Origin of the sequence: Streptomyces sp. NPDC046925 (genome assembly GCF_040644915.1) — a bacterium.
Classification (GTDB): Bacteria; Actinomycetota; Actinomycetes; order Streptomycetales; family Streptomycetaceae; genus Streptomyces.
On record NZ_JBEYWZ010000002.1, the window covers coordinates 1,089,327 to 1,191,025 of the forward strand.

Consider the following 101,699-nt stretch of genomic DNA (forward strand, 5'->3'; position numbering starts at 1 on the left):
GACAACGCCGACCAGGGCGTCATCGTCCGGCTCAGCAACAAGCGGGGCGAACCGGGCGGGGGCAAGGGCGGCAAGGGCTGAGCCCCGGGTGAACCCCGGATGAGGCCCGTGCACCGGCTGATGACGGCAGGTCAGCCGCCGGTGCCGGGCTTCGTGCCCCATACGTAGACCCGGTCGCCCTTCTGCAGCAGGGCGTAGAGCCGCTTCGCGTCCGGCACCGTCAGGTTCACACAGCCGCCGGACCCGGAGGAGAAGAGGTCGTGCCGGGTGCCGTGCAGGGCCTGGCCGCCGTTGAAGAACTGGGCGTAGGGCATCGGCACGTCGTAGATCGTCGAGAAGTGGTCCCGGTGCTTCCAGTAGATCCGGTGCCAGCCTCGCCGCGTCTCCAGACCGTCGCGCCCGGTGCGCACCGGCACCGGCGAGAAGACGAGGCGCCGGTTCACCTGGACCCAGAGGATCTGCCGGGTCAGATCCACGCAGACCACTCGGTACGCGCGGGAGGGACAGCTCCGGCGGGCGGCGGGGTCGCGTCGCACCTGGTCGGCGACCATCGTCCGGTACGTCCGCAGCGAGGCGAGCCCGTCGGCGGGGGAGACTCCGAGCCGCCGCTGCAACCGCCGGATCGCCGCGCAGTCCTCCGGCGACTGGACTCCGTCGACCGGTCTGCGCAGCTCCTGCTCCAGCTGGCGTTGGTAGGGGGCCGTGCCGGCGGTGCAGGGCGGCTCGGGGCGGGCGGTCGCCGCGGCTGCCGGGACTGCGGGCAGGGCGAGGAGCAGGAGGGTCGCGGTCAGAGAACCGGCGAGGGTGCGGCTTCGGCTAATCATGTAATCAGATGTGCGCCACTTGCTCGCTTTCTAGGCTGGTCTGTTCAGGTTTCCCTCGCAGTCGTCGGCCTCGTCGGTCTCGTCGGACGCGTCCAGGGCGGCGGGCATGCCGTCCAGGACGGTGAAACTGCGGTCGAGCCGAGTGATGCGCAGCACCCGCCACACGCGCGGACTGCTGCGCACCAGCCGAAGAGGGCGCCGTCTGGCCGCCGCCTGCCCCTTGATGCGCACAAGGAGCCGCAGTCCGCCGGCGTCCAGGAACGTCACCTGCCGCAGGTCCACCACGATGTCCTCGTCCGGCCGGGCCATTAACTCCGCTATGCGCGGCGAGAGTTCCTGGTCCGCCCAAGCGTCGAGTTCGCCCCTGAACGTCAGAATGATCGATCCGTCCACCACACGGTGATGCAGCCCAAAGCCCGGGTCGGGCGTGCCCATGATCCACCCCCTAAGATCTCTGTACCCCGCTTACGAAGAGTTACGACAACGCGAGCGGCGCGGTCCGAAAGCCGGCGCCCGACGCCGCCGGGGTCTGGGGCGGCACCGCGAATGGCACCTACATCTTGCCCGCTCAAGGCCAGTTCATACCTCCGGGGGGCAGCACCGGCCGGTGTGCGGCGCATATTCGCCACTTGTTGGCCATAGTTACTCTCCGTATTTCATACGCTGTATGTGACACCTTCCTGGTGTCGCGTCCGCGGGGCGCGGATGACCGGCCGCACCCGCTGCCACCTGCCGACGGACCCCTTGAACGGGCGGATCGCAGGCACCACGCTGTCTGCCGTACGTTCACACGCGTCACTACCGGCACTCGAGGAGCGGACATGGCGGCAGGGATGAACAGCGGGTCCGAAGGATCGCCCGCGGCGGACAACTGGGGCCGGCGGGGATTCATCGGAGCCGCCACCGCTGCCGCCGCCGTCGTCTGCGCACCGGCACCCGCATCCGCCTCCGCCCTGTCCCCCCGGCCCGCCGGACGGCCGCCGCGCCGGGACCGGCAGCTCTTCCTGGGTACGTACACCTCGCAACCCGGTGGCGGCAACGGTCTCGGCCTGGCGTCATACGACGAGACGACCGGGCGCGTCACCGGCACCGGCACGCTGACCGGCGTACCCGATCCCTCCTACCTCTGCCTCCACCCCTCGGGCAAGACCCTCTACGCCGTCAATGAGCGGGAGCAGGGCGGCGTGACCGCGATCGCGCTCCCGGCCGCGGGCCCCGAGGTCCTCGGCACGCGCGACACCGGCGGCGCCGGGCCCTGCCATCTGTCGGTGCACCCGGGCGGGCGCTGGCTGCTCAGCGCCAACTACGGCTCCGGGAGTGTGGCCGTCCATCCCGTCGAATCCTCGGGCGCGCTGGGCGAGTTGAGCGACCTGGTCACCCACTCCAGCCCGCCTCCGGGTCCCGGACAGGACGGGCCGCACGCCCACCAGATCGTCACCAGCCCGGACGGCGGGCATGTCCTCGCCGTCGACCTGGGCAACGACACCGTCTACAGCTACCGCCTCGACACGAAGAAGGGAAAGCTCAGCCAGGTCTCGTACGCCGCCCTGCGGACGGGCGCGGGGCCGCGCCACCTCACGTTCCACCCTTCCGGCCGCTTCGCCTATCTGGCCAACGAACTCGACAACACGGTGGTCGTCTGCGCGTACGACCCGGCGAGCGGGCGGCTGACTCCCGGTGAGCCGCAGTCCACCGGCACCGGTGAAGGCACCAGCTATCCGGCGCAGTTGCTCGTCACGCACGAGGGCACCTTCGCCTTCCTCGCCAACCGCGGGCACAACAGCCTCACGCGCTACGCCGTCGAGGCTGACGGCGCCCGGCTGCGGCTGCTCGACACGGTCCCCGTCGGCGGGGACTTCCCCCGGCACATCGCCTTCTCGCCGTCCGGGCGGCTGCTGTTCACCGCGAACCAGAAGTCGAATTCGGTCAGCGTCTTCCAGGTGGGAAGCGACGGCGGGCTGAGTCCGGCGAGCGAGCCGTTCACCGCCCCCGTCGCCGTGTGCGCGCTGCCGATCTAGGGCCCGCACGCCCCGACTCCCCCAAGTACCGCATCCGTACGAGGGAAAGGCTGACCCCTTCCATGACGTCATTCGGCCCCGCCCCCGCCTGGCTCTCCGACGCCGTCTTCTACCAGATCTATCCGCAGTCCTTCGCCGACTCCGACGGCGACGGCATCGGCGACTTCAACGGCATCACCGCCCGCCTGGACCACCTGGCCTGGCTGGGCGTCAACACCGTCTGGATCAACCCCTGCTTCGCCTCGCCGTTCCGCGACGCGGGGTATGACGTCACCGACTACCTCTCCGTCGCACCCCGCTACGGCACGAACGACGACCTGGCCGAGCTGGTGGCGCAGGCGCGCCGGCGCGGCATCCGGGTCCTGCTCGACCTGGTGGCCGGGCACACCTCCGACCAGCACCCGTGGTTCACCGCCGCGGCCGACGACCCCGACGACCACCGCTACATCTGGGCACCGCAGGGCTCTCCGGACGGGTTCGTGCGGTCGCCGGGAAGCCGCCCCGGCGCATATCTGCCGAACTTCTTCGACTCCCAGCCCGCCCTGAACTTCGGCTACGCCCGGATGGATCCCGCCGAGCCCTGGCGCCTGCCCGTGGACGCCGAGGGGCCGCGGGCCAACCGTGCCGCGCTGCGCGACGTCATGGACCACTGGCTGAGCCTGGGCCTCGCCGGATTCCGCGTCGACATGGCGCACTCCCTCGTCAAGGACGACCCGGACCGCAGCGCCACCGCCGCGGTCTGGACGGAGCTGCGCGGCTGGCTGGACGCCGCCCACCCGGACGCGGTGCTGCTCTCGGAGTGGGGCGATCCCGCCGTGTCCGTCCCCGCCGGATTCCACGCCGACTTCTTCCTGCAGTTCGGCGGCCCCACCAACGGCGGCCCCCTGCGCTCCCTGTGGAACAACGGCGAGGGCACGGCCGACGAGGGATGGGACCCGCTCGACTGCTTCTTCGACCCGGGCGGCAAGGGCTCGGCCCGTACGTTCGTCGAGGCGTGGCGGGCGGCCCGCGAGGCCGTGGGCGATGCCGGGCACATCTCGCTGCCCACCTCCAACCACGACTTCTCCCGCCTCAACTGCGGCCCGCGCACCGCCGAGCAGCTCCCGGCGGCCTTCGCCTTCCAGCTCACCTGGCCCACGCTCCCGGCCATCTACTACGGCGACGAGATCGGCATGCGGTACATCCCCGGGCTCCCCGACACCGAGGGCAGCGTGCTCGGCCCCCGCTACAACCGGGCGGGCTCGCGGACCCCCATGCAGTGGGACGAGAGCGCCAACGCCGGTTTCTCCACGGCACCGGCCGAGCGTCTCTACCTCCCCGTGGACCCCGACCCGGCGCGGCCCGCCGTGGCCGCCCAGCGGGCCGACGACACCTCCCTGCTGCACCTGGTGCACCGCCTGATCGCCCTGCGCAAGGCCACCCCGGAGCTGGGCCCCGGCGGCTCGGTGGAGGTGCTGCACGACGGCTATCCGTTCGTGTACGTCAGGGGCGGACGCCATCTCGTGGTGATCAATCCCCGCAGTACGCCGGCGGACTTCGCCACCGACGTCGTCGGCGAGGCGGCCCCGCTGCCCCTGGAGGCCGAGGGCGTCGAGGCCGCGAACGGAGTCGTCACCGCGCGGGCATTCGGGTACGGCGTCTTCGATCTGCGGCCCGCTGCGGCCTCCGCCTGAGTCCCGCCCCGTTTGAGTCCCGGTGGGACAGGTGTCCCATTGGGACATGACGGGTGTACAGTCGGAGACATGAATGACCGGAGCGGCGAGGACCGCAGGCAGCGCAAGGCCCGGCAGACCCGGGAAGCGCTCGCCGACGCGGCCATCGACCTGATCCTGGAGCACGGCCTCGCGGCCGTCACCGTGGAGGCCGTCGCCGAGCGCGCCGACGTCACGCGCCGCACCTTCAGCCGCCATTTCGGCAGCAAGGAGGCCGCGGCGCTCGACTTCACCCGCGCCGACGGCGACCGCATCAACGCGGCCCTGCGCGCCCGCCCCGCCGACGAGCCCCCGCTGGCCGCCTATCACGCGGCCGTGCGCGACTGGCTCACCGCCGAGGAGTCCCCGGCCCTGCACCGCCGGGCCCGGCGGCGGGAGCTCCTTGCCCTCGTCGACACGGAGCCCGCCCTGTTCGCCGCGTACGAACGCGTCCGGGTCGACGCCCAGGACGAGTCCGTCCGGATCATCGCCGACCGGCTCGGCACCGACCCCGTCCGGGACCAGCGCCCGGCCGTCGTCGTCGGCGCCGCCGCCGGAGTCCTGACCGCCGCCCTGCGCAGCTGGGCGCGCGGCGGGCACGAGTACGACGCAGACCTCGCCGCACATGTGGAGCAGGCCTACGCCGTCCTGACCGGGGAGGCAGCGCTCGCCGCCCCCCACATCGGATGAGGAAAGTGAAAAGCACCATGAGCACCACCCCCGCCACCAGCGTCCCCGACTACGCCACCGAATTCGCGGGCAAGACCGCCCTGGTCACCGGCGCCGCCTCCGGAATCGGCCTGGCCACCGCCCGCCGTCTGGGCGCGGGCGGCGCGAACGTCGTCATCGCCGACTACAACGCCGAGGGCGCCGAGAAGGCCGCCGCCGAGCTGAAGGCGGAGGGCATCAAGGCCGCCGCGGTCGCCGTGGACGTCACCGAGCCCGCTTCGGTCGAGGCCGCCGTGCGGTTCGCCGTCGACACCTTCGGCGGGCTGCACCTCGCGGTCAACAACGCGGGCATCGGCGGGGAGAGCAAGCCGACCGGCGAGTACGACATCGATGTCTACAACCGCGTCGTGCGCACGAACCTCGACGGCGTCTTCTACTCGATGCGCTATGAGCTCCCGGTCATCGAGGCCGCGGGCGCGGGCGCCATCGTGAACGTCGCCTCGATCCTCGGCTCCGTCGGCTTCGCCGGCTCCCCCGCCTACGTCGCCGCGAAGCACGGCGTCGTCGGCCTGACCAAGACCGCCGCCGCCGAGTACGCGGCGAAGGGCATCCGCGTGAACGCGGTCGGTCCCGGCTTCATCGACACCCCGCTGCTGCAGAAGATGAACAAGGACGACTACGACGCGCTCGTCTCCCTGCACCCGGCGGGCCGCCTCGGCCACTCCGAGGAGGTCGCCGAGCTGATCGTGTTCCTGCTCTCGGAGCGGGCCTCGTTCGTCCACGGCAGCTACCACCTGGTGGACGGCGCGTACACCGCCCGCTGATCCCCGGGCTCCGCCGGGCCTACGGCTTGGTGAAGGCGGTGAACTCGACGGACCGGGCCCTCGCGACGATCTCCACCTCGTCGCCGAGGGCCCATTCGGCGACCCGGGAGACCATCGCCGCCGGGACGGCGTCGCTGATGCCCTCGGCGGCCGGGATGTCGTACGTCGCGTGCGCGTCGTGCGGCAGGACGACACGGAAGTCCAGCTCGAGGGCGGTCCGCGCGGTCGCGAGGACGCACATCTCGGACTGCACCCCGCAGATCGCGATGTCGTGCACGCCCGCGTCGGCGAGCAACCGCGCGAGTTCCGTCTCCTCGAAGCCGTCGTCGACGGTCTTGCGCAGGACCCGCTCGCCCCGGTCGGTGTCCGCGGGGAGGTGTATCCGCCAGCCGGGAGTGCCGGGTTCGTCGACGGATCCCGGCTCGCCGTCGTTCTGGAGCTGGATCACCAGGGCGCCCGCGGCGCGGGCCCGGGTGATCAGGTCGGTCGTCCGGTCGAGGACGCGCGCCGCGTCGGGCACGGCGCCGTCGCCGGTGACGAAGGCGGACTGCATGTCCACGACGATCAGCGCCTGGACGGGCTTCGTGGGTGCGGGCTGCGCAGGAGGTGCCGGTTGCACGGGGTGTGCCGGTTGCGCGGGGTGCGCCGGTTGCTCACTCATGGGCCACCATTGTGCCGTTCGCCATGATCAGCCGTACGTCGCCCAGGGCCTCCACGTCCTTGAGCGGGTCCCCGTGCACCGCGATCAGGTCGGCGCGGTAGCCCGCGGCCAGCTGCCCGACGTGGTCGCCGATGTGCAGGGCGTCCGCGGCCTCACTGGTCGCCATGTCGATGACGCGGTCGGGCGCCACCCCCAAGTGCTGGTAGAAGCCGAGGCTCTGGGCCAGGCCGTCGCAGCCCGCACGCTGGACTCCCGCGTCCGTTCCCGCGATCAGCCGCGCGCCGCGCTCCGCCATCGTGCGGACCTGGTCGAACATCGCCTTGGCCCGTTCGGCGCCGAAGAACATGGGCAGCATCCGCCAGTTCGGGCTCACGGTGGGGCAGATCCGGATGCCCTTGGCGACGATGGCGTCCAGGACGTCCTCGCGCAGGCCGAGGCCCTTGCGGTTCATCCAGGTGCAGTGCTCGATGGTGTCGACGCCCGCCATCACGGCGGCCACGATCCCCTCGGTGCCGTGCGCGTGGGCGGCGACCGGCAGACCGGCCCGGCGTGCCTCGCGCACGACCACGCGGATCTCGGGGGCGCTGAACTGGGCCTGCCAGGTGGCGGGGCCGCCGCGGGTGAGGCCGCCGCCGGTGGCCATGACCTTGATGACGTCCGCGCCCAGCTCGGCGTTGCGCCGCACCAGCGCGCGGATCTCGCTCTCGCCCTCGACCTCACCGCCCAGGAACCAGCAGTGGCCGCCTTTCACCGTCAGCGGGGTGGTGGCGGCGACGATCCGCGGGCCCGGCACCCGGGACGCGGTGATCGCCTCGCGCAGGCGCAGGGTGAGGCGGCCCCGGTCGCCCAGATCGCGCACCGTGGTGACGCCGCTGCGCAGGAACTGCAGCGCGCGCTCCTCCATCGCCGCCATCAGGGTGGTGTCGCTGTGCGCGTCCAGGACCGCGACGGGGTCCTTGCTCGCGTCGAAGACCAGGTGGACGTGGGCGTCGATGAGTCCGGGAAGCACCGTGGCCCCGGGCAGTGCGTACCACTGCGCCACGCCGCGCGCCAGGGGCTCGACCTCGGCCCTCGCGCCCACGGCGACGATGTCCGCGCCCTCCGTGAGGACGGCGCCGTCCACGACGTGCCGGCCACCTGGCCCGGTCAGAACCCGCCCTGCCGTGATCAGCGTCTGGCTCATCTCTGCCTTTCCCGCAAGGAGTTGGAGGAGCTGGCGGTGATGCCGGCCTCCATCATCCGTCGTGGGAGGGCAGAACGTCCGTCATGTGAGGGGAGAATGTCCCTCGTACGAGGGCGTGGCGGGATGTTCGCGCGGCGTCCCGCGGGTACTCATAGCCCGGGCCGTGTGCCCGCTCAGGACGTGGCAGGACGTGGCAGGACGCCGCAGGGCGTCGCAGGACGGAGGTCAGGGTCTGATGAGCACGGAAGTCACGGTCCTCCTTGTGGCCGGCGCGATCCTGGTGGCCGCGACACTCGCGGTCGCGATCGCGCTGCTCGTACGTCTGGTCCGCGCGCGCCGGGATCTGCGCAGAGCGGGGCTGCCGGTCGAGCGCCAGTGGGTGTTCTGGGGTGCGGTCGCCTATCTCGTCCTGCCGGCCGATCTGCTGCCCGATCCGGTGTTCCTCGACGACATCGGGGTGCTCCTGCTCGCGCTGCGGTCCATGAAGCCGGCGGATTCAGGCTTCGGGAGGCGTGGGGCGCAGTAGGGGGCGGCGCAGGTGCCGGGCTTTGGTGAGCAGGATGTGCATGCGTTCGGTGACCTGGGCGACGTCCTCGACGGGCTCGTCGAAGGCGAGGCGTACGTCCGCCTTACTGCGGGCCTTCTCCAGGCGCAGCGTCAGGGCGTAGCGGTCGATGGCGAGCGGGCGTACGCGCACCACGCCGTGCAGGCTGTCCGCGCACACGAGCCGGGTCAGCTGCTCGACGGCGTCCTCGTGCGCTTCGGCGAGATGGGTGAGCAGGCGCGCCTCGGCCTCGGCGAGGGGGTCGGGGGCGGCCAGCGCGAGTTCGTCGAGGTCGATGCCGATGCGGCCGCCCGCGGAGTCGTGCAGCACGGCGCAGGTCGGCGCGAAGATGAATCCCTCCCCGTCGGGTACCAGTGAACCCGAGAGCCACAGGCGGGCCCGGACGCGGTCCCTGACCGGCACGGGGGCGACGTCGGCGAACTCCACCAGGGTGGAGGGTTCGCCGCGCGGCGCGCAGATCATCGCGGTGGCAAGCGCGCTGTCGGGGGGCGGGGTCAGCAGGAGGATGCCCTCCGGCGTGACGCTGTGCGCGCCGACGAGTTCATCCCTGCCGATCTCCGTGGTCACCGCGCAGGACCACGCGGTGGTGAGCAGCGAGCGAGCGCGTGCCGCTGCGGTGGGCACGGACGTGCTGGCGTGACGGACACCCATCCTTGAACCTCCATTAGGTAAGCCTTGCCTAACTTATCGGAGATCGCGGAGCAGGGCCAGTACGGAGAAGGCCCCGCGCGGCGAATCGCGCGGGGCCGGGGAGACCGGTCGGATCTTTCGGACGGCCACCGGACAGGTGCCCGGTCCCGTACGTCAGTTGATGTCCCCCATGTCGGACGGCGGGGTCGGTGCGGTCAGTGACCGCGGGCGATCCACTCCTCCAGGTGCGGGGCCTCCGCGCCCACGGTCGTGCTGTCGCCGTGCCCGGTGCGCACCGACGTCTCGGGCGGCAGCGTCAGGAGCCGGTCCCTGATCGAGTCGACGATCGTCGGGAAGTCGCTGAACGACCGCCCCGTCGCACCGGGACCGCCCGCGAAGAGGGTGTCCCCGGTGAAGACCGTGGACAGCGCGGGAGCGTAGAGGCTCACGGCACCATGGCAGTGTCCCGGGGTGTGCAGGACCTGCAACCGCGTGCCCGCCACCGTCAGTTCCTGCCCGTCGGCCAGCTCGCCGTCGGGGGCGCGGTCGGGGTGGGTCTGCTTCCACAGCTCCGCGTCGGCGGGGTGCAGCAGGATCGGCGCGCCGGTGCGGTCGGCGAGCGCGGGGGCCGCGTCGATGTGGTCGTCGTGGGCGTGCGTGCACACGATCGCGACGACCCGGCGCTCCCCGACGGCGGCCGCGATGGCGTCCGCGTCGTGCGCCGCGTCGATGACGACGACCTCGCTGTCGTCTCCCACGATCCATACGTTGTTGTCGACGTCCCAGGTGCCTCCGTCCAGGGAGAACGTGCCCGAGGTGACCAGGTGATCGATGCGCGCCGCCATCAGAAGACCACCACCGAACGCAGGACATCGCCGTGATGCATCCGCTCGAACGCCTTCTCCACGTCGGCCAGCTCGATGGTCTCTGTGACGAACGCGTCCAGGTCCAGGCGCCCCTGCTGGTAGAGGTCGATGAGCATCGGGAAGTCGCGCGAGGGCAGGCAGTCGCCGTACCAGCTCGACTTGAGCGCGCCGCCGCGTCCGAAGACGTCCAGGAGCGGCAGATCGATGCGCATGTCCGGTGTCGGCACCCCGACCAGGACGACCGTGCCCGCCAGGTCGCGGGCGTAGAAGGCCTGCTCGTACGTCTCGGGGCGGCCGACCGCCTCGATGACGACGTCGGCTCCGTTGCCGTCGGTCAGCTCGCGGACCGCCTCGATCGGGTCCGCCGAACGGGAGTTGACGGTGTGCGTGGCGCCGAGGCTCTTGGCCGTCTCGAGCTTCTTGTCGTCGATGTCGACGGCGATGACCTTCGCGGCTCCGGCGAGCCGCGCGCCCACGACCGCCGCGTTGCCGACACCGCCGCAGCCGATGACGGCGACCGAGTCGCCGCGGCCGACGTTGCCGGTGTTGATGGCGGCGCCGATTCCGGCCATGACCCCGCAGCCGAGGAGACCCGCGGCGGCGGGCGACGCGGCCGGGTCGACCTTGGTGCACTGCCCCGCGGCGACCAGGGTCTTCTCCGCGAAGGCCCCGATGCCGAGCGCGGGCGAGAGCTCGGTGCCGTCCGTGAGAGTCATCTTCTGCTTCGCGTTGTGCGTGTCGAAGCAGTACTGGGGGCGTCCGCGCTTGCACGCGCGGCACTGTCCGCACACCGCACGCCAGTTGAGGATCACGTAGTCGCCGGGCGCGACGTCCGTGACACCCTCACCGACCGACTCGACGACACCCGCCGCCTCGTGACCGAGGAGGAAGGGGAAGTCGTCGTTGATGCCGCCCTCGCGGTAGTGCAGATCGGTATGACAGACCCCGCACGCCTGCACCTGCACCACGGCTTCGCCTGGTCCCGGGTCCGGCACGACGATCGTCTCGATCCGTACCGGCTCGCCCTTCGCGCGCGCGACCACGCCCTGCACCTGCTGCGCCATGAGGTCAGCCCTTCTTTCTTCCGGCGTTAAATGCCCGTCCGGCATCACATGGTTCCTCCCGCATCCTCACAGACCGGGCCCGTCCGCGACGACCCCGGACGCACGAGTTCCGATCATCGGTTCCCGCCGATCCCGATCTGCGGGGCCCTAGGGTGGGCGCGTGCGCGATCTCGCTGCTCAGGCCCTGCTGCCGGTCAACGCGACGCTCGGCGTGGCGCTGCTGGTCCTGCTGCTCGTCGCGGCCACGACGGCCGCCGTGTTCCGCCTCTCCCCCGACGGCTCGTACGGCAGGGCGCGGGAGATGTGCGTGGCCGGGCTGCGGGCCGCCGTGCAGCTGGGTGCCGTGTCCCTGGTGATCGGCTGGGTGATCCACCACATCGCGGCCCTCTTCGCCTTCCTGCTCCTCATGGTCGCCGTCGCCGCGCGCACCGCGGGGCGGCGCATCACCGCCAACGGCAGCTGGTGGTGGGCGGCGGTGCCGATCGCGGGCCCGGTCGTGCCGGTGGTCGCCTGCCTGACCCTGGCCGGGCTGCTCCCGGTGCGCGGCATCGCCATGATTCCGGTGAGCGGCATCCTGATCGGCGGGGCCCTGACGGCGACGGTGCTCGGCGGGCGCCGGGCGCTCGACGAACTCCACTCCCGCAAGGGCGAGTTCGAGGCGGGCCTGGCCCTCGGGCTGCTCGAGAGGGACGCCCGCCTGGAGGTGATCCGCCCCGCCGCGTCGGACGCCCTGCTGCCCGGCCTCGACCAGACCCGCACGGTGGGCCTGGTCACGCTGCCCGGAGCCTTCGTCGGCATGCTCCTGGGCGGGGCCTCTCCGCTGCTCGCGGGCGCGGTGCAGCTGTTCGTCCTGATCGCTCTCATGGCGGTGCAGGCGATCGCGGTGGCCACGACCGTCGAGCTGGTCGCCTGCGGACGCCTGAACCGCACGGGACCAGAGTGAGCGGCGGGGCTGTGTGCGCGTAGGCTCCGAATCATGTCTGTCTACGAGAATGCAGAGATCGGCGCCCTCCAGGGCGGCTCGGCCGACCTGGGCCAGTACCAGGGCAAGGCCGTCCTCATCGTCAATGTCGCCTCCAAGTGCGGCCTCACCCCCCAGTACGCGGGGCTCGAGCGCCTGCACGAGCAGTACGCGGACCGCGGTTTCACCGTCCTCGGCGTGCCCTGCAACCAGTTCATGGGCCAGGAGCCGGGTACGTCGCAGGAGATCGCGGAGTTCTGCTCGGCGACGTACGGCGTGACGTTCCCGATGACCGAGAAGGTCGACGTGAACGGCGACGACCGGCACGCCCTGTACAAGAACCTCGTGGGCACGGCGGACGCCGAGGGCCACACCGGCGACATCCGGTGGAACTTCGAGGAATTCCCGACTTTTTAATGTCATTACCCTGCCGGTCAGCGGCAGTTGGTTCTAGCGTCGCCGCATGGCACCGCGCATTCTGGACAGTTACGCCCGCGAGTCGGCTGCTGGCGACAGACGCAACACCTCGATCCTCGGCCAGCACGAGATCAACGTCAGGCGTATCGGGGAACTGGGCGCCCAGCTGGGCGAACGCCTGGACGACAAGGGCAAGTCCGCCTGGAAGCCGAACGTCGTACGCCACGACTGGGACCGGCTGATCACACGCCTGGAATCCGGCGAGTGCGACGGCGCCGTGATCTTCGACATGGAACGGCTGCTGCGCACCGTCGAAGATGCTTTCCGCATCGTCTCCGCGGTCAAGCAAGTGCGCGAGAACAGCGGCCGGACCGCCCTGATCTACGACAGTGACGGCGAGTTCGACGTCACCACGCCGTCCGGCGAGAAAGCCTTTTACGACGCGGCCGTGGCCGCCCAGTATTACAGCGCCCGGCTCAGCACCCGCGTCCGGCGCGGCAACCGCCAGAAGGCCGCCCGCGGCGAGGGGCGCCGGGGACGCTACCGCCCCAGCGGCTTCGAAGAGGACGGGCGCACGGTGCGCGAGAGCGAGCGTGCGCCGCTGAACAGGGCGCTGGATCTGGCCATGCAGCCCGGCGCGAAGTGGGAAGACGTCTGCGACGACGCCACGCGCCGCGGCTTCTACTCTCCCGCCCAGGACCACACGGCCGAATGCCGGGAGCTGCGCGACGGTCTGGTCGGGGTGAAGTACAAGCAGTACGCGTGCGACTGCCCGCAGCTGCCGTGGTCGCCCGTCTCGCTGCGCTCCGCGCTGCTGGCGCCGCGCATGGCGGGCTACGTGAAGCTGGGGCCGAAGCTGATCCTGGGCAGGATGCCCGGCGAGCCGATCATCGAACCGACCAAGTGGCAGGCGTTCAACGCTCTGGTGCAATCGCGCCGCGGGCGCCCGCCGGCCGATCGCTACCTGTGCACCAAGAAGGATTCTCCGGTGCGCTGCGGTGACTGCGGCGGGCAGTTGACCGGGAACGCGGCCTCACGCGAGGCGACGTACGAGGACGGCACCCTGCGGTACGTCTACAGCTGCTGGAAGACCGACAAGGTCCCCGGCTGCGGCAAGGTGATCGCCGACTGGCGCACGCTGGACGCGACCGTCTCCGCCCTGGTCGTCGACCGGCTGTCCACGCCCCGCCAGCTCGCCCAGATCGAGCGCATCCGCCGGGAGCGCCAGGAGCAGCGGGCGCCGCACGAAACGAAGATTGCCGCCCTGGAAGAGCTTGAGGCGTACTGGGACCAGCGGCTGCACGAAGGCAAGGTCTCTCCCCAGAAGCACGGGGCGATGGTCGACGACCTGCACGCCAAGATCGAGCACGAACAGGCCAAGCTGACCAGGCTCGATCTCGCGCCGGTGCCCCCGGAACTGAAGCAGGAGTCCGTCGACCACATCCGGACCGAGTGGACCACCGCGACAATGCCCGTGAAGCGCGAGCGGCTGCGCCAGGCCTATCAGGGCTTCCAGATTCTCGTGCAGCCCGGCAGCTCCCTGGAGAGGGACATCAGGCACCGGATCTCCGTCAGGCCGATTCTGCAAGGCCGGTGAACTGCTCCGCGTCGTACGTGGATGCCACGTCATCCATGGCTTCCTCCGACATGGGCGGCAGGTCGGCGTTCATCTCATGGGCCCAGGACAGGTAGTCGTCGGCTATCGGCGATGACACAGCATCCCCCCTGAATTGGCCGTAATCGGCACCGACGGCTGTCACTTCTGCTCGGCTGTGCGCCCAAAGCGCCCTGAGCTAAAGGAAGTTAACGAAATAAATACGGGCGGACGGGGTTGGGCAAGCCAATGCACGGCTAGCCTTAAGCCACTAGCCCAAGCTTTACCGTCCGTGATCCGCCATGCTCACACTGTGCGCATGGCCAAGATCGTGCGTTTGATCCGGCAGATGTGCCGGATGGTGGTGCAGTGAAGGAGCTGTGCAGCTATGGTCAACTCCGCAACGCCGCCAGATGTCTGAACCACCACGATGATGATCCTTGACCCTGACCGGGAGGATCGCTTGCCACCTGCACAGCCGCAGCGCCGCAGAGGACGCCCGCACGAAGACCCTTTTCTGTGCAGCGGCCGTGACTCGCCGATACGGTGCGCGGCCTGCAAGGGGCACTTCACCGCAGCAGCCCATCCGCGCGGCAAGACCTACGGGGACGGCAGCGTCCGCCGCCATTACCTTTCGGCCACCTACGGCGGCGGTTGCGGGAAGACGATCGCGGACCAGCGGATTCTGGACAGAGCCATTTCCGCGATGACGCTGAAGAGGCTGACCGATCCGCAGCAGCTCGCCCTTATCCGGAAAATCCAGGCCGACCACCGCGCACTGCGCGAGCCGCACGAAGCGGAGATTTCCCGGCGCGAGGATCTGCGCGCCTACTGGGACAAGCGGCTGGACCGCGGCGTCATCACCATCGCCCAGCATGACGAGGCAGTGCGCGAACTGGACGCGGCGATCGTTTCCGAACGCCGGCGCCTGGCGCAGTTGGACACCATCCCGGTCCCCGATCTCGACGACAAGATCATCGGGCAGATCATCACCGGCTGGGCGTCCGCCTCGCCGATCGAGCGGTACCGCGACCTGCGGCGGGTGTGGCGCGGCTTTCAGATCTTCGTTGCGCCCGGATCGTCCACTGACAGCGAAGAGGAAGTCCGGCGCCGGATCTCCCGGCCTAGGCCGATTCCGTCCAGCGCGTGACCGGGGGCTCTCCCGCGACCAGATCGCGGATGCTCTCCAGATCCTCGATGTCTCCGCAGTCCATCGGCGGCAGGCCGCTGACCATCTCGCTCGCCCATGCCTGATTCTCGTCTTCGGCCCCGGTCCGCACGGCGCTCCCTTCGGCTGCTTCTTCACGGACGACGGGCGGCGGGGTCTGGGCTGCCCTGCGCAGCGGGTGCGCTTCGTGCCCCGGATTCCATCGAAGGACACGGCGGGCCGTCTCCGGGGCGTTTGGCGTACACACGCCACAGACGCAGCTTCCGTGAGGAAACCGGGGTGCCCGTGGCGTGTGTACGTCGCTTTCGCTTGTGCTACCTAGAATTTGATCTCCGGCTGGGGCCTTCCGCCTGATCGCGGCGCCTGCGGGTTCCAGCCGCACACGCAGCTCTCCAGGGCCCGGTCCTAGTGGTACCGGCTGGCCCTCCCGGTGATTTCGTCCGGGTCGTGTATGGCCTGCGACCAGTCCTGGCTTGGCCGGGTCTTAGCCGACCGCCCTTGAACGGATCTTTTGTGACCTCGCCGGCGAGTGAAGCAATTAACTACTGCCGGTGAGGTGGTCCATATTGCTCCGTGTCCTCCAAGTGTCAACAAGTACCGCGATGTCCACTTCATGATTTTCTTCTCCTGCCTTGATGACACCTGCGTCAGCAGTGCCGAAACGAAGGACGGAGCCGCTGGGGAAGCGGCTCCGCGAGGGGGTACCGGACACCGGCCCGGCGCAAGGCCCGGCCTTTGGTGAGGTGCACATATGCCATGCGCACCGGCACAAAGACGAGTCAACTGCGAAGGAGGGGTGACCGAAACGGCCCGTGCGCACAGGACGAGCGCACTCCGTTCACACCCCGTGCGAAGGAAATGGGGGGATGAGAAACCCCTACGGCAGATGACTGCGTCCCCGCTCCCCCGACGGGGGGAACGAGGACACGACGGTCTTCCAACTGACAGACAGCGGCGGGCATCGGGGGTCTCCCGCCGCTGTCCGGTCTAGGGGGCATGCTCCCGCACGTAGCGCACGAAGCCGTGACTGCCCTCGGGATGCTCGGACAGCGGCATGATCCCGAGCAGACGGCGGCACGGCGGGCAGAGGTAGACGACGCGTCCGCCCGCGCTCGCCGCGTGCTCCAGGGCGACGGCGACCGGATCGGCCGTGTCCCGGTCGCACTCGCGGCAGATGGCGGTCATCGCGCGGCCCTGCGGCCGTGAGAGCAGTCGTGGGCGCAGCGGTACACGAAGAGCGGCGGCTCGGCAGGGCGCTTCCCGCTCCGGTACACCGGCACCTCGTTGCCGGGGCACAGCGTGCACTCGCCCAACTGGCACTGAGGAGAGAGGTCTTCGGTCCTGACCCTCGCCTTCGCCGTCTTCATACCGCCCGCACCTGCTCCCGTTCACCGGCCGGGCGGACGCGAGCAGGGTCGGCATCCCACTCGCGTCCGCCGTCCGGGGGCCGCAGCTGGACGTACGGCCCTTCGTGCCCCATCACGCGCCCGGTCCTGTTGCGCTCCGTGTCGACGACCAGTGCGCCGGTCTCCCATTCAGCCGTCATCCCCGCGGCCTCCTTGCCTGATCACATCTGCCAGTCGTATGGCCACATCGGCGCGGACGCTGCCGAGGATCACCAGGCCGTAGTCAGGTGATCCGTGATCGGCCCCCAGCGACGGCAGGACGATGCCCGCATCGCTCAGGGCCGCGCGCAGGGACTCGGTCGCCGTGTATGGACTCACCGGCGGCTCGGGCTTGGGTCGTGTGGCCATGACCAGGACGTTAGGGACAGCCGCAGGGGTCCCGCGACGCGATATGCGCGATTATGCGCGGGAGTTGGCTTGAAATGCAGCAGTATGCGAGCCGGATGCGCGCCACTGTGTACCGCAGGGGCACAGCCCCGGCAAAGCTGGTCGGATCACCGTCCAGCGAAGGGAACGGCCATGAGGCGACTGCGCTTCGACGGCACGGGCAGCGGCGTCAACGGATGCCCCGCCGTCCACACCGACACCGAATCCGGGGAGGTCATCGTTCACGGGCCGCCGCTGACGAACCCGGATGACCTCGCCCAGCTCCGTCATCTCGGGGCCGGCGAGACAGCGATCATCGTTCCGCCTGAGCTTCTGGTGGACTTCGGCCCCAAGGAGGTACAGCGCGTGCCGGACATCATCGATCTCGCCGATTTCGACCGGCTGTTCACGCAGTTCGAGCACACCGCGTGGCGCCTGGAGACGCGGCGCCGCTACGCCAGCGACGAGGCGACGGAGACCTATGCCCAGTTCCTCGCCGGGCATCCCGTCGACTGGACGGGCGTCGATGCCGCCTGGTGCCGGGAGCGCAGCGAGCAGGTCGCGCTGGGCAAGACGTTCAGCCGCGTACGGATCATCGACAGCCCGCCCACGCCCGGCCAGCTCTACTTGCTCGACAACGCGCGGCGGAACTCAGCGGTGGGCGAGTCCATCCGCAATCTGTGGCGGCGCGACGCCGACCACCTGCCCGCAGAGGATTTCTGGATCTTCGATTCCCGGCTGGTCGCCCTGCTCAACTTCGACGATGACGACCAGCTCGTGGATGTCGAGCTGATTACCGAACCGGTGGCAGTGAATCGGTATGCCCAGGTGCGGGACGCGGCGATGCACCATGCCGTCCCCTTCGAGCTGGTCGCGGCACAGGTGGCCGCGGCGGACTGACGGAAGCTGAGACGTGACGGCCGACTACCAGCAGGCACGCGAAGCGCTCGGACTGCGACTGCGGGAACTGCGTATCAACGCCCCTGGTGGTCGGCTCACCGGCCCGCAACTTGCCGCCCGTACCGGATGGGCGCAGTCGAAGATCAGCCGCCTGGAGCGCGGCCAGCAGACCGCCACGGCCGAAGACCTCGAAGCCTTCGCCAAGGGCTGCGGCTCGCCGGAAGCCGCCGGTGAACTCCAGGAGATGCTGCGCGGGGTCGAGTCGCGCGTGCGGCCCTGGCGCCGCCAGCTCGCGGGCGGGCACCGGGCCGTACAGAACGCCCACAACGCGGAGCACGCCGCCGCCTCGCTCTTCCGCGGCTGGGAACCGGCCATGGTCATGGGCATCTTGCAGACCCCGGACTACGCCCGCTCCGTCTTCACCCGCTATGCGGAACTCCAGCGCTCGCCGCAGGACACCGACGCCGCGGTGCGCTCGCGCATGAAGCGGCAGGAAGCCCTCTACGACCCCTCGAAGAGGTTCCACATCATCATGTGGGAGTCGGCCCTCAGGGCCCTGGTCTGCCCGCCCTCGGTACTGCTGTCGCAGATGGACCGGCTGCACGGTGCCATCGGGATGGATACGGTCGAGCTGGGGATCATCCCGCTCGCCGCCTCCCTGAAGATCCCGGCAGCCACCGGCTTCTGGGTCTACGACGACCGCAAGGTGGTGGTGGAGACCTGGCATGCGGAGCTGTGGATCGACGACACCCCGAGCGTGCGCACCTACCTGCGTACCTGGAACGTGCTGCGCGAGTCCGCCGTGTACGGCGCCGACGCCCACAACATCATCAACGCGGCGCGGCGGGCGCTCACCACCCGCTGACATCCCGCGACGGCACCCTTGCGGCCAGCTCGCACAGCAGACGCTGCACCTGCTCGCCCCACTCCCCCTCGCGCGCCTCGGTGTGCGCCAGGACGTCGATGACGTCGTGCGCTTCGTCCAGGGTCAGCAGCGGCAGCCGCGTCTCTTGATCCATGCCGGGCACCGTAGCGCCGGGCGCCGGGGAACTGGTGTGCCTGTGGACAGAGCTACGCCGGGCGGTAGGCGCGCGAGCGCAGCCCCGTGCGGACCACCTCGCCGCGCGCCTCCATCCTGCGCAGCTGGTAGTGCACGGCGCTCTTGCTGGACAGGCCCACCGCCCGGCCGATCTCGGCCAGGGTCGGGGGCTCGCCGTGCGCGGATACCCACTGGCGGATGCACCGGAGGATCTGCTCCTGGCGCTCGGTCTGGTAGTCGACGATGTACATGCAAGCCAGTAGAGCGCGTGTTCGAATTCCGGGGCAAGTCAGAGCCCGTGCCACGGCGGGGCTTGCGCAGTACGCTCCGGCACAACAGCGAGGGGGACGTCATGGTGACATTCGACCCGGACAAGAAGGCGACTAAGCGCACATGGCTGCGCCGGATCTTCGGCCTCAACCCAGCAGCCGATGTGCGCCGCGCCCGGATGGACCACCGGGACGCGGCAGCAAAGATCAACGAGAACAAGGCAAAGATCAAGAAGGCGCGCAGCGACAAGGCGTACATCAAGCAGCTCAAGAAGGACGGCACGCTGAAGTAGCCGGGCACGCAAAGAAGCCCCCTCCACCCGTAAGGGCAGAGGGGGCTTCATGCTGTTCGGAGTTACAGACCCTGCGGGCCCTGCGGCTTGTTGGGCACTGCCCAGGTCAGACCCCAGGCAGCGAGCACGGCGGCCACGGCGGTCAGACCGTCCTGGGTGGACAGGGTGCCGTCGGCCAGTCCGGTGGCCAGTGACGCGGCGCCTGCGGCGATACCGGCGACGATGGCCTTGGCGTACTTCGAGACGTTCATGACTGCCTCACTTCTTGGGGATCTTCAGTTCCTGACCGGGGTAGATCCGGTAAGGCGTCTTGATGTTGTTGGCCTTCGCGATGTCCGGCCAGGGAACGTCGACCAGCGCGCCGATGCTGGACAGCGTCTCGCCGGGGCGCACGGTGTGGACCTTGACGGCGCGCAGGCGGTTGAAGATCCGGCCGCGCATCGAGGCCATGGTGAAGCCCCTCGGATCGACCTTGCCCGGCTGCCATTCCAGGTGCCCGATGACGGAGCGCTCGGACCACTTGTGATGACGGCAGATCGCCGCGGACACCCGCTCGATGGCGTCCAGCTGCACTTCCGGCCAGGGGTCGCGGCCGTCGCCCAGGTTCTCGCACTCGAAGCCGTAGAAGTGCCGGTTGCCGTCGGTGTTCGCCTCGTTGTCGGCAGGCAGCGCCGTCTCTGCGATGACCGCACGCAGGACGTCGTCGTCACCCAGCCCCGCGTGGTTGGCGCGGCCGTAGCCGACGAGGTGGACGCGCCCGTCCTTGGTGATGACGCCATGACAGAGCGGACCCGGAAGACTGGTGTGTCCGTCGCGGCAGATCTGCACCGTACGGGCGCTGCCGGATGTGACGGTGTGGTGGATCATCACACCGTGGACCGGGCCCCATTCGCCCATGTGGTTGCGGTTGTGGTGACGCCAGTCGCCGACCTGCACGACGGTCAGCCCCTCGCCCTTCAGGACATCGAGGAACGTGCTCGCGGACATGGGGGGCGCCATCAGCCACAGTCCAGTGCGGCCCGGACCATGCAGTCCTTGGCTTCGAGCAGCTTGCGCAGACCGGCCGACACCTCCGCACCGCTCAGCCTCCCGGCCAGGTCGTGCGCCAGATCGTGGAAGGGCCGGCTCACAGCTTGAAGATGCGGCGGAAGGTGGGCGTAGTCGAAGTAGCGCAGCAGCGCCACGGTGGCAGGGTGCACGGTCATCCCTTCTCGTTCTTGCTGAATGGCTGCTTCTGCTCCGTGAACTCCGGGCAGCGCAACGCCTGGTAACCGTCCTCGATGACCTTGAAAGCCCGGTCATAGGCCTCGGGGTCCTCTGCCGCCTTCCGGCCTGCATCCGAGCGGGAGCTGAGGAAGATCTCGTACAGCGGACAGAAGGCGCCGCGGCGCGTCTCGGTCTGCGCCACGTCCAGGCGGTGGGTCAGGGCGTTGATGCGGTCGGCGTTCTGGTCCACCTGCGCCAGGCCGAAGCCCATCGCCGCAGTGAGCGCGACGTCCAGGAAGACGGACCCGATCACGATCCAGATCATGCGGCGGTTGGTGCGCGAGCGCTTCGTCAGCGTCACGATCTGCGTACCGCTGTCGGCCGCCAGCTCCTGCACTTCATCGATCAGCTTCTGCGCCAGCTCCGTCAGCCGCGCCAGGCGGTCGTCCGGCGTTTCCTTGTTCATCGTCCCCCGCTTCCGCACGCAGTGACGTCGCCTCGCTCGTGAGACCTTCGGCGAAAGCCATCAGGCGCGCCGCCATGCGCAGCAAGTCCGCGCGCAGTTCTTCCGAATCGGCCAGCAGTCGGTCTGTGCGGCTCTCGCCTGGCATGGGATCAGCTCCGTCGGACTGCGGCCCTGGCGTCCTCGATCGCGCGACCCGCCTCGGCCAGGGCCTGCGCAGCGGTAGTGATGGTGCCGATGTAGTCATTGCGTACCGTCTCGTTCAGCTTGCGCAGCTCCTCTTCGAGCCGGTCGGCGCGCTGCGTCTCCCTGTCCAGTGCGGCGCTCAGGCGCACGTAGAGCACCCGCACCGCGGCGATGGCCAGCAGGGCAACGACGCCGACCGCGCCGTACTGCACCAGGACGCCGGTGGCCGGGTCCGCGGCCTCGGCGGCGATGTCAATCAATGAAATACTCGATGCCGTTGAAGGAGACCCACGGCGGATCATCAACCGTCGGGTTGAAGGTATGCAGGTGCGACTCTGTGCCGGTCGTGCCGCCGGGCTGGCCGGCCGTCGGGCTTCCGTGCTTGTGCGTCGTCGTGTTGATCGAGTGCGAGTGGTTGTTCACCGACGTCGTGCCGCCGGGCTCGCCGTCCGCCGCTGAGCCGTGCTTGTGCGTGGTCGTCGCGATGCTGTGACTGTGCCCCGAGGTCGTGCCCGTCGGCGAGCCGTGGTTGTGATCGTTGTTGGCGATGCCGTGGGTGTGGCTGCCCTCGCTGGAAACGCCCCCACCGTGGTTGTGCTCGTTGTTCTCCATGCCGTGGGAGTGACCCGACTCGGAGGACGTGTTGCCGCCGTTGGGCGAAGCCGTGCCGCCGACCATGACGACCGTGCCGTCCGTCATGAAGTCCAGCTTCACCGCGGGCGCCCCGCCCACCGCGGACCGCGCCACGGTGACGGGCACCAGCGCCTGCGGCCGGTACCCGGTGGCCAGCGGCGTACTCACTGCCACCGTTCCGGACGACCGCCCGGCCACGCCGCGCCACTGCATCTTGGGACTGCCGTGATCCCACACCTTGCGGTAGCGGACGTTCCCGCCGCTGTTGCCGTTGTGCGTCCAGCCCGCCCCGAGCGTGACCGTCGTCCAGGCCGAAGCGGAGAAGGCTGCGGCGATCTGACCGAGCGCAACCAGATCCGTGCCCTGCTTGATGATCAGCGCGGTGTCGCCGACCACCGGCACGTAGCTGTCGATGTAGCGGATGCCATCGATCGTCGTCGTGGTGTCGCCGCTGATCTGTACCGACAGCGTGGGCGGGGTGGCCGTGTCCGCGATCGCAGTGACGGTGCCCTTGCGGATCGTGGCCGGGTCGAAGTCCAGTACCGCCTGCTTGGCGATCTCTGCGGCCAGCTCGCGGATGGCGTTGAGCTGCGCCGCCGCCGCGGCCTCCGCTTCGGCCGCGGCGTCCTGCACTGCGGCTTCTTCCGGCGCGACCGGCGGTTCTGGCGGGACGGTCTCTTCGGGGGTACTCATCAGCCCCCCGCTGTTCTTTTCTGGCGCAAAGTAAGACTTTGCGTACCTTTCGCATCAAGAGGCACGTTGAACGCGTCCACGGCGTAGAGCCCGGAGACATGCGACCGCTCGCGCACCACCTCGATGACCGCGCCCGCCTCGTAGGCGGGGTTCACGATGCCGGTGATGCTGAGCTGAGCACTGAAGCCCAGGAGGTTCCGCAGCAGTTGATCCGCCGTGGCCTGCGCTTCCTCCGTGGTCTTGATGAGCTGGTCTGTGATGAATTGGGGCACTTCTCCGTACGGACCCAGATGGTAGGTCGCGCTGGTCGGCTCCTCGTCCCAGGCCACAGCGCGGACCGGGGGCAGCTCATCGCCCGGGCTCTCGCCGGTGAGGACGACGCCGTTGAACCCGGGTTCGTCAGTGAAGACGCGGGAGAGGTCGAGCATCGTGCACTGCTCGCCCTCGATGTACTGGAAGTCGGGGCTGGGCAGCGCGTCGATGTCGACAGGCGGGGCGATCACGACCCAGCCCTCTACGTCGAAGTAGATGTCGCAGCCCAGGGACTGCGCCAGCTCCGTGACCGCCTCCCACGGATCATCGCCGACGTCGTACAGACGCGGCGCCGTGGTCGTCCTGGTGGTGCTGATCGCGTCGTAGGACAGGTCCGGGAACGTCCTCTCCAGGATCGACTTGATCGCATCGATCACATTCGTGTTCTCCGCGATCACGTAGGGGCTGATGAACTTGTCCCGCGCCACGGTGCGCGACAGGTCGTAGGCGTCCAGCTGAATATCCGGGCTGCCGCCGGTGCCGTCCGAGACGCTGACCTTGGCCAGGCGGAAGACCCCGAGCGGCAGCACGTCCGTGGTGCCGTCGCTGTAGCGCACGCCCCGGTAGGGGCGCAGCTCCGTCCCGTAGGGCGTCAGCAGCGAGCCGGGGCCGCTCGGGGTCAGCAGCCCTGAAGGGTCGACGCAGCTCGCCTTGCAGGTGCGCCGCACGGCTGCGGTGCGGTCGCAGCTCACCTCTCCCCCGATGGCAGGCAGACGCATTCGCTCCTGCGTCGGGCTGATGACATCCACGTAGCTGTAGATCTGGTGCGATCCCCTGATCTCCGCGAGCAGGCGGGCCGATGCGCGCTGGACTGCCACCGCCCCGCCCCCTCGCCTCGTTGTCGGTCAGGGGGCGTCCACTTCGACGAACGTCACCTTGACGAAGCGGATCGGATCGACGAACCGCTGCCCGCTGACCTGCACTTCGGACTGAAGGTCACCGACCGGGCGCACCCACCAGGCGTGATCCACATTCGTCTGGAGGAAGAGCGTCCGGCCGCTGCGCAGCATCTGCCGCAGCGGCGCGTACTCCTCGCGCTTGAGGATCAAGGTCAACTCGATCGCGTCGCCTTTGTAGCCCTCGGACAGGACGACCGGCCTGTCCTCGCCCAGCGGCTGGTACATGACGCTGGTCCCGGTCGTCCCGACCTGAAGCGGCTCCGCTTTGACCCTGAGCGCGATGGCGCTGTCCGGGTCGCTGATGTCCTTCAGCCACCAGTTCTGCGCCGTCAGGCTGACCTCATCCGACGGCGGCCCGAAGCCCGACACGAAGCGGTCGCCGGCCAGGCCGAAGCTGGTCGTCTGCGCCCGGTAGCGCCGGTTCACCAGAGGGATCACCGTGTGATCGGTGTAGGTGGCGAACCCTGACAACGGGTCGTACACGGGCGGGCTCGTGGCGAGACCCGGCAGGGCCTGCCACTCGCCGTACCCGCTCCCGTCGTCGTCCGCGTACTGGATCTCAGGCGCGTGCCACACGGCATGAGTCGAGCGTCCGGTGCCGTTGCGCCACACCGACGACGACCCGAGCAGGATGCCGCACCGGTCGAAATACACCAGATCACTCACGGCGCGGTCGGTGACGCTGACCTCGCCCTTGATCCGGGTCGTGCCCTCGGGGACGCTGAAGGTCCCCGCGGACTTGACCCAGGTCGTGGCGTTGAAGCTCGTGCCCTGGATCGTCTGGCTGCTGATCAGCTGGTTGGCGCGGTAGAAGTACAGCGTCAGGTACGGGGTGCCGCTGGTAGACCCGAGAAACCCCGAGGTGAACGTGACCTGATTCCCGGCCAGTTGCATGACCGCCGGGTCGATCCCGGAGACATCGACCGCATCCGGCATCACCGCCACCGTCTTGCCCGCGACCAGGGGCACCGCAGGCTTGATCAATCCGATCCAGCTCGCGGCGCTGTTGATGTCCGTTCCGCTGCCCGGCGTGAACGCCGCGGTGACGCTGGTCGCGCCCACCGGCACCACGCCGTTGCTGTCGTAGATACCGGTCGTCAGCCAGGGGTCGGTGGAGCCCGCCGTCGACTCGTTGCGCTCCGTCTCGTTGGCGCCCGGAGCGGGAGCCGACGGCAGCGGCTTGATGATCCCGATCCAGCTCGCGCCCCCGTACCAGTTCCGGTTGAGCGCGCCGGTACGCGAGTGAGAGCCGGTGCCGACCGGGCCGTTGGAGTCAGCCATCATCAGCGTCGCCGTACGGTACTGCCAGTAGCTGATGGCGTACTCGGCAGTGGAGTCCGAGCGCTCCGTCACCTCCGACGTGTAGCCCCACGACGTCTCGTAGTCGCCGGACGCACCGAAGGCACTGATGCGCCAGGCGCGGCTGTCGGTGTTCGTGATCGTCGCCGTGTTGATGGAGTTGCCACTGCCGGACTGAGACGTGTTCTCCGCGATGAACTGATTCGCCGCAGTGTCCGCGTTCCGGTACGCGCTGACCTGCGTCACGACCGGCTTCACCGTGGCGGACAGCGTGCCCGTCCAGCTGCTCGGCTCACTGCTGCCCGCGGTGCGCTTGAGCACCGCAAATCGCAGGCTCGCCGTACCGTCGGACTCCGTGATCTGCCGGACAACCGTCCAGCCGGACGGCGCCGTCAGCGTCGCGATGACCGTGTCACTGATCGCCACCGTGGCCACCATCAGGTCACCCGAGACGACGCCGCTGGGACGGTTGATCGTGTATGACGTCGTGTTGGACGTCGCCTGCCACGACGTGCCCTTGCCGACGTAGGCGATGTCAGCAGAGCTGGTCGGGGGCGCGATGTTGGCCACCATGCTGCCGCTGCCCGCGTTGTCGGAGACCGCGAAAGCAGCCACGCGCCACGCGTTCACGTCGGAGTTGCTGACCACCGCAGAGGTCATGTACAGCGGCGTGCCGGTGGCTCGCGTCAGAACACCTTCGGCGACGAACTGGTCCGCAGCGTCAGCCGCTCCGGAATAGGCGACCACGCAGGCGTAGCGCCGGGTGCTCGCCACGCTCAGGCTGCCGTCCGTCCAGGTCGACGGCTCGGAGCCGCCCGCCGTGCGCTTCAACACGAAGAGCGCCGTGTCCGTGCTGCCGTCGTCGATGCTCGCCGTATTGACCGCCGTCCAGCCCGAAGGGGGCGTGACGGCGCCGTGCTGGTTCGAGCTGACGAAGGCCAGCATGAGATCGCCGGTCGTCACACCCGCCGGCTTGTTGAGCGTGAAGTCCGTGCCGGACGTCGGGCTCGTGAACGCGGTGCCGGTTGCCCGGAAGGCGAGCGACGGCGTGATGCCGGTATAGGTCAGGCGCTTGGTCAGGATGCCGTGCGCGCCGATGCCGGTCACCGCGACGCGGCTGATCGAGCTGCCCGCGCCCGCAATCCAGTTGTCCCCCACTGGGTCATCGCCGGTGGCGCTGAAGGCGGACAGGATGTTGCGGCTCGCGTGCCCGCCGTCGGACCAGGGTGCGCCGGCCCCGTACATCAGGCCGACATGGTCCGCGTAGTGGATCTCTGCGTTCGCCGGGCTCGCCACCTCGATCTCGACACGGGCGTACGCCGTCGTCGCCGGGGACGTGTCGCTCGCCACCACCTCCGTCCACGTCCCGGTGGCGTCCGTACCGGTGCCCGTGATGGTGCCTGAGATGGCCGTGTACGTGTCGTCGTAGAAGCGACACCGGACGCTGACGGTGCGGCCCGTCACGGCCGCGCGCAGCTGCGCGCGCACCGTCACCGGGGAGTCCGGCGACAGTTCCACGAAGGGACCGAGCACGGACATGGTGGCCGCACTGGATGCGGTCATCTTCAGCGAGGCCACGCCCGCGTAGTAGACGCTCGTGTCCTGTGCAGCCGTGCAGTTGGTCGTCGTGTATTCGGGCGCGTCGGTCAGGGTCTCGAAGTCGGCAGACTGCACGCTGAGCAGGTTCGAGCTGTCCCGCAGCGTGAGCGCGACGGACGACGCGTAGGAGTCCGGGACGACGCTGACGACGCCGATACCGGGCGTGCCGCTCACCGTGTTGTCGTCGCCGGGGACGCCCGGCGCCGGACCCTGCACGGTGAAGCTGCGGCCCACCCAGACCGACTTGGCGCCGAAGCTGGAGTACACCCGGACGTACACGCTGTAGGTGTCCGGGTTGATCGAGGTCGGCAGGGTCAGGCTCGTGATGTCGCCCTCCACCGTCGCCTGGTACTGCGGAGGGGTGGAGTTCGGGTTGAACGTGCTCTCCGCGACCTGGATCGCCGTGAAGATCCTGTACTCGGCTTTCGCCTGCGGATCACCGTCGGCCTGCGCGTACGTCCAGGAGATGACCGGGGAGGGGGTCAGGACGGTGCCCGTCGGCGCCTCGACCGTGACCGTGGGCCGCACCCGGTAGTTGATCTGGACGAAGAGCTTGTACACCCGGATGCAGTCGAAGACGCCTGAGTACGAGAAGCACTGGCACAGCAGCTTGTTGATCCGGTGGATGTCCCATGGGTGACCGAGGGGGTCCCGCTGGTACGTGCCGATCTCGTACGTGGTCGGCGTCGTGGTCGGGTAGATGGTGCGGCTCGTGAACCTCGATGTGTCGTCCAGGCAGCAGACGTTCACGGTGATCGAGCGGGAGCCGCCGCCAACCTTCGCGACGCGAATGAAGATCGTGACGGACGTGATGACGGCACCCTCGGGGACCGTGCTGATGTCGATCGGAAACCTGACGCAAGCCCTCCCCTTGTGGGGAGGGTTGCGGCAGTACTTGCTGTCATCGTCATTGTTCCAGCACTCGAAGAGCCTGGTCACGAGACTGCCGACCAGACTCCAACCTTCGTTTCTGAAGTCGCCGTTGCAGATGTGGGGCAGGCTCGTCACGGACGCCTCCCCACTCCCTGCTTGATCGCCATCGTCAGCCTCGGGATGGTCTCCCGCTCCAGGCGGTCGACGACGCCGTGATCCGCGCGACCAGTGATCGGGATATTCACTTCGACGCTGACGTCCCCGCCGCCGCGGCCGACCAGGTCCGAGAGCGGATCGATACGCTCCCCGCCCCGCAGGTTCATGACCTCCGGGCCGTCCTCGCCGACGACGGCAGGACCGCGGGGAGCGCCGGGCGAGCCGAGCGCGTACCAGTTGTGGCTCTTCTGGAAACTGTTTGCTCTCGAAGGCGTGCCGTAACGGTCCTTGATGTAGCCCAGACCCCACTTGATCTGCGTTGCAGGGTTGGTCTTCCAGTCCGAACCGGCCGACTTCATTTTGCTTCCGGGAAGCGCCTGCGGAATGCCGTAGGCATCTGAGCTGGGGTTGTCCGCGTTCCAGCGCCAGCCGGATTCGCGATTCCAAAGAGCCTTCAGGGCAGACCAGTGGGACGTCCAGTTGTAGCTGGCCAGCATCCCCTTGGCCGTGGCCTGCGCCGCAGCCGGCGACTTGCCACCGCTGACCAGGCCGCCCTTGTAGGTGTCGGGTCCGTTGTTGGCCAGACCGTTCTTTCCGGCATGAAAGGCTTTGACCTGCGCCTTTGCCGCCGCGCTCGCAGTGGGGTCGCCCACCGCGATGCCGTGGATGTGCGGGCTGAAGCCCTCGGCAGGCGTGCGCCGCCAGGCCGCGAAGCCCGACGACCGCATGGCACCGACGATCGCGTCCTTCGCAGGACCCAGGTCGATGGCGCCGCCCCCGGAGTGCGTACCGGCTGACGCGCCGACGCTGTTGGAGTACGAGCCCTGGAACGCCGTGAAGGTCGTCTTCGCAAGCTTCTCCGCGTTCCGCAGCATCGCGGCCGTGCGCTTGTTGACGACGACGCCGCGGTACGTCACCTTCTCGCCGTCGCCGTCCTGCCAGGCCTTCCACGGGATGAAGCCGCCACCGCCGACCGGCGCGACATCCATTTCCTTGATCCAGTCAAGGACGGTGTCGCCCATCTTGCGGGGGATGCCCGTGGCCAATTTCTCCAGCCCCGGCTCACCGGGGATGACCTTCCGGACAGTCGACTGGGCAAGACTGACGGCGGCGTTGATCGGGGGTTTGATGACGCCGTAGACGCCGCCCAAGACAACGTCCTTCAGGGCGCCCAGGGCGTTCTTGATGATCCCGTCCGGCACCAGGTCGGGACCCACATCCGGGCCCCATCCGGTACCGAGAATGCCGCCGCCGTCGGCGAACGCGTGGTCCCCGAAGGGGCGCACGCTCGCGCCGCCCATCGCCTGGCTGCGCAGTGCCGCAACGGCGTCGTGGCCGCCCGCTCCCGCTACCTCCTTCGCCGTCCAGACGTGCTCACCGGCGGACAGCCGCGCGACGATCGAGTCCGACGTCCCCGATCCGGGGCCGTCGACCGGGCCGCCCTTGGCGAATCCCTTCAGCTTGAATTCGTCCAGCTTGTCGGCGCCGAAAACACCGGCAACGATGTTCCACAGCTTCCGGATGCCGCCGTTGTAGACCACGTCCACGATTGCCTGTATGGGCGTGAAGATAAGCTTGCGCAATCCGTCCCAGGCTTTACCGATCGCCTTCACCGCAGAATCGAATGCGTTCGGGATCGTCTTCGAGAAGAAGTCACGGACCGGGTTCCAGAAAGTATTCCGGAGCCACGTCGACCCGGCGCTGAAAATGTCGCGCAGTCGGTCCCACAGGGCGCTGGCGGCATTACCGAGGGCGGTGGTCACCGACTGGAAGAAGGTCCGGATCGCCGTCCAGCCCGTGTTCCAGATGGACGTTACGGCAGTGATGAATGCCTGAAGGCCGGAACGCAGCAGATTCCAGGCCGCAGTAGCGATGGCATTGATGGACGCAGTGAGCGTCTGGAAGATGCTCCGGATTGCCGTCCATGCTGCGTTCCAGAGGTTCTGAACTGCCGTCAGGAAAGCCTGGAAGGCTGCACGGAACGCGTTCCAGGCTGCTGTGGCTATCGCCTGGATCGCCGTCCACATCGCCCGGAATGCGGCAGTGAAGACCCCGGCGAATGCCGAGAACGCAGCGGACAGGGCATTGAGGAAGGCCTGCCAGGCCGTTCTCATCAGATTCCAGATGGCGACACCTGCGGCCTGGATGGCGCGCCACGCCGCACCCCAGTTGCCGGTGAAGACAGCCGCGAAGGTCGTAAAGATCGCCTGGACCGTGGTCCACAGCGCCTGCCAGGCGGCCCTCAGGACGTTCCAGATTCCGGTGGCGATGGCCGAAATGACGGTCCACGCGCCCCGGAAAACGGCGCTGAAGGTGACATAGAAGACGTTCCATATTCCGGTGACCGTCGCCCAGAGGACCGACCATGCGCCGGTGAGGATTGTCCAGGTAACCCGCGCTGCACCGGTAAGGGCGGTCCACCCCACCTGCCAGGCTGCGGACAGAATTGCCCAGCCTATTTGGTAGACCGAAACAATCGTCGTCCACAGGAAGTTCCACGCCGCGACCAGAAGATTCCAGGCGGCGGAAGCCGTCGCGGCGAGCCCGGTCCACGCTGCAATGAATACCGGGCCGAAGGTGGACCAGAACAGATTCCACGTCGCCTGGATTCCGGTCCAGGCCATTGCCACGGTGGCGACGACGAAGTCAATCGCGAGCTTCAGCGGGGCCAGAAGGAAGTTGAACCAGTAGATGATTCCGTTGATAAGGTCGGGGATTACCGAATTCCCGACAAGGAAGTTGTAGAGCCACTGGAAGCCATGACCGATAGGGGTAAGAATATTTTCGTAGATCCATGTGACCTTGCTGGCTATCCAGCCCCAGATCGTATTCCAGTTCTGCCACAGCAGGATCAGACCGCCGACCGGACCGAGAAGCACCAGGACCAACTGACCGAGACCGTTGGTCAAGAAATTCCAGACGGTCATGGCCGTGGTCTTGATGGCATTCCATACGGTGTCCCAGTTCTGCACCAGGAAATAGATCCCGACCCCGAGGGCCGCGAGGGCGACGACTACCGCGCCTATCGTCAGAGCCATGCCGAGGAAGAGAATTCCGATGCCGCTGGTAGCGAGGGCCAGCGCAGCCGTCACAGTAGCCGCAGTCGCCGCGTAGATGTTGTACGCCAGGAGCGCCGCATTCCAGGCGAGCCATGCCCGTACGAGATTTGCCAGCAGTTCCGGAGGGAAGGAATTGAGAACCTTGAGGAGAACGGTCAGCGCACTGAAGGAATTCTCGCTCAGGTTGGCGGCAGCCTTGGCTATATTGGCCAGTGCTTTCGTCAGCTCGACGAAAAATTCCTTGACGTCCGGAGCGGCCTCGCGCGCCTTGTCCAGGAACCTGGCGAAGCCGCCGCCGGCTGACCACTTCCCAAGCTTCTCGGCTCCGTCCCTCAGGACCGATACCACCTGGTTCCCGTAGGGGAGGAAATCCCGGAAGCCCTGCCCGAGGACGCCTATGACCTCTTTTCCAGCGCGAATGAAATTCTCCAGCGCGGGAACACCCTGGCTGACCATCGTGTCCACAAAGCGGTCAAGCCCGGGACCGTCCATCCAGGCGGCAAAGTCCTTGGCCAGACTCTTCACCAGAGGACTGGTCGCCTTGACCAGCGGCACGAATTTCTCGAAATTGCGGCTCAGGGCACCCATGACGATCGAAACGGGAGTCAGCGTGTCCTTCTCGGTCGCCTTGATGAAATCGCCCCAGGCGCCCTTCATGCTCGCTGTCGCCTTGACGTATTTCTGCTGGGCAGGCGTCAGCCCGTCGATGATCGTCTTGAGATTCTTCTCGGCCTCGTGGACCTTCTTGAGCTGTTCTTCGTACGCCTTCGTGCCGGGCGTCAGCCCTGCCAGGGTTTCTTTCTGCTTCTCCAGCGCCGTCTGTGCGCTCTTCGTGGCGCTGTTCGTTGCCTGAATCGCACCGAAGAGGGCGCCGCCGAAAACACCGGCCGTAATTCCGGCCGCAGCCGAAGCTGCGACAAGCCCGCCCGCCACACCTGCCGACGCCGTCACGATCGGAACAAGCGCGGGACCCAGACCAAGAGCCGCATTCCGCACTGAGGTGACCGCGCCGATGACTGTCTTGCCGACATTCGCCCAGCCGGACTTGAAGTCCTCCTGCACCTGCCGCATATGACGGCGCTCTTCTTCGGCCTGTGCAGCCAGTGCCGCCCGCCGCCTGGCAAGCTCCCGCTGCCAGGCGGCCTCACGTATCCGCAGCTGAGCGTTCAGATCCCGCCGCAGCGCAGCCTGGCGCGCTGCGGCTTCCTGCTGGTCAAGGCGGGCCTGAGCCGCTGCTGTCGTCGCACGAAGGCGGGCCTGCCGCCGCTGCTCTTCCTCGAAATCCGCCAGCGACCTACGGGCCTGGTTGATGCCTGTGCCACTGAACGTCGTATTGACGTTGAAGTTCAGCCCGGTAACAGTTGCCATTGCCCGTCACCCCGCTATTCAGTTGTCGATGCCATCCCCCTCCCCGTCGGAAGGGTCTGCGGCGTGTAGCTCACGGGGCCGGGGGTAACGCTTTGGTTCGGGCGCCGGATTCTTCTTATGTGTCTTGCTGGTGAAATGCGCAGCACCCGTCATGCGATTCAAGGTCTGGATCTGCTCATGGAGGGCAGCAAGAACTTCGGCCAGATACGAGGAATCCACCGGGCCCGCGTACCTCTCGTACGCTTCCCATTCGGCCAGCTCCAGAGAACTGATGTGCTCCAGCCCCCATTCCACGGAAGGCCAGCCCAGCGCTACCGCTAGGCGGAAGGCGAGGCCCCTTCGGGGCCGTCCTCGAAACCCTCGGTCAGCTCCTCGACGTCAGCCTCGGAGAAGCCGTTCATCGCCTGGCAGGCGTTGAACACGCGGCTGAGGGCTACCGAAGACTTCTCGCCCAGTGCCGGAACGTCAGCGGTACTGAACATCTGCTCGCCGTCCTCGGTGACGATGCACTGGACAACCAGCCGGGCCCGGAAGTTGGCGAAATTCTGCTTGGACTTGCCGCCCTTCGTCTCCACCGTGGATGCCTCGAATGCGTCACGCTGCTTGCCCGTGAGCATCCGGAGCCGCACCACGTAGTCACCGGCGTTCTCTGCGCCCTCAGGGGCCCACTCCGGAACGGGGACATCCTTCGTCCTGAGATCCTTTGCCTTGAGGATCTGATCACGAGACAGCAGCATCGCGGGATTGCCTTTCGATTGCGGGTTGAGAAATCCGATGGTGAATAGACCGGAAATATGGGGTAGCATCCGGCCATGGCTCAGAAAGTTGTGACGACCTATACCGATGACCTCACGGGCAAGGAATCCCCGGAGATCTCCACGCATGAGTTCTCGCTCAATGGCGTGATCTACGAAATCGATCTCACCCCGGAGAGCTACGACGAACTGGCCGCTGACTTCGGCCGGTACATCGAGGCCGGACGGAAGAAGAAGGGCGGCAAGAGCACGGGCAGGACGCGCGCCGCGAGCGGCCCCAGCGCTACAGAGGTGCGGGAGTGGGCGCGGGAAAACGGGTATGAAGTAAACGACCGGGGCCGGGTCCCCGCCCCGGTCCGCGAGGCGTACGAAGCGGCCCACTGACCGGCGAACAGCCCCCGGCGCAATGCCGGGGGCTTTGTCGTGCACGGGGCCGGCCGGGATACCCGCGGACCCCGGCCGGCCCGCACCGATCAGCCGCGACCCGCTGCGGCGATCGTCTCGGCGGCGTTCTCCAGAACGCGCTCCAGCTCATGGGCCATCTGCGGCCGGTGCTCTGCGATCGTCGCCCGGAACCACGAGCCGCCCGTGTGCTGCGTGACCCACACGTCGCGCTGCCCGAAGACGGGGTGACGCCAGCCGCGCGGATCGTCCAGGTAGCGGGGCAGGCTCGCTTCCTGCGGGTCGCGCATCCCCGTGACGATGCGCACCCCGAGCCCGCGACCCGCACCTGCCTGGATCGCCACACCGCTGGCAACGCGGCGGCGCAGCCCGGTGTGCTTGCGGCCGTGCACCGGAAGCGACTTCACCCGGCGCTTGGCATCCTCAGCCGCGGGCCTGGCCGCCTCCCGCATGGCCTTGCGCAGCTTGTCGGGAAGATCCCGGTCAACCTCGCGCAGCGCCAGCGAGACACGCTTCCACTCGTCGCCCAGGCGGACGTTGTAAGTCGCGCGACCGGCAGCCATCAGGCGGTCGCCCGGGTGATGCCCGTGCGCTGCGTCGGGAACGTGACCTCAGTCTCGGAGAGGTCGCCGACGTCACCGGCGAGCGGCTGGTATTCGAGCAGGATGCAGGTACCGGTGTAGCTGGGATTGCCCGCAGAGACCGCGGCGGCGGTCGGCTTCACGACGACCACGAATTCGGTCTCCAGGTCCCACAGCGGGAAGAGCGTTGCGTCCACCTCACCCGCCGCGAAGTCCTGCTGAAAATTGAGGACAAAGGAATCGTCCTTGAGACCGGCGACGCGCTCACGTCCGGCACCGGAGAAGTTGGTGGTCTCGATCTCGTCCTTGACGAGATTGATTTCCACGCTGGAAACATGGTCTGAGAAGTTCACCCCGTTGACGACTATGTCGCAGGAGCGCAGGACGATCTTAGCCATCGCTAGCCTCTTCCTTGTCGGCCACCGATGGCCGTTCCGTGACAGGCCGCACGTGTCCGGCCTCGATAAGCGCCCGCTCCTGGGCATGAGTAAGGGCGAGCGTCACCCGCTCGCCCCTGGTCTTTCCGCCTACGGTTTTCGGCCCGATGACCTCGTAATGCCGTTTCACCGGCTCTTCCCTCGGGATACGCAAAGACCGCCTCGGCGGATCTGCCGGGCGGTCTTGTACGGGAAGCGGCTGAGGTGTCGGGCGATCGCTCGCCCTGGGCATCAGCTCATCCTCACCACAGCGACTTGGAGGGTGGCGCCGGAATTTGTGGCCGTTAGCGTGGCCCTGCCGGTTCCGTCGCCGCCGTCGTACTCCTTGCGCAGCGGAATCCACTTCTCGCCGGTGGTCGCGGGCACCGTGATCTGCGGATCAGGATTCGCCTGGCCGTACGAGGTATTGCCCAGGACGGTGACGGTGACGACCGCCGGTGAGCCGCCGGTGTTCTTGTAGAGAACGAAGGTGTTGTGTCCGTTGCCGATTTCGGCAGTGTCGGACGCTGAGGAATTGACGGTCGTCGGCGCGGTGCCCGCATCGACGATGTTCTGTGTAACGAGCGCTGCCATTGCTTCCTCACTCAATTACTGGGTGTGCGCACCGTGAGGCGCACGACAGCGCCCACATGCTGAATTCCGGCGGATGCAAAGCTGCCGCCGTACTCACGGATTCCCTCCGCGTGGGCGTCCGTTCCGTCGGCCAGTCCGAGATCCGGCGCATTGAAGATGATCTGCCGGATACTCTTCGGACCCTTGCCCGTGACGTACTGATCCAGATTCTTCTGCGCCAGAGCCGGATCGCCGTAGGCGACCAGGACGAAGAGGTCGAGAGTCCATTCGTCCATACCCCGGCCGAAAGCCCCGTTGAAGTCGCACGTCATTCCGTCCGGGCGCGGCGCAGGCATCGGCACGACGGCCGGTACCTGTTTTACGGACGGCACTTCGGAATAGACGCTGAGATCCGGCACAGCCGCCTTCAGCGTCGCCTTCAATGCAGCCCTGATCTCCGTGAGGGATGCCATGTCACCTCACTCGGATCGGGTCGCGGCAATAGCGCGAGAGCTTCGCCATCGCCATGCGGTTCTCGCGGACTCGGATAGCGCCGAATTGATCCATCCCGGCCACGCCGAAAGGCGCGTCTTTGATCTGGAAGGTTTCGGCGGCCATGATCAGGCAGGCCTGTTTGACCGGCGCCGGAACGTCGGCCCATCCCCACTTCGCCGTGACGCTGACCGTGCTGCCGAAAGCAGCCCCTCCCGCCGCGTAGACCTCGCAGAACGGCCAGCCGGGCATTCCGTCGACCACACCGTTGCGGGGGCGCAGTACGTAGGCATCGGACATCCAGGCCGTACCGTCCGACTCGATGACGAGATCCGCCGTGTCATAGAAGTCGTCGACCCGGACCCACTGCGTGACGCTCGGCCCCTCGCGCAGGCGGTAGATCTCGTCCGGCCCGTACTCGCGAGTCGTTGCCGTGGCGTCCTTGTTGAACTGGCGGCCACAGTGCTGCTCGATCTCCCTGCTTACCGAATCCAGTACGTCGGCCAGGGCGTCGTCATAGGTGGCGACTTCGTCCAGGTTGGGCAGGCGGACCTTCAGCTCTGCGACGGTGGCGTACGGATCGCCCAGGGGCATGACTCAGACCCCCGTCCGCAGCACCTTCACCGCTCCCGCTGAGGTACCGGCAGCCGATACGGCATACAGGGCCTCGCCGATCCCCAGGTCGACGCGCCAGGGGAGACTGGCTCCCGCGGCGAGCGAATAGCCGTTGGCCGTCGTCACCCCGGAAGGACCGAGGAAGACCGCAGCCGCGTCCCCGTTCGTGACGTAGATCGACTGCCCCGCCACGCTGTCCGTATCAGCAGCGCTCAGGAGCGTCGCCGACGTCGCGACGGTGACCGCCGCACTTGAGACGGCCATATCTCACCGCCTTTTGTTGGCGGTCGGGGTCCGCTGCTTGTTCGCGGCCGGGGGCGCCTTCTTCTCTTCCGGCTCAGCGGCCGACTCGGGGTCGACGGCACCCAGACGCTCGGCTTCGTCACGGGCAACCACCGCACCCGGTGACCAGTGCAGCCATCGGGCCTCGGGGTCCGTCTCGGGGACCACGCGGCTGCCGTCCTCGACAAGACACCAGTGCCGGTCGATCGTGATCCAGTCGCCCGCCGACATCAGGTCAGCTCCACGTACGCGACGACGACCGAGCAGACGCCCGCCGTCACCGCACCCGCCGCGACGACCAGGCTGATCGACCGCTCGGCTGTCGCCTTAACCAGGTCGGCGTCTGAGGCGTCGACCAGCAGGCGCTTCACGCCCGTTGTCGAGATGACCGCGGGGCTCGCGTTGGTGAGCGCCGCAGCCCTGAGGTCCCCCGCGGACTGCACGGTCAGCGCGACCGTGGTCGTGGTCGTCGGCGTGAAGGCGGTGGTCACCTCGACGAAGGCGTCCAGCAGGATGGCCCCCGACGGGATGGTGTCGCCGCGCATGGTGATGGTGCCGATGGCGCCGCCGTCCACGGCGAAGTCGTAGAAGGCCCGTGCGTACTTCGCACGGCCGACGAACCCCCCCGAACCGATCTTTCCTGTACCGGGCTGAATGTTGCCCATAGCCATTCCTTTCAGCCGGGCACGGCTGTTCTTCGGGCATGACAAAGGGGCCGGACGCGGAGCCCGACCCCTTCGGTGTAGTGCTGTATCTATTTGTTCAGGTAGTCGACAGCAGCCTGAAGGCGGGCGGGATCATCTCCGAGGAACCCGATCCCCCGATTGCAGCCTGAGCAGAGGAGACCGCGCACCCTGCCGGTCTTGTGACAATGATCCACATCGAAACGCTTGTTCTCCGCGCCAGGCCCGTTCGGAAGGCCACCGCAAATGGCGCACGTGCCATTCTGCTGCTGGACCATCAATTCATACTCAGGAAGAGTTATCCCGTATTTACGCTCAAGATGCCTGGCAAACGCAGCCTTCTCGACCTCTGGCTTGCTGCGGTGCTTCGCCCCGGCGATGGAGGCGCAGGCGCGACAGCGGACCTGCCTTCCATCAGCCTTCGTCTTATTGATCGAAAAGTCTTCCAGAGGCTTGATCGTGGTACACGCCCCGCAGTGCTTGAAGCCCTCCGGGGCCGCGACTCCTTTGTCGGCTATGCGGCACGTGTACGAGCAGTACAGGCCGCACCCCTTCTTTATGAGGGCAGCAGAGACGTAAAAGGCGCCCGCGCAGAGGAGACACTGCCGATCCTCGCCGGTTTTCGAGCGGGCGGGCTTGCAGGAATAGCATCTGAGATAACTCCCTCTGCCAGCCCTCACTTCACGCAGCGGCCCAGAACAACTAGGACATGACGCGTTTTGATTCATGCCCTAGCTTATCCCGGCGCAAGGCTCATCTTCAATTTACAAAAGCCGCTGCACTGTCTTGCTCCAGCAAGATCACAGGCCCGTGACCACGCCAAACGCCTTGGGGCGATAGTGGATGGCCGCTGCACGCATGTCCGCTCGAATCGCGAGCTTGCCCTTTACGAAGTAGTCAGAATGCGAATTACTGACCTGGACGTCGATTCCTCGGCGCATTGCCAGCTCCGCGAAGTTGACGTAGTCGCCCAGGACCACCTTCGTCGAAGTGACCGCCGTGGTCTCCACGACCGGGATTCCCCACAGCGTGAAGGGACCGACCATCGAGGGGTGACCCCAGATGTACTGGCCGTCCGCCGTCTTGAGAAGCCGGACCGATTCCCACTTGGCGGGCGCAATAAACATTACCGATGGCTCGGCAAATCCATTGTCCCTCACCTTACGGGCACACCGATACACGGCGTCCGGAATAGGGTCAGAACCAAGTGCCTGCGTCTGAATACCCACCACATTCTCAGTACCACGCAGGTTCGGCGCCGTACCGTTACCCACCAGAAGCTGGGAATCGAGCCGCTGCTGAATCATGTTCGGCAGACGGTTCTGGACGTAGCCCTGTGCACGCGGCTCATCTTCGAACTGCTCGTCTGTGACGGGCAGGAAAGTGGCTATCTTGCGCACCGGCTCCTGCCGCTCGGTCAGCGCAAGCGCCGACTCGGGATAAGCGCCCTGAGAATCCGCCTGATTGGCCTCTGCGGTCTCCGCTGCATTGTTCGTGTAGGTCGTTTCCTCCATATACACCACGGCAGACATCCCAGTGGTCGTGTGGGGGAAATAGGACGCCACATGCACGGCGGGCCGCATCGGCATCAACTCAAGGCGGCCCGTCCGCGTGTCCTCGGAGTCCCAGCCGGCCGGTGTCTCCATCAGCGTCTTCAGACTGATGTCCAGGTGCGCGGACGGCCCCACACCCGAGCCCGGCTTGTAGCCCTTGAAGGCCGTGGACTCAGCGAAGGCCCTGCCCAGGTGGACCGGACCGCGCCCACCCTTCCGCTCGGGCTCACGCTCCTTGCCCTTGGCGCCGTCGCCCTTCTCGACATCCCCGCCCTGCTGCGCCTCAGCCGCAGCCCGCGCCACGATCAGGAGTTCGTCGACCTTCTTCTTCCGCTCGACGATCTCTTCGTTCATCTTGCGGATCTCTTCGACCTTCGCCGTAGAGTCGCCGGACAGGGACTTGACCTTGGTCATGTCGTACTCGGCACCGGCCTCTTCGAAGACGGCCGCGAGCCCCTTGCGCTTCTCGTCCAGCGCTTCCTGTGCCTGCTTCAGAGCCGGAAATTCAACAATCCGGTCAGAGTCGTTGTACATGTGATCCCTCTGCTTTAGGGCATGAAAAAAGCCCCCGGCTACCGGAGGCTTGGCGGAAACTGCCGCTGACTTACATGCCGTTGGCCAGGGCGATGGACCGAAGGAAAAGCTCTGCCTTCTCGTCCTCGCCGGGACCTTCCGGCTCGTCCTGCTCGACAGGCAGCGACATCAGGGATTCGAGGCTCTTCAGGTCGTCGGCGATCCAGCCCAGGATTTCGCCGTTGACCTTCGAGAGGCCCTTGCCCTTTTCGCGCCGCAGAGCGACCACCCTTGACGCGCTTTCGATTGCGCCCGACACGAGCGTGAGAGCCGTGACCAGCTCTTCGTTCAGGGTCGGGTTCTTCACTGACGCAGAGCCGCGGTCCCGCAGCTCCGGTGCGTCCCTGTCGGCGTCCAGAAGGTGCGCCGACAGATGCCTGTAGACGGCCTCACGGTCGGCGTCGGGGATACCTGCGTCCCCTGCGCCGTTCAGCTTGGCGATGCCCTGAAGGCATGCGCGAAGGTTCGCCGGACCGTCGATGCCGTGGTGATGAGCGAAGCGATACGACGCCTTCAGCTCCGGGTCGCCGTCCGGGTCGACCCAGGCGAAGACCGTGCGGAGCTGCGACGGCCGTGCGTCCTCGGGGAGGTCAGCCACCGTCTTGGCGCCGTCCCACTGACGGGCCAGCGTCGCCGTCTCCCGCGCCGGAATGGGTCCGCGGACCGCAGTGCCCGCCTTCGCCTCCGCAGGCTCTGTGTCGGCGCCCTGGCGGCTCTTCACGGACGTGGTGCGCGTACCGACCCCGGCACCCAGCAGGACGGGGCTGACTTCGTGGACCTTGACCCGATCCAGGTACCGGACCTGCCGGTCGCCCTCCTTGCCGTAGGAGTGCTCTTCGATGTCGAAGCCGTAGCTCCACTCCCCCAGGCCCTCTTCAGCCAGCGCCTTGACGGTCTCGAAGGTGTCCTTGCCGTGGGCGGTGTTCATGAAGAACTGGCCTTCGAGGACGGCCTTCTTGCCCTTGACGCGGATGATGCCCTTACCGACCGGCAGTGCACCGTCCCAGGACTTGTGGCCATACGCGCTGATGGCCACCTTGGCGCCGTCGGTGAATGCGCCCTCGCGGGTGAAATCCCCATCGAGATCACGCACATTCATCGTGGAAAAGACGGCCGTGACGATGCCCTTGTCTGCGTCCTTGATCTCCAGGCCGCCGGGCAGGCTCTTACGCTCCATCATCTTGTCCTTCCGGCTGACCGGGATCATCTGGTTCTGGTGGATCGGCTGATTGCCCGGCGGGGAGGGCGGGGGGTTCGGGCTGCGCTTCAAGCGGCGGCTGCATCTGCACGGAGACCAGGCCGGTGTGATGGCCGATCAGCAGACTGACGTCCTCATTCACCACGGCCTTGACGACGGCGTCCGGCTCGAAGCCGGACTTGATCCCGGCGTCGATGGTGTTGAGCTGGACGCGCATGATGTCGGCCCGGTCGCGGGAGTCCTCGCGCAGGAAGGCCACGTCTCGGGTGTCGAACCACAGATGCGTGCTGGCGCCCGACGGCTTGAAGAGGACTTCGAGGCTCGCCGCGGCGATCCGCCAGAGCGGACGCATGGTGCCGTCGGCGAAGCGGCGCCTCGATGCCGCGAAGTTGCTGGTGTTCAGGGCGCTGCCTTGCAGCCCCTCGGAGAAGCCCACCCAGGACGGCGGCACCCCGGCGGCGCTCGCTATGCGCGCCTCGCCCTTGCCGACAGTGGACGTGAAGTCGAGCTGCCGGAAGTCGTGCGTGAGAGGCGTGACATCCGCACCGCCCTGAAGGAACAAGGTTTTGTAGGCGTTGAAAGCGCCCTGATGTCCGGCCTTGAACGCCTTGACGAAGGCTTCGAACTGCTCCTTCTGGACGTCTTTGTCAAACCTGACGACCATATTCGGCACGGCGGCGTGTTCGAAGAACGTCTTCTTATGAATCGTCGAAGCAGAATCTGCCTCGATCTCGCGCAGGACGGGCGTCATCCACGACATGCCCCTGAAGCGCGCCGCGGGATCAGGAATGGGCGAGTAGTGCGCAACCTCACCGGGCAGCAGCAGGACCGCGCCGCCCGTGGCGTGGGGGCCGCCCGATGCCATGACGCCGAACTGCCTGGGCTCGTAGAGGTAGCCGATGATGCGGGCGTCCGCCGCGTACAGGTCGCCGCTGTGCGAGCCGATGACCATGGACACCCAGTCAGGACGCAGCCGCGCCAGGCGCAGCCCCGGACCGCTCGCCGCACCGCCGTAGCGGCCCTGGTCATCGGTCTTCGTCCAGTAGCTGTTCCCGGCGAGCGAAGCATCCTGCTCCATGCGCGCCAACAGCTCGCCGGTTGTGCCACCGGGCCACGGTCGTTCGAGCAGGTTCAGCTCTGCGTTGGAGAAGAGATCGCCGGGCCTGCCCTTGTTGAACTGACGCCACATGAACCGGGCTTCACTGAACACCATCTGACGTGCGACGATGCAGGAAAAGATCGGCCCGTTGCGCTTGAAAGCTCCTTCGACGTAGCCCTCGAAATCACTCTCGATCCGCTCCTTGTCCGCCGTGCTGCCCATGACGAAAGGAGCGGCATCGAGCGACCAGAAGTCGGGCTGCGTGAAGGACTTGGTGCTGCGGGTGAAGAACGGCCACTTCCACGACCAGGCCACGGTCACCCCCATGCGCATCCGGCTTCGACGGGCTTCCTGGCCGGCTTCTGCTGAAGGCCCCACATCGCGAGCGTCGCGGCCTGGAGCGGTGAGATGTCCACGGCCGCGCCGCGCTGGTCCCAGGCCCACAGATCGGCGACGGTGCGCTTGTCGGCGCCCGCCACGGCTGCCGTCAGCGGCACCTGGTCCAGGTGCACAAGGGTCGGCGAGTTGCCCCGCATCGGGACCACCGCACTGGCGAAGGACCCGCAGGCCTGCGCGAACTCACGGGCGGTTGGCGAGATCACCGTGATGCCCGCCTTCTCCAGTGCGGGGATCAGTGCGCCCGCCTGGCTCGCGCGGTTGATGACGACCGCGCGCGGACGCCAGCGCGCGGCCAGCTCCTTGACGCGCGCCACGATCCAGCGATCCCCCGGACGGTGGTCGAGCAGGCGCTCGCCATCACTCGTGATCTCCACGTGGGTCAGGCCGTCGGCGTTGAACCCGGCAACCGTGATGCAGCCCGCCTTGCGGTCGGGCGTCAGCTCGATGCCGAAGGACAGCTCGCCGTCCGGCATCGAGCCCGCATCGACGCAGGCCTTCCAGGACGCTTCGTCGATCACCCGCCACGACTCGCCCTCGACCGGCCAGTCACCGACGCCCAGCCGCTCGCGCGCGAACTCTTCGGCCGACATGCTGCGGCGCTCCGCCTCGATGTGCTCGACCGAACGTTCCGGGGAGCGCGTGCCGCCGATACGGATGCCGAAACCCGGGTTGGCCCGCGGGTAACTCGCGTACAGGCGGGACAGCTGCCGGTCGTGCTCTTCCTGCGTCCAGCGCGGATCGGCCTGGAAGTCCTGGCGGTCGTGGTCCTCGCAGTCCACCGGGCAGAAAGCGGTGCATGCGTCGATCGACCATTCCAGGTAGCACAAGCGAGGATCGGAGCCCGCGATACCGCGGGCGCGGACACGGCCGAGAGCGGTGGAGTCCTTGTTGCCGGACGATCCCGTGTACCAGACCTGCGGGTCCGGCACGGCGCTGAGCGTCGGCAGGATCGAGCCCACCGCGCGGTCGGTAAGGATCATCGCTTCGTCCAGCACGAGACGGTCGCACGTGAAGCCACGGCCGCCGCCCGCGGTCCTGCTCCGGAAGCGCAGACGGCGCAGTGCCCCGTCGCGGAAGACCTCGATGCCCTCTTCGCCGTGACTGCGGCTGACGCGCCGGACCATGCGGTCCAGGTCCGGGGTGTTCTCGATCAAGCCCAGGATGCGCTTGAAGGCTTCGAGCGACGTGTCGAACAAGTGGGCCGAATGGATGCACAGCTCTTCGTCCAGCAGGTAGAGGCTGGCCAGCTCGATGGCCTCCAACACGGCGCCCTTGCCGTTCTGGCGGCCGACCACCAGGCCGACTTCGAAGGCGGACCAGGAGCCGTCGGCGCGCTGTCCCAGGGCCTCTTCGAGGACCAGGCGCTGCCACGGGTCCATCGGGAGCCCGGCAATGGCCGCCAGCTCCGCGACGTCGGCGCCCGCACTGGACACCCGCGGCGGCGCGGCGAGAATCCGGGGCCGCTGGTCGCCGCGCCCCGGTATGACCGCGCCGCTCATGCCCCGGTGCCCCTGCGGCGCCGTCCCGTGCCCTGGCGGCGCGCGGCGTCCGTGCTGCCGCCAGTACGGCGCTCCCGCAGCTCATCGAGCTGCGACCGCCGCGCCGTGTCGGGGATCTTCTCCAGCTCCTCAAGCACCTTGATCAGGCGCAGCATCAGGGCTGAGGTCTCCGAGCCGGAAGAGCGCCGCAGCTTGCCGCAGTCGCAGCACTCGATGTCGCCGCTGATCTCCTTGGCCAGGTGATCCCGCATCGCCGTGTACTGGGTGCGCTTGTCGCCTTCGGCGATGGCCTCGCTGAAGTCGCTCACGTGCCGCGCACCTCCCCCGCCACCACCAGGCGCCGCTGCGGGCGCGGCTCTACGCGAACGGTGCGGTCCTCGCCGGGGACGGCCAGCGTGCGGTTCTCCGCAGTGACGGCGATCGTGCGGGGCTCCGCGGGGATGTGCAGGACGCGGGACTCTTCGGACACGATCGTGATGCGCGGCCCCGTGGCGCGGGTCTCGGCATACACGAGCACCGCAGCCGACGGCGCGGCCACCGTGAGCGTGCCGTCCAGCGACGCGGCAGCAGCCAGGGCCACCGCGGCGGACGGCGCGAGGACAGCCACGACACCGGGCGCCGCGACAACACCCGCGCCCGCGAACGCCGGCACGGGCACCGCGGCGGACAGCGGCCCGCCGGTCACCGCTTCAGCGGCAAGGGCCACGACAACCGACGGGGCCACCGCCGACAGCCCGCCGTCAAGGCTCAGTTGACCGGCGGCGGACGCGGTCGCAGCAGGCGCCGTGAGCGCCAGCGAGGCCGTCACGCGCACCGTGGCGGCGATGCTCACGGCCGCAGACGGTGCGGTGACCGGCAGCGTGCCGCTCGCCGTCGCTTCGGCGTGAATGTCGACCGAGGCTGCCGGTGCGACGGCGAGCAGCGAAGCGCCGGCCGAGAGCGCCCCGGCGGCGTCCACCGCGGGGGCGGGGGCGGTCGCGTCCAGGTCGCCGGCGACGCGTACGAGCGCAGTGAAATCGGCGCCGGGCGAGGGCGCGGTGACGTCCAGCAGCCTGGTGGTGCCGCCTCCCAGGATCACCACGGGCACCGGGGCCACGACGCGCAGCGCGTACGGCAGCTGCCCGTCCAGAGCCACGACAGCAGCCGGCGCGACGGCGAGCAGGGACGCCTCTGCGATGACATCGGCGTCGGCATCGACAGCCGCAGAGGGCGCCACTACGGCGAGCGTGCCCGCGGCTGTCGCGGCGCCCGCGAGGTCGACGACTGCGGAGGGCGCGGCAGTTGCGAACGTGCCTGCGGCGGTGACATCAGCCGACGCCGCCACGGACGCAGCAGGCGCCGTGACGGCGAGGGTTGCCGTCGCTTCGGCGGCAGCCGTCACGCTGGCCGCGGCCGACGGAGCCGTCACCATGACGGTGCCCGCCGCCTCAGCGGCACCTGATGCAGTGACGACGACTGAAGGGGCGGTGACGGTCAGATCGCCGGTCGCGGGGACTGCCGGAACCTGCTGAGCGATGATCGAGGCGCCTGCGGGCTGGCCGCGTCCGAGCCTGGCCATGCCTCACCGCCCTAGTGGATCAGCATTCCTCGAAGACGATGTAGGCGATGGCGGTCAGGGTCGCCGCCGTATTGATGCGCAGCTGGCAGTACTTCGACGGGCTGACCACCGGCTCGCGACCGAGCGGCCACTGCTTCTCGTACTGCGTCATGGGGCCGACCAGGGCGCCCGCGAACTGCCGCTCGGTGGTGTTCGTGGTGATGGCCACCGCGCCGTACGCCGTGGACCCGGTGCCCATGGTGAGCGAGCTGGCCTTCGCGTTGTCGCCGATGGGCATCACGGTGGACGTGCTGTGCGCGGTCATCGAGGTCGTCGCGGCACTGGCCTGCGCGAGCGTGCACACGGCAGGCGAGCCAGCCGCCGTGCCGCTGAAGGACACGCCCCACTCGACGATGCGGATGCTGATCGTTGACGGTGTGGCGAGCTGGATCGCCACCTTGGCGTTCGCGGCGTAACTGGTGCCCGCCATCACGCCAGTCGTCGCGTCGATCGCGCAGTTGTAGGCGACGTACAGACTCACGCGACACCGGCCACGCCGTAGACCAGCAGATATGCACCGTCGCGGTTCGCTCCCGCCGGGATGGTGACCGTAGTGCCAGAGATCGAAGCGCTGGCCGCTGCCGCCACCGTCGTACCCATGAGGACGGCACGCTTGATCACCGTGAACTGCTGGATCACGTCGATCGTGTCGCCCGCGCTGATGTCGCGCAGGGCGTACAGAGCGACGCGGTCGCTCTCGCCGTTCATCCACATCAGCGGGTAGCGGTTGGGATCGAGAGCTGCCACGTCGTCACCTCACCAGGTAGAGGCACGACGCACCGCCGTGCTGTGAACGAGAGGGGGAGCGGCGACCGCCGCAGGCTCTTCCATCAACGCCCCGGCCGCGAAGCACCAGATGATGTTCGAGGCAGACGCGGTGCCGGTCGCGGTGAGCGTCGGTGCGCTGCCGGTGCCCAACTGCTCGACGAAGATCACGGCGGGCTTGGCGGTGCTGTTCGTGGTCATGTAGACCTCGCCGCGCTCCACCCACGAGCCGCCGGGGCCCGCCAGGTCGAACGACTGGGTGTTCCACGTGCCCATGACGACACCGGCCATATGAAGTGCCAGGTCAGAGGCTTGTACGCCGGTCAGTGCCACACTCGTCTGGGGGGTGCCGCGAGTGGAGCGGAAGACGCTGCCGGACGTGCGGAACGGGTCGCCGGAACTGATCACGCCGGTATAGCGGAGCATCGCGATCGCGGCGTAGTCGCCGAAGCTGGCGTCCAGGGTGACGGTGTACGAGGCGGGCTCGGACGACGCGCGCCGCCAGAACAGGACGACCGTGTTGTCCTCCGTGCCGCCGCCGTCGGCGGTGGCCTTCTGCGTGAAACCGGTGACCGTGGGGTCCACGCCGACCGACTCAGCGACGCAGACGCCCAGCACCAGCATGTCGCCGTTGACCGTGCCCGCGGGCACGTTGATGGTGCCGGTGGCGGCACCATTGACGGTCGCCGTCGTTGCATTCTGAAATGCAATCGGCATGGGGAGACCACCGCCTCCCCATGCACTACAGCTCCACGGCAGTCACATTCGAAGATCCGCAGTCTTGGCAGCGGTGAACAATGCCCTTGCCATGACGGCCCGAACGAAGCTGAAGATTCTCAAGGCGGTTGTCCAGGCGGTCACCGTTGATGTGGTGCACCGTTTCGTGCGGCTCAAGGGGACGCCCGATGGCCTTCTCCATGACCTCACGGTGCTCGATGACCACCTTGCCGCCGCGCGTGAAGCGGCGGTATCCCGAGCCATCTATATAGCCTTCACCGGCTACGGCTGGGGTTTTGATCTCGGCTACCCCTGGATCTCCAGTCCGGTACCAGCGGGAATAGTGCGTGGAGCACCAAGTCCTATTCCGAACGGACCTCTCGCAGCCTTCGACACTGCAAACTGGGCGCGAAGGATCAAGAGCGTTGCCCTTGGTGGTGGAGTAGTGCCAGTTCTGCCAGTGCGGGTTGCACCAGCCTCGGCCGTAGACGGGGCGACCGCAGTCGGGCTCTTTACACAAAGGGCCGCCGAACTCGCCACGCTTCTTGGCGGCTCCATAGTGAGTCGAGCAGTAGCCACGCGCGACCTTAGGGCGGTCGCACCCATCAATGGTGCAAGGCGTCTTCATCTCTAAATTCTACGACGCCTTTGACGTCACGTCAGCTTACAGATGGCCCTGAACTGCCCATATGCCAGATCAACTTGCAGGCATCGTGAAGGTCCCTGACGTAATTTCTACCGAGACGCCGTTCGAGATTGTGGTGGTGTTAAGTTGCAACTGCCCGCCGCCGCCCGTCGCCGTGACGCTGCCGTCGAAGACAGTGCCCGGCGTGCTGCTCGCGCAGCGGAACCACGCTGCGGTCCCGGCCGCGACGCCCGTCGTCGACAGGGGGACCGCGGCCAGCGTGCACACGCCTGCCGACGCGGACCCGAAAGCGGGATCGTCCAGCGTGAAGGTGGCCAGGAGCGTCTGGCTCGACACCGCCGTATTTGCATTCGCAGGCTGCGTAGCCGTGTAGATCTTGATGGTTCCGGCGCCCGCTCCCCCGTCGATCAGGTCGACAGCCGCATCGGCCATCGCGTTCTGCGTGGCGGTAGCCAACTGGACAGCCATCTGCGTTCCTCTCGGAGAGTCGGTTCACCAGGAGCGGGAGCCCGCAGTGCGGGGCACCGCGGACGAAGGCGCCGGGGCGGGCGCGTCACGCGGGCGCAGCCGGGCGGCCTCGCGGTACCAGCGCCTGACGCCGTCCATGTAGTTCTCGGGACGCTCGGCGCGGCAGCGCGCTTCGACGACATCGCGGCCGGGGTCGAGCGTGACGACCTCCGCGCCGTGCTTGCTGTAGCGCTCCATCGCGGGCGCCTTCGGCACCGAATGGATGATGTAGACGTCGTGCGTCTTCACGTGGCGCAGGGCCTCGCTGATGGCAGCCTCACGAGCGCGGAAGGCGACAGAGGCCAGGGGGCGCTTGTGGCCGTGCGGGGTGGCATGGATCGAGGTCAGGGCGTTCGCCAGGCGGTCGTAGTCGACGACGATGTCACCGGGCTTCGCGCGGTCGTTGACCCACGTACTTTTACCTGCGGCGGGCGGGCCGATGACCACGTACAGCGTCACCGGTTCTTGACCCGGACGGTGATGCTGCGGTCGTCGATGCGGCCGGCGGATGTCGTGATCCGATTGGTCGCCGTGTAGGGAGTGCCGGGCGTACCGCCGGACAGCCAGGCCGTGGCAGACGTCGCACTGTGGGCGTCGCTGTCGAGCGTGATCCCTGCCGACACGATGACCAGGGAGTCAGTGATCGTCTCGCCCGGTTCGAGCCAGTCCGACCAGTCCCATACCCAGTCCAGGACGGCGTCCGGGTCCTTCTCCCACACATTCGAAGCGGCCATGGTCACCCCCGCTGAATGAATAGAGAAGATCGATATTCAGAAATCCATTCAGGACCGCACGCCGCTAACGATCAGTTGATCACACGGAGCTGACGATCTCTCAGGTTGATCTTGCGGATGATCCACTGTGCATTTGCAGCGCAAAGTGAATCATGACGATGATCCACTCCTTAGAATGGACCGATCAAGCTCTGACCTGCACTTTTGTTAACGATCAGTCATTCGCTGACACTCCGTCAGATCAACTGAAATCGATCAAGGCTCTGACCTGGGGCTTTGTCCGCAAATTCAGTAGAGGGTTAACCCGGAGATAGGAGCGTAGCGGGTCACCAAGCGATCTCTTTGCAGCAAACCCCCACCCCCCTATGCGAGTTGACCCGGGCTCGGCGATCACGGGTGCGCGCATCGCGCTCGCCCCCTCCCTCGTCGCCGGTGCATCCGCCCTGCATAGCGCTATTCAGCGCCGCAACACGGCCTGAGCGCACGGAAGTTGCATAGATCTATACAGGTCGCGGCAGAGATCCATTCACCAGCGCTTCGAGGCAGCCACACGCGGGCGCACGTCGCGGTTGCCCTTCTTCTGGTTGCACAACCGGTGCGAGGGCCTGAGCCACTGCACGTCATCGGGGTCATCACCGCGCGCGAGCAGTACAGCGATGGACGGCTCGTGATCCGCTTGCCATGCCATCGGGTCGAGGTAGTGCAGTGCCATGTCGATACCTTGACCACACAGGTGACAGATCGGTGGTGCCTCGCGCTTGAGCTGCGCGACAGCAGCACGCCATCGTGCACCACTGCGACCGGCACACCTGGTCACCGGCACGGTGCACCTCCATGGGGTGGGGGTACACCGGTGCCGGTGCAGGGTGGGGCAGGTAGCACAAGCGAGGCAGGGCTAGCCCAGGTGCAGCACCTGGCCGGGGTGGATCAGATGCGGGTTGCTGCCGATGACCTTGCGGTTGCCTGCGTACAGCGCCTGCCATCCACCGCGCACGTTGTGCTGTGCGGCGATGCGTGACAGGTAGTCACCTGCCCTGACCTTGTACGCCTTGCCACCCCATGCAGCAGGCGCCCTCTTCGCAGGCCCGCCCTCACGCTGAGCACCCCTGCTGTCCTGCGGTGCCGCCCTCTTCTGCGGGGCAGCCGCCCTCGGCTTGGCAGGTACGCCCTGGTTCTTCGACGGGGAGGGGGTGGCCTTGGGTGCAGGCCCCCCGAGTGTCGAGCCACCGGGGCGTACGACAGCGGTGAACGCACTCGCATACCAGCCTGTGCGCCACGGTGCGACGCGTACCGGGGTGCCGGGCTTCGATGCCTCTACGATCTTGCCGCCCCCGATGTACAGCGCCACGTGCCCGCCACCGCGGTAGATCACCAGGTCGCCGGGCCGTACCTGCGACGGGGACACCCGCGTCAGCCCGGCCAGCTGCGCCTGTGACGTACGCGGGATGGAGATCCCCGCCGCACGCCACGCCGCCTGCACCAGACCCGAGCAGTCGTACGCGTTCGGCCCTGTTGCCCCGTAGATGTAGGGCTTGCCGCGCTGCGCCAGGGCGAACGCCACGGCCTTGGCCGCAGTGCCCGAGATCTGCGCCTTGGGCTTGGCCGGCGCCGCCTTCTTGGGCACGGCCTTCTGCACCTTGGGCGCCGCCTTGTACGGCTTGGCGCCGCCGCGGGTGAGCCCGGCTCTGACGCTGCACACGGGCCACGCACCGGGGCCCTGAGAGGCGAGCACCTTCTCGGCTATCTGGATCTGCTGCGCCTTGGTGGCCAGATCCGCGCGGCTCGCGTACCGGGTGCCGCCGTACGCGCGCCAGGTGGACGCGCTGAACTGAAGGCCGCCGTAGTACCCGTTACCGGTGTTGATGTTCCAGCGATTGCCGGACTCGCAGCGGGCGACTGCGTCCCACACGCTGACGGGGGCGGCGTCTGCCGTGCCGGTCCCCACTACTGCAACGCCTGCGCCGACGACTGATGTTGCGGCCGTCGAAGCGATCATGCGTTTCGTGCGTACGGCCTTGGGCCGCCTGTGCCTATTGCGGTCGTGCCCCATAAGAGATCTCCGATGGGTCGGGTCCGCCCCCGCTCAGACCACCCGCGTTTGCGGGCATGAAGAAGGCGGCTCACAGCGGAGCCGCCGGAATCCGTGGCCGTCGCCACAGTGGTGAATGGGCGCCTCGGTTCAGGAGGAACAGGGCGCAGCAAAACGCCCGCTCACGCTGTCTGCGCGGCGGGCTGACGTTCTATCAGGCACTCTGCGGCCTGGGACACTCGGGCATGGAGGTGCCCGCTGGTTCGTAGTCTCGGTCACCGATTTGCCTTTGTCAACAAGTTGGCTTCTCTCGGACGCTCCCAGGGCGGGACGCCGTTCTTGCGCAGATACTCACGCATCGCTCGGTCCACTTCACCTATGTCCCACCGCGCCTGCCGTTTGCCGGAACCGCCGTACCGATTGATCTTGCCGTCACGGCACCACCGATAGATGGTCCACACAGCGGACTTCATTCGGGGATCACTCATGCTCGCGTGCTGATCCCGGATCAAGTAGTAGGCGGCGAGCCGTGTATCCACGAATCGGGCATGTGCGTCCACGGCTGACCACCTCGCAGATCAAGAAGGTGCTGGAACAGCTCCTGCGTCATGTCGAACCACTCGCCCTTGATCCGGTTGGCGTTGAACTGCCGGTGACGCAGGCTTTCAAGCTCCACCTCACCCGGCTCGACAGCCAACAGCTCATCATGCGGTATGCCGTACAGACGCTTGGTCAGATTGGTCGTAGTGCCGATCTTCACACGGCAGCAGAACCGCAGGTAGTAGACAACGTGCCCTTCTGGATACGAACGACCGAAGACTTCCGCGACGCGCAACCTCTCGACTTCGTCAGCGACCCTCTGTTCTTCCTGCGCCTCACGCTCCAACCGCTCCCGCTCAGGACGTTGCTCCTCAGCGATCTTGGCGTATATGGCCTCCATGATGGCCTCTCGACTGCCATACACGGTCAACGGCCTGTCAGGCGACGATTCGGTACGTCCGTAACCGTCAGCACCGTAGAGATGCAGTCGCTGGTCGTAACTCACGGGCTCTCGCTCCCCTCCCGAGCAATGACCTCCGCGACCGCGGCAGCTGCGAGTCGCGCGATGTTGTCGACGGAGTTGATGTAGCCGTCCCCGACCGAACGGAGCGTCAGCGAAGGGTCACCGGTCGGACTGACTCGCGCCCACGCATCCAGCACGGCGTGCACGAGATCCTTGCGCACACCGACACCCTGAGCGCTGTACACATAGCCATCACGCATCGGCGTGTCGTCCTCTGCCACGTGCATGAGTTCCACTACGCACCCTCTCCTTCCAACAGGTTGATCCAATCCCACCTGAAGTACCTCTGACCGCACCCCGGTGCATCCGGCGCCCCGATACATCGCACATCAGATGACGCATCCTCAGCCACGATCAACGCACCTGAGCAGTTGCCGCACACGGTTTCTTCCAGCATCCGCTGCGGCGAGTCGTATTCGAGGATGATCCGCGCCGTCTTGACCAGCTTGCGCAGATCCTCTTTCACGTCCACCACGAGCGAATAACCGCATTCGAGCGTCCCGTCAGAGGCCATCGCGGACCAGTCCGCTATCTGCCGCAGCACGGCAGGAGCGGTAATGCGCGGAGCGTGAACGTGGTCCGGGTAAAGCTCCGCACGGAGCTTCCCGTGATGAAGCCATGCAGTCGCCTGGATCTTCATCAGCAATTCCAGCGCCTCACCGTTTCCGGGCGGGTTGGAATGAGGCTTGTCGCGGGCGCCGCTCCCCGATCCGCTGCCATTGGCGACGGGCTCGGAAATGGCTTCCTGCAACTGGTCGACAAGCGGCGGCTGAAGCGCCGATCTCGCGCGTTCTTCGAGCCGCTGCGGACACACGCATACGTAGTGCTTGCGTCTGCCCGGCGTCATGGCCGCTCTGCCGATCTGGCACAGCGGCGCATGCATCTGGATCATCACCTGGTATTCGATGCGCTCCTCCCATCCGTCCAGCAGCTGGCGGACAAGGTCGGCGACGTGCTCAGCGGGGGTCACGGGCGAGCCACACGGCGAGCCGGCGCGCCCGCTCGGTCAGGACGGCGCGGTCATGGAACGGGCAATCCGTCAGGGGCGGCACCTGGCCCCCAGGGTGCCTCTCGCGGTGCAGATACGCGGCCAGCCTGGCTATGTCGATCATGATTTGCCTCTCACGTGATGGATCATGAGGACGCAAGAAAGCCCCTGAGGGCGCCTGAGCGCCTTGCAGGGGCCGGGCGGACTCCGGGAGCCGGGAAGGGCTCACAGGCCGCCAGAAGCGAACGGTGACGGCCGCACGGGGCCGTCACGGGCAGACGTCGTGGACCGCCCAGCGGTGGGTGTCGTACTCGATCGCCCAGTGCGGTTCCTGATCGAGGATCAGATTCCGGCAGGTAGCGCACCGCAGCGGCCGTGACGTCCAGCTGTGATCAGAAGGGCGGGACGTCGCAACGCTCGCAGGAGCGGGGCTCCGGTTGCCCGTGAGAGCCGTCACGGAGGCACAGGGGGACTCCCGGCGCCCAGTAGCGCTCACACGGGCTCGGGGAGGGTCCGCGGCCAGCTCCGTGACCCTCGTGGCGTCCAGTCCGAGAGCCCCGCAGGCATGGGCCGCCACGATGGCGCACGGCGTCGCGGACACCGAAGCGGTGCGACGCCTCAGATGCCAGGGGCGGCCCGCCTGGGTGAGCACGTCGTACGTCGCCAGTCCGGCGATCAGCGCGGCCCTGTATCGATCTCCGTCCAGCGGTGTGGGGTCTGCGGCCGTCGCCAGTCCCGAGACCGTTGCCGCGAAGACGATGCCGCCGCAGCGGTTGCAGGTTGCGAGTTTGATCTCTGTGTCTATGAGGTTTCCGGTAGCCGTGGTCTTCCTCCTTCTTCTTTCCTGCCGCGGCTCAAGCCCGCGGCTCAGTCACCCCGTTAAGGGGGGTGAGCTGTGAGCCGCAGGGAAGCTCAGTGCGGCTCAGTAAGTGAGCCGGGCTGAGCCGGGTGAGCCGCAGCGTCGTCAAGCGTCAGCGACGGGCGGAAGTAAGCAACATCGTTCCCAGCGCCGGTTTTTGTGAGAATCCCCTGCTCACACAGGGTTTTGAGGCAGCGCTTCACGGTGGAATCAGGGACGCCGGTAAGATCCATAACGTTTCGCTTCGTGACGACTTTGTCCGGCTCAAGATCCATAATCATGAGCCGCACCTTCTCGAAAGCGGTCGTCTGTGCGTTGATCACGTCGGACCAGTGAGCCGCGGCTATGACCAGTGAGCTGCACTCGCGAGCGTTGTGATCCTCCTCGCCCGGGAGGCCGCAAAAATGCTGAACCCGCAGGCCAACGTTCCAGAACAGTGAGTCGTCATCGTCTTTCTGCTTCTTGATCTGGATCTTGGCGTACCGCTCTTCGCTGGCCGTGCGGCTCATGAACAACACGGTGTCAGCCGCACCGTAGAGCGAGCCGTGGCCGCGCAGGACTTCGGTGCCCTTGGTGGTGTGATGCAAGGTCAGCACGCACCCGCCGGTCTCCTGGCGGATGCGGTCGACGGCCTGGACGTACAGGGTCATCACGGAGCCGTTCTCTTCCAGCCCCGGCGTCACCCTGGACTGCGTGTCGATGACGATCAGGCCGGGCTGTACGTTTCTGCACACCTCAAGGACCGCATTGAGATGCGACTCCTCCGTGATGTTCGGCCCGGTCGTCAGGAACGTGATCCGGTCGCCCAGCGCCCGGCCCGCCATCGCCTCCCAGGCGCGCACGCGCTTGCGCATGCCCCCCGAGCCTTCCGCGGCGACGTAGAGGACCGGTACCTGCGTGGTCGGTATGCCTGCCCAGCTGATGCCTGCCCCCAGCGCCACCGAAGCGGCGATGTCGAGCGCGGCGAAGCTCTTGAAGCAGCCCGGATCGCCGTACAGCCACGCCAGCGAATCCTTGGCGAGCAGCGAGGGCGCCAGGTACTCGACGGGCGGGATGTCATCGAGCTGGGCTGCCGTATAAAGGTTCTCGCTGATCCGTGCGGCAATGTCGCCGGCCTGCTCGGCATCGATCACTTTCTGGGCGGCGATTCCCGCTCTTCGGCGGATCAGTTCGCTTTCGGTGACGCGCTTGAGGTGATCGCGCGCCTGGTGCTCTTCCCGGATCGCGGAAACGTGCTCGACGTCCACGTAGGGAAGGCCGCTCGCCTCTCCGCCCAGCAGCTTGAATATGACTTCCCGCAGTGGCGGTTCAGCGTCCAGGTAGGCCGTCGCCAGGGATGGCGCGAGCGCGCTTGCTATACGCGCCCGTGCCTCTTCCGCTGCAATCGCTGCATGCCCGTTCTGGTCGCTGGTCTCCGTCACGGGCACGCGCCTTCTTTCTCGCTGTACTGGTCGTCATCGCGTAGCGGAAACGGGCTGCATTTCTCTGGTCATGTCGCTCTCCTTCTTCGTGAATTGCACAACGTCATCCGCGGTGATGAGCCGCACCCGCCACAGCACGCTCACCGCGTGCGGCTCGCTGAAGGCGTACAGGTCGTCCAGCATCGCCTGGGCGCGCCGCGGGCTCATGGGACGGCGCTCGCCGCGCAGCAGCCGCAGCAGCGAGCGCACGTGGCGCTGTACGGCCTCGCACGGCTCGGGGAAGGGCTGCGCGCCGCGCGCCGGGCAGATGTCCCCGGCCGCGAGCCCGCACCCCACCGCCGCGGCCGTGGTCCCGGCTCCGTAGCGCCGCCGCTGGCGGCGCAGGCATTCGCGTACGCCGTCGGGGGACAGCCCCGGATAGCGCTCGCAGATCTCCGTGACGCTCATCCCGTCGGCGATCGCCTGGAGCACGGACAGCGCGCCGCCGCGCGGCGGTCTGCGGGTCAGCGGTACCAGGGGCGGCAGCTGTGCACGTTCGCGCCGCCTGCGCTCGGCGCCGCGCCGCCGGTTGCAGGGCAGGCAGAAATGCGTGTCGGCCCGCCCGCGCCGCTTGTAGGTGCCGACGTTGTCCGGGTTCCTCAGATCGTGCTCGCCGGCCCCGCACAGGGTCCGCCGCGGCGGTCCCACGGCTCAGTCCTCCGTGCGCGCGGGGCGCCACGAGCCGGGGCACCGGATGCGCAGCCGCCGGTCGCACGAGAACGGCGCCGCCTCGTGCTCGTCCAGCACCACCCCGCGCCGGGTGCGCAGCAGCGTCACCCCGCGGGCGCAGCGCGGGCAGCGGCCTTCGCCTGTCTGGTCCATGGTCATGTTTCCTGTCCGTCGTCGTCCCACTGGGCGGGGCACAGGCCGCAGGTGTGCACGGCGTGCTCCCCGCGCTGATCGCAGTCGTGCCGGATTCCGAATGGCCTGGTGTAGCGGGACGCGCAGCGGGTTGCGACCTGCTCGCGTAGCGCCCTGCGCACCGTGTCAGCCGCTTCGCGTGCCAGCGCGTCGCACAAGATCGGGTTGTCCGTCACCTGGGGGTCCACGGCCAGGGCGAAGCTCAGGCGCTCGGAGCGGTACGGGATGCGCACATAGAGCGTCAGCGGTCCGTCCTCAAGGAAGCTCGCGTTGTCCTGATCGAGCCTCACGTCGATGTTCACGCCTGCTTCCTGCGGCCCTGCTTCGTCCGCGTACGCCTGCTGGACGGCCCTCAGGACGACGGTCACCGGGTCCGCGGGACTGAGCTGGCTCACTCCCTGCCTCACGACGCGCATCGCGTCACGGGTGCTGTACACCGACGTGGTCAGGCGTTCCATGGCTTCCTGGGCGGCCTGCGGGCGGACGGCCTTCCGCGCAGCCGCCTTGCGCTGCCATGCCCAGTCCCTGCCGTCGTCCAGCGTGTCGGCGGGCGCCTCCTGGGAGCCGGGGCACAGCGCCACGTCGTACCCCTGGGCGGACGTGACGACGTGGTGGTCACGCAAAACAAGATCCCCCTGGCGCTCAACCAGGGGGATCGACTTCCTGCACTTGGGGCAGGGGCCTTCGGGTCGGTCAGTCATCGGTCCTCTCCTTGATCGGCCAGGCGAGTACGGCGTCCGGCAGGTCGCCGTCCGGCGGCACGACGTACAGGCGCACGTCGCGGCCTGCGACCCAGAACACGGTGAGGCCCGCCTCTTCGGCGTCCTCGATCGCTGCACGGATGCGTGCGGCCCAGCCGTCAGCAGTCGGGTCCGGCTCCGCGTCGTTCACCTGAGGGTCGATCCAGCCGGAAACGCTGTACCAGTTGCCGTCGTTGCCCTGGGCGGTGACGTCGCCGAAGTACGCCTTCTGCTTCGTCGCCAGCTCATGGGCGTGCTCGCGCCGGATCTGCTCCCAGCGCTCACGCTTGGGCAGCTCGCAGTCGCAGTCACACATCTCGCTTCTCCTTCCGGCTCTTGACCAGACTCCAGACGATGACCACCGCTATGGCGACCAGCAGGGCGGGGATGATCACGTAGCCGAGCGCCAGGCCCACGCCGTAGCCGAACGGGTCGACTTGGCGCATCTCCTGGTTGCGGAAGATCTCGGTGTACCAGCTCATCACTCCCCCTCTTTCGGGCAGTCGGCGTGATCAGCCGGAAGGTCGCCTGCGGCGATACCGCAGGCGCAGCACAGGAGGAAGTCGCCGCTCTTCTTGGTCTTCGGGTCGAACCAGCTGCCGAAGTGGACGCTGCGGGTGGTGCCGCAGTCCTGGCACCCGGTGGGGCCGTCGTAACCGTGGCGGCGGGCGATGTCGGTTGTCGTCGTCATCCGTCCGTCACCACCCCTCCTTGAAGTGCGGCGCGTCCGCGCCCAGGTAGGTGTTGATGTGCGCGTGGCGGGCCACAACCCACCCCGTGCGCGGGTGCAGGGCTTTCGGGGCGTAGCAGTGGCGGCAGAGCCACAGCCGCCAGCCCTTGCGCGCCCAGCCGTGCGGGGCCGCCAGGTTCTTGTGATCAGTCATCCGCCCATCCCCGCCAGCAGCCCGTCCAGCGTGGCCAGATGCACACGCAGCGCCTCGCGCTCCTGGGCGGACAGCCGCGCGAGCCACTGCCGCGCGCTCTGAAGGTCCCCCGACATGACCGCGATCATCGCTTCGAGTTCCGGCGTGAAGCGGTCCGGCGGGGTCGTGTTGCCGGTGCCCATTACTGGTCCTTCCTCTCTCGTTGCAGCTTCGCCCTGCCCGCGTGGAACTGGCGGATTTCCTGCCGTGACCAGACCTTGCGCACCGCGAGGTAGGACGCGAACAGGTCGCGGTGGTCCGGCTCCCAGTCGCTCTTGCAGTGCGGGCAGTTGGCGAAGAGGTTCGCGCCGTTGGGGCAGCCGCTGCCGGGCGCTTCGGCGCGGCACACGTAGTCGTAGCACTCGCACTCGTACGCGTTGATCCGGTAGCCGACCCACCTGCATGCGGGGTTGAGGCAGTCGACGCGGTAGCGGCGGCTCATCCCCGCCCTCCCTGCCCGTGACATCCCGGGCTGCCGCCCGCATGACGTCGCCGGGCACGATGACGGCCTCTTCGCCATCGCCCACCGACGCGCCCAGGTCGTCCAGCCCCGCGATGTCCGCCGGGTCGGTGAGCCGGCCGATCACGAGAAAGCTGCCGTCGTCCAGCTCGATGACGTCCGGACACGACTGCCCGGAGGCGCTGCCGCGCTGCTGCGGTGAAGTGCCCATGCGGCGCATCAGCTGCCTCCTTCCGGGAAACGTGCGCTCAGTTCCGCCTCGGTCAGCTCGCGCTGCGGTTCGTCGTAGAAGTCGTGCTGATCGAGCGTCACGGCCACCGCGTGCGCCTCGGGCCGCACGATCGCGGTCATCGGGTCGGCAAGGATCTTCACGGCCAGGTCCACCCAGTGGTCCCACGGCCCTTCGGCGTTGTTGTTGCTGTTGCGCGGCGACCAGGAGGTGAACCAGTCGTCCATCCAGGGCGCCCACTGGACGCCGCACCGCTTGCCCGCCTTGATCGCGGGCACCTCTTCGTACTCATCTCGGGGCATGGCCGTTGTCCTCTCGTCCGGGACGTGCGAGCTGCATGACGTACGTCGGGATGTCGTCGCCGCTCAGAAGGGCGTCGATGTTGACCAGCACGAGGCCGCGCGACCTGAGCCACGCTTCGAGCGCATCCCACGCCGCGGGGTGCACGACGATCTGCCGCACTTCATCCATCGCCGTCCTCCCCCAACTGGTCGATCAGCCGCGCCCGGTACAGGTCTGCGAGGGCGCCACGGGCAGGCACGGGGTCCGGGTAGGGCTCGCTGGCCGCGACGTGCCGGGCGACCTGTACGAGGCGTTCCAGCGCGGCCCTGGGGACCGGGACGGTGTCGTGCTGAGCGGCAGCCTCGTTGACCTCTACTACGGCGTCCGCGAGCCGTTCCGCGGTAGCGGGCCTGGGCTCTTCGTCCAGCTCGCTCTTCAGCGCCACCACGTACCGCGCGCGCAGCGGCGGTTCTGCGTCGTGGTGGTCGGCGGGGTGCAGGCGGTGCGCCCACCATCCGCCGGTCGGGCAGTCGATCCAGTCGATCGGCCCGCCGCAGCGCTCGCAGTCGGTGGCACGGGCCTGGTCCTCGCTGAGGTACTGCGTGAAGTCGCCCAGGTCATGCGTTTCGCCGCGCCGCGCGGCCTCGATGCCGTCCGCGATCCGTTCGTTCAGGCATCCGCCTACTGCCTCCCCGCACCAGGCGCACCGGTCGTGCATCGAGGCGCAGGGCTCCGGGCACACAGTGCGGTCGAAGTACACGGAGTAGTGGAGGCACGCGGTCGCCCCGTCCCCGCCCGCTCCTAGGGCATCGAGCGCCGCTGTCACTGCTTGCCAGATCATCGCGTTGCGGGTGACAACGTCGCCGGGCACCCGGTTGCTGCTGCGGATGTATGTGTACACGGCGTCGTAGGCGGGTTGGCGGGGGTCACGCATCCGCCTCGCGCCGCCCGTCAGCCCCAGCGCCTCGGCTTCCTCCGGGGCGGCCACGCGCTTGCCCTCGGACAGCAGCACGGGCTGGTCGGCGTCGCGCGGCCATGTGGAGAAGACGCCGCCGTCGGCGGGCCCCTCATGGACACCGGGGTGTCCGCTTTCACGGACGCACCGCGCGATGCCGTGATGCATCGTCTGGTACGGCCTGCCGCACGTGCCTGCCGTGCGACGCGCCTCGTCCCCGGCCGCAAGCCGCTCGCGCAGGTACGCCGCCGCTTCCTTGCTCGGCGGCGTCTTCAGCCGCTGGTCGTACTCTTCGGCGGCCCGCCGCTCCTGCCCCGGCACGCGCCCGGTGACGAAGAAGACGAGCCACTGCCAGGTGTCGCGGATGGTCATGTCTGCTCCTTGTGGCAGGCGCACACGCACGGCGCCGCGCAGAACTTGCACTGCGCGGGCGTCTTGGTGCTGCCGTCGTACCGCCTCGCCTCGTACTGGCAGTAGCCGTGCTCCCCGTGCAGGCAGCCGGTCGAGAGGTATTCGTGATCGATGACTTCACCGTTGACCCGGATCGTGGGGCCGACTTTGATGCCGACGTGTTGCAGCAGGCTGCGGATGCTCATCCCTCCCCCTCCTCGATCTTCACGGCGGCGCGTTCCAGCGCGCGGTTCACCCGCCGGTCGTCGTAGTTGAGTTCCGTGCGCAGCTTCGTGCGGCGCACGGTGGTCGCGGCCTCGCGGCGCACCTGGTCGCGGTAGGTATCGAGCCTGCGGCCGAAGATGCCCGTGTACTGGGCGACGTGCTCGCTCGGCAAGATCGCCGCGACCAGATCCAGGATCTCGTCCCGTGCGCTCACCCCCGCCGCCTCCCCGCGTCGCGTACGGCGTCCGTCATGCGCTCCATGGCCCGCTCGACCGATGCCCCGCCGACGCCCCGGATCGCGTCCGCGACGTCCAGCAGCGCGAGGGCGGTGGACAACTGTGCGCGCACGTCGCACGCGGCGATCAGCTGGTCGACAGTGATATCGGCCAGCTGCTTTATGTCGTCGTCGGTGCGGCTGATCCCTGCGGCGACGGCCTGCGTAAAGGTGTTCCTGGGCATCAGGCCGCCTCCCCGAACTCCCGCGCCAGCTCCGCGTCCATGTCCATGTGATCGCGCTCCATGCCTTCGGGCACCATGACGTAGCTCGTGCACAGCAGCGTGGCGACGGCTTCCGGGTCGATGACGAAGTCGGCTGTTCCTTCGGGGGTGGACAGGTGCACGGTGACAGCGTCAGTGGAGTGGCGCCGCACCATGACGTCGCCCTCACCCACCGTGCCCACGGCGCTGATGCCGTCGGCGAGCAGGTCGCGGGCGAACGTCCACACGGCGTGCGTGTCGTCCGGGCGGGTGATGTCCAGGGTCACCGCGTACGGGTCGTCGGGGCTGTAGCGCAGTTCGGCCGCCAGCGGCGTCAGGTGGCCGGTGTCCAGGATCAGTTCGAGGGCTACGGGCTGGATGATCATTTCTCCCCCTCGGGGGTTGCGGGTGGGCAGGAAAAAGCCCCGGCCTTCAGGACCGGGGCAGTTGCTGGGTGTCGACGACCGGCAGTTGCTCGGTCTCGGCTTCGGAGGACGGCGGCACCCGTTGCCAGGGGCGCCGGTGCGGGCCGCGGCGGCGGCCGTGGGGGCTGAAGAAGGCGGCGTTGACCCACGCGCCCACCAGCCCCCCGACGCCGCCGCACGCGGCCACGGTGACGACATTCGCCGTCGTGAGGACGTCGCTCACCGTCCGCTGCCGTGGCGCAGGCAGGGATAGGGGTTGCCGCAGATCGGGCACTTGTCGTTGCTCATGTGCGCTTCCCTTCTTCCTTGTCGCAGCACGGGCCGCAGTGCGAGACGCCTTCGATGTAGCCCCACTGCTCGCCGGCTGATGCGGCGCGCCCGCATCCGGCGCAGAAGTAGACCTCGGGGAACGTCATGGGCCAGCGCGGGATGTAGGGCGGCCCGAAGACGCGGACGTCCGCCGGGCGGTCAGTGATCGTCATGCGTCCTCCGCGGCGTCGCAGCAGTCCTCGCAGGAAGCGCCCGCGGCATCGTCGCCGATGTAGCCGGCCCGCTCCCCTTCGCTGATCAGTCCGCCGCACTTGTCGGCGTCGTAGGTCTCGCAGTCCGACTCGAAGCGGGCCTCGAAGCGGGTGACGTGCAGGGCCTTGCGGGGGAAGGTCATGTCCCTTCACCGTCCAGTTCGACGATCGCGTCCACGCCTTCGAGGCGGAGGTACATCGGGCGCCCTGACGTGGAACTGGTCCAGCTGACTCTGGTCAGTGCGTTGGAACTCCGGTCGCGCCGGGTTTCTATGTCCTCGGCGGTGAGGTCGAAGTGCCCGCCGCCGCGCAGGAAGATCCTCACGGTGCTCACGACTCCCCCCTGATGTAGCGCTCGTAGTTGCCTGCGACTTCGAGGATCTTCGAGGACACCAGGCCGACGCCCGTGTCCACCGCCGCCCGCAGCGCGATGACCCGGATCGCCTGGTCCGCCGTCAGGCCGCGCGGGCTCACCCCGCAGGTGCAGGGCAGTGCGCCGTCGGCGGCCATCAGGCCGAAGTTGCACGAAGGGTCGTGGGTGCGGGACTTCATGATTCGCTCCTCTCCGTGAGCGCGGCCTGCCGCTGCGCGTGGGAGCGCACGAACGCCTGGAAGAAGTCCTGCGGGTCAGGGACGTGATCGTGCAGCGCCACCATGGCCGCGAGGATGACGTCACACAGCTCGTCCGCGACGTCGGCGGGCGTGTGCGTGGCGCCCTTCCTGGGGTTCTGGGCGGTGACTCCGAAGTACGCCTGCGCCGCCTCGCCGTACTCTTCGGCGATCTTCAGCAGCCGCAGCGTGACCGGGTCGCCCTGCTTCGGCGGGTTGGCGTCCAGCCAGCGCACGACGTCGGCGGTGTATGTCCAGGGATCGGTCATGACAGCTTCTCCCAGTTCCAGAGCCCGGCCTCGTACTTGCCAAGCTCGGCGCGGAAGGTGCCCAGCTCATCCGGCCGATCGAAGGTCGACATGTAGGCGTTCAGCTGGCAGCCCATGAGGGCGTCGTCAAGGCGCTCGATCAGCGGGTGTCGCACCGTCCAGCCCTCTTCCGCCAGTTGGACTATGTGCTCGGTCTCCCGGTCCGCCAGAAGCTCGCTCACGGCGTCGGGCTGCGGGCACTCGCGGATCGAGCACGTGACGTACCCGCCCTCTCCGAGGAAGAGCGATGCCCGCCCGCAGGCGGGGCAGTGGCCCTGTACGTCGGTCATCACGACACCTCCGTCATGACGTGCCGCTCCCACGGGGCGGCGAAGATATCCAGGGACTTGTCCGGCGTGATGTTGCCGAAGGGCTTGCCGCACTGGCAGCGCCCCAGCAGCTCGCAGTCCCCCAGTTCGACGACCAGCGCGTGGCCGCCGTCCCAGGACGCGGGCTCGGTGTCGTCGGTCATCGCTGGTCGTCCTCCATGCATTCGCGGTACGAGCGGGCCGCCGTCGCGGCAGCCTCAGGGCCGTGCTGCACGTAGACATCTGTGAGGGTGCGAATGGCGCTGGACTGCCCCGGTGACAGCCGCACGGGCCCGAAGAACGCCCAGTGCAGCAGGGCCGCCCACCCGCCTGCGGCCAGCGCGAACACGCCGACCACGACGAGGAAGCTGGTCATCACCCCACCGCCTTGTAGCAGGTGGCCCACGACACTTCGATCACGGCCTTGGCCCCCGGCAGCGCGTAGCCGCCGTTGCTCTTCGAGCGGTCGCGCTCGATCCGCGACTCGTTCTGCCAGATCCATGACGACGTGGTGAGCGTCGTCGGCCCGGACCGCAGCTTCTTGCCGTCCAGGTAGACGGTCACGGTCGAACCGCGCCGCTCCCACGTGTAGGTGTGCGCCGTTGTCATTACCGCGCGGGTCTGGACGTTCCACTCGGCGCCGCGGCCGTGGCTGAACATCGCCACGTTGCCGCCGCGGTAGTCGTCCACCTCCGGGTAGTCGACCTCCGCACCGCCGCCCTCGTAGCGCAGCCATGCGCTCTTGAACCCGGGGTCGGCCTTGGTGACCTTGACGCGGGCGCTGTAGCGCCCGTCCTTCATGTCCATGCACTTCTTCGGCACGACGGTGCCCACCACGTTGTCACCGCCGCCCGCCGGCCGGTACATGGACACGCGCAGCGCGCCCGTGCCGTCGTAGCCCTTGCCGATCGAGACCGTCTTGTGCGGCTCGTACGTGCCGCCGAAGGGCGCCCCGGTGTTGCCGTCGTTGCCGCTCTTGGCGGTGTCCTCCCACCCGGACGGGTAGGCCCACAGCGTCTCGCGCCACTTCCCGGACAGCCCCGAGCAGTACGCGCGCGGGGTGTCGGCGTAGTGGTTGCAGCCGGACACCTGGCCGACCCGTACGGGCGCCGCTACGGCGCTGTTGAAATTCTCGGCGTAGATCTGCTCCCATCCCGGCAGATCGCCCTTGGGCATGGCGTGGGGCGAGGGGGCGCCGTCGGCGCCGGGGGCAAGAGAAAGGGCCGCCAGTACGGCGGCCCCTGCGGTTCCTGTGATCAGCGCCGTCCTGCGGCGCCTGCGTGCGTGCTCAGGCATGGTGATCCTTCTCCTCTTCCTTCTGCCAGTACAGGGCGAGCAGTGCGTTTGCCTGCACCTCGCTGAAACAGCTGGTCGTCCATTCGCAGGGCGCCTTGCCGCTGCGCTGTCGCCGCTCCGCGGATCGCAGCAATTCAGCGGCCTTCTCCGCGTACTCCTCTGCCTTGCTCGTCACAGCTCCACTCCCTCCTTCTTCAGCTGCTCGGTCACGTACTGCGTGACCTCGATGCACTCCTGTGTGATCTCTGCGAGGCGGGCGGCGCCGTCCCGCGCGACCTTCTCGAAGTACCGGCCGCGCTCGTTGGCGTCGCGGATCAGTTCGCGGATCTCCTTGACCTGCGCCTTGCGCACGGCGAGCAGATCGGCGGCTTCGTCCAGTGAGTCGATCCGGATCATCGCTGGGCGTCCTCTTCGAAGGCGTCGGCCACGGACGTGACGACATGCGCCACGAAGGCCGCGGGGCCGTGGGCGGCGATCTCGTACAGCACCTCTTCATCGGCCGGGCTGATACGGACCGTTGCGTGGTACTGCGGCAGGACGTCGGCGACGGTTGCGGCGCCGAACCCTTCGGGCTGCGGGTCGCACCCGGAGTGGGTGCAGCTCTGTGTCCCCTGCACCTGGCAGGGCCAGCCCTTCACGGCTGGTCTCCTGCCGCATGCCAGGCGTCGACCTCAGCCAGTGCGGCACGGGTTGCCGCGACACGGACGCTCAGCGGCACCCAGTCGCCCGCCTTCGACAGGCCCTCGGTGATCGCGTTGTGGACGTGGGCGCGACGGTTCTGCAATGAGACGACGGGAGGGGCGACCAACGCGGCCCGGTTCTCCGGGGTGTCGTCGTGGCCGGGGCAGATCCACGGATAGGGCGGGTTCGGGTCGGTGCACAAGCGGCAGCTCTCCGCGTTGCCGTTGCAGCACCAACGGTCGTCAGTCATGGTCATCTCCTTCCGGGGCTAGGGCGCCCGGTCTTTCTCAAGATCAACGGTGCCGCCGGGGCACTTCACCGACGTGACGGGCTCCGTGAACGTCCTGCCCGTCACCGCGTCGTCGGCGATCTCGCGGAAGTGCGGCGTGACCAGGTCGCCGTACAGGTGGCGCCACTTGCCGTAGTTGCGCTGCACGTCGCCGCAGCCCTTGCAGTACACGCGTATCCCCCAGGTGGGGACGTCACACAGGGGCACGGATCTGGCCTGGCGCGGGGTCATGAGCCGTTCTTGCCCTTCTCGATCAGGGCGTCCAGGCGGGAGAGGGCAGCCTCGTTCTCCAGCGTGTAGAAGAGGCGGGCTGCGTCGTCGTACTCCAGCCCCATGACGCGGGCCGCGTACTGGTCGGGGGCTTCGTGATCGTCGATCAGGGTGGCGATCTTGTCGTCTTCGTCGTCGTCATGGCTCCAGATGAACGACGCGTCGGTGAGCACTGCCGCCCACCCGGCGATGCAGTACGTGGTGCCGCAGTCGGACTTCCTGCCCCAGGACAGCTGGTCGTGCGTCTCGGGGTGTGCGGTGATCTGCTCGCGGATCTCGATCAGCAGATCGGTGTTAATCGTCATGTCTCTTCCTTCCTCGGGTGCCGGTGGCACGTGATGTCCGGGCCCCCCTCGCGGGCGAGGCCGCACGTACAGGCCGGGCCGGGCGCGACTTCCTGCGCCCAGAGACCGGGCTGCCACCGCGCGATGTCCGCGCGGATCTTCGCCTTCTCTGCCTCGGCTTCCTGGTGCTGCCGCGTCTGCGTCCAGCGGCGCCAGATCTTGCACGGCCACCGCTCGTTGCAGGTCGTGCACTGCGGCGCCTCGGGGTTGCCTCTGTCCCACGGCGCATGGCCGATGGGCCGGTCGGCGGCCTTCTTCTTAGCCATCGCTATCGGTTGTGCGGTCGATGTCGCGGCGCGGGACGCATCGGCCGGAGTGGCCGGGCGGGAGCATGCACCACCAGTCCAGGCCGCTGGACGTGCCGCATTCGATGCGGCGCGGGGCCTCATCCGTCTCCGTCATGTCTGCCCCTCCGCTAGTTCGATCAGCGCTCGGTAGTCGCGGGCGAGGCATTCCAGGCGCTGGCGGTCGCGGTAGCGGCGTGAGGCGGTGCCCGCGCTCTCGCCGGGGTAGCCGATGTTGAGCCGGGCCGCCTTCACGTCCAGTTCGGCGGCGCGCATCCGCAGCTCCGCGATCACGAGCGGCATGAACGTCATCACGCCCCCTTCCGGGTCGCAGCCATCGAGCCCAGGACCGGGAAGTCACCGCTGTTCTTGGCGCCGATCTCGCAGCCGCGGCAGAGCCGGCCGTCATCGGCGCTGAGGTCGGCGATGCCCAGCACGGTGTAGGTGTGGCCGCACGCGGTGGTGAGCTGCGTGATGGCGAGCCCGCTTCTGGTGGAGCGCGCCAGGTGGGTGAGGTGCCCGCGGCGCAGGCGGATGCGGTGGGGGTAGGTGGTCACGGGTCGATCCCCAGTTCTTTCTCAAGAGCCTTGAGCTGCCGGGTAAGTGCGTCGCGTTCGGCCTTGAGTTCGTACTCGGAGGACGGCGGGCTGGACGTGACCATTCGCCATGCGCCGAAGGCGGCCAGAGTGAGCGGCCAGAGGACGGCGAGCGTGAAGGAGTTCAGGACGGCGCGGAGCCGGAGTTGCCGGTTCCATGCTCCTACCGGCTCCTCGTATCGCCCTGTCGCGGCGAATTCATCGATCTCCCGCTGCCGGATGCGGCCGAAGACGAGCCGGACTGCGACCAGTACGGCGATCAGATACGCGAGGACGGACACCAGGGTGATCACGTCTGTCATGTGCGGGTCCTTCCATGACGAGCGCCCCGCTGCCGGGATGGCAACGGGGCGCGGTGTGCGGGCGGGTGGGGTCAGAAGTCGTGGATGCAGTGAGGGCACGTCCAGATCTCCGCTGCCGACGTGGCGTCGTGCATCTCGGCACTGGCTTCTTCGGAGTGGCGTGTGCGCATGTCGGCAAGCTGCGCATTGTGATCGCGGATCAGATCAGCCTCGGTCTGGAAGACGTGGCTGCATTCCATGCATGCTCGATAGGTGTTCTCGTCGTCGTGCTCGACACGGCCGTGAGACCAGCACCAGTCGTCGGGCAACGGGTCAGGCCAGTCATCCACGGGAGTTCCCCGCCCGGTCGGCCAGCTGTTGACCCCATGCGACGGACCCGGCAACCCGGAAGTCGTACTCAGTGATCACGCACCCGAGATGGCCGCCGGGCTCCAGGCCCGGCTGCTTCACGGGGACCAGGACCGGCACGCCGTCGTGGTAGTCCCCCAGGTGCTTCCACACCCAGCCGTCGGGCCTGTAGGGCTCCCCCGGCGGCAGGTACAGGTTGCGCAGGTCGTACGTCCAGCCCGTGCCGGGGTGGGTCCAGGTGTTGGCTTCGGTGGCCTTGGCACTGCACGCCTCGCACAGCTGGTCGACCGTCATGTGATGGCCGCAGAAGTAGAAGCCGCAGCCGTACTCGTCACCGCCCGGTGTCTGGCCGCAGAGGTAGGCGAGTCCGCGGTCTATCGCTTCGTCGCAGCCTTCCTTGTCGCATTCGGCGTCGACCAGGTACCCGGCTTCGATCCGTTCTCCGTTGCGGGTGACGGTGTAACTGCCGTACCCCATGGTCATTTCTCCTTGTCGTGGGTCAGTCCCGGCGCGGGTAGCCGTGGCCGGGAGGGGGGTAGTCGCTGCCGGGGTCCGGGGAGGCGGCGAGGGTGACGGTCTCTTCGAAGTCGGTCAGCGGACCGCCGTCGACCAGGTCGCCGGTGCGGGTCGCGTAGGCGCCTTCGATGTCGTCCAGGAGCCGCCCGGATCGCTCGTAGTCGTCGACCCGGGATTCATGGCGTCCCATGGTCAGCAGATGAAGTCGTCTGCATCGAGGTAGTCCAGGTGATCGCTCGCCTTGTCGATCAGCACGGACTTGGCCGGGTCGCCGTCAGTGAGCTGGAAGGCGTCGCTGAGGTAGGCGTGCGCGGTGCTCATGGCCTCCCGGTCGTCTGACCAGAAGGGCGTCAGTCCGAGGAAGTGGACGGCAGAGTCGACCTTGTCGATGAACTCCTCCGCGGATACTTCTCCGAGGCTGGTCTGATCACCACCAGCGACAAGGGTGGCGATCAAGTCGCCGTGGCGGCTGATGATCGACTCAAATGCGGAGGATGTTGTAGTGGTCACGGATCATCACTTCTTCTCACGTTGGGTCTCGCGCCATATCGAGCGCAGAACGAGGGTGCAGATCGTCACGGCCACCGCCGTGAGTGCAACGGACACTGCAACGGCAGCCAGTCCGAGCATCACGAAGACCGCAACGGTGCCGAGCACGGCGAGCGCGATCACGGCCAGGCAGCCGCCCGCGAGGTAGGTCCCCCACGGGCGTGCAACGAGGGGCTGCAACGGTGCAACGCCCCCCGTTGCAGGGGGCGCCGGGGGCGTGCCGTACACGGGGCTGCCGTGCTCGTCCGTGCCCAGGTACTGCGACGGCTGCGGCGGGGTGCCGTAGCGTGACTGCCACGGCTGCAACGGGGGGCGTTGCATCTCAGCCCTCGCCGGTGTCGGCGGCGGGCGGGAAGGTCATCTCGAAGGTCACGGTGCAGTCGCCGTCTTCCTCGACTTCGGTGTCGACGGATTCGGGGTCGATCAGGGGCATGGGGCTCCTCGTGTCGGTGGTACGGGCGTGGGCTACTTCCACCAGCTGCCTTCGCGGGCGTGCTGCTCGCACCAGGCGCACGGCAGGCTCTTGCCGCCCTGGTGCATATAGAAGTGCTGCTCGCAGCCCTTGCAGTGGAAGTCTTCGGGCCTGGGCATGACGCTCCTCGCGGGTTGGATGGTCAGGCCCTGTTCCTGCTGCGCAGGACGCTGACGGCGACGGTGACCAGGACGGTCATGAACAGGCCGCCGCAGCCCTCGCTGTGCATCGCTGCGTGCGACTCGCACTGTGCGCAGGGCTTGTTGTCGAAGAAGCCGTGGATCTGGGCGTGGGCCTCGCAGGGCCCGCATCGTTCGGCCATTGCGGGTCTCCTTCCAGTTCAGACGGGGTGGTTGGGCTGCCAGGTGCCGTTCTTGGCGGCGGCTCGTTCGTCGAGGTATTCGTCAGCGGCGTCGTGCATGCTCTGCGCCCGCGGCGAACCGACCGCGTCCAGATCCTTCGCGGCGCCGTGCGCAGAGGTGATGTCGTCCTCGATGTCGGCGATCAGGTCGGACTGGCTGATGCTTCCGGGCTTCATGAAGTGACGTGCGGTCACGGGTGTCTCCCTGTCCTCGGGTCGGAGACCGCTGATGCGGCTCCCCGCGGCCCCGGCACGGTGTCCGGGACCACAGGGAGCTGTCAGCTCTGCTCGCCCTGCTCAGCGGCGATGACCCGGTCGTGCGACGCAAGGAACTCATCGCTGTCGGGGTCGGTGTCGCCGTTGTTGAAGGTCGCGTTGTGCTCGCGCTGCTCCTCGGAGCCGAGGAAGAAGTCACTGAACTTGCCCATGACGGGCTCCTTTCGCGGGTGTCGGAGACCGCTGATGCGGCTCCCCTCACCGCCGGGCGTGCGGGTTCCGGCGGATCGGGCAGCGCTCAGAGCCCCGCTTTGCGGGCGGCGCGCTCGGCGCGCCTCACCGCGCCGTCGGCGTCGTTCCTGGCTATGCGCGCCTTGCGCTTGTCCTTGGGCGCGGCGGCGTCCAGCCGGGCCTGTGCCGTTGCCCGTGCGCTGCGTGCTTCGTCCAGCTGCCGCTTCGCCGCGTACTTCTGGTAGTTGCTCTCCTCTTCGGCCTTCGCGTCGATGCGGTCGATCTCGCGCCGGAACTTCGGGTCGACGCAGGTCGTCTCGCTCAGTTCGTCATCGGCGGCGGCCTGCTTGGCTATGCGGGCACTGAGCCAGATTCGGCGTGCTGTCTGCCGGGGCATGGGGGTCCTCTCGGATTCGGGTGTGCGGGGTCTCGGAAATGGCGTTCAGCGGGCGATCCCGGGGTGTTCGGCGCAGGGTCGAAACCCGAAATCACTGCACGTCAGGTGCTTGATCACGGCGATATCGGGGGCGAAACCGGTTTCGGGGCCGGGTGAAACCTCAGGCCGCGCCCGAAACCGGTTCTTCGTCGTCATCGCCGAACTCCCGCGGGTCGGGCAGATCGGCGAAACGCACGCCCTTGGCCCCGCCGCAGCAGTCGCGGATGGTGATCTGCCGGGTAGGGATCTTGTGCGCCTTCAGGGCCGCGGACAGGGCCGTCGAGCGCACCGCCTGGACGTCGCGCACTTCCTCCGGGCTCATCTCGCCCATCGGCTTCTCGGTCTCCATCCACGCCCCGTACAGCTCCGGGAGGTACAGCGCGAGGGATTCGACCAGGCGGTGGGAGTGCACCGCTTCGGCGGCGTCCGGCCATACGGCGTGGACGTGGTCGGCGATGGTCGTGCGGTCGACCTTCTCGGCTTCCTGCCCGGCTGCTTCGCCGGTCAGCGTTCCGGCTGCGACCCGCAGCGCGCGGCCCCGCAGGCCGACGTCACGCACGTCCGACTGCGGGATGAAGTAGGCGCGCACGATCTTCGCGTTGGTCGCGGAGCGCGCGAGCCACCCGGTGCCGCTGTCTTTGGGGTCTTCGCCCTCGGCGGGCTCGAAGATCGAGGCGCGTACCCCGCGCTTGTACATCCCGGTGCCCAGCACCAGGTCATTGGCGGTGTGTCCGGTGATCGCCAGACAGAAGCGCACGATGGCGTTGTCGCTGACCTTCTTGGGGATCGACTTCGCGTCGGGCCGCTGCGTGGTGAGGACCAGGATGATCCCGTACGCCCGCGCCTTGCGGATCAGGCGGGCGAATACCGCCTCGGCTTCCTTGCCGTACACCGGGTGCTCGAAGAGCGTGTGTACTTCGTCGAAGATCGCGAGGATGGGGTGCAGCCGCAGGCGCGGGTACTTCGAGGCCAGCTTGCGGGTGACCTTCCGCCCCGTGGGCACGTCCTCCACCGGGAGATCCGCGACGATTTTCTTGCGCCGCTTCAGCTCCCTTTCCAGCAGGTAGCCGCCGTCCAGCGCGGCTTCGCAGTGTTCGTCGTCGTCCCCCTGGACGTAGCGGTGGCAGATGGGCTTCAGGCCCTCCATGTCGCCGCTGCCCTTGAGTTCGTACAGGTGCTCTTCGCAGGTCGGGTCTACCGCCCCGGCGCACGCGATGGTGCTGACCGCTGACGTCTTGCCGCTGCCCATCACCCCGCCGATCAGCACGTTCGTGCCGATTACGGCAAGGGCCACCTTGTCGCCCTTGGGTGTGAAGCCGAAGGGGAACTCGCCGTACATGTCCACCGTGCCCCCGGCCAGCAGCGGCCACGGGCGCAGAATCGTCCGCGGGTCCTTCTTGGCCACCCAGATGTTGGCCCGTGAGGGATGCTCGCTGCCGACCGAGGGCCATACGCACTGAAGCGGGCGGCGCAGCGCGCCGGCCAGCTCCTTGCGCTTGTCGAGCAGCAGCTCAGCAAGCACCCCGCCCGGCAGGTCCACCTGGGCGAGCCAGCCGGGACCGTCGATGGCGATGGGCGCGACGAACTTCGGTACGCCCTTGATGCCGATCTCTTCCAGAGCGCGGCTCAGATCCTCGGAGTCAAGCGGTCGTTGCAGGTGGATGGACAGGTACCGGGTGACGATCGGTTTGTCCCCGCGCCGCCCCTGCGTCCCGGCCAGCGCCAGGAGGCCGGTTACCGCGCCCGCGCACCACACAGGTACGACCAGGGCAGCGATCAGCAGGATGAGCGCGGCGGTGACGCCCACCGCCAGGGATGCGATGCGCCGCGGCCTGACCCTGCGCGAATGCTCCCGCGACAGGGCGAGCCAGGCTTCGATGTTGGCTGTCGCCGCCGCCCTGGCCTCTACGGGCCGTGCTTCGGTGTCCGCCACCCACTTGCCCCACCGGATGATGAGACGCCCCGTGCCCCGCGGAGAGCACAGCAGAAGCCGCACCAGGTAGACGGGCAGGCGCAGCAGGTGGAAGCCGCTGAAGTGGGCTGCGTAGGCAAGCGTCCAGTAGGCGTTCGAGGTGAACTCGCGCGCGCTGCGCAGCCAGGACGGCAGCACTGCGGGCGCATCTGCCAGGTAGGCCTGACGTTCCTCGATCCACGAACCGGTGTCGGCTGCGATTTCCGGGGTGTCGACGGGCTGCGGCGGCGCTTCATCCTGGAGTTCGTACAGGTCCGTGCGGTCGTCCGACGTGACCTTGTTGAACCGCACCTTCTGCTCGGTGCCGTTGATCACCGCCCCGCTCGCGCCGTCGGGGATGGTGCTCACGGCGCACCCCGCAGCTTCTCCACATCACGGGCGTCGAAGAGGTGCGCGCCGCCGTCGGGATCGGTTGCAACGGGAGTCAGCTTGTGGCGGCGCTTCCACGACCGGACGGTCTCGGGGCTGACGTTCAGCCGCTCCGCGACCTCACTGGTCGTCAGCATCTCGCCGCGCCCCTGCAACGGCACCGCCACGGGGGGCGTTGCGGCCGTTGCAGTCGCTGCCACGAGGGGCAGCAGCCGGACGTCCGCGGGCGCCGCGCCGACCCATGCGGCGGGCCGCACTGCAACGGGTGCAACGGCCGCGCAGATGGCTGCAACGGGGGTGCGTTGCACTGCAACGGGGTGCGTTGCAGCAGGCGTTGCAACCCGTCGCGCGATCGCTTCGTGCACCTGGCGCATGAGCGCGCCGAACGCGAGCAGCGCAGCCACCGGAGGCACCGCGGCGACGACGTAGTCCAGCGGCCGGGCGCCTGCGCCGACCCCGGCGACGTTCAGCGCGATGGAGCCGAGCGAGCCTGCGACGGCCAGGCCGATCGCCCACCAGTCGACGCGGTGCATCAGCGAGGCGCGCAGGATCAGCACTTCGCCGATCACGATGAACATGTCCACCGTCGCGGGCCACGCCCATGCCCGTGTGACCGAGCGCTCAAGGCCGTGTGCCGCCGCGACCTCTTGCAGATGTTCGTAGGAGAGCCAGAACGCCGTACCCGTGAGGGCGGCGGTGGCCACGGCCGCGATGACGGCCAGCAGGATCAGGACGCCAGCGGCGCCGGAATCGGAAACGGGAAACGTGTCAGAACTCTTGATCACCGCACGGGGTGCGGCGCTACCTTGTGTGCGGGCCATGGAGAATGCAGCTCCTGGTCAAGTGGTCCCGGCCGCGTGTTCGCAGCACTGGCCGGGGCCCGCCGGTTTCTTCTCTTCCGCCCTACGCCTGCCGCTCGTGGCGCGGCAAGGCGGGCGGGGTATGGCGATAGGTGGCGCTCAGGGGTGCGTCGTCACCCGGAAGACGAAGGTGCGCAGCGCCACGTCCCCGGTCTCCGGGTCCACGTACGCGTACCGGTCCGGGCGTCCCTTGATCAGGGACACCTTTGTCCGGTGCACGTCGGCGCGCATCGTCGCTTCGAGGTGATTCGGTTCGAATTCGAGCCGGGCCACGCGCCGGGGATCGAGCCCCAGCCGCTCGCAGATCCCGTGCACCAGATCACCGATCGGGTAGATCCCTTCGATCCCTGTCATGGGTCCTTCCTGTACGTCATCGGGAACTTCATGCATTCGCACCGGGCGCCAGCCCCAGCGTCTGGAGCAGCAGCAGCCGGTCATCCGGGAGCGGGGAAGCCAGCGCGACGGTGTGTGCCGCCTTCCGCTGCTCCTCGTTCCAGTCGGCGCGCGCGGTCGGCTCGCTGTAGTGGCGTTCGTTGCCGAACGTGATCACCGGCTGGTGGCTGCCGCGTGCGGCCTCGGCGTGCGCCCGGCGGCAGCCGTCGCAGACCTTGGTGCCCTCGCGCTTGTGCTTGTGCCAGCCGCCGGACGTGTTGCATCTGGCTTCTGCCGGGGGCGGCGGTCCGCCTTCCGGTCGACCGCCGTTCAGCCACCGCTTGTAGCAGGCGTTGCACCATCCGCGGGCCTTGTGTGTGGCCTTCTCCCCGCAGGCCGCGCAGGTGACGACGGGGCGGGTCATGCTTCTTTCCCCAGGAACACGGCCGCCGCTCCGAACACGACTGCGCCTGGCAGAGCGACATAGCCGTACACGGGATTGCCGGTCATCCACGAGACCGTGCCGAACGTGTCCCAGACGGCAACGCCGAACATGAAGAGTGTTACGGCGCACAGCAGGGCGCAGAGTGCGCTGAAGATCCGCACCATCATCTAAAGCCCCTCCTTTCTCTGTTGGTTTCGAAACGCACTGCGGATGGTCGCTTCGGCCTGGCGCTGCCCGCCGCGGCCGTTGGCGCTCGTGTACGCCGCCCCCAGCTGGTCGTTGGCGTCCTCGATGGCGATGCCGTCGGAGCACGCCGCACGGGCAGCCCAGAAAAGCGCTGAGTTGAGATCTCCGTCAGGGGCGTTCAGGACGGTGTCGACCAGTCCCCCGATCGATCCGCCGCGGCGCGGCTGCGCGAACAGCGGGCGCGCGGGGGCGGGCTTCTCGCGGCACAGCTCGACCAGCCAGGGCGGGCAGTCCCGCACGGGGAGGTCGTTCTCTGCGACGTAGGGCCCCTTCGTGGTGACCGAGCCGGCCGCGAGCACGTACCCCCCGCGCTCCCCGCCGTTGCCGCGTACATCGACCAGACCTTTGACGGGCGAGGCCTGCGACGCCTTCAGTCCCGGCGGCCACCGGAAGTACAGGTGCCAGCCCAGAGAGCCGGTGCTCACGGCGTAGGTGTCGGTGAGGCTGCTCCAGTCGCCGCCGTACTCCTGGCACATGTGGCGCAGGACGTCGGCGCCGTCGACCATCGGACCCAGGCGCTCGTGCAGCGATTCGTACGGGGTGCCCGCCAGCGCGTTCTCACCCTTGGCGATGTCGCAGTCCACGACCAGCAGCCCCGAAGGGCCGCAGGCGATGGCGGGGTTGGCGGCGGGCGAGTGCGTCCAGGCCGCGATGATGCGGTCGAGGTCGCGCGTCGCCCACTCGCCCCAGCGCAGTTTGTAGGGGCGCCCTGGCTGCACCAGGTGCGGCTGCTTGTCGATGACGTCGCCGGACTGCGGGCAGCGGGTGCCGCACGAATTGGTGGGAAACACATGCCAGCCGCGCTGCCAGGCGGCGACGGCGGCCGGTAGCAGGTTCATGGGACCCGCCCGGAGAAGTCTCCGACCGGCGCCGTATTCGCGGGCAGTCCGATGCGCTGGCGGATCATCCACACGCCCGTTGTGCCGATGTCCAGGTGCTCGGCTATCTGTCTGTCGCGCAGACCGTGACGGTGCAGTCGTCGTACCACCGCTTCGCGCTCGGCGGTCGTCAGCCGACCGGCCCGGTCCCCGGAAACCGCCCGCAGGACGGCGGCTTCATCGACTTCGGCGCGGCCCCACAGCGGGTCGCCGTGGAGGCAGAGCCGCCGGTAGTGCCGGAGGCAGTAACCCTTCGCGCCGTGCTTGCCCGTGCAGCCGGGCACCGTGCAACCGGTCCGGGGGTAACGGCCGCCGAGCGGATCACCATGCCGCCGCCAGCGACGGTAGTGGGGTTCACACCACGTCCGGGCGAGCTGGGGGCCGGTGCACCCGCGGATGGTGCAAACGTACTTCCGCATGCTGCCCTCCTCGTGCGCATGTGCTTCAGCAAACGGCCAGGGACGGGGTGAGCGCGCCTCCGTGGGGAAGCCCCGCCCCTGGCCGCATGCCGAAGGGCCCCGGAATCCGGGGCCCGGTCAGGCGCAGCCGGGAGCCGCCCGGATGTAGCGGGCTCCCGGCTGCGGGCATGAAAAAAGGACGCGGCCCCGGTGGGCGGCGTCCTGCGTGGTGGTGCGGCGGATCTACTGCATGAACTGCGGCGGGCAGTCCGGGAAGGTGCGCGCGATCATGAGTGCCTGCCCCTGCTCCATGCCCTGCGCGGGAACCTGCTTGCCGGACAGGAACGCGGCCAGCGCCGGGTCAACGGCAGACGGAGAGGCAGGGGGCATCGGGGCAGGGGCTGCCTGCGCTGAAGCGGCAGGGTTCCCCCACTGAGGGCTAGGCGGGGCAGCTCCCGCAGGGCCCGTTGCAGCCCCATTGGAAGGGGCACCCTGCGGCAAGGGGTGCTGCCCGGAGTTCTGCCACTGGGCAGGCGCACCACCGGGCTGGGGCGCCGCAGGAGTAGCAGCCGGGGCCGCCCCCCACTGCCCCGGCTGAGGGCCCGCGGGCGCCGCCTGGGGCTGCGCGGCGACGGTCTGCATGCCCGCCCACATGTCGTTGGCCGGGGGCGCCGCAGTGGCCGCCTGACCCCACTGCGTGGACGCGGGAGCCGGTGCCTGCTGCTGTGTCTGCGGCCGGGTGAACTGCTCGCGCGGATGCGTGGCGATGTACTGCCGCGCGACCTGTTCGTCCTGCGGGGTGTAGTCCATCAGCAGCCACGGGGCGTTGCCCTTGGTGTTGGCACCTTGTCCCAGCCGCCCCAGCACCATGCCGCCCTTCGCGCCCTCGCCCTTGAGCTGGCCGATCAGAACGGCGTTGAAGATCAGCGTGTTGGTGAGGACCGGCGGGTGGCCGGTTGCCGGGTCGACGACGTCCAGCACGTGGATCTCGGCCGCTACGGCTTCCTTCTCGCCGTAGCTCTGGGTCATGACCATCTTGGTGGCGCCAGGATAGATCAGCAACAGGTGCCCGTTCAGCTCGTTCGGGTTGAAGTTGTCGCCCGCCCCGGCGGCGCTGGGCTGCGCGAATGGGCTCTGCGGTGTGCTCACTTAGTCCTTCTTCCGTTCTTTGAGGTACCGGCGGATGCTCCGCGCGGTACGGCGTTGGTTGATGTCGAGCGGCCCCAGGCGGTGCGCCTTGGTCTGCTCCGGGTCGGTGGCCGCGTTGCGCTGCTGCGCGTCTTCGCGCTTGGCGATGCGGCGCGAGCGCATGGCGCCCCTGGCGTAGCGTCCGTGCCAGCTCACAGCGGCAGTTCCGTCCTGGTCGCCCCGCAGCCGGCGCACGTCCAGCGCAGCGGCCCCCCGGTCATTTCCGCCCAGCGGTGCAGACGGGGGAAGGCGCCGTGCAGGGCGGCGCGGATCAGCGTCATGCGGCGTCACACTCCTGGGTATTGGCATCGAGGTGCGCCCGGATCTCGCTCTGCTTGAAGCGGCGGTGGTTGCCGGGCGTCCGCGTCACCGCGAGGCGCCCCGCGTCAGCCCAGCGGATCACCGTCCTGCGGTCGACCCGGAAGATCCGCGCGACCTCGCCGGTCGTCAGGAGGGGTTCGATCTCCTCCATTGCTCATCACCTCCTTGCTCTGCGGCAGGACTTCGAACATGGGGCGGGTGTAGACGCGTTGACGGTCGAATCCCTGCGCCCGCAGGATGTGCACGCCCGGCATCTGCCACTTGCCGAACCGGCGCTCGATCTCGCACAGCTCCAGGTTTCCGGGGCTTGCCGGATCGGACTCCCACCAGTCGAGCGCGGGATCACTGACGGCCATTGCAGCCCCTTTCCATATGGGCGTCGCCGGGTGCGTAGAACGGGCAATAGCGGCAGTCGTCGGCCACTGCGAAGTAGCTCGCCACTTCGAGCGCGGGTATGGCGTTCTCTCCTGTCGAGAGCCCCTGCGTCGCCTCCGCGATCTTGTCCACCCGCGCCAGCGCATCGCGCGCCACGGCCGGGTCGTACGGCTCGATGACCGCATACATGTCGTCCAGCGAAGAGGACTCCATCGGCCACGACAGCAGGGCGACTTGATCGACCCGCTCGCCTTGCAGCCGGGCGCCGTAGCCGTACACGTGCAGCTGGACGCGCTGCTTCGGCGTCATGCCCTTTGTCCGCAACTGCTCCTGAGACCAGCGGCCTTGGATCTTGTGGTCGTCGATCATGAACAGGATGCGGTCGAGCAGATCGGTCGTGCCGCGTGGCACCAGCTCCGTGGGGAACTTCAGCGGCACCTCTACAGCGAAGCGTCCGGTCCCGCCGTCGGCCCACTGGAACATGCCCGCCAGGGCCTCGTGCACAGCCGTTCCCTTGAAGGCCGCCCAGCCGTCGCCGCCGGGGTTCACCGCAGGGATGCGCAGCAGCGACATGGCCAGCTGGCGATCGCACGGCGTACCGATCTCGGATGGTCCCAGGGTCGCCTGTGCGCCCCGGTTGTCTTCGGTCTTGCGGTTGACGTACTGGAAGAACAGCTCGCGCATCCTGGCCACAAGCTGCTTCGCCTCGACTGTCATCGGCGCCGCGGCCGGGGCCGGCTCGACCTTGCCGGGCTGCGCGAACGGCGAACCCGGCTGGGCGAACCGCGGCTCACTCGAAGGCGGCGCATCCACTCGGGTCGGCGGGGTCGCAGCCGTCGAAGGTGCCGCATCCGGTGTGCTCGTAGCGGCATCGGTTGCCGCGTTCAGGGCAGCCGCAGCTTCCGTCGGGCCTGAGGCAGTCGGGGTGGGCGCCGCAGCCCTCTTCTCGACCACCGCCGCCACCTTGGCCAGCTGGGCGTCCGTCGTCGTGTGCTCCTCCGGAGGAAGCTCCGTCCGCTCCCGGACACCCGCAGGAGCCGGGGCTGCACGCTCCGCAGGCGTGCTCTCCGGGGTGGGGGCAGGTGGCGGGAGGCTCGTTGTACTGGACGGCGCAGCCTCCCTTGCATCGGCAGCAGCCTCCGCAGGGGGCTCCTCCTGCACAGGTGCCGTAGCGGCAGTCGTCGGCGCAGGCTTCCCCGGACACCGTGCCTGCCGCTTCCCCTTCACCCACGGGTGCGGTCCGTGGTCCCCCGCGATATAGCACGGTTCGGGGTTCGCACTCCGCGCAGCGGGCCCCTTTGCAGCAGAGGACGTTTCCGGAGGCGCAGCGACTTCGTCCGGCGACTGCGGAGAGCCGGGCGGTGTAGTCGTCGACTCCGGGAAGGGCGGGGGCACCTCCCTGCTGGCTGTCGCCTCTGCGGCTGCCTTGGCCCATTTGCTGATCATCTCCTCGGATTCGTTCGGTGGTTCGTAGGGCTTGCCGGACATGGGGCACTGCTCGCGCTCCTCCGCGGGTACGGCCACCGACCGGACGTGATCGACGAAGAAGCCCGTCGTCAGGTCCAGTTGTGGTGAGCGCTCGCACTCGGGGCACGGCGCATAGTCGCGGCCCACCACGGGGCGCACGTCGTCCGGCGCCGTCTCGGGACCGCGCCGCAGCAGCCAGGTAGGGATGTCGCGGCGCGAGCGCGCGCACTCCTCGCCCTTGGTCCGGTCGTGCTTGCGGTAGCGGTTCTCCGACGTGGCCACGACGTTCTTGCGGCATCCGACGCAGTGGTACTTATCGGCGGCCACGGCTGCGCTCCTTCTGGCGCCAGGCCCAGATCAGGACGCACAGCCAGAAGCAGCCGCCCCCCGTGGTGGCGCCGATCTCGAACTGCGGAATCACGTTGCTTCGCCTCTCAGTCGGCGTGCGGGTGGGTTGATCAGGTAGGCGGCGGCCCGGTCGAAGAAGGCGAGTTCGTCGCGGGCGTGAGCGAGCAGCGAGTTACAGCGCCCGCAGACCAGGCCGCGCACGCACTTCCCGCAGGAGGTGGGCCCAGCGCAGCACGTGTGGTCGTGGTCGACGGCCAAGCGCTTGGAAATGCCCTTGCCGCGGGTGCAGATGGCACAGGCCCCGCCCTGTAAGCGGTAGAGCTTGTCGTAGTCACCGGGGGCGAGGCCGAAGCGCGTCTGCACCTGGTTCTCGGCCTTGGCGCCCCTACGCCGCTTCTTCTCCTCGCGGTGATGGGTCGCGCAGCGAGGTCCCGGGTTCGGGGCCGGTCTCCTGCTGTCGGGAGGGCAGTCCTTGCAGCGGGGCTTCTTCGACGGCATCGCTCAGCCCTTCGCGAGGACGATCGTCCAGCACACCAGGTTGATCAGCCACATCAGCGTCATGAGGCTCCACGCGGTCCTGTTGGTCATCGCGCTCTTTCCATTTCAGTTTCGGATCAAGAAAGCCGGGACGCGGCATGCCGCAGCACGTGCACCAGTCGCAATCAATGACCTTGCTGGGAACACCGATCGAGGAATTCCAGAGGTGGCCCGCGGGCAGGTCGTCCCGGCACATGGCAGATCAGGCCGCCATGGATTCCAGCGCGCAGCCGACCAGGTCGCGTGCCATGTTGGGCGGGACGGCGTTGCCGATCATCCGGACGCGGTGCCGCTTGCTCAGCGGCCTGTTGAACACGTCCGGGAACCAGTCATAGGTGTCCGGGAAGGCCTGGAAGCGCGCGTACTCGAACGGTTCGAGCATGCGGAATCCGCAGGCCTGGACGTACTCACGGCCCGCGGGCGAATACAGGTCATCCGGTATCGCTTCCAGCGATGGCACCGTGATGCCGTGATGGTTGCCTGATGCGTGCACCGTCGACAGCGGATCGCTCAGGCGCCGTGTCTTCGAGCTGCCACCCTTGAGTTCCGTCATGAACGGCGGGGCGACGCACAGTGCCGTCGTCTCGCGCGTCATGACGGTTCTGGAGGGCTGATCCGTCAGGTACGCCGTGTCGTTCCAGGTGCCGCCTGCCGGTACTAGCAGCCCCGCGGTATCCACGCCCGTGACCGTCATCGACGGCTCACTGACCGGACGGGCGATGCCGTTGCCGTAGTACGGGACCAGCAACCCCGTCTCGTTGCGCGTCGTCACGGTGCGGTGCGGCGCGTCCAGTGAGAGGGGCTTCTTGCCGTCGCGTCCCTCGCAGGGCACCAGTGCGGTGCCGTACGTACGCAATCCGTGGCGGATGCGCTCCATCGTCGCGTCTGCCAGCCCTTCCGGCTTGTCCGCTGTCCGGGGGCGGGTGCTGATTGCCGGTATGGGGAGTGACCAGTCGATCAGTTCGCGGGCCGGCCGGCTGAAGGGGACCACCACGCTGCCGCATGCCGGGCAGGTGTACCGGTACTGCTGGCGGTACTTGCCCGCTTCCTTGGGCAGCTTCGTCTTCTTGTCGATGTTCCAGGTCTGCCGCCCCTGGACGGTGCCGCAGTTCTCGCAGTGCGCCTGAGGGGAGAGCCAGCGTTGTGTGTCCGGGCAGCGCGTTCCCTTCAGGTGCAGCATGCAGAACCAGCGGTCGCGCGACTGGTTCGCGGCGTTTCCCAGAGCGCCTGCGTGCGCGGCGTTCAGCGACACCTCGTGCAGGCAGTACCCGGTGTCCTCCATCGCGATCTTCCAGGCGCGGAAGGCCCACCAGTTGCGCACCTCGATGACGTTCTCGACGATGATGAACCGGTAGCGGTGCACTTCGGCGAACCGCTGGACGTCCCACATGGTGGCGCGGCTGCGCTCTCCGGGGTCCTCGGAACTCTTCGGGCGCTTCTTGCCCTGGGCGATCGAGTGCTTGGTGCAGGACGGCGAAAACCAGGCGCAGTCGGTGCGGGGATAGCGCCACGGGTCGACTTGCGACATGTCGGCGCAGTCGTGGTCCGTGTTCTGGTGGTTGGCTTCGTGGATGTTGATCGCAGGGCGCCAGTGATTGATCGCTATGCGTACGACCTGGCCGGGGATCTCATGAATCCCGATGGAAGATCCGCCGCCCCCGCAGAAGCCGTCCAGCCAGGTGACGACGCCGAGTCTGGCGAACAGTTCGTACAGCGCCATCCGTTGTGCGAGGTTCACGCTTCCCCCCTTGGTCATGAAGAAGCCCCGCAGCCGGTGCGGCGGCGGGGCCCGGATCGGTGTGTTCAGGCGGCGCGCTGGCGCGGCGACTTGCCGCCCCACCCGCCGTGCCGCAGCTCGCGGGACGTGCCGCTTTCGAAGTTGCCGACGAACGCACCGCACTCGGCTGTGACCGGGCACGCGGCGCAGATCTTCTTGGCTGTTTCGTAGGTGTGTCCGGTCTCGGGGAAGAACACCTCGGGGCCGACCTGCGCGCACAGCGCGGAGTCCATCCACGCGATGTTGAGAGCCACGGCTCAGCTGCTGACCGGCTTGATGGTCTTCACGGGCGTGAGCACTTCGCACTCCGCGTACACCGCGGGGTAGCGCGCTTCGAGATGCTTCCTGTCGAAGCCCTTGCGGTAGGTGACCACCACGTCGAAGACGGGGGCGCCGTCCGGCCCCCTGGCCGCGCGCGAGGCGGGTCGCGGGTCCTCGGGGTCGTAGCCGGACGCGGCGAAGATCTGCGCCTTCAGGCTCTCCTCGTGCTTCTCCCACCGGCGCCGCGCGTCGCTGGCCGCACGCAGCTCCGCGACCAGCTTCACGATGTCCTCACCCACTTCGACGGGCGCCGGCTGGTCCTGCTCGCTCATCCCTGCTCCTTCGTCCTGCGCAGCCACGCGGCTGCGCTGTCGCTGACGGCGCGGGCGCGCCGCGATGCCCGCGCCGGGCGCTCCACTTCCTGCGGGTCTGGTACGTCGTCGGCGTCCCGCTTGCGGGCGCGCCGCGTCTTGGTGAGCTGCACGCGGCGGGTCACGGGGCGCCACGCTCGGCAGCGATGGCGGGGAGCACGGTGGTCCTGAACCAGGCGGACGCCTCGAAGCCGCCGCGCCCCAGCTCGGTCAGCTCGGAATACCCGGTGTGGATCTCGCCCGTGAACTCGTTCTTCCACTCCCACTTCACGTCGCGTTCGTCCAGCCACCGACCGAGCCGCGAGACGTATTCGGCATGCAGATCACCGCAGCCGAAGCCGCGTTCGTCGCTGTATCCGTACGCGGTGTCGAAGGAGACTTCGAGCCAGCACGCCCGCTGCCATGAGTGCTCGCCGTTACAGGGGCCCTCGGTCGCGTCGTACCAGGAGACGCCGGGCAGGTTGCAGATGTCTGGGTCGTGCTCCGCCGCCTGCTCCGGGGTGCGCAGCGGCACGTTCGGCCGGTAGTGGAGCATCAGCCAGGCGGGCAGTCCCTGGCCGGGGTTGTTGCTGATCGTCCACGGGTTCGCGGGTTCGATCAGGCGCTGGCCGTTCAGGTACGTGGCGTCCTGCGTGTCGTCGAAAGCGTGCCGACTGGTCGCATCGAGCAGCGTGCGGCAGAAGCGGAATACTTCGTGCGGGTCGACCTGGTCCAGGGCGTAGACGCGGGTGTCGAGTGTCACCGCACACCGCCCCTGCTGCGCTTGCGGCGCGGGACCAGGTGCTCGGGGTGCTCGATGACCAGGGCCTGGAACGCGCGCTCGACGGGGTCGGCTTCGTCCAGCAGCGCCACCATGCGGCGGGCGCGGCGGGTCCGGAGAGGATGGATCAGGGATCGGGGAATGGACATGACGCCCCCTTCAGGGCGGTGATGCGGGATACAGAAACGGCGCCCGTCTCGGGGCGCCTGCGGGTCCCCGAAGGGGACGTGACCTGCACGTGGGCACAGGGGCGGGGCGGCTGGTGGATAGCCGTCCACTCCCCGCCCCTGCGTGCTCCCGGCTGGAGTCGAACCAGCAACTGTCACCGACACCGTTCATCGGCTGCCTCTGCCATGGCGCGCGCACTCTTGGGCTACGGGAGCTACCTATTCAGTTGTGCCGCCGCAGGGACCGCAATGCGGCGGGTGGTGCTGCAACTCCCCAGTGCCCTGGGGTCGGTCCGGGCACGGACCGGCGGTGTTGGTGCCCCCTCCCGGATTCGAACCGGGGTCTCTGCGCGCGGGGCATGGGGAGTTGGCGCGCGCAGGCTCTTCCTGACTGAGCTACGGGGGCTCGCGGACACCCCGGAGACCGAGAGAAGGAATCTCCGGGGTGCCGCACCCGCGCCGTTGGCGCAGCACGGGGTTCCTGCTCCCCTCACCGGCGCTATCACGCCGGGCGGCCGGGAGCAGGAGGCGGGCGGGTCAGCGCAGCGGACGCGAGCGCATCGCGTCGCCGCTGACCGTCCTGTCGTTCAGGATTTCGTCGATCCGCTCGACGACGTCACCGGCAGCTTCGACGGGCTGCGGGTCGCCGTCGACTTCGGCGATGACGTCATCGCGAACGGTGGCCGCGACCAGAGTGACGGTTTCGGCGTGACCGGCCTCGGCTTCGGCCAGGGTGCTGTAGCGATCGGTGTACTGCTCGGTCCGCTCGCTGCCGAAGACCATGGTCTCGAAGAGCAGAGGCGGGCCGTCGCCGAACTGGTGGTTCAGACCCAGCCACACGGTGGAGACCAGGAGGTCGACCGCCGGATCGCTGAGTGAGGTCACATGCGTCCGGCCCACGCGCTTGTACTCGAAGTCTCCGAGCAACCTGCTCGCGGTGTCTGCGTCGATGGCGCGACCTTCTTTGTCGAACCAGATGTGCATGACGCGCCTCCTTCAGCGCTGCGGGTCAGTACGTCAGCGTGCCGTCGCGCAGACCGGCAAGGATCTCGTCCTTGTCCTTCTGCGGCATCGGCGTCCACTCGGTCCGCATCTCGTTCAGCTTCAGGCCGAAGTACTCCTTGACCAGCTTGAGCGGGGTGGCAGTCGTGTTGTCGGGCATGGCGTTGCCTTCCTGTGAATGGATGGGTGTTGATCAGGTCTTGGGCGCCCCGGCCTGACTTGTACGGGCGGCATCCCCTGGCTGCGCCAACAGCCCGGGATGGCGGGGCTCGCACCCTCCCGCCCCGGTTGGAGCCGCGGGACGCGAGGGTGGTCTTCAGGGGGTCTCGTGTCCGGTGAGCGCGATGTCCGAGACCCACACGGCACTTCGCTTGCCGCTGTCCCACTGCACATCGAGCCGCTCCACGGGCGTCAGTCCGCCAGCGGGCAAGACCTCCTTCACCGTCCCGGCCTCTTCTGCGTAGGTGACGCGGTCGCCCGCCTGATAGATGTCGCGGTTGAGGGCATTCACCGCGAGAGCAAGCGTCCAGGGCTGGCCGTCGCAGTGATTCACCTCTGCGTTCTCCCCGTTGATGAAGCGAAGCGTCACGGCGCCGTTCTCTTCGACCGTGTTCAGACCCGGACGCTCGCCTGCCTCTTCCAGCGCGTTCAGCGCGTCGCACAGGTTGCGCCACAGCCGGACGCGGTTCTCGTACCACTGCTCGTGCCACTGCTGCTTGCCGCTCACGACTCGCGCGCCTCCTTCATCGCTGCCTCAAGGTCGGCGACCGGCACCGTCTTCCGGCCGTTGATCGCCTTGCGCAGGGCGTTGATCTGCCGCTCGAAGCCCTCGCGGTCGCGGTCTGCCGAGTCGCGCCACCCCTGTACGTCGCGCTTGGCGGCATCGAGATTCCACTTCAGCAGCCGGATCTCTTCGACCAGCTCGTCATGTGTGTGCCGGGCGTACTGCGCCTTGCGGCTCTCATCGAGGCGCCTGTCGTTCTCAGCCCGCTCCTTGGCCTGCCGGTGCAGTGCATCGAGCGTCGGGCGCGCCTCGGTCACCGTCCCCGTGTCGTCCTTGTAGCCCTTGCCGGGTCCCGGCGCTCCGTCCACGAATCCGGCCCACCCGGTGTCGAGCCACTTGCCCAGCGCGCCGTGCAGCTCCTCGACCTCAGCGCGGTTCATCAGGAAGCTGCGGCCCGCACCGGTGGTGGGGTGGAAGGCATTGATCAGGACGTCATCCGTGATCGGCTTCTTGTACCGCGACGTGAAGACGATTCCTTCGCGGCCCGCTGTAGCCATGTGCTCATTCAGCGTGTGGATCTTTCCGAACAGGTCCATGACGCCCCCTTCCAGGGCCGGGAGTTGAGAGGAGACAGACGCCCCCGCCAGGGCGTGGGATGGCGGCGGGGGCGTCTGCGGGGAGCCCGCTCCGGGCGCGGGGGGATGCTGCCCGGAGCGGGGGTATGGGGGTCAGCCCTCACCGGCGGGCGAGGGCTTCGGCTTCGGCGTCTTCGAGGATCAGGCCGACCGGTTCGCCGCAGTGCGTCTGGCACGGGATCAGCGTGAGATGTTCCTCTTCGTCCCTGTAGACCGTGCGTTCCCAGTGGACCGCTACGGGCAGGTCATCCGGCAGTTCGAGCATGGTGTGCCCCCCTCAGGGCTGCGGGTGGGATGGAGTCGGTGCCCCGGTCTGCCTTTGCGGCTACGTCCGTGGTGACCGTGGCCGGGGCGGGGTGGGTGGGTCAGACTTCATGGGGCGGCGTGCAGCCGAACTGGCGTATGTGCCATTTGGTGTACGCGGCCTCCGCTTCACGCAGCATGGTCGCCTCATCCACAGGCGCGGATGCATCCTCAGGAGCGAGCGGGGCAGGCTCATCGACTTGCGCATTGGGCCCGTGAAGACCCGGAAGAGCCACCTTCCAGGGGCGTGAAGCGCAGTCGTCGCAGAGGTTGCCGCCTCCGGTCGACCGCTCGTTGTGGCAATCGCCGAACTCGCACTGCCCCTCACCTTTATGGACTCCGCAGACGCAGGCGCCCGCGTCGTAACAAGGGCCGGGGTAGGCGAAGGCCTGCGCGACCTTGCCTGAGCTCAGCCAGACCGTGATCCGCTTCGGCTTCTCCGGGGCGCTCACGACGCCCGCCCCGTCCTGATGGTCACCGCGACCGCCACCAAGACCATCGCGGCGGCGAGCAGCAGGTACAGCAGCCAGTGGTTCCAGACCCAGACGACGAAGGGGAGGATCATGACGGCTCCTTGGGTTTCCGGCTCGCACGCCATGCCTTGTAGTAGGCGCGCTTGCAGGTGGCGCAGATGCGGTAGACGACCTTGCGGCCGTTCCTGAATCGATGGCCGAACTGCGTGTTCTCCGGCGTCAGCTCATGGCCCTTGTCGCAGTGATCACGCTCACCGAACCGGGCGACCCACGACGTCGGCGTTCGCCGCAGGTTCTCCCTGGCTGTTACTGGTTCGAGGTGCCACGGAAAGACGCAGCGCCTGTTACGGCAAAGGTGATCGAGCTGAAGTCCCTCGGGGATGGGCCCGATGAACGCCTCGTATGTCACGCGATGGGCCATCGTCGTGCGGTCTGTGGCGGCGTCCCGAATGTCTGCGTAGCCGTCCTCCCGGATGCGCCCCGTGTAAATCCAGCAGCCACCCCAGCCAGGCACCACCTTGCTCAAGATCCGTTCAGCCGGAGGGCGAGAAGGCCGACCGCCACGCACGGGCACGAAGTCACCACACGCTTTCAGGACCTTGATATGGCGGTCGTAACAGCGGCGGCAACGCCCGCGAGCACGGGGGCTCGTGGCTTGCGCTCCACATGTCACGCACCGCCCGTGATCAGTCACGACAGATCGCTCTCGAACCGCGCCAGGTTCAGGCCCTCGAAGAGGGCGGGCGAGACCATCGCGTACTGGTCGGTCGCGTCCCACAGGTCGGTGTCGACGCGGTATCCGGCGTCCGCGCAGTAGTTGGCGACGGCCGACGCCTCGTACGCCTTGTCCAGGCTGACGGTCTCGATGTTCGTTCCCGTCACCGGGTGGTCGATGAAGACGTTGAACATGATGTCCTCCCCTGCTTGCCTCTTGTAGCTACAACGATACGGGCGCTTGTAGCTACAAAGAAGGGGCGTGCACCATGATTTCGTAGCTACAACTGAAGTGGGAGACCTTGTTCCGCGTAGCTACAAACGGATACCGTGGGCGCCATGGCTGACGACACGGCAGATGAGCTTGAGCCCCGCCAGTTCCGCGCGCTCAGGAGCGAGTGGGAGCCGTTCGGCGACGCAGCGAAGGTGGTTCACCCGACAGGCCGCAGCCCGCGCGCCAAGGTGCTGCGCGAGTTCATCAACTGGTACATGCGGCGCCCCGGAGCCAAGCTTCCCGAACGCCCCCCGGCCGGCCCGTGGTCAGAGACGCGATGAAGGAGCAGAGGGCAGCAGCTATGGAGATCAGCTACAGGACCGAGAATCGTCATCACCCCGAAGGCAAGCTCTGCCACCACTACGCCGAATACCGGCTCAGTTGTGATGAATTCGATTCCCTGCACGCCAGGGCTGCTGGGTGCTGCGAGATATGCCGGACTCCCCAAAACGAAACCGGTGGCAAGCGGCTGGTCATCGATCATTACCAGGACCGCAACGAGAGCTTCGTTCGCGGTCTGCTCTGCGACAAGTGCAACGCGGTGATGGCTTGCTTCGACGGCCGGAAACGGTGGGGCGCCAACCGCAGCTGGGAGGCCGCCGCCCGGCGGTATGCGGCCAACAGCTGGCAAGCCCGCAACAGCGGGCTTCAGACCACGGCGCTCGTTCGACCTCTCCACCGCACCTGACCGCTACCGCATCACCGCTGGTCAAGACTTGATCAGTCGACACAATTAAGTCGATAACTTCGAGAAGTTCGTCATCGGCGCCGACGGCGAGGTGGCTGCCCGGTTCGGCCCGAAGACCGAGCCGGATGCTCCCGAGGTCATCGCCGCGATCGAGGCGAACCTGCCGAAGTAACCCGGCCGCACGGCGAAGGCGCGGCGCACCGGCGACTGCCGGGGCGCCGCGCCTTCGCCGTCCCCCGTGCGGGGTGGGCCGGTGTGCGGGATGGGCCTGCTATCCGTACGTCTTCTTCCAGCGCACCCGGTGCCGGTGGTCGCCCTGGCCCGCGTCGCTGATGCCGAGGAGCGACGGCAGGGCGGCCCCGCTGTTCCACAGGCCCACGTGGTCGCGGTGCACGGTGGCGATGCCGTTGCCCGCCGCGAACGTCAGGGCGGGGCCGCTGAAGCGCGCGGTCGTCACGCAGATCGCCACATCGGCCCCGAAGTGCACGCGCGAGCCCAGGAGATCGCGCAGGTCGCGGCTGGCCACGGCGCGGTGCGGTGCGTACCGCTTGCACTGGATGATCATGCTCCGGCCGTCCGGGAGCCGTCCGGCGACATCGACGCCGTTGTCCCCGGCCCCGCCCACGCGGCGTACGTCGGTGCACCCGTCCCTGCGGCAGAGCCCGGCGACCAGCTCCTCGAACTGCGTGCCGGTCATCGCGTCCGCGTCGGCGAGCGTCCGCCGGCCCGCCCGCACCTCCTCCTTCTCCCGCCACGCGCGGTCGCGGTCGCGCACCATCCGGTCCGTGCGCCACAGCCACCACAGCACGGCCCCCAGCACGCCAAGGACCAACGCTCCCGTCGCGTAGGGCCGCAGATCCGTCCAGATCATCAGCAGTTGCAGGATCAGCACGGCGGCGCACACCGCCACGGGCTTCCACGGTGTCCTGTGCCGCTTTCGCGCCGCCGCGCGCCATCCCCGTCGAGCGGTCATCACAGCCCCCTCCGCCGTCCCTGCCAGCAGTGTGGGCAGGGACGGCGGGTTCGGGAAGGGCGCACGCGTCCACGGTCCGACGCCACCCGGTACATCCAGCCGGACCAAGCCGACCTGCGGGCTCCGGGGCGCGCTCATACGGTGACTGAATGGTCATCAGGTACCTCTCGCGCTCCTCATCCGCCCGCACCGCGGCACTCGCGGTCGCCGCCCTGGTCCTCCTGCCCACACCCGTGGCGGCCGCCGCGGCCGAGCCCTCACCGCCCAAGCCGGGCCCGGCGTACTCCTCGGACCTCCTGGACCGGCCCGGAGTCCAGGCCCGCCCCGGCACGGGCGCCCCGGCCGTGCCGGACGACGTCTCCGCGCTCTCCTGGCTGGTGGCCGACGCCCGTTCGGGCGAAGTCCTCGCCGCCCACAACGCGCACCGTCAACTGCCGCCCGCCTCCACCCTGAAGTCGCTCTTCGCCCTCACCGCGCTGCCCCACCTGGACGCCGTCGCCCGGCACAAGGTCACCCAGAGCGAACTCGACGGCGTCGGCGACGGCAGCAGTCTGGTGGGCGTCGAGCCGGGGCGCAGCTACAGCGTCGCCGACCTGTGGCGCGGCGTGTTCCTCAGCTCGGGCAACGACGCCGTGCACGTGCTCGCCAAGCTCAACGGCGGCTGGCAGCAGACCGTCCGTCAGATGCGGGCCAAGGCCCGCGCGCTGGGCGCCCGCGACACCCATGTGGTCTCTCCGGACGGTTACGACGCGGCGGGGCAGGTCTCGTCGGCGTACGACCTGGCGGTCTTCGGCCGGGCGGGGCTCGCGGACCCGGAGTTCTCGCGCTACTGCTCGACGGCGGTCGCCAAGTTCCCCAACGGCAACTGGTCTTATCCCATCCAGAACACCAACCGGCTCCTGACCGGCGCCGACGGCGTGGCCCGCTATCCCGGACTGCTCGGCATCAAGAACGGCTATACAAGCCACGCGGGCAACACCCTGGTCAGCGCGGCGCAGCGCGACGGCCGCACGCTCGTCGTGTCGGTGATGAACCCTCAGGCCGGCGGCGGCTATCGCGTGTACGAGGAGGCCAGGGCGCTCCTCGACTGGGGGTTCAAGGCGGCGCCGCACGTCAGGCCGGTGGGTTCGCTGATCCCCGAGAGCGAGAAGCGGGACGCGGCGCGGGCCGCCGCACCCGACGCCGAGCTCGCCGCCCATTCGGTCGGCGACGACGGTTCGGACTGGACGTCGATCCTCCTGGTCACCGCCGGCTGTGCGGCGCTGCTGGCCGGTGCGGTGGTGGTGATCCGGCGGCGCAGGGCCCGCGTCTAGCGCTTGCCGGGGCGCCAGTAGCCGAGCGCGTGCACGCGGTGGCGGGGGATCGAGAGGTCCTTGCGGACGTACGAGGCCAGGGCCCGCGTCGTCGCCGTGTCGCAGGTGATCCATACGTACACGTCGGCGGGGTCCTCGACCAGGGCGGGCAGCGCGGCCCTGACCTCGTCGACCAGATGACCGCCCGCGTCGCGCCGCTCCACCCGGTGCAGGTCGTGCAGGGCCGGGTCCAGGCGCAGGTCCAGGTCGTGGTCCGAGGCGTGCTGCGTCTCGAGCCAGAGGGTGGCCGGCACGCCGGGCATGGCGGTCAGGAGCGAGTTGACCGCGGGGACCGCCGCCGTGTCGCCGATGACCACGAGCCGCGCGGGCAGCGGATCGGGCACGTCGAAGCCGGTGCCCTGCAAGGTGGCCTCGATCCTGTCCCCCGGAGCGGCCTTGCGGGCCCAGTCGCTAGCGGGGCCGTCGTGCAGCGCGAACTCCAGGCTGAAGGTCCCCGCGGCGGGGTCGGGGTCCACCAGCGTGTACGCGCGCTGGTGGTGCCGGCCGTCCGCCTGGTCGATCCACAGGCGCACCCACATCGTGGGATGCACCCCGGTCAGGGCGAGCATGCCGCCGTCCGTGAGGTGCAGGCGCCGGTAGTGCTCGGTGACGTCCTGCGCCCCGGTCACGGTGAACTCGAAGTCCTTGCCGCGGAACAGCTTGAGGACCACGCCCTCCCAGCCATGCCCCATTCGATGCCCCTCCCCTGCCGGGCGGGCGGATGGCCGGGCAGCCTTGACCCTGTCGACCGCCTCGACCGCCGGAGCCCGCCCGTCGCGATTAAGTTAGGGCAGCCTAACCTAATATTGATCGGACGGGGGGTTGTCGCACTCCGTACCTCCCAGGAGGCGGTCCAGATCCCGGTCCAGGCCCAGCCCGTCGGCCTCGCGCCCCGCTTTCACGAGGGCGTACGTGCGCGCCAGGAACCTGCGCAGCACCGCCCTGTCGAACTGCACCAGGGCGACACCCTGCGGAGCGTGGAACTCCAGGACCGTGCGCGCCCGCCCGCACGGCCAGACCTGCACGTCGCCGCCGCCCGCGGGGACGCGGATCCCCTCTTCGAGGAGTCGGCGGGCGAAGATCCAGGTGACTTCCGCGCCGTCGAGGGAGGCCTCCGGCGGGAAGGCGATCTGGACGGCCAGGGGGTCGGCCGACGCGTAACGCAGGACCACGGGCAGCGCGCGCTCGCGCCCCTCGGGAGTGATCAGGCGGGCGCGGGCGGGGTGGTCAAGTCTGTCGGCCACGATCGGACTCCTCTTCCCGCACAGCTGCCGCTGCCCGCTCGGCTTTCTTCCGTATCTGTTGGAGTCCGCGGCAGGGGATTCATTACGCGACACGCGGGACAAATTTTGTGACCTGCGTCACCTGCGCCTCGGCTGCCGGGTACCCGCCGCCACAGACGCCCCCGGTTTCGGGAAGGCGCGGGACCGGGGAAAGGAGAACGCATGCTGCTAGCCCGCCTCGCACACGTGTCCGCCACCGTGGCCACCACGCCCGCCCGCTCCCAGAAGATCACCCTGCTCGCCGATCTCTTCCGCTCGGCCGCCGCCGCCGACGCGCCCATCGTCATCCCCTACCTGGCGGGCCGCCTGCCCCAGGGGCGGCTCGGGATCGGGTGGAGCCTCCTGAAGGAGCCGCCCCCGCCCGCCGCCGAGCCCACCCTCACCGTCCAGGCCACGGACGCCGCCCTCACCGCGATCGGCGCCGTCTCCGGCCAGGGATCGCAGGGCGAGCGCAAACGCCTGGTGCGGGAACTGATGGGCGCGGCCACCGCCGAGGAGCAGCGGTTCCTCGTCGGGCTGCTGACCGGCGAGGTCCGCCAGGGCGCGCTCGACGCCATCGCCGTGGAGGGCCTGGCCCGGGCCACCAAGGCTGAGCCCCCCGCCGTGCGGCGCGCGGTGATGCTGGCCGGGGCGGTGACCCCGGTCGCCGAGGCCCTTCTCGCGCGGGGCCCCGGCGCCCTGGAGGAGTTCCTGCTCAGCGTCGGCCGGCCGGTGCTCCCGATGCTCGCGCAGGGAGCGGGTTCCGTCGCCGAGGGCATCGGCAAGCTGGCCGGGCCGTGCGCCGTCGAGGAGAAGCTGGACGGCATCCGGGTGCAGGTGCACCGCGACGGGGACGACGTCCGCGTCTACACCCGCACCCTGGACGACATCACCGACCGCCTGCCCGAACTCACCTCCGCCGCCCTGGACCTGAAGGGCGAGGCGTTCATTCTCGACGGCGAGGTCATCGCCCTGGACGACGAGGGCAGACCCCGGCCCTTCCAGGAGATCGCCGGACGCGTCGGCTCCCGCGTGGACGTCACCACCGCGGCCGCCGCGCTCCCCGTCTCCCCCGTCTTCTTCGACGTCCTGTACGCCGCCGGGCAGGATCTGCTCGACCTGCCGCTGGCCGAGCGGCACGGCCACCTGGCGCGGCTTGTCCCCGAGCCGATGCGGGTGCGGCGCACCGTCGTCGCCGACCCCGCCGACGAGGGGGAGCTGGGCGCCGCCGACGCGTTCTTCGCCGACACGCTGCGCCGCGGCCACGAGGGGGTCGTGCTCAAGGCCCTGGACGCGCCGTACAGCGCGGGGCGGCGCGGGGCCGGCTGGCTGAAGGTCAAGCCCGTGCACACCCTCGACCTGGTGGTCCTGGCCGCCGAGTGGGGGCACGGGCGGCGCACCGGCAAGCTCTCCAACCTCCACCTGGGCGCCCGGCGCGACGACGGCACGTTCGCCATGCTCGGCAAGACGTTCAAGGGCATGACCGACGTGATGCTCGCCTGGCAGACCGAGCGGCTGCGTGAGCTCGCGGTCGACGACGACGGCTTCGTCGTGACCGTACGCCCGGAGCTCGTCGTCGAGATCGCCTACGACGGGCTGCAGAAGTCCACCCGCTACCCGGCCGGGGTCACGCTCCGTTTCGCCCGGGTCGTCCGCTATCGCGAGGACAAGTCGCCCGCCGAAGCCGATTCCGTCGAGACGGTGCTGGCGGACCGTCAGCCTTAGTCCGGCACGCGATCCCTCTACCACCAAGTTCAGGCAAAGAACGGGCCGATAGGGTGACCTTAACGCCGTATTGACGCCCACCAGCCCAATCAGCACCTAGGGGAAGAGCTGTGCCCGCTTCACGCCTGAGCCAGACGCCACTTCCAGGCATCGGCATCCGGTACGACCTGACCACCCGGGAACACCGCCAGATCTCGGTCGTCGCGCACCGGGACGGCGCGCGTACCCTCAGCGCCTACCGCGCCGACGATCCCGACGAGTGCGCGCTCTCGCTGCGTCTGAGTTCCGGGGAGGCCGACGCGCTGATCGACGCGCTGATGCCCTCGCACCACAGCCCGAACCTCCTGCACACCACCGACCTCGGTCTGGTCGCCGAGCGCATCGAGGTCTCCGGTACCTCGCACTGGAACGGGCGCGTGCTCGGCGAGACCCAGATGCGCACCGAGACCGGCGCGTCCATCGTCGCGGTCCTGCGCAGGGCCGAGGCCATCCCCTCGCCGGCGCCGGACTTCCGGCTCTCGGGCGGGGACACGCTCATCGTGATCGGCACCCGCGAGGGTGTGGAGAGCGCCGCCGCGATACTCGGGCGGGAGTGATTCGATGCATTCCGCTGTCTTCCTGATCGAATTCGGCGCGATCATCCTCGCGCTCGGACTGCTCGGCAGATTCGCCGGACGGTTCCGCTTCTCCCCGATCCCCCTCTACCTGCTCGCCGGACTCGCGTTCGGCGAAGGCGGGCTGCTGCCCCTGGGCGCCAGCGAGGAGTTCGTCGCGATCGGCGCCGAGATCGGCGTCATCCTGCTGCTGTTGATGCTGGGCCTCGAGTACACCGCGAGCGACCTGGTCAGCAACCTCAAGACCCAGTACCCGGCCGGCCTCGTCGACATGACGCTCAACGCCGTGCCGGGCGCGATCGCCGCCCTGCTCATGGGCTGGGGCCCGGTGGCCGCCATCGTCCTTGCGGGCGTCACCTGGATCTCCTCGTCCGGCGTCATCGCGAAGGTGCTGGGCGACCTGGGCCGCCTCGGCAACCGCGAGACGCCCGTCATCCTCAGCATCCTGGTCCTCGAAGACCTGGCGATGGCGGTGTACCTGCCCATCATCACCGCCCTGCTGGCCGGTGTCGGCTGGGCCGCGGGCAGCCTCACCCTGGGCATCGCGCTCGGCGCGGCCGGTCTCGTGCTGTTCCTCGCCGTGCGCTACGGCCGCCTGATCTCGCGCTTCGTGTCCAGCGACGACCCCGAGAAGCTGCTCCTGGTCGTCCTGGGTCTGACCATCCTGGTCGCCGGGATCGCGCAGCAGCTCCAGGTCTCGGCCGCCGTGGGCGCGTTCCTGGTGGGCATCGCCCTGTCCGGCGAGGCCGCCGAGGGGGCGCACAGCCTTCTCGCGCCGCTGCGGGACCTGTTCGCCGCCGTCTTCTTCGTCTTCTTCGGCCTGCACACCGATCCGGCGAGCATTCCGCCGGTGCTCCTTCCGGCACTGGTGCTCGCCGTCGTGACGGCCTGCACGAAGATGGCCACGGGTTACTGGGCGGCCCGCCGCGCCAAGATCTCCGTCAAGGGACGGTGGCGGGCGGGCGGTGCGCTGGTGGCGCGCGGCGAGTTCTCCATCGTCATCGCCGGTCTGGCCGTCACCGCGGGCATCGAGCCGTCACTGGGCCCGCTGGCCACGGCGTACGTCCTGATCCTCGTCGTCGTCGGCCCGCTGACCGCGCGCTTCGCGCAGCCGGTGGCCGCGCGCGTGAGCGACCTCAGGTCGCGCCGCCGGGATGCCGCCGCGGTGGCCCTGCCCGCTCCGAGGGAGCCGGAACAGCCCTCGCAGGAGTCGCTCGACGAACAGAACACGAGCGGGCGCTCCTGACGCCGTCCTGCGGCCGGGTACGCGATGTCGCGTGCCCGGCCGCAGGTCGCGCTCTCCGGGTTCCTTACCGCCCCACCGCGTACCCCTGCATCCCGCGCGGGTTGGCCGCGGCCGAGAGCACCCCGGTGCGCGGATCGCGTGCCACGGCGCACAGCCGCCCCTCCGACCAGGGCTCGCCGACCGTCACGTCGTGTCCGCGGCGCCGCAGCTCCTCGATGACCGCCTCGTCCATGCGGGATTCGACCGTGACGCTGCCCGGACGCATGCCGCGCGGGTAGAAGGAGCCGGGGAAGCTGTCGTTGTGCCAGTTGGGGGCGTCGATGGCGCCTTGCAGGTCGAGGCCGCCGCGCACGGATTCGCGCAGCGCGACCGCCAGGAAGAAGTGCACCTGCCACTGGTCCTGCTGATCGCCGCCGGGGGTGCCGAACGCCATCACCGGTACGCCGTCCTTGAGGGCGAGCGAGGGAGTCAGGGTGGTGCGCGGACGGCGGCCCGGCGTCAGGGAGTTGGGCAGGCCCTCCTCCAGCCACGCCATCTGCAGGCGGGTGCCGAGCGGGAAGCCCAGCTCGGGGACGACCGGGTTGGACTGCAGCCAGCCGCCGCTGGGCGTGGCCGCGACCATGTTGCCCCAGCGGTCGACGATGTCCAGGTGGCAGGTGTCGCCGCGGGTGGCGCCGTCCGCCGAGACGGACGGTTCGCCGGGCACGGGCGAGGTGCCGCTCTTGGCGACGGTCGGCTCGCCCGCGCCCGCTCCGGGCAGTCCCAGCGCGTCGAAGCCGGGCTCGCCGTCGGCCACGGCCCGCGCGTGGGCGGAGATCTTCGCGGTGCGCCCGCCGGGGCTTCCGGGGCGCAGCTCGTGCGATGCCTTGTCCCCGACGAGGGTGCGCCGCTCGTCGTTGTACGCCGGGGAGAGCAGGTCGGCGAGGGGGACCGTGCCGTCGCCTTCCGCGTCGCCGTACCAGGCCTCGCGGTCGGCCATGGCCAGCTTGCAGCCCTCGATCAGCAGGTGCACGTAGTCGGCCGAGCCGTAGGCGGGCAGGTCCGCGAGCGCGGAGGGAAGCACGGCCAACTGCTGGAGGAAGGCCGGGCCCTGGCTCCAGCCGCCCGCCTTGCACAGCGTCCAGCCGTTCCAGTCGTACGTCGCCGGGGCCTCGTAGCCCGCCTCCCATCCCGCGAGGTCGGCGGCCGTGAGGGTGCCGGTGTGCCGGGTGCCGCTGGTGTCCATGGTGGGGACGGCCGCCTGGCGGATCAGCGCCTCGGCGATGAACCCTTCGCTCCAGATCTTGCGGGCGGCCTCGATCTGCTCGACGCGCGAGCCCTCACCCGCCTCCTCGATCACGCGGCGCCAGGTCGCGGCGAGCGCCGGGTTGCAAAAGAGCTCGCCGGGGCGCGGCGAGCGGCCGCCGGGCAAGTAGACCTCGGCCGACGAGGGCCATTCGCTCTCGAAGAGTTCGCGCACCGTCTCGACGGTCTCGCCCACGCGCTCGACGGGCGCGTGCCCGTCCTCGGCGTACCCGATGGCGTACGCGAGGACGTCGGCGAGGGACTTGGTCCCGTGGTCGCGCAGGAGCACCATCCACGCGTCGAAGGCGCCCGGCACGGCGGCCGCCAGCGGACCGGTGCCCGGCACCAGATCGAGGCCCAGCGAGCGGTAGTGCTCCACGGTCGCCCCGGCCGGTGCGCCGCCCTGCCCGCACAGGACGCGCACCTGACCGCCGGCGGGCGCCAGGATGATCGGCACCTCGCCCGCCGGGCCGTTGAGGTGCGGCTCGACGACGTGCAGGACGAAACCGGCGGCGACGGCCGCGTCGTAGGCGTTGCCGCCGTCCTCCAGGACGGCCATCGCGGACTGCGAGGCGAGCCAGTGGGTGGAGGACACCATGCCGAAGGTGCCTTGCAGGGTCGGCCTAGTGGTGAACAAGAGTGCTGCTCCTAGCGTGCGGTGCGGGTACTGGGGATCGTACGGAGGGCCGGGGCGGCGGCAGCGTCCGGTGCCGTGCCGTCGTCGCCGACCAGATGGCAGGAGACCTGGCGCCCGCCGCCGGGCAGGTCGAGCAGCGCGGGCACCTCGGTGCGGCAGCGGTCGACGGCCAGCGGGCAGCGCGTGTGGAAGCGGCAGCCCGGCGGCGGGGCGAGGGGGCTGGGCAGTTCACCGCTGAGGACGATGCGCTCGCGGGTGCGCTGGAGGGCCGGGTCCGGTACGGGGGCGGCGGACAGGAGCGCCTGGGTGTAGGGGTGCTTGGGGTCGGCGAACAGTTCGGCGGTGGGCGCCTGTTCGACGATCTGGCCGAGATACATGACGGCGATGCGATCGGCCAGGAATTCCACGGCGGCCAGGTCGTGCGTGATGAACAGGCAGCCGAAGCCGCGGTCGCGCTGGAGATCGGCGAGGAGGTTGAGGACCGAGGCCTGCACGGAGACGTCCAGGGCGGAGGTGGGTTCGTCGGCCACCAGGAGGTCGGGGTCCACGGAGAGCGCGCGGGCGATGGAGATGCGCTGGCGCTGCCCGCCGGAGAGTTCGTGCGGATGCCGGTCGGCGTGCTCGGGGCGCAGGCCCACCTTGGCGAGGAGTGCGGCCACGCGGTCGCGGGCCGCGTCCCCCTTGGCGATGCCGTGCAGGCGCAGGGGTTCGGCGATGATCTGCCCGACGGTCATGCGCGGGTCCAGCGAGGACGAGGGGTCCTGGAAGATCAGGTGGAAGTCCCTGCGCAGGGGCCGCAGGGCGCGCCGCGAGAGGCGGGTCACGTCGGTTCCGTTGATGCGGACGGTGCCGCCGGTGGGCTCGTCGAGCCGTACGGCGCAGCGCCCCACGGTCGATTTGCCGCTGCCCGACTCGCCGACGAGCCCCACGACCTCGCCCCTGCCAACGGTGAGCGTGACGCCGTCCGCGGCGCGCACGAGACCGCCGGGCGACGCGAAGTGCCGCTCCAGGTCGTGCAGTTCGAGCACGGGCTGATCGTCGGCGTCCGGCATGTGCGGTGGCTGGGTGGGGATCACTGTCCGGCCTCCCGGGTGGTGGGCGTGAGCACGGGGGCGTCCTGCGGGTGCCAGCAGGCCGCCCGGTGCGCGGCGTCGGCTCCCGCCTTCGGGGAGACGGCCTTGAAGCCGGGCCTGCGTGTCGTGCACCGGTCGTCGGCGTGTGCGCAGCGCGGGGCGAAGGTGCAGGCGTCCGGCTGCGCGTCGAGGCTGGGCACCAGGCCGGGGATCTCGGGCAGGCGCCGCTTGCCCTGACCGCCGGGACTGCCGCCCGGACTGCCGCCCGGGCGCAGGACCGCGCCGAGCAGACCGCGGGTGTAGGGGTGGCGGGGCTCGGCGAACAGCTCGTCCGCCGGGGCCTGTTCGACGGGGCGGCCCGCGTACATGACCAGGACGCGGTCGGCGGTGTCGGCCACCACGCCCAGGTCGTGGGTGATCAGCACGATCGCGGTGCCGAGCCGTTCGCGCAGCGACTGCAGGACTTCGAGGATGCCCGCCTGGACGGTGACGTCGAGCGCGGTGGTCGGCTCGTCGGCGATCAGGACGGCGGGGTCGCAGGCGACCGCGATGGCGATCATGACCCGCTGGCGCATGCCGCCGCTGAGCTGGTGGGGGTATTCGTCCACGCGCTGGGCGGGGGCCGGGATGCCCACCAGGTCGAGGAGTTCGACGGCACGCGCGCGTGCCTGCTTCTTCGACAGGCCCTGGTGGCGGCGGAGCACCTCGCCTATCTGCCGGCCGATGGTCAGGACGGGGTTGAGGGAGGTCATCGGCTCCTGGAAGATCATCGCGATGTCCTTGCCGCGGACCCGCCCGAGCTCCTTCTCGCTCGCGCCCGCGATCTCGCTCCCGCCGAGTCTGATCGACCCCTCGACGCGGGCGGTGGGCGGCAGCAGGCCCATCACGGCCATCGCCGTGACGGACTTGCCGCACCCCGACTCGCCGACGACCGCGAGCACTTCGCCCGGTGCGACGTCGTAGGAGAGACGGTCGACGGCGTGCACGGTGCGGGTGTCGGAGCGAAAGGCGCCAAAGGTCACCGACAGGTCGCGCACGCTCAGTACCGGCTGGGTCATCGGGTGGCTCCTCGGGGGTCCAGGACGTCCCGCAGGCCGTCGCCGAGCAAGTTGAACGCCAGGGTGGCCGCGACGACCGCGAGCCCGGGGAAGACGGCCATCCACGGCGCGGGCGCCAGGAAGGACTGGGCGCCGGAGAGCATGACGCCGAGCGATGCCTCCGGGGGCTGCACGCCGAGGCCGAGGAAGCTGAGCAGCGCTTCCCCGATGATCGCGGCGGGGATGCCGACGGTGGCCTGGACGGTCAGCGCGGAGGTGGCGTTGGGCAGGATGTGCCGGAAGAGCACGGTGGCGTCCCCGCCGCCGTTGGCGACGGCGGCGGCCACGTAGTCGACGTGCCGCAGCCGCAGTGTCTCCGCGCGGGTGATGCGGATGACGGCGGGGATCTGCGAGATGCCGATCGCGATGGTCGCGTTGCCCAGCGAGGGGCCGAGGACCGCGGCGAGCCCGACGGCAAGGACCAGGAAGGGGAAGGCGAGCATGGTGTCGGTGAGTCGCGAGACCACGCTGTCGGCGACCTTGCCGTAGTAGCCCGCGAGGAGCCCGAGGGGTACGCCGACGGCGAAGGCGAGGGCCACCGCCACCACGCCGACCTGCATGGAGGCCCGCGCCCCGTACACGACGCGGGAGAGCTGGTCGCGGCCGAGGTCGTCGGTGCCCAGCCAGTGCGACCAGCTGGGTGCGGCCAGGGCGTCGGCGAAGTCGGGGCGCGCGGGGTCGTAGGGCGCGACCAGGGGTGCGAAGAGCGCCGCGAGGACGAACAGGGCGGCGATGATGCCGCCGGTCATGGCGAGGCGGTTCTTGCGCAGGGCGCGCAGTTTGCCGCTGCCCGCGCCCGCGGAGCGTATCCGCCCCAGGGTGGTGAGTACCGCTGTGGTCACCGGGCACCTCCGAGCCGGATGCGCGGGTCGATGACCGAATACGCCACGTCGACCAGCAGGTTGATGAGGATGTACGCGGCGGAGGTGCAGAGCACCACGCCTTGCAGGGTCGCGTAGTCGCGGGTGAAGACGGCGTCGATGGTCAGCTTGCCGAAGCCGGGCAGGACGAAGATCTGCTCGGTGACCACGGCCCCGGAGATGAGGTGGCCGAGCTGGAGTCCGAGCACGGTCACGACGGTGACCAGCGAGTTGCGCAGGGCGTGCCCGCCGATGACCTCGCGCCGGGACAGGCCCTTGGCCCGCGCGGTGCGCACGTAGTCGGCGGAGAGCGAGTCGAGCATCGCCGCCCGGGTCTGGCGCATCACGACGGCGGCGAGTCCTGAGCCGAGGACGATCGCGGGCAGCACCATGCGGCGCAGGTTGTCCAGCGGGTCGGTGGCGAAGGGCACGTATCCGGAGGCGGAGAAGACCGGCACCGCGATGGCGAAGGCAAGGACCAGGACCATGCCCAGCCAGAAGGTGGGCACGGAGAGCCCGAGCAGGGCCAGGGCGTTGGCCAGCCACTCCTCCGGCTTGCCGCGCCGCACGGCGGCGACGATGCCCGCGCCGATGCCGACGACGATCGCGAGGAGCAGGGAGAGGGCGGCCAGTTCGAGGGTGACGGGCAGGGCCCGTGTGATCGCGTCGGCGACGGGCAGGCCGGTGCGTGAGGAGGTCCCGAGGTCGCCGGTGATCGCGTGTCCGATGAACCGGCCGTACTGGACGACGATGTTGTCGTCCAGGCCGTAGTCGGCGCGGATCGCGGCCAGCGCCTCGGGGGTGCGCTCCTCGCCGGCGAGCGCGAGGGCCGGGTCGCCGGGCAGGGCGCGGATTCCGGCGAAGACGACCATGCTGACCAGGACGAGCGTGATGAGGGATTGCCGCAGCCGGGTGAGCAGATAGGACGTCATGGGGCTCAGGCGTACGGAGCCCGTTCGGGCGGGGGCGGGGCGGGCGGATGCCGCGCGCGGAAGGTCGAGGCTCATCGGGTGTACCCCGCAGTCGTGACGCGCACCAGGCCGTCGCTGTAGACGCGCACGCTGGCGATGTCCTTGGCGGTGACGACGTAGTTCTTCTGCCGGTAGAGGTAGACGAGCCCGCGCCGCTCCCGGGCGCGCTGGGTCAACTCCTGGTAGACGGCGGCGCGTTCGTCCGGGTCGGCCTCGGTGCGGCCGCGCCGGACGAGCCGGTCGATGACCGGGTCGGAGAGCCCGTAGGCGTTCATCGCGCCGCGTGTCTGCAGGAAGCTGGCGATGTTGCCGTCCGGGTCGAGCCGCCCCGACCAGCCGCTGAGGAAGGCGTCGTAGTGGCCGGAATCGGTCTCCTCCAGCATCGTGGCGTACTCGGTGGGGCGCAGGGTGACGGCGAACCCGGCTTCCTTGGTCATGGCCTGGATGACCTGCCCGAGGCGGCTGGACTCGGGCGCCGTGGACACCTTCAGCTCGATGCGCACCGGCGTCTTCACCCCGGCCTCCTCGAGGAGGCGCCGGGCCTTGGTGACGTCGCGTTTCGGGCAGGCCGCCGCCTCGACGCCGGGGGCGATGGCCGATTCGGGCGATACGGGGCCGCAGGCGGGCTCGTACATGCCCTGGAAGACGACCTTGTTGATGAGGTCGCGGTCGATCGCGAGCTCGAAGGCCTCGCGCACCCGCGGCTCACGCGCGAGCGGGGTGTCGATGCGCCCGGGCTGCTGGCCGAGGCCCTTGACGTTGCCGACGTTGAAGCCGATGCCCTGGTAGCCGAGCGAGGGCGAGTTGAAGAGCTGGAGGCCGGGCTCGGTCAGGGCGCTGCGGACGTCGACGGGGGTCATCTGGTCGCCGACCTGGATGTCGCCGGAGCGCAGGTTGGCCAGGCGGACGTTGCCGTCGGGTATCGGCTTGTAGATCACCTTGTCGAGGTGGACCTTGTCGGCCGCGTAATAGTGGGGGTCCTTGGCGAGCACGATGCGGTCGCCGCCGACGCGCTCCACGTACTTGAAGGGGCCCACACAGGAAGGGTGGTTGGTGAAGTTCTTGCCGTACTTCTTGAGCGCCGCGGGCGACATCACCATGCCGGCGCGGTCGGCGAGGACGGCCGTGAGCGGGACG

The 101,699-nt window shown here is 68.7% G+C and carries 154 protein-coding genes, 2 tRNA genes and 3 pseudogenes (2 of these 159 cut by a window edge); 21 read left to right on the top strand and 138 right to left on the bottom strand.

The genetic code is table 11. The annotated features are described in order from the left end of the window. On the top strand, positions 1-81 hold the end of the coding sequence (locus ABZ906_RS11170; RefSeq protein WP_361380352.1) for a choice-of-anchor A family protein. 1,743 nt of this gene lie to the left of the window's left edge; only the last 81 of its 1,824 coding nucleotides appear in the window; the start codon falls outside the window, past its left edge; it ends in the stop codon at positions 79-81. Between the two features lie 50 nt (positions 82-131). On the opposite strand, the gene ABZ906_RS11175 is transcribed toward ABZ906_RS11170, so the two are convergent. Continuing rightward, a complete protein-coding gene (locus ABZ906_RS11175; protein WP_361183063.1) occupies positions 132-824 on the bottom strand; it encodes a L,D-transpeptidase in 693 nt (230 codons plus the stop codon). Between the two features lie 30 nt (positions 825-854). Then, the gene (locus tag ABZ906_RS11180; protein WP_361183065.1) at positions 855-1,259 is read right to left on the bottom strand and encodes an STAS domain-containing protein; all 405 of its coding nucleotides are present in this window, start codon (positions 1,257-1,259) and stop codon (positions 855-857) included. 386 nt (positions 1,260-1,645) lie between these two features. Between ABZ906_RS11180 and ABZ906_RS11185 the strand changes: the two genes are divergently transcribed. The 4 genes from ABZ906_RS11185 to ABZ906_RS11200 all read left to right on the top strand — a co-directional run bounded on the left by ABZ906_RS11185 (position 1,646) and on the right by ABZ906_RS11200 (position 6,026). Then, positions 1,646-2,842: a lactonase family protein gene (locus tag ABZ906_RS11185; protein ID WP_361380355.1), complete on the top strand. Its 1,197-nt coding sequence runs from the start codon at positions 1,646-1,648 to the stop codon at positions 2,840-2,842. 62 nt (positions 2,843-2,904) lie between these two features. Then, positions 2,905-4,515, top strand: a complete 1,611-nt coding sequence (locus tag ABZ906_RS11190) for an alpha-amylase family glycosyl hydrolase (RefSeq protein ID WP_361380358.1) — start codon at positions 2,905-2,907, stop codon at positions 4,513-4,515. 69 nt (positions 4,516-4,584) lie between these two features. Beyond that, positions 4,585-5,223 (top strand): helix-turn-helix domain-containing protein, encoded by a 639-nt coding sequence (locus ABZ906_RS11195; protein WP_361380361.1) that lies wholly within the window; start codon positions 4,585-4,587, stop codon positions 5,221-5,223. 17 nt (positions 5,224-5,240) lie between these two features. After that, the gene (locus ABZ906_RS11200) at positions 5,241-6,026 is read left to right on the top strand and encodes an SDR family NAD(P)-dependent oxidoreductase (protein WP_361183071.1); all 786 of its coding nucleotides are present in this window, start codon (positions 5,241-5,243) and stop codon (positions 6,024-6,026) included. A 19-nt stretch (positions 6,027-6,045) separates the two neighbouring features. Here ABZ906_RS11200 and ABZ906_RS11205 read toward each other — a convergent pair whose 3' ends face one another. Next, the gene (locus ABZ906_RS11205; protein WP_361380364.1) at positions 6,046-6,687 is read right to left on the bottom strand and encodes an isochorismatase family protein; all 642 of its coding nucleotides are present in this window, start codon (positions 6,685-6,687) and stop codon (positions 6,046-6,048) included. Beyond that, positions 6,680-7,870 carry an amidohydrolase family protein gene (locus ABZ906_RS11210; protein WP_361380367.1) on the bottom strand — a complete coding sequence of 397 codons (1,191 nt, stop codon included), beginning with the start codon at positions 7,868-7,870 and terminating at the stop codon, positions 6,680-6,682. Before ABZ906_RS11210 ends, ABZ906_RS11205 begins: the two co-directional genes overlap by 8 nt. Before the next feature lie 235 nt (positions 7,871-8,105). Between ABZ906_RS11210 and ABZ906_RS11215 the strand changes: the two genes are divergently transcribed. Further along, positions 8,106-8,396 carry a YkvA family protein gene (locus ABZ906_RS11215; RefSeq protein WP_361380370.1) on the top strand — a complete coding sequence of 97 codons (291 nt, stop codon included), beginning with the start codon at positions 8,106-8,108 and terminating at the stop codon, positions 8,394-8,396. Here the strand turns inward: ABZ906_RS11215 and ABZ906_RS11220 are convergent. From ABZ906_RS11220 to ABZ906_RS11230, 3 genes are all read right to left on the bottom strand, one after another. After that, the gene (locus ABZ906_RS11220) at positions 8,367-9,086 is read right to left on the bottom strand and encodes a DUF2470 domain-containing protein (protein WP_361380372.1); all 720 of its coding nucleotides are present in this window, start codon (positions 9,084-9,086) and stop codon (positions 8,367-8,369) included. The genes ABZ906_RS11215 and ABZ906_RS11220 overlap by 30 nt on opposite strands. Before the next feature lie 194 nt (positions 9,087-9,280). Then, entirely contained in the window at positions 9,281-9,910 is a 630-nt protein-coding gene (locus tag ABZ906_RS11225; protein ID WP_361380375.1) for an MBL fold metallo-hydrolase, read from the bottom strand. Continuing rightward, on the bottom strand, positions 9,910-10,995 hold the full coding sequence (locus ABZ906_RS11230; RefSeq protein WP_361380378.1) for an S-(hydroxymethyl)mycothiol dehydrogenase: 1,086 nt from the start codon (positions 10,993-10,995) through the stop codon (positions 9,910-9,912). The genes ABZ906_RS11225 and ABZ906_RS11230 overlap by 1 nt, the downstream gene beginning before the upstream one ends. 160 nt (positions 10,996-11,155) lie before the next feature. Here ABZ906_RS11230 and ABZ906_RS11235 point away from each other — a divergent pair, with 160 nt between their 5' ends. The 3 genes and pseudogenes from ABZ906_RS11235 to ABZ906_RS11245 all read left to right on the top strand — a co-directional run bounded on the left by ABZ906_RS11235 (position 11,156) and on the right by ABZ906_RS11245 (position 13,970). After that, positions 11,156-11,938: an ABC transporter permease gene (locus ABZ906_RS11235; RefSeq protein WP_361380381.1), complete on the top strand. Its 783-nt coding sequence runs from the start codon at positions 11,156-11,158 to the stop codon at positions 11,936-11,938. Positions 11,939-11,971: 33 nt separating this feature from the next. Further along, a pseudogene (locus ABZ906_RS11240) lies at positions 11,972-12,361 on the top strand (glutathione peroxidase); the annotation flags it as partial. A 58-nt stretch (positions 12,362-12,419) separates the two neighbouring features. Continuing rightward, positions 12,420-13,970, top strand: a complete 1,551-nt coding sequence (locus ABZ906_RS11245) for a recombinase family protein (protein ID WP_361380384.1) — start codon at positions 12,420-12,422, stop codon at positions 13,968-13,970. On the opposite strand, the gene ABZ906_RS11250 is transcribed toward ABZ906_RS11245, so the two are convergent. Beyond that, entirely contained in the window at positions 13,945-14,088 is a 144-nt protein-coding gene (locus ABZ906_RS11250) for a hypothetical protein (RefSeq protein ID WP_361380387.1), read from the bottom strand. The genes ABZ906_RS11245 and ABZ906_RS11250 overlap by 26 nt on opposite strands. A gap of 309 nt (positions 14,089-14,397) precedes the next feature. Between ABZ906_RS11250 and ABZ906_RS11255 the strand changes: the two genes are divergently transcribed. Continuing rightward, on the top strand, positions 14,398-15,117 hold the full coding sequence (locus ABZ906_RS11255; RefSeq protein WP_361380390.1) for a hypothetical protein: 720 nt from the start codon (positions 14,398-14,400) through the stop codon (positions 15,115-15,117). On the opposite strand, the gene ABZ906_RS11260 is transcribed toward ABZ906_RS11255, so the two are convergent. From ABZ906_RS11260 to ABZ906_RS11275, 4 genes are all read right to left on the bottom strand, one after another. Continuing rightward, the gene (locus ABZ906_RS11260) at positions 15,092-15,247 is read right to left on the bottom strand and encodes a hypothetical protein (RefSeq protein WP_361380393.1); all 156 of its coding nucleotides are present in this window, start codon (positions 15,245-15,247) and stop codon (positions 15,092-15,094) included. The genes ABZ906_RS11255 and ABZ906_RS11260 overlap by 26 nt on opposite strands. Positions 15,248-16,122: 875 nt before the next feature. After that, the gene (locus ABZ906_RS11265; protein WP_361380396.1) at positions 16,123-16,320 is read right to left on the bottom strand and encodes a hypothetical protein; all 198 of its coding nucleotides are present in this window, start codon (positions 16,318-16,320) and stop codon (positions 16,123-16,125) included. A 178-nt stretch (positions 16,321-16,498) separates the two neighbouring features. Then, positions 16,499-16,681, bottom strand: coding sequence for a hypothetical protein (locus ABZ906_RS11270; RefSeq protein ID WP_361380399.1), 183 nt, complete (start codon positions 16,679-16,681; stop codon positions 16,499-16,501). Then, the gene (locus tag ABZ906_RS11275; RefSeq protein WP_361380402.1) at positions 16,671-16,889 is read right to left on the bottom strand and encodes a hypothetical protein; all 219 of its coding nucleotides are present in this window, start codon (positions 16,887-16,889) and stop codon (positions 16,671-16,673) included. The genes ABZ906_RS11270 and ABZ906_RS11275 overlap by 11 nt, the downstream gene beginning before the upstream one ends. Positions 16,890-17,060: 171 nt before the next feature. Between ABZ906_RS11275 and ABZ906_RS11280 the strand changes: the two genes are divergently transcribed. Together ABZ906_RS11280 and ABZ906_RS11285 are read left to right on the top strand one after the other, a co-directional pair. Continuing rightward, the gene (locus tag ABZ906_RS11280) at positions 17,061-17,807 is read left to right on the top strand and encodes a DUF6879 family protein (RefSeq protein WP_361380405.1); all 747 of its coding nucleotides are present in this window, start codon (positions 17,061-17,063) and stop codon (positions 17,805-17,807) included. A 13-nt stretch (positions 17,808-17,820) separates the two neighbouring features. After that, on the top strand, positions 17,821-18,672 hold the full coding sequence (locus ABZ906_RS11285) for a helix-turn-helix transcriptional regulator (protein ID WP_361380408.1): 852 nt from the start codon (positions 17,821-17,823) through the stop codon (positions 18,670-18,672). On the opposite strand, the gene ABZ906_RS11290 is transcribed toward ABZ906_RS11285, so the two are convergent. Together ABZ906_RS11290 and ABZ906_RS11295 are read right to left on the bottom strand one after the other, a co-directional pair. Next, on the bottom strand, positions 18,659-18,826 hold the full coding sequence (locus ABZ906_RS11290; protein WP_361380411.1) for a hypothetical protein: 168 nt from the start codon (positions 18,824-18,826) through the stop codon (positions 18,659-18,661). The two genes, ABZ906_RS11285 and ABZ906_RS11290, sit on opposite strands and share 14 nt — an antisense overlap. Positions 18,827-18,878: 52 nt before the next feature. Continuing rightward, entirely contained in the window at positions 18,879-19,097 is a 219-nt protein-coding gene (locus ABZ906_RS11295; protein ID WP_361380414.1) for a MarR family transcriptional regulator, read from the bottom strand. A gap of 101 nt (positions 19,098-19,198) precedes the next feature. Here ABZ906_RS11295 and ABZ906_RS11300 point away from each other — a divergent pair, with 101 nt between their 5' ends. Beyond that, positions 19,199-19,408: a hypothetical protein gene (locus tag ABZ906_RS11300; RefSeq protein ID WP_361380416.1), complete on the top strand. Its 210-nt coding sequence runs from the start codon at positions 19,199-19,201 to the stop codon at positions 19,406-19,408. Positions 19,409-19,470: 62 nt separating this feature from the next. Here ABZ906_RS11300 and ABZ906_RS11305 read toward each other — a convergent pair whose 3' ends face one another. From ABZ906_RS11305 to ABZ906_RS11355, 11 genes and pseudogenes are all read right to left on the bottom strand, one after another. Next, positions 19,471-19,659 (bottom strand): hypothetical protein, encoded by a 189-nt coding sequence (locus ABZ906_RS11305; protein ID WP_361380419.1) that lies wholly within the window; start codon positions 19,657-19,659, stop codon positions 19,471-19,473. Positions 19,660-19,666: 7 nt separating this feature from the next. Next, positions 19,667-19,801, bottom strand: coding sequence for a LysM domain-containing protein (locus ABZ906_RS11310; RefSeq protein ID WP_361381416.1), 135 nt, complete (start codon positions 19,799-19,801; stop codon positions 19,667-19,669). An 18-nt stretch (positions 19,802-19,819) separates the two neighbouring features. Beyond that, a pseudogene (locus ABZ906_RS11315) lies at positions 19,820-20,407 on the bottom strand (N-acetylmuramoyl-L-alanine amidase); the annotation flags it as partial. Beyond that, positions 20,407-20,613 (bottom strand): hypothetical protein, encoded by a 207-nt coding sequence (locus ABZ906_RS11320; protein WP_361380422.1) that lies wholly within the window; start codon positions 20,611-20,613, stop codon positions 20,407-20,409. The pseudogene ABZ906_RS11315 and the gene ABZ906_RS11320, both read right to left, overlap by 1 nt. Then, positions 20,610-21,080, bottom strand: a complete 471-nt coding sequence (locus ABZ906_RS11325) for a hypothetical protein (protein WP_361380424.1) — start codon at positions 21,078-21,080, stop codon at positions 20,610-20,612. Before ABZ906_RS11325 ends, ABZ906_RS11320 begins: the two co-directional genes overlap by 4 nt. A gap of 149 nt (positions 21,081-21,229) precedes the next feature. Beyond that, a complete protein-coding gene (locus tag ABZ906_RS11330) occupies positions 21,230-21,523 on the bottom strand; it encodes a hypothetical protein (RefSeq protein ID WP_361380427.1) in 294 nt (97 codons plus the stop codon). Then, positions 21,516-22,589 carry a hypothetical protein gene (locus ABZ906_RS11335; protein WP_361380430.1) on the bottom strand — a complete coding sequence of 358 codons (1,074 nt, stop codon included), beginning with the start codon at positions 22,587-22,589 and terminating at the stop codon, positions 21,516-21,518. The genes ABZ906_RS11330 and ABZ906_RS11335 overlap by 8 nt, the downstream gene beginning before the upstream one ends. Continuing rightward, a complete protein-coding gene (locus ABZ906_RS11340) occupies positions 22,589-23,719 on the bottom strand; it encodes a DUF5047 domain-containing protein (RefSeq protein WP_361380433.1) in 1,131 nt (376 codons plus the stop codon). Before ABZ906_RS11340 ends, ABZ906_RS11335 begins: the two co-directional genes overlap by 1 nt. Positions 23,720-23,746: 27 nt before the next feature. Further along, positions 23,747-27,706 carry a hypothetical protein gene (locus ABZ906_RS11345; protein WP_361380436.1) on the bottom strand — a complete coding sequence of 1,320 codons (3,960 nt, stop codon included), beginning with the start codon at positions 27,704-27,706 and terminating at the stop codon, positions 23,747-23,749. Continuing rightward, positions 27,703-32,154, bottom strand: a complete 4,452-nt coding sequence (locus tag ABZ906_RS11350) for a hypothetical protein (RefSeq protein ID WP_361380439.1) — start codon at positions 32,152-32,154, stop codon at positions 27,703-27,705. The genes ABZ906_RS11345 and ABZ906_RS11350 overlap by 4 nt, the downstream gene beginning before the upstream one ends. A 317-nt stretch (positions 32,155-32,471) precedes the next feature. Further along, complete coding sequence (locus ABZ906_RS11355) at positions 32,472-32,960, bottom strand: hypothetical protein (protein WP_361380442.1); 489 nt, start codon at positions 32,958-32,960, stop codon at positions 32,472-32,474. 6 nt (positions 32,961-32,966) lie between these two features. Between ABZ906_RS11355 and ABZ906_RS11360 the strand changes: the two genes are divergently transcribed. Continuing rightward, positions 32,967-33,293: an Lsr2 family protein gene (locus ABZ906_RS11360; RefSeq protein ID WP_361380445.1), complete on the top strand. Its 327-nt coding sequence runs from the start codon at positions 32,967-32,969 to the stop codon at positions 33,291-33,293. A gap of 89 nt (positions 33,294-33,382) precedes the next feature. Here the strand turns inward: ABZ906_RS11360 and ABZ906_RS11365 are convergent, their stop codons facing one another. The 104 genes from ABZ906_RS11365 to ABZ906_RS11880 all read right to left on the bottom strand — a co-directional run bounded on the left by ABZ906_RS11365 (position 33,383) and on the right by ABZ906_RS11880 (position 86,701). Beyond that, entirely contained in the window at positions 33,383-33,874 is a 492-nt protein-coding gene (locus tag ABZ906_RS11365; RefSeq protein ID WP_361380448.1) for a hypothetical protein, read from the bottom strand. Further along, positions 33,874-34,290: a hypothetical protein gene (locus ABZ906_RS11370; protein ID WP_361380451.1), complete on the bottom strand. Its 417-nt coding sequence runs from the start codon at positions 34,288-34,290 to the stop codon at positions 33,874-33,876. Before ABZ906_RS11370 ends, ABZ906_RS11365 begins: the two co-directional genes overlap by 1 nt. A gap of 270 nt (positions 34,291-34,560) precedes the next feature. Then, on the bottom strand, positions 34,561-34,902 hold the full coding sequence (locus ABZ906_RS11375; RefSeq protein ID WP_361380453.1) for a hypothetical protein: 342 nt from the start codon (positions 34,900-34,902) through the stop codon (positions 34,561-34,563). 11 nt (positions 34,903-34,913) lie between these two features. Then, positions 34,914-35,354, bottom strand: a complete 441-nt coding sequence (locus tag ABZ906_RS11380) for a hypothetical protein (RefSeq protein WP_361380455.1) — start codon at positions 35,352-35,354, stop codon at positions 34,914-34,916. Between the two features lies 1 nt (position 35,355). Beyond that, a complete protein-coding gene (locus ABZ906_RS11385) occupies positions 35,356-35,967 on the bottom strand; it encodes a hypothetical protein (RefSeq protein WP_361380458.1) in 612 nt (203 codons plus the stop codon). A 3-nt stretch (positions 35,968-35,970) separates the two neighbouring features. Next, positions 35,971-36,252: a hypothetical protein gene (locus ABZ906_RS11390; protein ID WP_361380461.1), complete on the bottom strand. Its 282-nt coding sequence runs from the start codon at positions 36,250-36,252 to the stop codon at positions 35,971-35,973. A 3-nt stretch (positions 36,253-36,255) separates the two neighbouring features. Next, positions 36,256-36,501 (bottom strand): hypothetical protein, encoded by a 246-nt coding sequence (locus ABZ906_RS11395; protein ID WP_361380464.1) that lies wholly within the window; start codon positions 36,499-36,501, stop codon positions 36,256-36,258. Next, positions 36,501-36,935 (bottom strand): hypothetical protein, encoded by a 435-nt coding sequence (locus ABZ906_RS11400; protein WP_361380467.1) that lies wholly within the window; start codon positions 36,933-36,935, stop codon positions 36,501-36,503. The genes ABZ906_RS11395 and ABZ906_RS11400 overlap by 1 nt, the downstream gene beginning before the upstream one ends. An 89-nt stretch (positions 36,936-37,024) precedes the next feature. After that, positions 37,025-37,681, bottom strand: coding sequence for an endonuclease VII domain-containing protein (locus tag ABZ906_RS11405; protein WP_361380470.1), 657 nt, complete (start codon positions 37,679-37,681; stop codon positions 37,025-37,027). 72 nt (positions 37,682-37,753) lie between these two features. Further along, positions 37,754-39,040, bottom strand: a complete 1,287-nt coding sequence (locus tag ABZ906_RS11410; protein WP_361380473.1) for a phage major capsid protein — start codon at positions 39,038-39,040, stop codon at positions 37,754-37,756. 70 nt (positions 39,041-39,110) lie between these two features. After that, positions 39,111-40,286: an HK97 family phage prohead protease gene (locus tag ABZ906_RS11415; protein ID WP_361380476.1), complete on the bottom strand. Its 1,176-nt coding sequence runs from the start codon at positions 40,284-40,286 to the stop codon at positions 39,111-39,113. Then, positions 40,246-41,703 carry a phage portal protein gene (locus ABZ906_RS11420; RefSeq protein ID WP_361380479.1) on the bottom strand — a complete coding sequence of 486 codons (1,458 nt, stop codon included), beginning with the start codon at positions 41,701-41,703 and terminating at the stop codon, positions 40,246-40,248. The genes ABZ906_RS11415 and ABZ906_RS11420 overlap by 41 nt, the downstream gene beginning before the upstream one ends. Beyond that, the gene (locus ABZ906_RS11425; protein WP_361380482.1) at positions 41,694-43,274 is read right to left on the bottom strand and encodes a terminase; all 1,581 of its coding nucleotides are present in this window, start codon (positions 43,272-43,274) and stop codon (positions 41,694-41,696) included. Before ABZ906_RS11425 ends, ABZ906_RS11420 begins: the two co-directional genes overlap by 10 nt. Beyond that, complete coding sequence (locus ABZ906_RS11430) at positions 43,271-43,582, bottom strand: hypothetical protein (RefSeq protein WP_361380485.1); 312 nt, start codon at positions 43,580-43,582, stop codon at positions 43,271-43,273. Before ABZ906_RS11430 ends, ABZ906_RS11425 begins: the two co-directional genes overlap by 4 nt. Continuing rightward, the gene (locus tag ABZ906_RS11435) at positions 43,579-44,832 is read right to left on the bottom strand and encodes a hypothetical protein (RefSeq protein WP_361380488.1); all 1,254 of its coding nucleotides are present in this window, start codon (positions 44,830-44,832) and stop codon (positions 43,579-43,581) included. Before ABZ906_RS11435 ends, ABZ906_RS11430 begins: the two co-directional genes overlap by 4 nt. Positions 44,833-44,851: 19 nt before the next feature. Continuing rightward, a complete protein-coding gene (locus ABZ906_RS11440; RefSeq protein WP_361380491.1) occupies positions 44,852-45,352 on the bottom strand; it encodes a hypothetical protein in 501 nt (166 codons plus the stop codon). Then, entirely contained in the window at positions 45,349-45,618 is a 270-nt protein-coding gene (locus ABZ906_RS11445; RefSeq protein ID WP_361380494.1) for a hypothetical protein, read from the bottom strand. Before ABZ906_RS11445 ends, ABZ906_RS11440 begins: the two co-directional genes overlap by 4 nt. A 9-nt stretch (positions 45,619-45,627) precedes the next feature. Then, positions 45,628-46,353, bottom strand: a complete 726-nt coding sequence (locus tag ABZ906_RS11450) for a hypothetical protein (protein ID WP_361380497.1) — start codon at positions 46,351-46,353, stop codon at positions 45,628-45,630. Positions 46,354-46,378: 25 nt separating this feature from the next. Beyond that, complete coding sequence (locus ABZ906_RS11455; protein ID WP_361380500.1) at positions 46,379-46,555, bottom strand: HNH endonuclease; 177 nt, start codon at positions 46,553-46,555, stop codon at positions 46,379-46,381. Between the two features lie 495 nt (positions 46,556-47,050). After that, complete coding sequence (locus tag ABZ906_RS11460; protein WP_361380503.1) at positions 47,051-47,467, bottom strand: hypothetical protein; 417 nt, start codon at positions 47,465-47,467, stop codon at positions 47,051-47,053. A gap of 24 nt (positions 47,468-47,491) precedes the next feature. After that, the gene (locus ABZ906_RS11465; protein WP_361380506.1) at positions 47,492-47,965 is read right to left on the bottom strand and encodes a hypothetical protein; all 474 of its coding nucleotides are present in this window, start codon (positions 47,963-47,965) and stop codon (positions 47,492-47,494) included. Further along, a complete protein-coding gene (locus ABZ906_RS11470; RefSeq protein WP_361380509.1) occupies positions 47,962-48,240 on the bottom strand; it encodes a hypothetical protein in 279 nt (92 codons plus the stop codon). Before ABZ906_RS11470 ends, ABZ906_RS11465 begins: the two co-directional genes overlap by 4 nt. Before the next feature lie 526 nt (positions 48,241-48,766). Continuing rightward, positions 48,767-48,952, bottom strand: a complete 186-nt coding sequence (locus ABZ906_RS11475) for a hypothetical protein (RefSeq protein ID WP_361380512.1) — start codon at positions 48,950-48,952, stop codon at positions 48,767-48,769. Positions 48,953-49,135: 183 nt separating this feature from the next. Next, a complete protein-coding gene (locus ABZ906_RS11480; RefSeq protein WP_361380515.1) occupies positions 49,136-50,236 on the bottom strand; it encodes a transglycosylase family protein in 1,101 nt (366 codons plus the stop codon). 541 nt (positions 50,237-50,777) lie between these two features. After that, positions 50,778-51,314, bottom strand: coding sequence for a GIY-YIG nuclease family protein (locus tag ABZ906_RS11485; protein ID WP_361380518.1), 537 nt, complete (start codon positions 51,312-51,314; stop codon positions 50,778-50,780). Further along, positions 51,311-51,568: a hypothetical protein gene (locus ABZ906_RS11490; protein WP_361380521.1), complete on the bottom strand. Its 258-nt coding sequence runs from the start codon at positions 51,566-51,568 to the stop codon at positions 51,311-51,313. Before ABZ906_RS11490 ends, ABZ906_RS11485 begins: the two co-directional genes overlap by 4 nt. Further along, positions 51,568-52,302, bottom strand: coding sequence for a hypothetical protein (locus ABZ906_RS11495; protein WP_361380524.1), 735 nt, complete (start codon positions 52,300-52,302; stop codon positions 51,568-51,570). Before ABZ906_RS11495 ends, ABZ906_RS11490 begins: the two co-directional genes overlap by 1 nt. Continuing rightward, positions 52,289-52,444: a hypothetical protein gene (locus ABZ906_RS11500; RefSeq protein ID WP_361380527.1), complete on the bottom strand. Its 156-nt coding sequence runs from the start codon at positions 52,442-52,444 to the stop codon at positions 52,289-52,291. The genes ABZ906_RS11495 and ABZ906_RS11500 overlap by 14 nt, the downstream gene beginning before the upstream one ends. A gap of 788 nt (positions 52,445-53,232) precedes the next feature. Continuing rightward, positions 53,233-54,600, bottom strand: a complete 1,368-nt coding sequence (locus ABZ906_RS11505) for an AAA family ATPase (RefSeq protein WP_361380530.1) — start codon at positions 54,598-54,600, stop codon at positions 53,233-53,235. A gap of 33 nt (positions 54,601-54,633) precedes the next feature. After that, entirely contained in the window at positions 54,634-55,287 is a 654-nt protein-coding gene (locus tag ABZ906_RS11510) for a DUF433 domain-containing protein (protein ID WP_361380533.1), read from the bottom strand. Positions 55,288-55,290: 3 nt separating this feature from the next. Further along, on the bottom strand, positions 55,291-55,461 hold the full coding sequence (locus tag ABZ906_RS11515; RefSeq protein WP_361380536.1) for a hypothetical protein: 171 nt from the start codon (positions 55,459-55,461) through the stop codon (positions 55,291-55,293). Between the two features lie 2 nt (positions 55,462-55,463). Beyond that, positions 55,464-56,201 carry a hypothetical protein gene (locus ABZ906_RS11520; protein WP_361380539.1) on the bottom strand — a complete coding sequence of 246 codons (738 nt, stop codon included), beginning with the start codon at positions 56,199-56,201 and terminating at the stop codon, positions 55,464-55,466. After that, positions 56,194-56,556, bottom strand: coding sequence for a hypothetical protein (locus ABZ906_RS11525; RefSeq protein WP_361380542.1), 363 nt, complete (start codon positions 56,554-56,556; stop codon positions 56,194-56,196). The genes ABZ906_RS11520 and ABZ906_RS11525 overlap by 8 nt, the downstream gene beginning before the upstream one ends. Continuing rightward, a complete protein-coding gene (locus ABZ906_RS11530) occupies positions 56,549-56,722 on the bottom strand; it encodes a FeoB-associated Cys-rich membrane protein (protein WP_361380545.1) in 174 nt (57 codons plus the stop codon). The genes ABZ906_RS11525 and ABZ906_RS11530 overlap by 8 nt, the downstream gene beginning before the upstream one ends. Continuing rightward, on the bottom strand, positions 56,722-56,931 hold the full coding sequence (locus ABZ906_RS11535) for a hypothetical protein (RefSeq protein ID WP_361380548.1): 210 nt from the start codon (positions 56,929-56,931) through the stop codon (positions 56,722-56,724). The genes ABZ906_RS11530 and ABZ906_RS11535 overlap by 1 nt, the downstream gene beginning before the upstream one ends. Before the next feature lie 7 nt (positions 56,932-56,938). Next, positions 56,939-57,124 (bottom strand): hypothetical protein, encoded by a 186-nt coding sequence (locus tag ABZ906_RS11540; RefSeq protein WP_361380551.1) that lies wholly within the window; start codon positions 57,122-57,124, stop codon positions 56,939-56,941. Then, positions 57,121-57,306: a hypothetical protein gene (locus tag ABZ906_RS11545; RefSeq protein WP_361380555.1), complete on the bottom strand. Its 186-nt coding sequence runs from the start codon at positions 57,304-57,306 to the stop codon at positions 57,121-57,123. Before ABZ906_RS11545 ends, ABZ906_RS11540 begins: the two co-directional genes overlap by 4 nt. Beyond that, positions 57,306-57,605, bottom strand: a complete 300-nt coding sequence (locus tag ABZ906_RS11550) for a hypothetical protein (protein WP_361380558.1) — start codon at positions 57,603-57,605, stop codon at positions 57,306-57,308. The genes ABZ906_RS11545 and ABZ906_RS11550 overlap by 1 nt, the downstream gene beginning before the upstream one ends. A gap of 237 nt (positions 57,606-57,842) precedes the next feature. Next, on the bottom strand, positions 57,843-58,154 hold the full coding sequence (locus ABZ906_RS11555) for a hypothetical protein (RefSeq protein WP_361380561.1): 312 nt from the start codon (positions 58,152-58,154) through the stop codon (positions 57,843-57,845). After that, positions 58,141-58,323, bottom strand: coding sequence for a hypothetical protein (locus ABZ906_RS11560; RefSeq protein ID WP_361380564.1), 183 nt, complete (start codon positions 58,321-58,323; stop codon positions 58,141-58,143). The genes ABZ906_RS11555 and ABZ906_RS11560 overlap by 14 nt, the downstream gene beginning before the upstream one ends. Next, positions 58,316-59,461 (bottom strand): hypothetical protein, encoded by a 1,146-nt coding sequence (locus tag ABZ906_RS11565; protein WP_361380567.1) that lies wholly within the window; start codon positions 59,459-59,461, stop codon positions 58,316-58,318. Before ABZ906_RS11565 ends, ABZ906_RS11560 begins: the two co-directional genes overlap by 8 nt. After that, complete coding sequence (locus tag ABZ906_RS11570) at positions 59,458-59,685, bottom strand: hypothetical protein (RefSeq protein WP_361380570.1); 228 nt, start codon at positions 59,683-59,685, stop codon at positions 59,458-59,460. Before ABZ906_RS11570 ends, ABZ906_RS11565 begins: the two co-directional genes overlap by 4 nt. Further along, positions 59,682-59,918 carry a hypothetical protein gene (locus ABZ906_RS11575; RefSeq protein ID WP_361380573.1) on the bottom strand — a complete coding sequence of 79 codons (237 nt, stop codon included), beginning with the start codon at positions 59,916-59,918 and terminating at the stop codon, positions 59,682-59,684. The genes ABZ906_RS11570 and ABZ906_RS11575 overlap by 4 nt, the downstream gene beginning before the upstream one ends. Further along, positions 59,915-60,163, bottom strand: coding sequence for a hypothetical protein (locus ABZ906_RS11580; protein ID WP_361380576.1), 249 nt, complete (start codon positions 60,161-60,163; stop codon positions 59,915-59,917). The genes ABZ906_RS11575 and ABZ906_RS11580 overlap by 4 nt, the downstream gene beginning before the upstream one ends. After that, positions 60,163-60,567: an SsgA family sporulation/cell division regulator gene (locus tag ABZ906_RS11585; RefSeq protein WP_361380579.1), complete on the bottom strand. Its 405-nt coding sequence runs from the start codon at positions 60,565-60,567 to the stop codon at positions 60,163-60,165. Before ABZ906_RS11585 ends, ABZ906_RS11580 begins: the two co-directional genes overlap by 1 nt. Before the next feature lie 46 nt (positions 60,568-60,613). Continuing rightward, complete coding sequence (locus ABZ906_RS11590; RefSeq protein WP_361380582.1) at positions 60,614-60,829, bottom strand: hypothetical protein; 216 nt, start codon at positions 60,827-60,829, stop codon at positions 60,614-60,616. Positions 60,830-60,890: 61 nt separating this feature from the next. After that, a complete protein-coding gene (locus ABZ906_RS11595) occupies positions 60,891-61,088 on the bottom strand; it encodes a hypothetical protein (RefSeq protein WP_361380585.1) in 198 nt (65 codons plus the stop codon). Then, entirely contained in the window at positions 61,085-61,270 is a 186-nt protein-coding gene (locus ABZ906_RS11600; protein WP_361380588.1) for a hypothetical protein, read from the bottom strand. The genes ABZ906_RS11595 and ABZ906_RS11600 overlap by 4 nt, the downstream gene beginning before the upstream one ends. Further along, on the bottom strand, positions 61,267-61,461 hold the full coding sequence (locus ABZ906_RS11605; protein WP_361380591.1) for a hypothetical protein: 195 nt from the start codon (positions 61,459-61,461) through the stop codon (positions 61,267-61,269). Before ABZ906_RS11605 ends, ABZ906_RS11600 begins: the two co-directional genes overlap by 4 nt. Beyond that, positions 61,458-61,679, bottom strand: coding sequence for a hypothetical protein (locus tag ABZ906_RS11610; protein WP_361380594.1), 222 nt, complete (start codon positions 61,677-61,679; stop codon positions 61,458-61,460). The genes ABZ906_RS11605 and ABZ906_RS11610 overlap by 4 nt, the downstream gene beginning before the upstream one ends. Further along, positions 61,676-62,005 (bottom strand): MazG-like family protein, encoded by a 330-nt coding sequence (locus ABZ906_RS11615; protein WP_361380597.1) that lies wholly within the window; start codon positions 62,003-62,005, stop codon positions 61,676-61,678. The genes ABZ906_RS11610 and ABZ906_RS11615 overlap by 4 nt, the downstream gene beginning before the upstream one ends. Then, positions 62,002-62,334 carry a DUF6085 family protein gene (locus ABZ906_RS11620; RefSeq protein ID WP_361380600.1) on the bottom strand — a complete coding sequence of 111 codons (333 nt, stop codon included), beginning with the start codon at positions 62,332-62,334 and terminating at the stop codon, positions 62,002-62,004. Before ABZ906_RS11620 ends, ABZ906_RS11615 begins: the two co-directional genes overlap by 4 nt. Next, on the bottom strand, positions 62,334-62,516 hold the full coding sequence (locus ABZ906_RS11625; protein WP_361380603.1) for a hypothetical protein: 183 nt from the start codon (positions 62,514-62,516) through the stop codon (positions 62,334-62,336). The genes ABZ906_RS11620 and ABZ906_RS11625 overlap by 1 nt, the downstream gene beginning before the upstream one ends. Next, positions 62,513-62,728: a hypothetical protein gene (locus tag ABZ906_RS11630; RefSeq protein ID WP_361380606.1), complete on the bottom strand. Its 216-nt coding sequence runs from the start codon at positions 62,726-62,728 to the stop codon at positions 62,513-62,515. Before ABZ906_RS11630 ends, ABZ906_RS11625 begins: the two co-directional genes overlap by 4 nt. Continuing rightward, entirely contained in the window at positions 62,728-63,648 is a 921-nt protein-coding gene (locus tag ABZ906_RS11635) for a hypothetical protein (RefSeq protein WP_361380609.1), read from the bottom strand. Before ABZ906_RS11635 ends, ABZ906_RS11630 begins: the two co-directional genes overlap by 1 nt. After that, positions 63,641-63,823 (bottom strand): hypothetical protein, encoded by a 183-nt coding sequence (locus ABZ906_RS11640; RefSeq protein WP_361380612.1) that lies wholly within the window; start codon positions 63,821-63,823, stop codon positions 63,641-63,643. Before ABZ906_RS11640 ends, ABZ906_RS11635 begins: the two co-directional genes overlap by 8 nt. Next, positions 63,820-64,044 (bottom strand): hypothetical protein, encoded by a 225-nt coding sequence (locus ABZ906_RS11645; RefSeq protein WP_361380615.1) that lies wholly within the window; start codon positions 64,042-64,044, stop codon positions 63,820-63,822. Before ABZ906_RS11645 ends, ABZ906_RS11640 begins: the two co-directional genes overlap by 4 nt. Then, a complete protein-coding gene (locus ABZ906_RS11650; protein WP_361380618.1) occupies positions 64,041-64,286 on the bottom strand; it encodes a hypothetical protein in 246 nt (81 codons plus the stop codon). Before ABZ906_RS11650 ends, ABZ906_RS11645 begins: the two co-directional genes overlap by 4 nt. Further along, positions 64,283-64,579, bottom strand: a complete 297-nt coding sequence (locus ABZ906_RS11655; RefSeq protein ID WP_361380621.1) for a hypothetical protein — start codon at positions 64,577-64,579, stop codon at positions 64,283-64,285. Before ABZ906_RS11655 ends, ABZ906_RS11650 begins: the two co-directional genes overlap by 4 nt. A gap of 18 nt (positions 64,580-64,597) precedes the next feature. Then, positions 64,598-64,849: a hypothetical protein gene (locus tag ABZ906_RS11660; protein ID WP_361380624.1), complete on the bottom strand. Its 252-nt coding sequence runs from the start codon at positions 64,847-64,849 to the stop codon at positions 64,598-64,600. Further along, positions 64,846-65,193, bottom strand: a complete 348-nt coding sequence (locus ABZ906_RS11665) for a hypothetical protein (protein ID WP_361380627.1) — start codon at positions 65,191-65,193, stop codon at positions 64,846-64,848. Before ABZ906_RS11665 ends, ABZ906_RS11660 begins: the two co-directional genes overlap by 4 nt. After that, the gene (locus tag ABZ906_RS11670) at positions 65,190-65,498 is read right to left on the bottom strand and encodes a hypothetical protein (RefSeq protein ID WP_361380630.1); all 309 of its coding nucleotides are present in this window, start codon (positions 65,496-65,498) and stop codon (positions 65,190-65,192) included. The genes ABZ906_RS11665 and ABZ906_RS11670 overlap by 4 nt, the downstream gene beginning before the upstream one ends. Before the next feature lie 132 nt (positions 65,499-65,630). After that, positions 65,631-65,828 carry a hypothetical protein gene (locus ABZ906_RS11675; RefSeq protein ID WP_361380633.1) on the bottom strand — a complete coding sequence of 66 codons (198 nt, stop codon included), beginning with the start codon at positions 65,826-65,828 and terminating at the stop codon, positions 65,631-65,633. Next, the gene (locus ABZ906_RS11680; protein WP_361380636.1) at positions 65,828-66,073 is read right to left on the bottom strand and encodes a hypothetical protein; all 246 of its coding nucleotides are present in this window, start codon (positions 66,071-66,073) and stop codon (positions 65,828-65,830) included. Before ABZ906_RS11680 ends, ABZ906_RS11675 begins: the two co-directional genes overlap by 1 nt. After that, positions 66,070-66,414: a hypothetical protein gene (locus ABZ906_RS11685; protein WP_361380639.1), complete on the bottom strand. Its 345-nt coding sequence runs from the start codon at positions 66,412-66,414 to the stop codon at positions 66,070-66,072. The genes ABZ906_RS11680 and ABZ906_RS11685 overlap by 4 nt, the downstream gene beginning before the upstream one ends. 71 nt (positions 66,415-66,485) lie before the next feature. Then, positions 66,486-66,743 carry a hypothetical protein gene (locus tag ABZ906_RS11690; RefSeq protein ID WP_361380641.1) on the bottom strand — a complete coding sequence of 86 codons (258 nt, stop codon included), beginning with the start codon at positions 66,741-66,743 and terminating at the stop codon, positions 66,486-66,488. Then, positions 66,736-67,239 carry a hypothetical protein gene (locus ABZ906_RS11695; protein WP_361380644.1) on the bottom strand — a complete coding sequence of 168 codons (504 nt, stop codon included), beginning with the start codon at positions 67,237-67,239 and terminating at the stop codon, positions 66,736-66,738. Before ABZ906_RS11695 ends, ABZ906_RS11690 begins: the two co-directional genes overlap by 8 nt. Positions 67,240-67,261: 22 nt before the next feature. After that, complete coding sequence (locus tag ABZ906_RS11700; protein ID WP_361380647.1) at positions 67,262-67,468, bottom strand: hypothetical protein; 207 nt, start codon at positions 67,466-67,468, stop codon at positions 67,262-67,264. Between the two features lie 2 nt (positions 67,469-67,470). After that, positions 67,471-67,788, bottom strand: a complete 318-nt coding sequence (locus ABZ906_RS11705) for a hypothetical protein (protein WP_361380650.1) — start codon at positions 67,786-67,788, stop codon at positions 67,471-67,473. 6 nt (positions 67,789-67,794) lie between these two features. After that, complete coding sequence (locus ABZ906_RS11710; protein ID WP_361380652.1) at positions 67,795-68,007, bottom strand: hypothetical protein; 213 nt, start codon at positions 68,005-68,007, stop codon at positions 67,795-67,797. A gap of 285 nt (positions 68,008-68,292) precedes the next feature. Beyond that, positions 68,293-68,418 carry a hypothetical protein gene (locus tag ABZ906_RS11715; protein WP_361380655.1) on the bottom strand — a complete coding sequence of 42 codons (126 nt, stop codon included), beginning with the start codon at positions 68,416-68,418 and terminating at the stop codon, positions 68,293-68,295. Between the two features lie 23 nt (positions 68,419-68,441). After that, the gene (locus ABZ906_RS11720) at positions 68,442-68,621 is read right to left on the bottom strand and encodes a hypothetical protein (protein WP_361380658.1); all 180 of its coding nucleotides are present in this window, start codon (positions 68,619-68,621) and stop codon (positions 68,442-68,444) included. Between the two features lie 18 nt (positions 68,622-68,639). After that, positions 68,640-68,855 (bottom strand): hypothetical protein, encoded by a 216-nt coding sequence (locus ABZ906_RS11725; protein WP_361380661.1) that lies wholly within the window; start codon positions 68,853-68,855, stop codon positions 68,640-68,642. Positions 68,856-68,938: 83 nt separating this feature from the next. Next, entirely contained in the window at positions 68,939-69,088 is a 150-nt protein-coding gene (locus ABZ906_RS11730) for a hypothetical protein (protein ID WP_361380664.1), read from the bottom strand. 86 nt (positions 69,089-69,174) lie between these two features. Then, positions 69,175-69,504 carry a hypothetical protein gene (locus ABZ906_RS11735; protein WP_361380667.1) on the bottom strand — a complete coding sequence of 110 codons (330 nt, stop codon included), beginning with the start codon at positions 69,502-69,504 and terminating at the stop codon, positions 69,175-69,177. A 160-nt stretch (positions 69,505-69,664) separates the two neighbouring features. Further along, positions 69,665-71,863 (bottom strand): cell division protein FtsK, encoded by a 2,199-nt coding sequence (locus ABZ906_RS11740; protein WP_361380669.1) that lies wholly within the window; start codon positions 71,861-71,863, stop codon positions 69,665-69,667. After that, positions 71,860-72,705 (bottom strand): DUF2637 domain-containing protein, encoded by an 846-nt coding sequence (locus tag ABZ906_RS11745; RefSeq protein WP_361380672.1) that lies wholly within the window; start codon positions 72,703-72,705, stop codon positions 71,860-71,862. The genes ABZ906_RS11740 and ABZ906_RS11745 overlap by 4 nt, the downstream gene beginning before the upstream one ends. Before the next feature lie 138 nt (positions 72,706-72,843). Beyond that, positions 72,844-73,098 (bottom strand): hypothetical protein, encoded by a 255-nt coding sequence (locus tag ABZ906_RS11750; RefSeq protein ID WP_361380675.1) that lies wholly within the window; start codon positions 73,096-73,098, stop codon positions 72,844-72,846. 28 nt (positions 73,099-73,126) lie between these two features. Beyond that, a complete protein-coding gene (locus ABZ906_RS11755) occupies positions 73,127-73,540 on the bottom strand; it encodes a hypothetical protein (protein ID WP_361380678.1) in 414 nt (137 codons plus the stop codon). After that, positions 73,537-73,728 (bottom strand): hypothetical protein, encoded by a 192-nt coding sequence (locus tag ABZ906_RS11760; protein WP_361380681.1) that lies wholly within the window; start codon positions 73,726-73,728, stop codon positions 73,537-73,539. Before ABZ906_RS11760 ends, ABZ906_RS11755 begins: the two co-directional genes overlap by 4 nt. Further along, a complete protein-coding gene (locus ABZ906_RS11765) occupies positions 73,729-74,646 on the bottom strand; it encodes a bifunctional DNA primase/polymerase (RefSeq protein ID WP_361380684.1) in 918 nt (305 codons plus the stop codon). Continuing rightward, complete coding sequence (locus tag ABZ906_RS11770; RefSeq protein ID WP_361380687.1) at positions 74,643-75,104, bottom strand: hypothetical protein; 462 nt, start codon at positions 75,102-75,104, stop codon at positions 74,643-74,645. The genes ABZ906_RS11765 and ABZ906_RS11770 overlap by 4 nt, the downstream gene beginning before the upstream one ends. Before the next feature lie 222 nt (positions 75,105-75,326). Next, positions 75,327-76,232 (bottom strand): hypothetical protein, encoded by a 906-nt coding sequence (locus ABZ906_RS11775; RefSeq protein ID WP_361380690.1) that lies wholly within the window; start codon positions 76,230-76,232, stop codon positions 75,327-75,329. Beyond that, on the bottom strand, positions 76,233-76,427 hold the full coding sequence (locus tag ABZ906_RS11780) for a hypothetical protein (protein ID WP_361380693.1): 195 nt from the start codon (positions 76,425-76,427) through the stop codon (positions 76,233-76,235). Further along, positions 76,424-76,552, bottom strand: coding sequence for a hypothetical protein (locus ABZ906_RS11785; RefSeq protein WP_361380696.1), 129 nt, complete (start codon positions 76,550-76,552; stop codon positions 76,424-76,426). The genes ABZ906_RS11780 and ABZ906_RS11785 overlap by 4 nt, the downstream gene beginning before the upstream one ends. Continuing rightward, positions 76,549-76,743: a BldC family transcriptional regulator gene (locus ABZ906_RS11790; protein WP_361380699.1), complete on the bottom strand. Its 195-nt coding sequence runs from the start codon at positions 76,741-76,743 to the stop codon at positions 76,549-76,551. Before ABZ906_RS11790 ends, ABZ906_RS11785 begins: the two co-directional genes overlap by 4 nt. Before the next feature lie 191 nt (positions 76,744-76,934). Next, on the bottom strand, positions 76,935-78,761 hold the full coding sequence (locus ABZ906_RS11795; RefSeq protein ID WP_361380702.1) for a hypothetical protein: 1,827 nt from the start codon (positions 78,759-78,761) through the stop codon (positions 76,935-76,937). 90 nt (positions 78,762-78,851) lie between these two features. Beyond that, positions 78,852-79,280, bottom strand: coding sequence for an endonuclease domain-containing protein (locus tag ABZ906_RS11800; protein WP_361380705.1), 429 nt, complete (start codon positions 79,278-79,280; stop codon positions 78,852-78,854). A 241-nt stretch (positions 79,281-79,521) separates the two neighbouring features. Beyond that, the gene (locus ABZ906_RS11805; protein WP_361380708.1) at positions 79,522-81,057 is read right to left on the bottom strand and encodes a DNA cytosine methyltransferase; all 1,536 of its coding nucleotides are present in this window, start codon (positions 81,055-81,057) and stop codon (positions 79,522-79,524) included. A gap of 65 nt (positions 81,058-81,122) precedes the next feature. Further along, positions 81,123-81,350, bottom strand: coding sequence for a WhiB family transcriptional regulator (locus tag ABZ906_RS11810; RefSeq protein ID WP_361380711.1), 228 nt, complete (start codon positions 81,348-81,350; stop codon positions 81,123-81,125). A 3-nt stretch (positions 81,351-81,353) separates the two neighbouring features. Then, entirely contained in the window at positions 81,354-81,689 is a 336-nt protein-coding gene (locus ABZ906_RS11815; RefSeq protein WP_361380713.1) for a hypothetical protein, read from the bottom strand. Next, on the bottom strand, positions 81,686-81,853 hold the full coding sequence (locus ABZ906_RS11820; RefSeq protein ID WP_361380716.1) for a hypothetical protein: 168 nt from the start codon (positions 81,851-81,853) through the stop codon (positions 81,686-81,688). The genes ABZ906_RS11815 and ABZ906_RS11820 overlap by 4 nt, the downstream gene beginning before the upstream one ends. Further along, on the bottom strand, positions 81,850-82,470 hold the full coding sequence (locus ABZ906_RS11825; RefSeq protein WP_361380718.1) for a hypothetical protein: 621 nt from the start codon (positions 82,468-82,470) through the stop codon (positions 81,850-81,852). The genes ABZ906_RS11820 and ABZ906_RS11825 overlap by 4 nt, the downstream gene beginning before the upstream one ends. After that, positions 82,467-82,637 (bottom strand): hypothetical protein, encoded by a 171-nt coding sequence (locus tag ABZ906_RS11830; protein WP_361380721.1) that lies wholly within the window; start codon positions 82,635-82,637, stop codon positions 82,467-82,469. Before ABZ906_RS11830 ends, ABZ906_RS11825 begins: the two co-directional genes overlap by 4 nt. 143 nt (positions 82,638-82,780) lie before the next feature. Beyond that, a tRNA-Phe gene (locus ABZ906_RS11835) sits at positions 82,781-82,871 on the bottom strand. A gap of 98 nt (positions 82,872-82,969) precedes the next feature. Continuing rightward, positions 82,970-83,061 (bottom strand) — tRNA-OTHER (locus ABZ906_RS11840). A 131-nt stretch (positions 83,062-83,192) separates the two neighbouring features. Next, a complete protein-coding gene (locus ABZ906_RS11845; RefSeq protein ID WP_361380724.1) occupies positions 83,193-83,639 on the bottom strand; it encodes a hypothetical protein in 447 nt (148 codons plus the stop codon). A gap of 25 nt (positions 83,640-83,664) precedes the next feature. Continuing rightward, on the bottom strand, positions 83,665-83,817 hold the full coding sequence (locus ABZ906_RS11850; RefSeq protein WP_361380727.1) for a hypothetical protein: 153 nt from the start codon (positions 83,815-83,817) through the stop codon (positions 83,665-83,667). Between the two features lie 156 nt (positions 83,818-83,973). Beyond that, positions 83,974-84,384 carry a hypothetical protein gene (locus ABZ906_RS11855; RefSeq protein WP_361380730.1) on the bottom strand — a complete coding sequence of 137 codons (411 nt, stop codon included), beginning with the start codon at positions 84,382-84,384 and terminating at the stop codon, positions 83,974-83,976. Next, entirely contained in the window at positions 84,381-84,977 is a 597-nt protein-coding gene (locus ABZ906_RS11860) for a hypothetical protein (protein WP_361380733.1), read from the bottom strand. Before ABZ906_RS11860 ends, ABZ906_RS11855 begins: the two co-directional genes overlap by 4 nt. 139 nt (positions 84,978-85,116) lie before the next feature. Beyond that, positions 85,117-85,281: a hypothetical protein gene (locus ABZ906_RS11865; RefSeq protein ID WP_361380736.1), complete on the bottom strand. Its 165-nt coding sequence runs from the start codon at positions 85,279-85,281 to the stop codon at positions 85,117-85,119. Between the two features lie 100 nt (positions 85,282-85,381). Beyond that, positions 85,382-85,771, bottom strand: a complete 390-nt coding sequence (locus ABZ906_RS11870) for a hypothetical protein (RefSeq protein ID WP_361380739.1) — start codon at positions 85,769-85,771, stop codon at positions 85,382-85,384. A gap of 109 nt (positions 85,772-85,880) precedes the next feature. Continuing rightward, a complete protein-coding gene (locus tag ABZ906_RS11875; RefSeq protein ID WP_361381419.1) occupies positions 85,881-86,309 on the bottom strand; it encodes an HNH endonuclease signature motif containing protein in 429 nt (142 codons plus the stop codon). A 173-nt stretch (positions 86,310-86,482) separates the two neighbouring features. After that, complete coding sequence (locus tag ABZ906_RS11880) at positions 86,483-86,701, bottom strand: hypothetical protein (RefSeq protein WP_361380741.1); 219 nt, start codon at positions 86,699-86,701, stop codon at positions 86,483-86,485. A 144-nt stretch (positions 86,702-86,845) separates the two neighbouring features. Between ABZ906_RS11880 and ABZ906_RS11885 the strand changes: the two genes are divergently transcribed. The 3 genes and pseudogenes from ABZ906_RS11885 to ABZ906_RS11895 form a co-directional block, all read left to right on the top strand. Then, positions 86,846-87,061, top strand: coding sequence for a hypothetical protein (locus ABZ906_RS11885; RefSeq protein WP_361380744.1), 216 nt, complete (start codon positions 86,846-86,848; stop codon positions 87,059-87,061). 20 nt (positions 87,062-87,081) lie between these two features. Further along, a complete protein-coding gene (locus tag ABZ906_RS11890; RefSeq protein ID WP_361380747.1) occupies positions 87,082-87,468 on the top strand; it encodes an endonuclease domain-containing protein in 387 nt (128 codons plus the stop codon). 55 nt (positions 87,469-87,523) lie between these two features. Beyond that, positions 87,524-87,640: pseudogene (locus ABZ906_RS11895) on the top strand (glutathione peroxidase); the annotation flags it as partial. Positions 87,641-87,739: 99 nt separating this feature from the next. On the opposite strand, the gene ABZ906_RS11900 reads toward ABZ906_RS11895, so the two are convergent. Continuing rightward, complete coding sequence (locus ABZ906_RS11900) at positions 87,740-88,441, bottom strand: restriction endonuclease (RefSeq protein WP_361380750.1); 702 nt, start codon at positions 88,439-88,441, stop codon at positions 87,740-87,742. Between the two features lie 149 nt (positions 88,442-88,590). Between ABZ906_RS11900 and ABZ906_RS11905 the strand changes: the two genes are divergently transcribed. After that, complete coding sequence (locus ABZ906_RS11905) at positions 88,591-89,754, top strand: serine hydrolase (RefSeq protein ID WP_361183089.1); 1,164 nt, start codon at positions 88,591-88,593, stop codon at positions 89,752-89,754. Here ABZ906_RS11905 and ABZ906_RS11910 read toward each other — a convergent pair. Further along, a complete protein-coding gene (locus ABZ906_RS11910; protein ID WP_361380753.1) occupies positions 89,751-90,485 on the bottom strand; it encodes a siderophore-interacting protein in 735 nt (244 codons plus the stop codon). The genes ABZ906_RS11905 and ABZ906_RS11910 overlap by 4 nt on opposite strands. 108 nt (positions 90,486-90,593) lie before the next feature. Further along, on the bottom strand, positions 90,594-91,037 hold the full coding sequence (locus tag ABZ906_RS11915; protein WP_361380756.1) for an SsgA family sporulation/cell division regulator: 444 nt from the start codon (positions 91,035-91,037) through the stop codon (positions 90,594-90,596). A gap of 201 nt (positions 91,038-91,238) precedes the next feature. Between ABZ906_RS11915 and ABZ906_RS11920 the strand changes: the two genes are divergently transcribed. The 3 genes from ABZ906_RS11920 to ABZ906_RS11930 all read left to right on the top strand — a co-directional run bounded on the left by ABZ906_RS11920 (position 91,239) and on the right by ABZ906_RS11930 (position 94,640). After that, positions 91,239-92,780, top strand: coding sequence for an ATP-dependent DNA ligase (locus ABZ906_RS11920; RefSeq protein ID WP_361380759.1), 1,542 nt, complete (start codon positions 91,239-91,241; stop codon positions 92,778-92,780). A 110-nt stretch (positions 92,781-92,890) separates the two neighbouring features. Beyond that, complete coding sequence (locus tag ABZ906_RS11925) at positions 92,891-93,376, top strand: TrkA C-terminal domain-containing protein (protein WP_361183095.1); 486 nt, start codon at positions 92,891-92,893, stop codon at positions 93,374-93,376. Between the two features lie 4 nt (positions 93,377-93,380). After that, positions 93,381-94,640: a cation:proton antiporter gene (locus ABZ906_RS11930; protein WP_361380762.1), complete on the top strand. Its 1,260-nt coding sequence runs from the start codon at positions 93,381-93,383 to the stop codon at positions 94,638-94,640. 64 nt (positions 94,641-94,704) lie between these two features. Here ABZ906_RS11930 and ABZ906_RS11935 read toward each other — a convergent pair whose 3' ends face one another. The 6 genes from ABZ906_RS11935 to ABZ906_RS11960 all read right to left on the bottom strand — a co-directional run. Next, a complete protein-coding gene (locus ABZ906_RS11935; protein ID WP_361380766.1) occupies positions 94,705-96,561 on the bottom strand; it encodes a gamma-glutamyltransferase in 1,857 nt (618 codons plus the stop codon). 11 nt (positions 96,562-96,572) lie between these two features. Continuing rightward, entirely contained in the window at positions 96,573-97,613 is a 1,041-nt protein-coding gene (locus ABZ906_RS11940) for an oligopeptide/dipeptide ABC transporter ATP-binding protein (RefSeq protein WP_361381422.1), read from the bottom strand. Between the two features lie 20 nt (positions 97,614-97,633). Further along, positions 97,634-98,692 carry an ABC transporter ATP-binding protein gene (locus tag ABZ906_RS11945; protein WP_361380769.1) on the bottom strand — a complete coding sequence of 353 codons (1,059 nt, stop codon included), beginning with the start codon at positions 98,690-98,692 and terminating at the stop codon, positions 97,634-97,636. Next, a complete protein-coding gene (locus ABZ906_RS11950) occupies positions 98,689-99,573 on the bottom strand; it encodes an ABC transporter permease (RefSeq protein ID WP_361380772.1) in 885 nt (294 codons plus the stop codon). The genes ABZ906_RS11945 and ABZ906_RS11950 overlap by 4 nt, the downstream gene beginning before the upstream one ends. Beyond that, positions 99,570-100,523, bottom strand: a complete 954-nt coding sequence (locus ABZ906_RS11955) for an ABC transporter permease (RefSeq protein ID WP_361183544.1) — start codon at positions 100,521-100,523, stop codon at positions 99,570-99,572. Before ABZ906_RS11955 ends, ABZ906_RS11950 begins: the two co-directional genes overlap by 4 nt. Positions 100,524-100,594: 71 nt before the next feature. Continuing rightward, a protein-coding gene (locus ABZ906_RS11960) for an ABC transporter substrate-binding protein (protein WP_361380775.1) crosses the window boundary here: on the bottom strand, positions 100,595-101,699 show its 3' portion. It continues 506 nt past the right edge of the window; only the last 1,105 of its 1,611 coding nucleotides appear in the window; its start codon lies off the right edge, out of view; it ends in the stop codon at positions 100,595-100,597.

Coding starts and splice junctions, on each gene's coding strand:
- ABZ906_RS11600 (WP_361380588.1), bottom strand. CDS start 61,270: ATGACCTTCCCCCGCAAGGCCCTGCACGTCACCCGCTTCGAGGCCCGC.
- ABZ906_RS11450 (WP_361380497.1), bottom strand. CDS start 46,353: ATGCCGATTGCATTTCAGAATGCAACGACGGCGACCGTCAATGGTGCC.
- ABZ906_RS11720 (WP_361380658.1), bottom strand. CDS start 68,621: ATGGCCGAACGATGCGGGCCCTGCGAGGCCCACGCCCAGATCCACGGC.
- ABZ906_RS11405 (WP_361380470.1), bottom strand. CDS start 37,681: ATGAATCAAAACGCGTCATGTCCTAGTTGTTCTGGGCCGCTGCGTGAA.
- ABZ906_RS11515 (WP_361380536.1), bottom strand. CDS start 55,461: ATGGACCAGACAGGCGAAGGCCGCTGCCCGCGCTGCGCCCGCGGGGTG.
- ABZ906_RS11880 (WP_361380741.1), bottom strand. CDS start 86,701: ATGTTCAACGTCTTCATCGACCACCCGGTGACGGGAACGAACATCGAG.
- ABZ906_RS11770 (WP_361380687.1), bottom strand. CDS start 75,104: ATGCGGAAGTACGTTTGCACCATCCGCGGGTGCACCGGCCCCCAGCTC.
- ABZ906_RS11425 (WP_361380482.1), bottom strand. CDS start 43,274: ATGAGCGGCGCGGTCATACCGGGGCGCGGCGACCAGCGGCCCCGGATT.
- ABZ906_RS11610 (WP_361380594.1), bottom strand. CDS start 61,679: ATGAAGTCCCGCACCCACGACCCTTCGTGCAACTTCGGCCTGATGGCC.
- ABZ906_RS11555 (WP_361380561.1), bottom strand. CDS start 58,154: ATGCCCCGAGATGAGTACGAAGAGGTGCCCGCGATCAAGGCGGGCAAG.
- ABZ906_RS11700 (WP_361380647.1), bottom strand. CDS start 67,468: ATGGGACGCCATGAATCCCGGGTCGACGACTACGAGCGATCCGGGCGG.
- ABZ906_RS11305 (WP_361380419.1), bottom strand. CDS start 19,659: ATGAACGTCTCGAAGTACGCCAAGGCCATCGTCGCCGGTATCGCCGCA.
- ABZ906_RS11685 (WP_361380639.1), bottom strand. CDS start 66,414: ATGACAGACGTGATCACCCTGGTGTCCGTCCTCGCGTATCTGATCGCC.
- ABZ906_RS11735 (WP_361380667.1), bottom strand. CDS start 69,504: ATGCCCCGGCAGACAGCACGCCGAATCTGGCTCAGTGCCCGCATAGCC.
- ABZ906_RS11540 (WP_361380551.1), bottom strand. CDS start 57,124: ATGACTGATCACAAGAACCTGGCGGCCCCGCACGGCTGGGCGCGCAAG.
- ABZ906_RS11220 (WP_361380372.1), bottom strand. CDS start 9,086: ATGGGTGTCCGTCACGCCAGCACGTCCGTGCCCACCGCAGCGGCACGC.
- ABZ906_RS11580 (WP_361380576.1), bottom strand. CDS start 60,163: ATGCCCAGGAACACCTTTACGCAGGCCGTCGCCGCAGGGATCAGCCGC.
- ABZ906_RS11570 (WP_361380570.1), bottom strand. CDS start 59,685: ATGAGCATCCGCAGCCTGCTGCAACACGTCGGCATCAAAGTCGGCCCC.
- ABZ906_RS11205 (WP_361380364.1), bottom strand. CDS start 6,687: ATGAGTGAGCAACCGGCGCACCCCGCGCAACCGGCACACCCCGTGCAA.
- ABZ906_RS11860 (WP_361380733.1), bottom strand. CDS start 84,977: ATGGACCTGTTCGGAAAGATCCACACGCTGAATGAGCACATGGCTACA.
- ABZ906_RS11785 (WP_361380696.1), bottom strand. CDS start 76,552: ATGACGCTGATCCGCGCCGCCCTGCACGGCGCCTTCCCCCGTCTGCAC.
- ABZ906_RS11715 (WP_361380655.1), bottom strand. CDS start 68,418: ATGCCCAGGCCCGAAGACTTCCACTGCAAGGGCTGCGAGCAGCACTTC.
- ABZ906_RS11845 (WP_361380724.1), bottom strand. CDS start 83,639: ATGCACATCTGGTTCGACAAAGAAGGTCGCGCCATCGACGCAGACACC.
- ABZ906_RS11455 (WP_361380500.1), bottom strand. CDS start 46,555: ATGGAGAAGGCCATCGGGCGTCCCCTTGAGCCGCACGAAACGGTGCAC.
- ABZ906_RS11325 (WP_361380424.1), bottom strand. CDS start 21,080: ATGAACAAGGAAACGCCGGACGACCGCCTGGCGCGGCTGACGGAGCTG.
- ABZ906_RS11815 (WP_361380713.1), bottom strand. CDS start 81,689: ATGAGCGAGCAGGACCAGCCGGCGCCCGTCGAAGTGGGTGAGGACATC.
- ABZ906_RS11830 (WP_361380721.1), bottom strand. CDS start 82,637: ATGTCCATTCCCCGATCCCTGATCCATCCTCTCCGGACCCGCCGCGCC.
- ABZ906_RS11350 (WP_361380439.1), bottom strand. CDS start 32,154: ATGGCAACTGTTACCGGGCTGAACTTCAACGTCAATACGACGTTCAGT.
- ABZ906_RS11790 (WP_361380699.1), bottom strand. CDS start 76,743: ATGGAGGAGATCGAACCCCTCCTGACGACCGGCGAGGTCGCGCGGATC.
- ABZ906_RS11565 (WP_361380567.1), bottom strand. CDS start 59,461: ATGACCATCCGCGACACCTGGCAGTGGCTCGTCTTCTTCGTCACCGGG.
- ABZ906_RS11760 (WP_361380681.1), bottom strand. CDS start 73,728: ATGATGGTGCGGATCTTCAGCGCACTCTGCGCCCTGCTGTGCGCCGTA.
- ABZ906_RS11520 (WP_361380539.1), bottom strand. CDS start 56,201: ATGACTGACCGACCCGAAGGCCCCTGCCCCAAGTGCAGGAAGTCGATC.
- ABZ906_RS11415 (WP_361380476.1), bottom strand. CDS start 40,286: ATGATCCCGGTCAGCCGGAAGGACAAGATGATGGAGCGTAAGAGCCTG.
- ABZ906_RS11395 (WP_361380464.1), bottom strand. CDS start 36,501: ATGTCGGCGGGCGACTGGATCACGATCGACCGGCACTGGTGTCTTGTC.
- ABZ906_RS11920 (WP_361380759.1), top strand. CDS start 91,239: ATGCTGCTAGCCCGCCTCGCACACGTGTCCGCCACCGTGGCCACCACG.
- ABZ906_RS11525 (WP_361380542.1), bottom strand. CDS start 56,556: ATGTGTGACTGCGACTGCGAGCTGCCCAAGCGTGAGCGCTGGGAGCAG.
- ABZ906_RS11930 (WP_361380762.1), top strand. CDS start 93,381: ATGCATTCCGCTGTCTTCCTGATCGAATTCGGCGCGATCATCCTCGCG.
- ABZ906_RS11645 (WP_361380615.1), bottom strand. CDS start 64,044: ATGATCCGGATCGACTCACTGGACGAAGCCGCCGATCTGCTCGCCGTG.
- ABZ906_RS11200 (WP_361183071.1), top strand. CDS start 5,241: ATGAGCACCACCCCCGCCACCAGCGTCCCCGACTACGCCACCGAATTC.
- ABZ906_RS11620 (WP_361380600.1), bottom strand. CDS start 62,334: ATGACCGACGTACAGGGCCACTGCCCCGCCTGCGGGCGGGCATCGCTC.
- ABZ906_RS11745 (WP_361380672.1), bottom strand. CDS start 72,705: ATGGCCCGCACACAAGGTAGCGCCGCACCCCGTGCGGTGATCAAGAGT.
- ABZ906_RS11320 (WP_361380422.1), bottom strand. CDS start 20,613: ATGACCGTGCACCCTGCCACCGTGGCGCTGCTGCGCTACTTCGACTAC.
- ABZ906_RS11375 (WP_361380453.1), bottom strand. CDS start 34,902: ATGGCAGCGCTCGTTACACAGAACATCGTCGATGCGGGCACCGCGCCG.
- ABZ906_RS11245 (WP_361380384.1), top strand. CDS start 12,420: ATGGCACCGCGCATTCTGGACAGTTACGCCCGCGAGTCGGCTGCTGGC.
- ABZ906_RS11530 (WP_361380545.1), bottom strand. CDS start 56,722: ATGAGCTGGTACACCGAGATCTTCCGCAACCAGGAGATGCGCCAAGTC.
- ABZ906_RS11910 (WP_361380753.1), bottom strand. CDS start 90,485: ATGGGGCATGGCTGGGAGGGCGTGGTCCTCAAGCTGTTCCGCGGCAAG.
- ABZ906_RS11660 (WP_361380624.1), bottom strand. CDS start 64,849: ATGACCCCGCGCCAGGCCAGATCCGTGCCCCTGTGTGACGTCCCCACC.
- ABZ906_RS11295 (WP_361380414.1), bottom strand. CDS start 19,097: ATGTACATCGTCGACTACCAGACCGAGCGCCAGGAGCAGATCCTCCGG.
- ABZ906_RS11300 (WP_361380416.1), top strand. CDS start 19,199: ATGGTGACATTCGACCCGGACAAGAAGGCGACTAAGCGCACATGGCTG.
- ABZ906_RS11195 (WP_361380361.1), top strand. CDS start 4,585: ATGAATGACCGGAGCGGCGAGGACCGCAGGCAGCGCAAGGCCCGGCAG.
- ABZ906_RS11475 (WP_361380512.1), bottom strand. CDS start 48,952: ATGGCACTGCACTACCTCGACCCGATGGCATGGCAAGCGGATCACGAG.
- ABZ906_RS11665 (WP_361380627.1), bottom strand. CDS start 65,193: ATGACGATTAACACCGATCTGCTGATCGAGATCCGCGAGCAGATCACC.
- ABZ906_RS11755 (WP_361380678.1), bottom strand. CDS start 73,540: ATGACCCGCCCCGTCGTCACCTGCGCGGCCTGCGGGGAGAAGGCCACA.
- ABZ906_RS11410 (WP_361380473.1), bottom strand. CDS start 39,040: ATGTACAACGACTCTGACCGGATTGTTGAATTTCCGGCTCTGAAGCAG.
- ABZ906_RS11635 (WP_361380609.1), bottom strand. CDS start 63,648: ATGCCTGAGCACGCACGCAGGCGCCGCAGGACGGCGCTGATCACAGGA.
- ABZ906_RS11185 (WP_361380355.1), top strand. CDS start 1,646: ATGGCGGCAGGGATGAACAGCGGGTCCGAAGGATCGCCCGCGGCGGAC.
- ABZ906_RS11280 (WP_361380405.1), top strand. CDS start 17,061: ATGAGGCGACTGCGCTTCGACGGCACGGGCAGCGGCGTCAACGGATGC.
- ABZ906_RS11470 (WP_361380509.1), bottom strand. CDS start 48,240: ATGGCCGCTTCGAATGTGTGGGAGAAGGACCCGGACGCCGTCCTGGAC.
- ABZ906_RS11265 (WP_361380396.1), bottom strand. CDS start 16,320: ATGACCGCCATCTGCCGCGAGTGCGACCGGGACACGGCCGATCCGGTC.
- ABZ906_RS11765 (WP_361380684.1), bottom strand. CDS start 74,646: ATGAACCTGCTACCGGCCGCCGTCGCCGCCTGGCAGCGCGGCTGGCAT.
- ABZ906_RS11955 (WP_361183544.1), bottom strand. CDS start 100,523: ATGACGTCCTATCTGCTCACCCGGCTGCGGCAATCCCTCATCACGCTC.
- ABZ906_RS11390 (WP_361380461.1), bottom strand. CDS start 36,252: ATGGCCGTCTCAAGTGCGGCGGTCACCGTCGCGACGTCGGCGACGCTC.
- ABZ906_RS11615 (WP_361380597.1), bottom strand. CDS start 62,005: ATGACCGATCCCTGGACATACACCGCCGACGTCGTGCGCTGGCTGGAC.
- ABZ906_RS11885 (WP_361380744.1), top strand. CDS start 86,846: ATGGCTGACGACACGGCAGATGAGCTTGAGCCCCGCCAGTTCCGCGCG.
- ABZ906_RS11480 (WP_361380515.1), bottom strand. CDS start 50,236: ATGATCGCTTCGACGGCCGCAACATCAGTCGTCGGCGCAGGCGTTGCA.
- ABZ906_RS11460 (WP_361380503.1), bottom strand. CDS start 47,467: ATGGCTGTCCAGTTGGCTACCGCCACGCAGAACGCGATGGCCGATGCG.
- ABZ906_RS11500 (WP_361380527.1), bottom strand. CDS start 52,444: ATGATCGACATAGCCAGGCTGGCCGCGTATCTGCACCGCGAGAGGCAC.
- ABZ906_RS11355 (WP_361380442.1), bottom strand. CDS start 32,960: ATGCTACCCCATATTTCCGGTCTATTCACCATCGGATTTCTCAACCCG.
- ABZ906_RS11585 (WP_361380579.1), bottom strand. CDS start 60,567: ATGATCATCCAGCCCGTAGCCCTCGAACTGATCCTGGACACCGGCCAC.
- ABZ906_RS11215 (WP_361380370.1), top strand. CDS start 8,106: ATGAGCACGGAAGTCACGGTCCTCCTTGTGGCCGGCGCGATCCTGGTG.
- ABZ906_RS11365 (WP_361380448.1), bottom strand. CDS start 33,874: ATGGCTGCCGGTCGCGCGACTTACAACGTCCGCCTGGGCGACGAGTGG.
- ABZ906_RS11380 (WP_361380455.1), bottom strand. CDS start 35,354: ATGGCATCCCTCACGGAGATCAGGGCTGCATTGAAGGCGACGCTGAAG.
- ABZ906_RS11210 (WP_361380367.1), bottom strand. CDS start 7,870: ATGAGCCAGACGCTGATCACGGCAGGGCGGGTTCTGACCGGGCCAGGT.
- ABZ906_RS11270 (WP_361380399.1), bottom strand. CDS start 16,681: ATGACGGCTGAATGGGAGACCGGCGCACTGGTCGTCGACACGGAGCGC.
- ABZ906_RS11225 (WP_361380375.1), bottom strand. CDS start 9,910: ATGGCGGCGCGCATCGATCACCTGGTCACCTCGGGCACGTTCTCCCTG.
- ABZ906_RS11370 (WP_361380451.1), bottom strand. CDS start 34,290: ATGGCTAAGATCGTCCTGCGCTCCTGCGACATAGTCGTCAACGGGGTG.
- ABZ906_RS11850 (WP_361380727.1), bottom strand. CDS start 83,817: ATGCCCGACAACACGACTGCCACCCCGCTCAAGCTGGTCAAGGAGTAC.
- ABZ906_RS11335 (WP_361380430.1), bottom strand. CDS start 22,589: ATGAGTACCCCCGAAGAGACCGTCCCGCCAGAACCGCCGGTCGCGCCG.
- ABZ906_RS11800 (WP_361380705.1), bottom strand. CDS start 79,280: ATGCCGTCGAAGAAGCCCCGCTGCAAGGACTGCCCTCCCGACAGCAGG.
- ABZ906_RS11535 (WP_361380548.1), bottom strand. CDS start 56,931: ATGACGACGACAACCGACATCGCCCGCCGCCACGGTTACGACGGCCCC.
- ABZ906_RS11900 (WP_361380750.1), bottom strand. CDS start 88,441: ATGACCGCTCGACGGGGATGGCGCGCGGCGGCGCGAAAGCGGCACAGG.
- ABZ906_RS11625 (WP_361380603.1), bottom strand. CDS start 62,516: ATGACCGACGACACCGAGCCCGCGTCCTGGGACGGCGGCCACGCGCTG.
- ABZ906_RS11630 (WP_361380606.1), bottom strand. CDS start 62,728: ATGACCAGCTTCCTCGTCGTGGTCGGCGTGTTCGCGCTGGCCGCAGGC.
- ABZ906_RS11180 (WP_361183065.1), bottom strand. CDS start 1,259: ATGGGCACGCCCGACCCGGGCTTTGGGCTGCATCACCGTGTGGTGGAC.
- ABZ906_RS11750 (WP_361380675.1), bottom strand. CDS start 73,098: ATGACAGGGATCGAAGGGATCTACCCGATCGGTGATCTGGTGCACGGG.
- ABZ906_RS11190 (WP_361380358.1), top strand. CDS start 2,905: ATGACGTCATTCGGCCCCGCCCCCGCCTGGCTCTCCGACGCCGTCTTC.
- ABZ906_RS11890 (WP_361380747.1), top strand. CDS start 87,082: ATGGAGATCAGCTACAGGACCGAGAATCGTCATCACCCCGAAGGCAAG.
- ABZ906_RS11560 (WP_361380564.1), bottom strand. CDS start 58,323: ATGGATGAAGTGCGGCAGATCGTCGTGCACCCCGCGGCGTGGGATGCG.
- ABZ906_RS11420 (WP_361380479.1), bottom strand. CDS start 41,703: ATGGGGGTGACCGTGGCCTGGTCGTGGAAGTGGCCGTTCTTCACCCGC.
- ABZ906_RS11905 (WP_361183089.1), top strand. CDS start 88,591: ATGGTCATCAGGTACCTCTCGCGCTCCTCATCCGCCCGCACCGCGGCA.
- ABZ906_RS11435 (WP_361380488.1), bottom strand. CDS start 44,832: ATGGCCAGGCTCGGACGCGGCCAGCCCGCAGGCGCCTCGATCATCGCT.
- ABZ906_RS11360 (WP_361380445.1), top strand. CDS start 32,967: ATGGCTCAGAAAGTTGTGACGACCTATACCGATGACCTCACGGGCAAG.
- ABZ906_RS11400 (WP_361380467.1), bottom strand. CDS start 36,935: ATGGGCAACATTCAGCCCGGTACAGGAAAGATCGGTTCGGGGGGGTTC.
- ABZ906_RS11730 (WP_361380664.1), bottom strand. CDS start 69,088: ATGGGCAAGTTCAGTGACTTCTTCCTCGGCTCCGAGGAGCAGCGCGAG.
- ABZ906_RS11545 (WP_361380555.1), bottom strand. CDS start 57,306: ATGGGCACCGGCAACACGACCCCGCCGGACCGCTTCACGCCGGAACTC.
- ABZ906_RS11550 (WP_361380558.1), bottom strand. CDS start 57,605: ATGAGCCGCCGCTACCGCGTCGACTGCCTCAACCCCGCATGCAGGTGG.
- ABZ906_RS11385 (WP_361380458.1), bottom strand. CDS start 35,967: ATGCCCCTGGGCGATCCGTACGCCACCGTCGCAGAGCTGAAGGTCCGC.
- ABZ906_RS11255 (WP_361380390.1), top strand. CDS start 14,398: ATGATGATCCTTGACCCTGACCGGGAGGATCGCTTGCCACCTGCACAG.
- ABZ906_RS11675 (WP_361380633.1), bottom strand. CDS start 65,828: ATGACGTTCATGCCGCTCGTGATCGCGGAGCTGCGGATGCGCGCCGCC.
- ABZ906_RS11865 (WP_361380736.1), bottom strand. CDS start 85,281: ATGCTCGAACTGCCGGATGACCTGCCCGTAGCGGTCCACTGGGAACGC.
- ABZ906_RS11275 (WP_361380402.1), bottom strand. CDS start 16,889: ATGGCCACACGACCCAAGCCCGAGCCGCCGGTGAGTCCATACACGGCG.
- ABZ906_RS11230 (WP_361380378.1), bottom strand. CDS start 10,995: ATGGCGCAGCAGGTGCAGGGCGTGGTCGCGCGCGCGAAGGGCGAGCCG.
- ABZ906_RS11695 (WP_361380644.1), bottom strand. CDS start 67,239: ATGGGGTACGGCAGTTACACCGTCACCCGCAACGGAGAACGGATCGAA.
- ABZ906_RS11175 (WP_361183063.1), bottom strand. CDS start 824: ATGATTAGCCGAAGCCGCACCCTCGCCGGTTCTCTGACCGCGACCCTC.
- ABZ906_RS11945 (WP_361380769.1), bottom strand. CDS start 98,692: ATGACCCAGCCGGTACTGAGCGTGCGCGACCTGTCGGTGACCTTTGGC.
- ABZ906_RS11940 (WP_361381422.1), bottom strand. CDS start 97,613: ATGCCGGACGCCGACGATCAGCCCGTGCTCGAACTGCACGACCTGGAG.
- ABZ906_RS11670 (WP_361380630.1), bottom strand. CDS start 65,498: ATGGCTAAGAAGAAGGCCGCCGACCGGCCCATCGGCCATGCGCCGTGG.
- ABZ906_RS11595 (WP_361380585.1), bottom strand. CDS start 61,088: ATGACGATCACTGACCGCCCGGCGGACGTCCGCGTCTTCGGGCCGCCC.
- ABZ906_RS11290 (WP_361380411.1), bottom strand. CDS start 18,826: ATGGATCAAGAGACGCGGCTGCCGCTGCTGACCCTGGACGAAGCGCAC.
- ABZ906_RS11655 (WP_361380621.1), bottom strand. CDS start 64,579: ATGACTGACGACCGTTGGTGCTGCAACGGCAACGCGGAGAGCTGCCGC.